This window comes from Streptomyces sp. NPDC039424 (assembly GCF_055639495.1).
The window spans coordinates 512,542-626,371 of the sequence record NZ_JBVKAI010000004.1 but is presented as its reverse complement, the minus strand read 5'-3'; the positions used below and the strand labels follow the sequence as shown (position 1 = coordinate 626,371).

99 protein-coding genes, 2 tRNA genes and 1 pseudogene (2 of these 102 running past the window's edge) are annotated in these 113,830 nt (G+C 72.0%); 45 read left to right on the top strand and 57 right to left on the bottom strand.

The annotated features are described in order from the left end of the window. From ACZ7L0_RS14075 to ACZ7L0_RS14035, 9 genes are all read left to right on the top strand, one after another. Positions 1-123 carry the 3' end of a TetR/AcrR family transcriptional regulator gene (locus ACZ7L0_RS14075; protein ID WP_471242703.1) on the top strand. It extends 615 nt beyond the left edge of the window, so the window shows 123 of its 738 coding nt (coding positions 616-738); its start codon lies beyond the left edge, outside the window; its stop codon occupies positions 121-123. A 233-nt stretch (positions 124-356) separates the two neighbouring features. Further along, positions 357-878, top strand: coding sequence for a hypothetical protein (locus ACZ7L0_RS14070; RefSeq protein WP_471242702.1), 522 nt, complete (start codon positions 357-359; stop codon positions 876-878). A gap of 109 nt (positions 879-987) precedes the next feature. Beyond that, positions 988-1,608: a class F sortase gene (locus ACZ7L0_RS14065; RefSeq protein WP_471242701.1), complete on the top strand. Its 621-nt coding sequence runs from the start codon at positions 988-990 to the stop codon at positions 1,606-1,608. A 105-nt stretch (positions 1,609-1,713) separates the two neighbouring features. Next, entirely contained in the window at positions 1,714-2,931 is a 1,218-nt protein-coding gene (locus tag ACZ7L0_RS14060; protein ID WP_471242700.1) for an NAD(P)/FAD-dependent oxidoreductase, read from the top strand. Continuing rightward, the gene (gene nirB, locus ACZ7L0_RS14055) at positions 2,931-5,531 is read left to right on the top strand and encodes a nitrite reductase large subunit NirB (protein WP_471242699.1); all 2,601 of its coding nucleotides are present in this window, start codon (positions 2,931-2,933) and stop codon (positions 5,529-5,531) included. The genes ACZ7L0_RS14060 and nirB overlap by 1 nt, the downstream gene beginning before the upstream one ends. Then, positions 5,528-5,878, top strand: coding sequence for a nitrite reductase small subunit NirD (gene nirD, locus ACZ7L0_RS14050; protein WP_471242698.1), 351 nt, complete (start codon positions 5,528-5,530; stop codon positions 5,876-5,878). Before nirB ends, nirD begins: the two co-directional genes overlap by 4 nt. A gap of 46 nt (positions 5,879-5,924) precedes the next feature. Then, the gene (locus ACZ7L0_RS14045) at positions 5,925-6,509 is read left to right on the top strand and encodes a TetR/AcrR family transcriptional regulator (RefSeq protein WP_471242697.1); all 585 of its coding nucleotides are present in this window, start codon (positions 5,925-5,927) and stop codon (positions 6,507-6,509) included. 110 nt (positions 6,510-6,619) lie between these two features. Beyond that, entirely contained in the window at positions 6,620-7,387 is a 768-nt protein-coding gene (locus ACZ7L0_RS14040; RefSeq protein WP_471242696.1) for an SDR family NAD(P)-dependent oxidoreductase, read from the top strand. A 211-nt stretch (positions 7,388-7,598) separates the two neighbouring features. Then, positions 7,599-7,832: a hypothetical protein gene (locus ACZ7L0_RS14035; RefSeq protein ID WP_471242695.1), complete on the top strand. Its 234-nt coding sequence runs from the start codon at positions 7,599-7,601 to the stop codon at positions 7,830-7,832. Positions 7,833-7,848: 16 nt separating this feature from the next. On the opposite strand, the gene ACZ7L0_RS14030 is transcribed toward ACZ7L0_RS14035, so the two are convergent. From ACZ7L0_RS14030 to ACZ7L0_RS14020, 3 genes are all read right to left on the bottom strand, one after another. Further along, entirely contained in the window at positions 7,849-8,775 is a 927-nt protein-coding gene (locus ACZ7L0_RS14030; protein WP_471242694.1) for an oxidoreductase, read from the bottom strand. Between the two features lie 204 nt (positions 8,776-8,979). Further along, positions 8,980-11,700: a pyruvate, phosphate dikinase gene (ppdK, locus tag ACZ7L0_RS14025; RefSeq protein ID WP_471242693.1), complete on the bottom strand. Its 2,721-nt coding sequence runs from the start codon at positions 11,698-11,700 to the stop codon at positions 8,980-8,982. Between the two features lie 407 nt (positions 11,701-12,107). Further along, positions 12,108-13,310: an ROK family protein gene (locus ACZ7L0_RS14020; protein WP_471242692.1), complete on the bottom strand. Its 1,203-nt coding sequence runs from the start codon at positions 13,308-13,310 to the stop codon at positions 12,108-12,110. A gap of 121 nt (positions 13,311-13,431) precedes the next feature. On the opposite strand from ACZ7L0_RS14020, the gene ACZ7L0_RS14015 reads away from it, so the two are divergent. The 3 genes from ACZ7L0_RS14015 to ACZ7L0_RS14005 all read left to right on the top strand — a co-directional run bounded on the left by ACZ7L0_RS14015 (position 13,432) and on the right by ACZ7L0_RS14005 (position 19,561). Then, positions 13,432-14,904, top strand: a complete 1,473-nt coding sequence (locus ACZ7L0_RS14015; protein ID WP_471242691.1) for an MGH1-like glycoside hydrolase domain-containing protein — start codon at positions 13,432-13,434, stop codon at positions 14,902-14,904. Continuing rightward, positions 14,901-16,838 (top strand): amylo-alpha-1,6-glucosidase, encoded by a 1,938-nt coding sequence (locus ACZ7L0_RS14010; RefSeq protein WP_471242690.1) that lies wholly within the window; start codon positions 14,901-14,903, stop codon positions 16,836-16,838. Before ACZ7L0_RS14015 ends, ACZ7L0_RS14010 begins: the two co-directional genes overlap by 4 nt. Positions 16,839-17,209: 371 nt before the next feature. Then, a complete protein-coding gene (locus ACZ7L0_RS14005) occupies positions 17,210-19,561 on the top strand; it encodes an alkaline phosphatase family protein (RefSeq protein WP_471242754.1) in 2,352 nt (783 codons plus the stop codon). On the opposite strand, the gene dusB is transcribed toward ACZ7L0_RS14005, so the two are convergent. Next, positions 19,562-20,704, bottom strand: coding sequence for a tRNA dihydrouridine synthase DusB (gene dusB, locus ACZ7L0_RS14000; RefSeq protein ID WP_471242689.1), 1,143 nt, complete (start codon positions 20,702-20,704; stop codon positions 19,562-19,564). Positions 20,705-20,786: 82 nt separating this feature from the next. On the opposite strand from dusB, the gene ACZ7L0_RS13995 reads away from it, so the two are divergent. After that, entirely contained in the window at positions 20,787-22,232 is a 1,446-nt protein-coding gene (locus tag ACZ7L0_RS13995; protein WP_471242688.1) for an MFS transporter, read from the top strand. Here ACZ7L0_RS13995 and ACZ7L0_RS13990 read toward each other — a convergent pair. Continuing rightward, positions 22,181-23,110 carry a helix-turn-helix transcriptional regulator gene (locus ACZ7L0_RS13990; RefSeq protein WP_471242687.1) on the bottom strand — a complete coding sequence of 310 codons (930 nt, stop codon included), beginning with the start codon at positions 23,108-23,110 and terminating at the stop codon, positions 22,181-22,183. The genes ACZ7L0_RS13995 and ACZ7L0_RS13990 overlap by 52 nt on opposite strands. A gap of 101 nt (positions 23,111-23,211) precedes the next feature. Here ACZ7L0_RS13990 and ACZ7L0_RS13985 point away from each other — a divergent pair, with 101 nt between their 5' ends. The 3 genes from ACZ7L0_RS13985 (at position 23,212) to ACZ7L0_RS13975 (ending at position 26,154) form a co-directional block, all read left to right on the top strand. Beyond that, positions 23,212-24,639: an MFS transporter gene (locus ACZ7L0_RS13985; protein WP_471242686.1), complete on the top strand. Its 1,428-nt coding sequence runs from the start codon at positions 23,212-23,214 to the stop codon at positions 24,637-24,639. 77 nt (positions 24,640-24,716) lie between these two features. Then, positions 24,717-24,926 carry a hypothetical protein gene (locus ACZ7L0_RS13980; RefSeq protein ID WP_471242685.1) on the top strand — a complete coding sequence of 70 codons (210 nt, stop codon included), beginning with the start codon at positions 24,717-24,719 and terminating at the stop codon, positions 24,924-24,926. A gap of 82 nt (positions 24,927-25,008) precedes the next feature. Continuing rightward, positions 25,009-26,154, top strand: coding sequence for a serine hydrolase domain-containing protein (locus tag ACZ7L0_RS13975; RefSeq protein WP_471242684.1), 1,146 nt, complete (start codon positions 25,009-25,011; stop codon positions 26,152-26,154). Between the two features lie 119 nt (positions 26,155-26,273). Here the strand turns inward: ACZ7L0_RS13975 and ACZ7L0_RS13970 are convergent, their stop codons facing one another. Continuing rightward, positions 26,274-27,656, bottom strand: coding sequence for a glycine--tRNA ligase (locus ACZ7L0_RS13970; RefSeq protein WP_471242683.1), 1,383 nt, complete (start codon positions 27,654-27,656; stop codon positions 26,274-26,276). A gap of 161 nt (positions 27,657-27,817) precedes the next feature. Here ACZ7L0_RS13970 and ACZ7L0_RS13965 point away from each other — a divergent pair, with 161 nt between their 5' ends. From ACZ7L0_RS13965 to ACZ7L0_RS13950, 4 genes are all read left to right on the top strand, one after another. Further along, a complete protein-coding gene (locus ACZ7L0_RS13965) occupies positions 27,818-28,774 on the top strand; it encodes a metal ABC transporter substrate-binding protein (RefSeq protein WP_471242682.1) in 957 nt (318 codons plus the stop codon). Between the two features lie 32 nt (positions 28,775-28,806). Then, a complete protein-coding gene (locus tag ACZ7L0_RS13960; RefSeq protein ID WP_471242681.1) occupies positions 28,807-29,574 on the top strand; it encodes a metal ABC transporter ATP-binding protein in 768 nt (255 codons plus the stop codon). Then, a complete protein-coding gene (locus tag ACZ7L0_RS13955; RefSeq protein ID WP_471242680.1) occupies positions 29,574-30,476 on the top strand; it encodes a metal ABC transporter permease in 903 nt (300 codons plus the stop codon). The genes ACZ7L0_RS13960 and ACZ7L0_RS13955 overlap by 1 nt, the downstream gene beginning before the upstream one ends. Before the next feature lie 80 nt (positions 30,477-30,556). Then, positions 30,557-30,979, top strand: a complete 423-nt coding sequence (locus ACZ7L0_RS13950) for a Fur family transcriptional regulator (protein ID WP_471242679.1) — start codon at positions 30,557-30,559, stop codon at positions 30,977-30,979. A 3-nt stretch (positions 30,980-30,982) separates the two neighbouring features. On the opposite strand, the gene ACZ7L0_RS13945 is transcribed toward ACZ7L0_RS13950, so the two are convergent. From ACZ7L0_RS13945 to ACZ7L0_RS13935, 3 genes are read right to left on the bottom strand one after another with little or no spacing between them, the layout of a single operon-like run. Next, the gene (locus ACZ7L0_RS13945) at positions 30,983-31,834 is read right to left on the bottom strand and encodes an isoprenyl transferase (protein WP_471242678.1); all 852 of its coding nucleotides are present in this window, start codon (positions 31,832-31,834) and stop codon (positions 30,983-30,985) included. 53 nt (positions 31,835-31,887) lie between these two features. Further along, on the bottom strand, positions 31,888-32,634 hold the full coding sequence (recO, locus tag ACZ7L0_RS13940; protein WP_471242677.1) for a DNA repair protein RecO: 747 nt from the start codon (positions 32,632-32,634) through the stop codon (positions 31,888-31,890). Between the two features lie 35 nt (positions 32,635-32,669). Beyond that, positions 32,670-33,446, bottom strand: a complete 777-nt coding sequence (locus ACZ7L0_RS13935) for an AraC family transcriptional regulator (protein ID WP_471242676.1) — start codon at positions 33,444-33,446, stop codon at positions 32,670-32,672. A gap of 55 nt (positions 33,447-33,501) precedes the next feature. On the opposite strand from ACZ7L0_RS13935, the gene ACZ7L0_RS13930 reads away from it, so the two are divergent. The 8 genes from ACZ7L0_RS13930 (at position 33,502) to ACZ7L0_RS13895 (ending at position 42,342) form a co-directional block, all read left to right on the top strand. Then, complete coding sequence (locus ACZ7L0_RS13930; RefSeq protein WP_471242675.1) at positions 33,502-34,077, top strand: class I SAM-dependent methyltransferase; 576 nt, start codon at positions 33,502-33,504, stop codon at positions 34,075-34,077. Positions 34,078-34,159: 82 nt separating this feature from the next. Then, positions 34,160-34,708 (top strand): SigE family RNA polymerase sigma factor, encoded by a 549-nt coding sequence (locus tag ACZ7L0_RS13925; protein WP_471242674.1) that lies wholly within the window; start codon positions 34,160-34,162, stop codon positions 34,706-34,708. After that, a complete protein-coding gene (locus tag ACZ7L0_RS13920; protein ID WP_471242673.1) occupies positions 34,705-35,634 on the top strand; it encodes a hypothetical protein in 930 nt (309 codons plus the stop codon). The genes ACZ7L0_RS13925 and ACZ7L0_RS13920 overlap by 4 nt, the downstream gene beginning before the upstream one ends. 188 nt (positions 35,635-35,822) lie before the next feature. Further along, complete coding sequence (locus ACZ7L0_RS13915; RefSeq protein ID WP_471242672.1) at positions 35,823-37,448, top strand: ABC transporter substrate-binding protein; 1,626 nt, start codon at positions 35,823-35,825, stop codon at positions 37,446-37,448. 4 nt (positions 37,449-37,452) lie between these two features. Continuing rightward, a complete protein-coding gene (locus ACZ7L0_RS13910; protein WP_471242671.1) occupies positions 37,453-38,412 on the top strand; it encodes an ABC transporter permease in 960 nt (319 codons plus the stop codon). Further along, positions 38,412-40,394 (top strand): dipeptide/oligopeptide/nickel ABC transporter permease/ATP-binding protein, encoded by a 1,983-nt coding sequence (locus tag ACZ7L0_RS13905; protein ID WP_471242670.1) that lies wholly within the window; start codon positions 38,412-38,414, stop codon positions 40,392-40,394. Before ACZ7L0_RS13910 ends, ACZ7L0_RS13905 begins: the two co-directional genes overlap by 1 nt. Next, the gene (locus ACZ7L0_RS13900; RefSeq protein WP_471242669.1) at positions 40,391-41,407 is read left to right on the top strand and encodes an oligopeptide/dipeptide ABC transporter ATP-binding protein; all 1,017 of its coding nucleotides are present in this window, start codon (positions 40,391-40,393) and stop codon (positions 41,405-41,407) included. The genes ACZ7L0_RS13905 and ACZ7L0_RS13900 overlap by 4 nt, the downstream gene beginning before the upstream one ends. Further along, positions 41,407-42,342 carry a dihydrodipicolinate synthase family protein gene (locus ACZ7L0_RS13895; protein WP_471242668.1) on the top strand — a complete coding sequence of 312 codons (936 nt, stop codon included), beginning with the start codon at positions 41,407-41,409 and terminating at the stop codon, positions 42,340-42,342. The genes ACZ7L0_RS13900 and ACZ7L0_RS13895 overlap by 1 nt, the downstream gene beginning before the upstream one ends. On the opposite strand, the gene ACZ7L0_RS13890 is transcribed toward ACZ7L0_RS13895, so the two are convergent. From ACZ7L0_RS13890 to leuA, 3 genes are all read right to left on the bottom strand, one after another. Further along, the gene (locus ACZ7L0_RS13890; RefSeq protein ID WP_471242667.1) at positions 42,339-43,511 is read right to left on the bottom strand and encodes a sialidase family protein; all 1,173 of its coding nucleotides are present in this window, start codon (positions 43,509-43,511) and stop codon (positions 42,339-42,341) included. The genes ACZ7L0_RS13895 and ACZ7L0_RS13890 overlap by 4 nt on opposite strands. A 46-nt stretch (positions 43,512-43,557) precedes the next feature. Beyond that, positions 43,558-44,253, bottom strand: coding sequence for a TerB family tellurite resistance protein (locus ACZ7L0_RS13885; protein WP_471242666.1), 696 nt, complete (start codon positions 44,251-44,253; stop codon positions 43,558-43,560). 185 nt (positions 44,254-44,438) lie between these two features. After that, positions 44,439-46,160, bottom strand: a complete 1,722-nt coding sequence (gene leuA / locus ACZ7L0_RS13880) for a 2-isopropylmalate synthase (RefSeq protein ID WP_471242665.1) — start codon at positions 46,158-46,160, stop codon at positions 44,439-44,441. A gap of 334 nt (positions 46,161-46,494) precedes the next feature. Between leuA and ACZ7L0_RS13875 the strand changes: the two genes are divergently transcribed. The 4 genes from ACZ7L0_RS13875 to ACZ7L0_RS13860 all read left to right on the top strand — a co-directional run bounded on the left by ACZ7L0_RS13875 (position 46,495) and on the right by ACZ7L0_RS13860 (position 50,537). Beyond that, positions 46,495-47,565 (top strand): M4 family metallopeptidase, encoded by a 1,071-nt coding sequence (locus ACZ7L0_RS13875; protein ID WP_471242664.1) that lies wholly within the window; start codon positions 46,495-46,497, stop codon positions 47,563-47,565. A gap of 65 nt (positions 47,566-47,630) precedes the next feature. After that, the gene (locus ACZ7L0_RS13870; protein WP_471242663.1) at positions 47,631-47,897 is read left to right on the top strand and encodes a protealysin inhibitor emfourin; all 267 of its coding nucleotides are present in this window, start codon (positions 47,631-47,633) and stop codon (positions 47,895-47,897) included. Between the two features lie 46 nt (positions 47,898-47,943). Then, entirely contained in the window at positions 47,944-49,278 is a 1,335-nt protein-coding gene (locus tag ACZ7L0_RS13865; protein WP_471242662.1) for a GH1 family beta-glucosidase, read from the top strand. Further along, on the top strand, positions 49,275-50,537 hold the full coding sequence (locus tag ACZ7L0_RS13860) for an MFS transporter (RefSeq protein WP_471242661.1): 1,263 nt from the start codon (positions 49,275-49,277) through the stop codon (positions 50,535-50,537). Before ACZ7L0_RS13865 ends, ACZ7L0_RS13860 begins: the two co-directional genes overlap by 4 nt. 598 nt (positions 50,538-51,135) lie before the next feature. Here the strand turns inward: ACZ7L0_RS13860 and era are convergent. Continuing rightward, positions 51,136-52,089, bottom strand: a complete 954-nt coding sequence (era, locus tag ACZ7L0_RS13855) for a GTPase Era (RefSeq protein WP_471242660.1) — start codon at positions 52,087-52,089, stop codon at positions 51,136-51,138. Between the two features lie 186 nt (positions 52,090-52,275). Here era and ACZ7L0_RS13850 point away from each other — a divergent pair, with 186 nt between their 5' ends. Continuing rightward, positions 52,276-53,583 carry an ammonium transporter gene (locus ACZ7L0_RS13850; RefSeq protein ID WP_471242659.1) on the top strand — a complete coding sequence of 436 codons (1,308 nt, stop codon included), beginning with the start codon at positions 52,276-52,278 and terminating at the stop codon, positions 53,581-53,583. Beyond that, on the top strand, positions 53,580-53,918 hold the full coding sequence (locus ACZ7L0_RS13845) for a P-II family nitrogen regulator (protein ID WP_471242658.1): 339 nt from the start codon (positions 53,580-53,582) through the stop codon (positions 53,916-53,918). The genes ACZ7L0_RS13850 and ACZ7L0_RS13845 overlap by 4 nt, the downstream gene beginning before the upstream one ends. A gap of 36 nt (positions 53,919-53,954) precedes the next feature. On the opposite strand, the gene ACZ7L0_RS13840 is transcribed toward ACZ7L0_RS13845, so the two are convergent. The 10 genes from ACZ7L0_RS13840 to ACZ7L0_RS13795 all read right to left on the bottom strand — a co-directional run bounded on the left by ACZ7L0_RS13840 (position 53,955) and on the right by ACZ7L0_RS13795 (position 63,623). Then, positions 53,955-54,980 carry a DUF916 domain-containing protein gene (locus ACZ7L0_RS13840; protein WP_471242657.1) on the bottom strand — a complete coding sequence of 342 codons (1,026 nt, stop codon included), beginning with the start codon at positions 54,978-54,980 and terminating at the stop codon, positions 53,955-53,957. 98 nt (positions 54,981-55,078) lie between these two features. Beyond that, positions 55,079-56,407, bottom strand: coding sequence for a beta-xylosidase (locus ACZ7L0_RS13835; RefSeq protein ID WP_471242656.1), 1,329 nt, complete (start codon positions 56,405-56,407; stop codon positions 55,079-55,081). 145 nt (positions 56,408-56,552) lie between these two features. Then, complete coding sequence (locus tag ACZ7L0_RS13830) at positions 56,553-57,029, bottom strand: hypothetical protein (RefSeq protein WP_471242655.1); 477 nt, start codon at positions 57,027-57,029, stop codon at positions 56,553-56,555. 206 nt (positions 57,030-57,235) lie between these two features. Beyond that, positions 57,236-57,589 carry a cytidine deaminase gene (locus tag ACZ7L0_RS13825; RefSeq protein ID WP_471242654.1) on the bottom strand — a complete coding sequence of 118 codons (354 nt, stop codon included), beginning with the start codon at positions 57,587-57,589 and terminating at the stop codon, positions 57,236-57,238. A gap of 37 nt (positions 57,590-57,626) precedes the next feature. Continuing rightward, the gene (locus ACZ7L0_RS13820) at positions 57,627-57,986 is read right to left on the bottom strand and encodes an MmcQ/YjbR family DNA-binding protein (RefSeq protein ID WP_471242653.1); all 360 of its coding nucleotides are present in this window, start codon (positions 57,984-57,986) and stop codon (positions 57,627-57,629) included. Next, a complete protein-coding gene (locus tag ACZ7L0_RS13815) occupies positions 57,983-59,293 on the bottom strand; it encodes a hemolysin family protein (protein WP_471242652.1) in 1,311 nt (436 codons plus the stop codon). Before ACZ7L0_RS13815 ends, ACZ7L0_RS13820 begins: the two co-directional genes overlap by 4 nt. A gap of 9 nt (positions 59,294-59,302) precedes the next feature. Next, entirely contained in the window at positions 59,303-59,800 is a 498-nt protein-coding gene (ybeY, locus tag ACZ7L0_RS13810) for an rRNA maturation RNase YbeY (RefSeq protein ID WP_471242651.1), read from the bottom strand. Between the two features lie 12 nt (positions 59,801-59,812). Next, positions 59,813-60,892, bottom strand: a complete 1,080-nt coding sequence (locus ACZ7L0_RS13805; RefSeq protein WP_471242650.1) for a PhoH family protein — start codon at positions 60,890-60,892, stop codon at positions 59,813-59,815. A gap of 162 nt (positions 60,893-61,054) precedes the next feature. Then, positions 61,055-62,197: a carbohydrate kinase family protein gene (locus ACZ7L0_RS13800; RefSeq protein WP_471242649.1), complete on the bottom strand. Its 1,143-nt coding sequence runs from the start codon at positions 62,195-62,197 to the stop codon at positions 61,055-61,057. 127 nt (positions 62,198-62,324) lie between these two features. Further along, entirely contained in the window at positions 62,325-63,623 is a 1,299-nt protein-coding gene (locus ACZ7L0_RS13795) for a glucarate dehydratase family protein (protein ID WP_471242648.1), read from the bottom strand. A gap of 285 nt (positions 63,624-63,908) precedes the next feature. Between ACZ7L0_RS13795 and ACZ7L0_RS13790 the strand changes: the two genes are divergently transcribed. Then, entirely contained in the window at positions 63,909-65,153 is a 1,245-nt protein-coding gene (locus ACZ7L0_RS13790) for an MFS transporter (RefSeq protein ID WP_471242647.1), read from the top strand. Here the strand turns inward: ACZ7L0_RS13790 and ACZ7L0_RS13785 are convergent. The 5 genes from ACZ7L0_RS13785 to ACZ7L0_RS13765 are packed head-to-tail and all read right to left on the bottom strand — an operon-like array spanning position 65,105 to position 71,303. Next, positions 65,105-66,109 (bottom strand): adenosine deaminase, encoded by a 1,005-nt coding sequence (locus ACZ7L0_RS13785; protein WP_471242646.1) that lies wholly within the window; start codon positions 66,107-66,109, stop codon positions 65,105-65,107. The genes ACZ7L0_RS13790 and ACZ7L0_RS13785 overlap by 49 nt on opposite strands. A 20-nt stretch (positions 66,110-66,129) precedes the next feature. Next, positions 66,130-67,035, bottom strand: coding sequence for a ribonuclease Z (locus tag ACZ7L0_RS13780; RefSeq protein WP_471242645.1), 906 nt, complete (start codon positions 67,033-67,035; stop codon positions 66,130-66,132). 6 nt (positions 67,036-67,041) lie between these two features. Beyond that, on the bottom strand, positions 67,042-67,410 hold the full coding sequence (locus ACZ7L0_RS13775; protein ID WP_471242644.1) for a histidine triad nucleotide-binding protein: 369 nt from the start codon (positions 67,408-67,410) through the stop codon (positions 67,042-67,044). Between the two features lie 55 nt (positions 67,411-67,465). Continuing rightward, complete coding sequence (locus ACZ7L0_RS13770) at positions 67,466-70,687, bottom strand: S41 family peptidase (protein ID WP_471242643.1); 3,222 nt, start codon at positions 70,685-70,687, stop codon at positions 67,466-67,468. A 46-nt stretch (positions 70,688-70,733) separates the two neighbouring features. Next, positions 70,734-71,303: a hypothetical protein gene (locus ACZ7L0_RS13765; protein ID WP_471242642.1), complete on the bottom strand. Its 570-nt coding sequence runs from the start codon at positions 71,301-71,303 to the stop codon at positions 70,734-70,736. A gap of 119 nt (positions 71,304-71,422) precedes the next feature. Here ACZ7L0_RS13765 and ACZ7L0_RS13760 point away from each other — a divergent pair, with 119 nt between their 5' ends. Continuing rightward, entirely contained in the window at positions 71,423-71,818 is a 396-nt protein-coding gene (locus tag ACZ7L0_RS13760; RefSeq protein ID WP_471242641.1) for a hypothetical protein, read from the top strand. Here ACZ7L0_RS13760 and ACZ7L0_RS13755 read toward each other — a convergent pair. The 5 genes from ACZ7L0_RS13755 to hrcA all read right to left on the bottom strand — a co-directional run bounded on the left by ACZ7L0_RS13755 (position 71,760) and on the right by hrcA (position 76,386). Then, the gene (locus ACZ7L0_RS13755; protein ID WP_471242640.1) at positions 71,760-72,152 is read right to left on the bottom strand and encodes a VOC family protein; all 393 of its coding nucleotides are present in this window, start codon (positions 72,150-72,152) and stop codon (positions 71,760-71,762) included. The two genes, ACZ7L0_RS13760 and ACZ7L0_RS13755, sit on opposite strands and share 59 nt — an antisense overlap. Before the next feature lie 29 nt (positions 72,153-72,181). After that, a complete protein-coding gene (locus ACZ7L0_RS13750) occupies positions 72,182-72,934 on the bottom strand; it encodes a 16S rRNA (uracil(1498)-N(3))-methyltransferase (protein WP_471242639.1) in 753 nt (250 codons plus the stop codon). Beyond that, a complete protein-coding gene (locus ACZ7L0_RS13745) occupies positions 72,931-74,007 on the bottom strand; it encodes a nitronate monooxygenase (protein ID WP_471242638.1) in 1,077 nt (358 codons plus the stop codon). The genes ACZ7L0_RS13750 and ACZ7L0_RS13745 overlap by 4 nt, the downstream gene beginning before the upstream one ends. A 225-nt stretch (positions 74,008-74,232) precedes the next feature. Further along, positions 74,233-75,369, bottom strand: a complete 1,137-nt coding sequence (dnaJ, locus tag ACZ7L0_RS13740) for a molecular chaperone DnaJ (protein ID WP_471242637.1) — start codon at positions 75,367-75,369, stop codon at positions 74,233-74,235. Further along, positions 75,370-76,386 carry a heat-inducible transcriptional repressor HrcA gene (gene hrcA, locus ACZ7L0_RS13735; protein ID WP_471242636.1) on the bottom strand — a complete coding sequence of 339 codons (1,017 nt, stop codon included), beginning with the start codon at positions 76,384-76,386 and terminating at the stop codon, positions 75,370-75,372. Positions 76,387-76,550: 164 nt separating this feature from the next. Here hrcA and ACZ7L0_RS13730 point away from each other — a divergent pair, with 164 nt between their 5' ends. Together ACZ7L0_RS13730 and ACZ7L0_RS13725 are read left to right on the top strand one after the other, a co-directional pair. Continuing rightward, entirely contained in the window at positions 76,551-77,273 is a 723-nt protein-coding gene (locus tag ACZ7L0_RS13730; RefSeq protein ID WP_471242635.1) for an MBL fold metallo-hydrolase, read from the top strand. A gap of 34 nt (positions 77,274-77,307) precedes the next feature. Continuing rightward, the gene (locus ACZ7L0_RS13725; RefSeq protein ID WP_471242634.1) at positions 77,308-78,117 is read left to right on the top strand and encodes a DUF3097 domain-containing protein; all 810 of its coding nucleotides are present in this window, start codon (positions 77,308-77,310) and stop codon (positions 78,115-78,117) included. A gap of 9 nt (positions 78,118-78,126) precedes the next feature. Here ACZ7L0_RS13725 and hemW read toward each other — a convergent pair whose 3' ends face one another. Then, positions 78,127-79,359 (bottom strand): radical SAM family heme chaperone HemW, encoded by a 1,233-nt coding sequence (gene hemW / locus ACZ7L0_RS13720; protein ID WP_471242633.1) that lies wholly within the window; start codon positions 79,357-79,359, stop codon positions 78,127-78,129. A 35-nt stretch (positions 79,360-79,394) separates the two neighbouring features. Beyond that, positions 79,395-81,281 (bottom strand): SpoIIE family protein phosphatase, encoded by a 1,887-nt coding sequence (locus ACZ7L0_RS13715; protein WP_471242632.1) that lies wholly within the window; start codon positions 81,279-81,281, stop codon positions 79,395-79,397. 113 nt (positions 81,282-81,394) lie between these two features. Between ACZ7L0_RS13715 and ACZ7L0_RS13710 the strand changes: the two genes are divergently transcribed. Next, positions 81,395-85,504: a HAMP domain-containing protein gene (locus tag ACZ7L0_RS13710; protein WP_471242631.1), complete on the top strand. Its 4,110-nt coding sequence runs from the start codon at positions 81,395-81,397 to the stop codon at positions 85,502-85,504. Further along, the gene (locus ACZ7L0_RS13705) at positions 85,501-86,082 is read left to right on the top strand and encodes a response regulator (RefSeq protein ID WP_471242630.1); all 582 of its coding nucleotides are present in this window, start codon (positions 85,501-85,503) and stop codon (positions 86,080-86,082) included. Before ACZ7L0_RS13710 ends, ACZ7L0_RS13705 begins: the two co-directional genes overlap by 4 nt. Before the next feature lie 54 nt (positions 86,083-86,136). Here ACZ7L0_RS13705 and ACZ7L0_RS13700 read toward each other — a convergent pair whose 3' ends face one another. Both ACZ7L0_RS13700 and lepA read right to left on the bottom strand, forming a co-directional pair. Beyond that, entirely contained in the window at positions 86,137-88,011 is a 1,875-nt protein-coding gene (locus tag ACZ7L0_RS13700) for an AMP-dependent synthetase/ligase (protein WP_471242629.1), read from the bottom strand. Between the two features lie 262 nt (positions 88,012-88,273). Next, positions 88,274-90,142 (bottom strand): translation elongation factor 4, encoded by a 1,869-nt coding sequence (lepA, locus tag ACZ7L0_RS13695; protein WP_471242628.1) that lies wholly within the window; start codon positions 90,140-90,142, stop codon positions 88,274-88,276. 220 nt (positions 90,143-90,362) lie between these two features. Between lepA and rpsT the strand changes: the two genes are divergently transcribed. Further along, entirely contained in the window at positions 90,363-90,629 is a 267-nt protein-coding gene (gene rpsT / locus ACZ7L0_RS13690; protein WP_196462792.1) for a 30S ribosomal protein S20, read from the top strand. Positions 90,630-90,833: 204 nt separating this feature from the next. On the opposite strand, the gene holA is transcribed toward rpsT, so the two are convergent. From holA to leuS, 8 genes and pseudogenes are all read right to left on the bottom strand, one after another. Then, positions 90,834-91,823: a DNA polymerase III subunit delta gene (gene holA, locus ACZ7L0_RS13685; protein WP_471242627.1), complete on the bottom strand. Its 990-nt coding sequence runs from the start codon at positions 91,821-91,823 to the stop codon at positions 90,834-90,836. A 56-nt stretch (positions 91,824-91,879) separates the two neighbouring features. Continuing rightward, positions 91,880-92,125, bottom strand: coding sequence for a hypothetical protein (locus ACZ7L0_RS13680; protein ID WP_471242626.1), 246 nt, complete (start codon positions 92,123-92,125; stop codon positions 91,880-91,882). A 4-nt stretch (positions 92,126-92,129) separates the two neighbouring features. Then, the gene (locus ACZ7L0_RS13675) at positions 92,130-92,930 is read right to left on the bottom strand and encodes an arylamine N-acetyltransferase family protein (protein ID WP_471242625.1); all 801 of its coding nucleotides are present in this window, start codon (positions 92,928-92,930) and stop codon (positions 92,130-92,132) included. A gap of 4 nt (positions 92,931-92,934) precedes the next feature. Beyond that, positions 92,935-95,491: pseudogene (locus tag ACZ7L0_RS13670) on the bottom strand (ComEC/Rec2 family competence protein). Positions 95,492-95,643: 152 nt separating this feature from the next. Then, complete coding sequence (locus ACZ7L0_RS13665) at positions 95,644-96,726, bottom strand: ComEA family DNA-binding protein (protein WP_471242624.1); 1,083 nt, start codon at positions 96,724-96,726, stop codon at positions 95,644-95,646. Between the two features lie 116 nt (positions 96,727-96,842). Further along, positions 96,843-97,688, bottom strand: coding sequence for a DegV family protein (locus tag ACZ7L0_RS13660; protein WP_471242623.1), 846 nt, complete (start codon positions 97,686-97,688; stop codon positions 96,843-96,845). Positions 97,689-97,760: 72 nt separating this feature from the next. Continuing rightward, complete coding sequence (locus ACZ7L0_RS13655; protein ID WP_471242622.1) at positions 97,761-98,492, bottom strand: hypothetical protein; 732 nt, start codon at positions 98,490-98,492, stop codon at positions 97,761-97,763. Positions 98,493-98,632: 140 nt separating this feature from the next. Continuing rightward, positions 98,633-101,512: a leucine--tRNA ligase gene (gene leuS, locus ACZ7L0_RS13650; protein ID WP_471242621.1), complete on the bottom strand. Its 2,880-nt coding sequence runs from the start codon at positions 101,510-101,512 to the stop codon at positions 98,633-98,635. A gap of 408 nt (positions 101,513-101,920) precedes the next feature. Between leuS and ACZ7L0_RS13645 the strand changes: the two genes are divergently transcribed. Both ACZ7L0_RS13645 and ACZ7L0_RS13640 read left to right on the top strand, forming a co-directional pair. Further along, entirely contained in the window at positions 101,921-103,222 is a 1,302-nt protein-coding gene (locus tag ACZ7L0_RS13645) for a cytochrome b/b6 domain-containing protein (RefSeq protein WP_471242620.1), read from the top strand. Then, entirely contained in the window at positions 103,219-104,829 is a 1,611-nt protein-coding gene (locus tag ACZ7L0_RS13640) for an NADH-ubiquinone oxidoreductase-F iron-sulfur binding region domain-containing protein (protein ID WP_471242619.1), read from the top strand. The genes ACZ7L0_RS13645 and ACZ7L0_RS13640 overlap by 4 nt, the downstream gene beginning before the upstream one ends. A 134-nt stretch (positions 104,830-104,963) precedes the next feature. Here the strand turns inward: ACZ7L0_RS13640 and ACZ7L0_RS13635 are convergent. Beyond that, positions 104,964-105,036: transfer RNA gene (locus ACZ7L0_RS13635), tRNA-Ala, on the bottom strand. Positions 105,037-105,149: 113 nt separating this feature from the next. Here ACZ7L0_RS13635 and ACZ7L0_RS13630 point away from each other — a divergent pair. Beyond that, complete coding sequence (locus tag ACZ7L0_RS13630; protein WP_471242618.1) at positions 105,150-106,340, top strand: glycosyltransferase 87 family protein; 1,191 nt, start codon at positions 105,150-105,152, stop codon at positions 106,338-106,340. Here ACZ7L0_RS13630 and ACZ7L0_RS13625 read toward each other — a convergent pair. From ACZ7L0_RS13625 to ACZ7L0_RS13585, 9 genes are all read right to left on the bottom strand, one after another. Then, complete coding sequence (locus ACZ7L0_RS13625; RefSeq protein WP_471242617.1) at positions 106,330-106,563, bottom strand: hypothetical protein; 234 nt, start codon at positions 106,561-106,563, stop codon at positions 106,330-106,332. The genes ACZ7L0_RS13630 and ACZ7L0_RS13625 overlap by 11 nt on opposite strands. A gap of 3 nt (positions 106,564-106,566) precedes the next feature. After that, the gene (locus tag ACZ7L0_RS13620) at positions 106,567-106,740 is read right to left on the bottom strand and encodes a hypothetical protein (RefSeq protein WP_471242616.1); all 174 of its coding nucleotides are present in this window, start codon (positions 106,738-106,740) and stop codon (positions 106,567-106,569) included. 313 nt (positions 106,741-107,053) lie between these two features. After that, positions 107,054-107,126 (bottom strand) — tRNA-Ala (locus tag ACZ7L0_RS13615). A 97-nt stretch (positions 107,127-107,223) separates the two neighbouring features. After that, positions 107,224-107,892 (bottom strand): histidine phosphatase family protein, encoded by a 669-nt coding sequence (locus ACZ7L0_RS13610; RefSeq protein ID WP_471242615.1) that lies wholly within the window; start codon positions 107,890-107,892, stop codon positions 107,224-107,226. After that, positions 107,889-108,335 carry a ribosome silencing factor gene (gene rsfS, locus ACZ7L0_RS13605; RefSeq protein WP_471242614.1) on the bottom strand — a complete coding sequence of 149 codons (447 nt, stop codon included), beginning with the start codon at positions 108,333-108,335 and terminating at the stop codon, positions 107,889-107,891. The genes ACZ7L0_RS13610 and rsfS overlap by 4 nt, the downstream gene beginning before the upstream one ends. A gap of 100 nt (positions 108,336-108,435) precedes the next feature. Next, positions 108,436-110,139 (bottom strand): LytR C-terminal domain-containing protein, encoded by a 1,704-nt coding sequence (locus ACZ7L0_RS13600; RefSeq protein ID WP_471242613.1) that lies wholly within the window; start codon positions 110,137-110,139, stop codon positions 108,436-108,438. A gap of 16 nt (positions 110,140-110,155) precedes the next feature. Beyond that, the gene (gene nadD, locus ACZ7L0_RS13595; protein ID WP_471242612.1) at positions 110,156-110,842 is read right to left on the bottom strand and encodes a nicotinate-nucleotide adenylyltransferase; all 687 of its coding nucleotides are present in this window, start codon (positions 110,840-110,842) and stop codon (positions 110,156-110,158) included. A 46-nt stretch (positions 110,843-110,888) separates the two neighbouring features. Then, a complete protein-coding gene (locus ACZ7L0_RS13590; RefSeq protein ID WP_471242611.1) occupies positions 110,889-111,053 on the bottom strand; it encodes a hypothetical protein in 165 nt (54 codons plus the stop codon). 110 nt (positions 111,054-111,163) lie between these two features. After that, entirely contained in the window at positions 111,164-111,325 is a 162-nt protein-coding gene (locus tag ACZ7L0_RS13585) for a hypothetical protein (RefSeq protein ID WP_471242610.1), read from the bottom strand. A gap of 102 nt (positions 111,326-111,427) precedes the next feature. Between ACZ7L0_RS13585 and ACZ7L0_RS13580 the strand changes: the two genes are divergently transcribed. Continuing rightward, a complete protein-coding gene (locus ACZ7L0_RS13580; protein ID WP_471242609.1) occupies positions 111,428-112,537 on the top strand; it encodes a M48 family metallopeptidase in 1,110 nt (369 codons plus the stop codon). A 4-nt stretch (positions 112,538-112,541) separates the two neighbouring features. Here ACZ7L0_RS13580 and ACZ7L0_RS13575 read toward each other — a convergent pair whose 3' ends face one another. Both ACZ7L0_RS13575 and ACZ7L0_RS13570 read right to left on the bottom strand, forming a co-directional pair. Then, on the bottom strand, positions 112,542-113,612 hold the full coding sequence (locus tag ACZ7L0_RS13575) for an SCO2583 family membrane protein (protein WP_471242608.1): 1,071 nt from the start codon (positions 113,610-113,612) through the stop codon (positions 112,542-112,544). An 89-nt stretch (positions 113,613-113,701) separates the two neighbouring features. After that, positions 113,702-113,830: the final stretch of an SCO2584 family spore wall biosynthesis protein gene (locus ACZ7L0_RS13570; protein WP_471242607.1), read on the bottom strand. The gene runs 453 nt beyond the window's last position; only the last 129 of its 582 coding nucleotides appear in the window; its start codon lies off the right edge, out of view — the gene reads right to left on this strand; it ends in the stop codon at positions 113,702-113,704.

The window sequence follows — 113,830 nt, the reverse complement described above, 5'->3', positions numbered from 1 at the left end:
CTCACCGACGCCTATGGCGAGGCCGCCGCCGCGGCCGAGGACCCCGCCGGGACCCGCGACGCCAAGTTCGCCTACGGCCTGGACGTCGTCCTGGACGGACTGGCGCTGCGACTGCCGCGGTAGGGCCGACGGGCCTCAGCGGGCTTCACCCGAGCCACCCGGCCGTTCGGGTGCTCTTCACCGGGACCCCTCGCGCGCCCATGACCTGCCGGAACACCCCCCGGGTGAGCCGGGCGGGGGCCGCGGGAGACACCCGTTCATCCCATCCCTGACGCAACGTCAGCAAGCGCGCGCGGTCAGGTGCCACTTACCTCGGAAGAGCACGTGAAGGCATCGCACGAGCTCGAGGGAGCACCATGCGCCGCACCGCCCGTCTGCTGACCGGTACCGCGCTCGCCGTCGCCACCGCCGGTCCGGCCGCCGCGCCCGCGTACGCGGTGAACGGCAGCGGCCTGGACGTGTACCCGTCCAGCGTGGCCCCCGGCGCCACCGTCTCGGTGAACACGGCGGCGTGCGGGGGCCGGGGCACGGCGGCCGGTGACGCCTCGGCGGTGGGCGCCGGCACCTTCACGCTGGCGCCCAGTACGCACGAGGGCGAGGCCATCGGGCAGTTCCGAGTGCCGCCGAGCGCGCAGCCGGGGACGTACGAGATCGTCGCGGACTGCGCCGAGGGCGGCAAGCGGGTGACGGGCGACCTGGTGGTGACGCTGGACCTGGCGCGCGACCAGGTGCAGCCGCGAGGAAGCGTGAAGACGGGGGTCGGCGGCGCACTCGGCCCCGACCCCGTGCACACCGCGGCGGGCGTGGCGGCTCTGGCCGTCGCCGCCGCGGGCGGTACCTGGCTCCTGCATCGCCGGGCGAGAGGCGACGGGATCTGACGGACACCCTCCGCTGTCCGTCCGCCGGTACCGCAACCCCGCCCCCTCCGGGTCCGACGCCCCTCGCGGCCCGGAGGGGAACGGGGTCCAGCTCCGGGAAGGGATTCGCATGCGCAGGATCGGGGACACCGCCATAGCCGCGGTCACCGTGGTCGCCCTGGGCTCCGGGGTGTGGCTGCTGGGGAGCGGCTCCGGGACGCACGCCCCGCCCCAGCCGTCCGCCGCCGAGGGCCGCCCGGAGCCGGGCGAGGAGCGGCTCGCCTCCCCCGCCCTGCCGCCCTCGCCGCCCACCCGCATCCGCATCCCCGCGATCCGCGTGAACGCCCCGCTGATGGGCCTGGGCCTGACGAGCTCGGGCAGCCTGGACGTCCCGCCCGCCGGCAACCGGAACCTCGCCGGCTGGTACGAGGCCGGCACCACCCCCGGCGAGCGGGGCACCGCGATCGTCGCCGGCCACGTCGACAACACCGAGGGCCCCGCCGTCTTCTACGACCTCGGCGCCCTCAGGCGCGGCGCCGCCATCGAGGTGGACCGGCAGGACGGCGGCGTGGCCGTGTTCACCGTGGACGCGGTGGAGGTGTACTCGGCGCGGAACTTCCCCGACGACAAGGTGTACGGCGCGGCGAAGCGCCCCGAGCTCCGGGTGATCACCTGCGGCGGGGGCTACTCGAAGACCACCGGGTACCAGGGGAACGTGGTCGTCTTCGCGCATCTGACGGGGAGCCGCTGACGGCGTCGCCCTCACACCTGCCCCCCACCCCCGCTGAGGGCAGCGTTCCTCGCGGGAAACAGATGCGATGCGGACGGGTAACGTCGGGCCCGCACGCTCAAGGACATGACCTCGAATACGCGTGTGGTGGTGATCGGCGCCGGCCTCGCGGGCGTGCGGCTCGCCCGGCGGCTCGGTGAGCTCGGTACGCCCGCGCTGGTCGTCGGCGAGGAGGAGCACCGCCCGTACAACCGGGTGCTGCTCGCCGAGGTGCTGGCCGGCCGTTACGCCCCGGAGGTGATCGCGCTCCCGGCACCCGAGGGGATCGTGCGCACCCGGGTCACCGGCATCGACCGGGCGGAACGGCGGCTGCGCTGCGCGGACGGCTCGGTGATCGCATACGACACGCTGGTCCTGGCCACCGGCTCCAACCCCGTACTCCCGCCGCTGCGCGGCCTGTTCACCGCCGACCACGAACTGCCCGAGGGCGTCCACGCGTTCCGCACCATGGACGACTGCCTGGGTCTCGCCAAGGCGGTCCGGCCGGGCGTGCGGGCGGTCGTCATCGGCGGCGGGCTGCTCGGGGTGTCCGCCGCCCGGGCGCTCGCGATGCGCGGCGCACAGGTCGTCCTCGCCCAGCAGTCCGAGCGGCTGATGGAGCGCCAGCTCGACCCGAGCGCCTCCAAGCTCGTCCGGCGCCATCTGAAGGACCTCGGTGTCGAGGTGCACACCGAGTGCCGGGTGCGGGACGTGCGCTCGGTCGGCGGCGCGGTCCGTTCGGTGGAGATGGCCGACGGCTACGCCCTCGACGCCGACCTCGTGGTCCTGGCCTGCGGGGTGCATCCGCGCACCGGTCTCGCCCAGGACGCGGGACTGGCCGTCCACAAGGGCGTCATCGTCGACGACGAACTGCGCACCTCCGACCCGCACATCCACGCCATCGGCGACTGCGCCCAGCACGCCGGCACGGTGTACGGCCTGGCCACCCCGGCCCTCGAACAGGCCGAGGCGCTCGCCGAACTGCTCGCCGGGCGCCCGGGCGCCCGCTACACCGGCACCCGCTCCCTGACCCGGCTCACCCTGACCGGGCAGGACTCCCCCTTCGACCTCGCCGCGTTCGGGGAGACCGAGCCGCGCCCCGGCGACGACGTCGTGCAGCTCGCCGACGCCACCCGCGGCACCTACCGCAAGGTCGTCGTCCGCGACGACCGCCTGGTCGGCGGGGTCCTCGTCGGCGAACTCGGCACCGTCGGCGCGCTGGCACGCGCCTGGGAGGGAGCAGAGCCGCTCCCCACGGACGGCGGCCCCCTGCTCCACCTGCTCACCAACGATGGAGGCTCCTGATGTCCACCGGCACCCCCACTATCGTGCTCGTCGGCCATGGCATGGTCGGCCAGCGCTTCCTCGAAGCGCTCGCCGAGCGCGGCCTGACCGCCACGCACCGCGTGGTCGTGCTGTGCGAGGAGCCACGTCCGGCGTACGACCGCGTGCAGCTCACCTCGTACTTCTCGGGGAAGACGCCCGAGGAACTCTCCATGACCGACATGGAGTTCATCAAGGACCACGGCATCGAGCTGTACGTGGGCGACCCGGCTCAGGCGATCGACCGGGAGACGAAGAAGGTCACGGCCAGGTCCGGCCAGGTCTTCGAGTACGACACCCTCGTCCTCGCCACCGGCTCGTACCCCTTCGTACCGCCGGTCCCGAACAAGGACGCCGAGGGCTGTTTCGTCTACCGCACGATCGAGGACCTCCTCGCGATCGAGGAGTACGCGAAGACGAGGGCGACGACCGGCGCGGTGGTCGGCGGCGGTCTGCTGGGCCTCGAGGCCGCGGGCGCGCTGAAGGGCCTCGGACTCACCAGCCACATCGTGGAGTTCGCGCCCCGTCTGATGCCGGTGCAGGTCGACGAGGGCGGTGGCGCCGCGCTGCTGCGCACCATCGAGGACATGGGCCTGACCGTGCACACCGGTGTGGGCACGCAGGAGATCGTCGTCGGCGAGGACGGCGCGGTCACCGGCATGAAGCTGTCCGACGGCTCCGAACTCGCCACCGACCTGGTGGTGTTCTCCGCCGGTGTCCGCCCCCGCGACCAGCTGGCCCGTGACTGCGGGCTGACGGTCGGCGAGCGCGGCGGCATCACGGTCGACGAGCAGTGCCGCACGGTCGCCGACCCGCACGTGTTCGCGATCGGCGAGTGCGCGCTGGCGGCGGACGGGCGGGTGTACGGCCTGGTCGCCCCCGGGTACGAGCAGGCCGCGACGGCCGCGGCGACCATCGCCGCGGACGAGGCCTCCTTCACCGGCGCCGACCTCTCCACCAAGCTGAAGCTCCTCGGCGTGGACGTGGCCTCCTTCGGTGACGCGCACGGCACCACCGAGGACTGCCTGGACGTCGTCTACTCCGACTCCCGCGCGGGCCTGTACAAGAAGCTGGTCATCGGCCGCGACGGCACGCTGCTCGGCGGTGTCCTGGTCGGCGACGCGGACGCGTACGGCACCCTGCGCGCCCTGACCGGCTCCATCCCGCCGGTCGCGCCGGAGTCGCTCGTGCTGCCCGCCGGCGCCGGGGAGTCCGTCCAGCTCGGCCCGTCCGCGCTGCCGGACGAGGCGATCATCTGCTCCTGCCACAACGTCAGCAAGGGCACGATCCGGGGCGCGGTCACCGAGCACCAGTGCACCACCGTGCCCGAGGTGAAGAAGTGCACCAAGGCCGGTACCGGCTGCGGCTCCTGCGTCAAGGTGCTGGGCCAGCTGGTCACCGCCGAGCTGGAGGCGAGCGGCGTCGAGGTCGACAAGGGCCTGTGCGGCTGCTTCGGGCAGACCCGTGAGGAGCTGTACGAGATCGTCCTCGCCCTGCGCGTCACCTCGTACCAGGAGCTGCTGGACCGGTACGGCCGCGACGGCGCCCGGGGCGGCGACGGCTGCGAGGTGTGCAAGCCGGCGGTGGCGTCGATCATCGCCTCCCTCGCCCCGACGATCGGCGCGAGCGGCTACGTCCTGGACGGTGAGCAGGCGGCCTTGCAGGACAGCAACGACCACTTCCTCGCCAACCTGCAGAAGAACGGCTCGTACTCGGTCGTGCCGCGCATCCCCGGCGGCGAGATCGCCCCGGAGAAGCTGATCGTGATCGGTGAGATCGCCCGCGACTTCGGCCTCTACACGAAGATCACCGGCGGCCAGCGGATCGACATGTTCGGCGCCCGCGTCGAACAGCTCCCGCTGATCTGGGCCCGGCTGGTGGACGCGGGCTTCGAGTCCGGGCACGCCTACGGCAAGTCGCTGCGCACGGTGAAGTCCTGCGTGGGCCAGACCTGGTGCCGCTACGGCGTCCAGGACTCCGTCCGGATGGCGATCGACCTGGAGCTGCGCTACCGGGGGCTGCGCTCCCCGCACAAGCTCAAGTCCGCCGTCTCCGGATGCGCCCGCGAGTGCGCGGAGGCCCAGTCGAAGGACTTCGGCGTGATCGCCACCTCCAACGGCTGGAACCTGTACGTCGGCGGCAACGGCGGCGCGACCCCGCGCCACGCCGATCTGCTCGCGCAGGACCTGAGCGACGCCGAACTGATCCGCCTGATCGACCGGTTCCTGATGTTCTACATCCGCACCGCCGACCGTCTGGAGCGCACCTCCACCTGGCTGGAGCGGATCCCGGGCGGCCTGGACCACGTACGGGACGTGGTGGTGGACGACTCGCTCGGCATCTGCGAGGAGCTGGAGGCGCTGATGGCGGCGCACGTCGGCAACTACCGCGACGAGTGGGCCGAGACCATCAACGACCCCGAGAAGCTGGCCCGGTTCGTGTCCTTCGTCAACGCGCCGGACACCCCCGACCCGGTCGTCGGCTTCGTCCCCGAGCGCGACCAGATGAAGCCCGACCTGCCGCTGCTGTCCATCGGCATGCGCCCCACCGCCGACGTTCTGGAAGGAAGCGCCCAGCGATGACCCTGGCACCCGAGACCACCGACCTGAAGGTCCAGCTCCTGCTGGAGGGAGACTGGTTCACGGTCTGCGACCTCAGCTCACTGACCCCGGGCCGCGGTGTGGCCGCGCTGCTGCCGGACGGCCGCCAGGTCGCCCTGTTCCGCGACCGGAACGGCAGCCTGTACGGCATCGACAACCGCGATCCGTTCGTCGGCGCGGCGGTCCTCTCCCGCGGCCTGACCGGCACCCACCAGGGCCGCCCGTTCGTCGCCTCGCCGCTGCTGAAGCAGCGGTTCGACCTGGAGAGCGGGGTGTGTCTGGACGACGAGTCGGTGCGGATCGCTGCCTACGAGGTGCGGGCTTCGTAGCAGCCGTTCTTGACTGATCGTTTCAGAAAAGTCTAGGCTGCGCCACGTGGCCAGGACCAAGGAGTTCGACCCCGAAGCCGCGCTGCAGTCAGCCCTGGAGCTGTTCTGGCAGCGCGGCTACGAGGCTACGTCGATGTCCGATCTGGTGGAGCACCTCGGCATCGGCCGGGCCAGCGTCTACGCGACCTTCGGCAGCAAGCACGAGCTGTATCTGAAGGCGCTGGACCGCTACCAGCGGCAGCGGCTCCCGGAGCTGCTGCGCGAGCTGTCCCAGCCGGGGCCCGTACTGCCCGCCGTCCGCGCGGTCGTCCACCGCGTCGCGGCCGAGGCGGGCGCCGAGGAACTGCGCCGGTGCGGCTGCTTCGTCACCAACACGGCCGCCGAGCTCACCCCGCGGGACCCCGCCGTCACGCGGCTGGTCGAGCACAACTGGGACCACATGGAGACCGTGCTGCACTCGGCACTGGTCCGCGCCCAGGCCCAGGGCGAGCTGCCCGCGGGCCGCGATCCGCTCGCCCTGTCCCGCATGCTGCTGGTGCTGATGCAGGGGCTGCGGGTCGTCGGCAAGGCCTCCGCGGACCCGGCCCGCGTCCGGGACGCGGCGGAGCAGGCCCTGGCACTGCTCGACTGAGACGCCCCTCCGGTGAGGGGCGTTTTCTTCTCACCTCATACTGAACCGATCAGTCAAAAAAGACCGTGCAAACAGTCCGTCAGGGCAGCAGGTCAAGAAAAGGGGAGATCATGACCGCCACCCGATTCACCGGCAGGACCGCCCTCGTCACCGGCGCCGGCTCCGGCATCGGCCGTGCCGTCGCCCTCGCGTTCGCCGCCGAGGGAGCGCGGGTCGTCGTGGCCGGACGGCGGCGCGAGCCGCTCGACGAGACCGTCCGGCTGATCGAGGACCGCGGCGGCAAGGCGCTCGCCGTGACCGCCGACGTCTCCCGCGCCGAGGACGCCGAGGCACTGGTCCGGGCGGCCGTGGACCACTTCGGCTCGCTCGACGTCGCCGTCAACAACGCGGGCGTCTTCCGGGGCGGGCAGCCCCTGGCCGACCTCCCCGAGGCCGACTGGCGGGCGCAGTTGGACATCAACGTCACCGGCGTGTTCCTGGCCCTCCGGGCCGAGATCCGCCGGATGCGGACCCAGCCGACCGGCGGCGCGATCGTCAACGTCTCCTCCACCTTCGGGCTGCACACGAGCCCCGCCGGAGCCGCCGCCTACTCCGCCACCAAGGCCGCCGTGACCGCGCTCAGCCGCGCCGCCGCCCGGGACCACATCCGGGACGGCGTCCGCATCAACGTGGTCAGCCCCGGCGCCACCGCCACGCCCATGTCGCTGCGCCCCGGCGAGAGTGAGGCGGAGCGGACCGAGCGCGCGAAGGCCATGCTCCCGCTCGGCCGGATCTCCGCCACCGAGGAGGTGGCCGCCGCCGTCCAGTACCTGGCCTCCGACGACGCGGCCTCCACCGTCGGCACCGACCTGGTGGTGGACGGCGGCGGCTCCCTGTAGGCCGTGCGACCCGGAGGTTTTGGGGCGGGTCAGGTCATCGGCCGACTGGCATGATGGCGCCCATGACCGCACTCCGAAAGGCCGATGCCGCGTAACCGGCCCGGCGCCCTGCGCGCCGCCCGACCGCTCCCCCGGCCCCCGTGTCCTGGGCGAGCCGCGTCCCGTACCCGTCCCCGGCCTGTCCGCCCGCACCAGCCTGGCGATCCACCTGGTGGAGCGTCTGCCGGGCTGCGCCTTCGACGACGTACGGCACGCCCGTGACGTCCTGGCGGCGGTCCTGCCGCGTCTGCCTCCCCGCGCACGGGCCGAACTGTGGCGCGAGGTGCGGTCGCTGGACCGCCGCTACCTCCGCCATACCCTGCCCGACCCGCTCGCCGGGCGCGGCCGGGCGGACCCGGTCCCGTGGTGGCACCGGCGGCTCGCGGACGGCACGCAGGGGTGGTGAGCCGGAGCCCCGGCGCTCACGCCTTCAGCGCGTCGTACGACACCCCCGTCAGCCGCTCGGAGTCCTCCCAGAGCCGCTCCCCCATCGCGTCGTTGAGCGTCCAGGGCGCCCGCCAGGACGGCGCCGGGGCGCCCCGCCACATCGCGAAGGACGGGCCGAAGAACGCGTCGGAGCGTACGCCGGGGGCGGTCGCCGCGTACAGGAGGGGCAGGGCGCCCGTCTCGGCGGACTGGGCGATGACGCGGTTGCCGAGCTCCACGAGCCGTTCGGCCGTCCGGCGCCCCTCGGCCCGGACGCCGGCGGTCTGGAGGTTGGTGGCCGCGTAACCGGGGTGGGCCGCGGTCGCGACGACATCCGCCCCGGTGGCCGCCAGCCGGCGCGTCAGCTCGTGCGTGAAGAGCAGGTTGGCGGTCTTGGAACGGGCGTAGGAGATCCAACGGCGGTAGCGGCGTTCACCGCGCAGGTCGGCGGGGTCGATGTTGGCCAGCGTGTGCACCATGCTGGACACGGTCACGATCCGGGCGCCGGGTGTGGCGAGCAGCGCGGGCAGCAGCAGCCCGGTGAGGGCGAAGTGGCCCAGGTGGTTGACGCCGAACTGGGTCTCGAAACCGTCGGCCGTGGTCCCGTACGGGAGCGCCATCACCCCGGCGTTGTTGACGAGCAGGTCGATCCGGTCGTACCGCAGCCCGCCCGCGAACTCCCGCACGGACGCCAGATCCCCGAGGTCCAGCCGCGCGAACTCCGCCTTGCCCTCCGGCACTTCGGCGACTAGCCGGTCCGCGGCCGCACTCCCCCGCGCCTCGCTCCGGCACGCCAGCACCACCCGGGCCCCCTTGCGTGCCAGCTCCCGCGCGGTGACGTACCCGAGCCCGCTGTTGGCACCGGTGACGACGGCGACGCGGCCGGTCTGGTCGGGGATGTCAGTAGCGTTCCAGCCGGACATGGCCGGGCTCCCTCCGCATCGAGCACTCCTGCCCCAAGCCTAGGCGGCTCACCGGAGCGCTCGCCGGAGGTTCGCCCCGGCGCGGGACACGCCGGAGGGGCGGCACCCCCGCACAAGGGTGCCGCCCCTCCTCTCTGGTGCGCCGGAGCCGCCGCCGATCGGTGAGGGTCGGGTGACAGACGACGGCTCCGGGGCCTCAAGCGGTCAGCGGTGGTCGCTGCCCGCCGACTGGGTGGCCGCGCGGCCGGCCTCGAGGCGGGCGACCGGGATGCGGAACGGGGAGCAGGAGACGTAGTCGAGTCCGGCCTCGTGGAAGAAGTGGACCGACTCCGGGTCGCCGCCGTGCTCACCGCAGACGCCGAGCTTGAGGTCGGGGCGGGTCTCGCGGCCCGCCTTGGCCGCCGCCTTCACCAGGGAGCCGACGCCGTCCTTGTCGATCGTCTCGAAGGGGCTGACGCCGAAGATGCCCTTCTCCAGGTAGGCCGTGAAGAAGGAGGCCTCCACGTCGTCCCGGCTGAAGCCCCACACCGTCTGGGTGAGGTCGTTGGTGCCGAAGGAGAAGAACTCCGCCGCCTCCGCGATCTGACCGGCGGTCAGCGCGGCGCGCGGCAGCTCGATCATCGTGCCGATGGCCAGCTTCAGGCGGACGCCCGTGGCGGCCTCGACCTCGGCGACGACCTGGTCGGCCTCGTCGCGGACGATCTCCAGCTCCTGGACGGTGCCGACGAGCGGGATCATGATCTCGGCGCGCGGGTCGCCCTTGGCGTTCTTGCGCTCGGCCGCGGCCTCGGCGATGGCCCGGACCTGCATGGTGAACAGACCCGGGATGACCAGGCCGAGGCGTACGCCTCGAAGGCCGAGCATCGGGTTCTGCTCGTGCAGGCGGTGCACCGCCTGGAGCAGGCGCAGCTCGTTCTCGTGCGGCTCCTGACGGGACTCCGCCAGCGCCACGCGCACCGACAGCTCGGTGATGTCGGGCAGGAACTCGTGCAGCGGCGGGTCGAGGAGGCGGATGGTGACCGGCAGGCCGTCCATCGCCTCGAAGAGCTCCACGAAGTCCTTCTTCTGGAGCGGGAGGAGCTGCTTGAGGGACTCCTCGCGCTCGGTCTCCGTGTCGGCGAGGATCAGGCGCTCGACCAGCTCGCGGCGGTCGCCGAGGAACATGTGCTCCGTGCGGCACAGGCCGATGCCCTGGGCGCCGAAGCGACGGGCGCGCAGCGCGTCTTCCGCGTTGTCCGCGTTGGCGCGCACGCGCAGGCGGCGCTTGCGGTCGGCGAACGCCATGATCCGGTGCACGGCCTCGACCAGTTCGTCGGCGTCGTCGGCACCGGCGTGCATCCGGCCCTCGAAGTACTCCACGACCGGGGAGGGGACCACCGGGACCTCGCCCAGGTACACCTTGCCCGAGGAACCGTCGATGGAGATGACGTCGCCCTCCTCGACGACGTGCCCGCCCGGGACCGTCATCCGGCGCCGCTTGGTGTCGACCTCCAGCTCCTCGGCGCCGCAGACACAGGTCTTGCCCATGCCGCGCGCGACGACGGCCGCGTGGGAGGTCTTGCCGCCGCGGGAGGTGAGGATGCCCTCGGCCGCGATCATGCCGTCCAGGTCGTCGGGGTTGGTCTCCCGGCGGACCAGGATGACCTTCTCGCCGGAGCGGGACCACTTGACGGCGGTGTAGGAGTCGAAGACCGCCTTGCCGACCGCCGCGCCCGGCGAGGCCGCGATGCCCCGGCCGACCTGCTCGGTCTTGGCGTGCTCGTCGAAGCGGGGGAACATCAGCTGGGCGAGCTGGGCGCCGTTGACGCGCTGGAGCGCCTCGGTCTCGTCGATCAGGCCCTGGTCCACGAGCTGGGTGGCGATGCGGAAGGCGGCACCGGCGGTGCGCTTGCCGACGCGGGTCTGGAGCATCCACAGCTGGCCGCGCTCGATGGTGAACTCGATGTCGCAGAGATCCTTGTAGTGGTTCTCCAGGGTCTCCATGATCTGCATGAGCTGGTCGTACGACTTCTTGTCGATGTTCTCCAGCTCGGCGAGGGGGACGGTGTTGCGGATGCCCGCGACGACGTCCTCGCCCTGCGCGTTCTGGAGGTAGTCGCCGTAGACGCCCTGGTGGCCGGAGGCGGGGTCGCGGGTGAAGGCGACACCGGTGCCGGAGTCGGGGCCGAGGTTGCCGAAGACCATGGAGCAGACGTTGACGGCCGTGCCCAGGTCGTGCGGGATGCGCTCCTGGCGGCGGTAGAGCTTGGCGCGGTCGCCGTTCCAGGAGTCGAAGACCGCCTTGATGGCGAGGTCCATCTGCTCGCGCGGGTCCTGCGGGAAGTCCCGGCCGGCCTCGGTCTTGACGATCTTCTTGAACTTGGTGACCAGCTTCTTCAGGTCGGCCGCTTCGAGGTCCGTGTCGACGGTGACCTTCTTGGCCGCCTTGGCCGCCTCCAGGGCCTCCTCGAAGAGCTCGCCGTCGACGCCGAGGACGGTCTTGCCGAACATCTGGATGAGGCGGCGGTAGGAGTCCCAGGCGAAGCGCTCGTCGCCGGCCTGCTTGGCCAGGCCCTGCACCGACTTGTCGGAGAGGCCGATGTTGAGGACGGTGTCCATCATGCCGGGCATGGAGAACTTGGCGCCGGAGCGGACGGAGACGAGGAGGGGGTTGTCGGCCTGGCCGAGCTTCTTGCCCATCTTCTGCTCGAGGGCCTCGAGGTGCGCACTCACCTCGTCACGCAGTGCCGCCGGCTCCTCGCCGCTGTCGAGGTAGACCTTGCAGGCCTCGGTGGTGATCGTGAATCCCGGAGGGACGGGAAGGCCCAGGTTGGTCATCTCGGCGAGGTTGGCGCCCTTGCCGCCGAGAAGGTCCTTGAGCTCCTTGTTGCCCTCGGTGAAGTCGTAAACAAACTTCGCTACGTGGGGTGCTTTGTTTTCCGACACGGGTCTCGACTCCTTGAGGCCGCGGTGGCTGCCCTGACGGCGAGGAACATACCCAGATCGAAGGTGCCTGGGTACGTCCACTTGCGCGTCATGCGCCTGTAACCACTCGTCCGCCAGCGGATCGAAAGTCAAAGCTTGGCAAGCGGGGACAGGCTTATGTTTTCACTTCTTGAACGCACAAGCCTCCCTGGAGGGGGTTTTCCGCTCAGATGAGCGGCTACTCTGCACGTCTGATTTCGATCGATGAACGATCAAGGGGTGGCACCGAGTGCCACCCCTTGGAGAAGTGCAGTCGCCCAAGATCCGCTCATCTGAGCGCAACCCTTATCAAGGGTGGCGAGAATCACGCTGCCACAGAGCCGCCGGTTTCACCATGCGGACCCCCGCTCAGGACGGAAACACGCTCGTCATACGCCCAGCGCCGCGAGCCGCTCCTCCACCCGTTCCGGCGCGTAGAGGTACTCCACGACCAGCGCCCCGGCCCCCACCAGCCCGGCCCGCTCCCCCAGCCGCGAGGTCACCACGTCCAGATGAGCGGTGGAGCGCGGCAGCGCCCGCTGGTACAGCAGCTCCCGCACTCCGGTGAGGAAGGGTGTTCCGGCCAGATCTCCGGCGATCATCAGCACGCCGGGGTTGAGCAGCGTCACGACGGTCGCCAGCACGTCCCCGACCCGGCGCCCGGCCTCGCGGGCGAGCGCCGCCGCCTCCGGATGCCCGGCCGCCAGCAGGTCCCGTACGTCCGAGCCGCTGGCCGCCGGCACGCCCGCCGCGGCGAGCCGCCGGGCCACGGCACCGCCGCTGGCGAGGGCGGCCAGACAGCCGTACGAGCCGCACCGGCACAGCGCCTCGGCGCCCTCCGGCACCCGGATGTGCCCGATGTCCCCGGCGCCGCCGTCGATGCCCCGGTAGATCGAGCCGTCGACCACGACGCCGGCGCCGATCCCCGTGGAGACCTTGACCAGCACGAACGCCGAGCAGTCCGGATGTCCGGTGCGCTGTTCGCCGTACGCCATGAGGTTGGCGTCGTTGTCGACGAGCACGGGGACGGAGGGGGCGCCGGTGTGCTCGGTGAGGGCGCGGGCCAGGCGGCCCCGTATGTCGTAGCCGTCCCAGCCGGGCATGATCGGCGGCTGGACGACCCGGCCGGTCTCCCTGTCCACCGGGCCGGGCACGGCGAGGCCGATGCCGCAGACCTCGTGCGCCCGGTGCCCCGCCTTCTCCAGCAGCTCGCCGAACCACCGGCCGAGCTCGCCGAGGACGGCGTCCGGGCCGTCCTCGATGGCGAGACCGCCGGAGTGCTCGGCGAGCATCTCGCCGGTCAGCGTGAGGACGGCCGCGCGGGCGTGTCTCGTGTCGAGGTCGGCGGCGAGGACGACTGCGTGGGCGTCGTCGAACTCCAGCGTGATGGAGGGGCGCCCGCCCAGCGGGGAGTCGACCGGGCCGCCGGCGCCCTCGCGCAGCCAGCCGGCGCGGAAGAGGCGGTCGAGCCGCTGGCCGACGGTGGCCCGGGACAGGCCGGTGGCCTGCTGGAGGGCACCACGCGTGGTGGCCCGCCCGCTGCGCACCAGTTCGAGCAGATCGCCGGCGCTCGCCTGACTCCGACCGCTCATGCACACCCCCTTGTGTTTCTCAAGTTTGCATTACATATTGAGTTTTGCGTGTTAAATAGACGTAACCCTACGGTAGCCATGGTCGAACCCATTGGCCGAACGTCTTTCGGGGAGCCCCGAAGTGGATCGCCTTGCCCAGCTCACCACCCGCCGCACCGAGCGTGCGATCGCATACGATCCGCCGCCGACGGCCGCGGCGGCCGAATCGCCGCACCTCAGCGCGGCCAGCGTGCTGGACCGCAACTGGACGGGCACCTCGACGGTGCCCTCGCGCAGCCTGTATCCGCACCAGTGGTCCTGGGACTCCGCGTTCATCGCCATCGGCCTGAGGCACATCTCGCCGTTACGGGCCCAGACGGAGCTGGAGACGCTGCTGGCCGCCCAGTGGGGCGACGGGCGCGTCCCGCACATCGTCTTCAACCCCTCCGTCCCCCTCGACGCATACTTCCCGAGCCCCGACTTCTGGCGCTCCTCGACCGCGGGGCGCGCTGCGGGCGCCCCGCGCACCGTACAGACCTCCGGCATCGTGCAGCCACCGGTGCACGCGCTGGCCGCCTGGCTGGTGCACCGCGCCGACCCGGGGCTGTCGCGGGCACGCGGCTTCCTGGAGCGGGTGTACACCCGGCTGGCCGCCTGGCACCGGTATCTGCTGCACCGGCGCGACCTGGGCGGGGGCGGCCTGGTGTCCGTCGTCCACCCCTGGGAGCAGGGCATGGACAACAGCCCCTGCTGGGACGCCCCGCTCTCCCGCGTCACGCCCGCCCCGGCCCGCTCCTTCCGCCGCGCCGACCTCGACCACGGCGCCCCCGAGGACCGGCCGACGGACCTGGACTACGGGCGGTACGTGCGGCTGGCCACGGACTACCGGGACCGCGAGTACAGGGACGGGCCGGGTGGGGACGGCGGGGACGGCGGGGCCGGCGGTGGGGAGTTCGCCGTCGAGGACCCCGCCTTCAACGCCCTGCTCGTCGCCTCCGAGCACGCCCTCGCCCGGATCGCGGAGGAACTGGGCGCCACCGGCACGGCCCGCCGCGCACGCGCGGAACGCCTCACGGCGGCGCTGGTGGAGCGGCTGTGGGACCCGGCGCGGGGGATGTTCTTCTGCCGGGACCTGCGAGGCGGGGGCCTGATCCCCGAGCGCAGCGTCTCCGGCCTGGTCCCGCTCCTGCTCCCCGGCCTGCCCCGGGAGATCGCCACCGCGCTGGTCGGCACGCTCACCGGCCCGCACTTCGGCCTGGGCGGCGCCACCCGCCTGGTGCCCAGCTACGACCTGCTCGGCGAGGCCTTCGACCCGCACCGCTACTGGCGCGGCCCGGCCTGGTTCAACACCGGCTGGCTGGTGGAGCGGGGCCTGCGCGCACACGGCGAGCGGGGACGGGCCGACGCGCTGCGGGAGGCGATCCTGCACACCGCCGAGGCCACCGGTTTCGCCGAGTACGTGGACCCGTACACCGGCGAGGCCTGCGGCGCGGTCGGCTTCAGCTGGACCGCCGCGCTCACGCTCGACCTGCTCCACGAACCCACCGGGCACGGTGTGTCCCCGGCGGGCTTCGGCACGTTCGACAGGGGTGACCAGGGAGGGGACCGGGGATGACCGATCGGCATCATCTGCTCGTGCACGGCGCGACCTTCGCCGCCGTGGGGGACCGGGGCGACATCAGCGGCGTACGGGGCGGCGGCTCCCCGGACGGGCTGTTCGTCCGCGACGCCCGGCACCTCAGCCGCTGGCAGCTCACCGTCGACGGGGCGGTGCCCGAGGTGCTCACGCCGGTCGCGGACGGGGACGGCGCGCGCTGCGTGCTGGTCCCGCGCGGTGGCCGGCAGGAGCCGCCCGCGCACACGCTGTTCCGCGAACAGGCCGTCGGTGACAGCTCGTTCGTGGAGTCCCTCAGAGTGACCAGCAACCGTCCGGTGCCCACCACGGTCCGCCTGGCGATCACCGCCGACGCCGACTTCACCGACCAGTTCGAGCTGCGCTCCGACCACCGTACGTACGCCAAGACCGGCGCCGTACGCTCCCGCCACATCCTCGACGACGGCCTGGAGTTCACCTACCGGCGCGGAGAATGGCGCTCCTGTACGACCATCACGGCCGACCCCGCGCCCGACGGCGTCGAGGAGACCGGCACCGGGGCGCGCCGGCTGGTGTGGACCCTGGATCTCGAACCGCACGGCACGGCGGAGCTGGTGCTGCGGGTCATCGCCCGGCCGCACGGTGAGAAGCGGGCCCTCAGGGTGCCCCGCTCCCCGGCCGCGGTGAACGAGCGACTCCTCGCGCTGGAGGGCGAGTTCGTGGAGGGCGTGGCCTTCCCGACCGGCTGGCCGGAGCTGGCGGCGGCCTGCGCCCGGGGGCTGGCCGACCTCGCCTCGCTGCAGGTGCCGGCAACCGGGCCGGACGGTGAGGAACTGCGCGTCCCTGCGGCGGGCGCGCCGTGGTTTCTGACCCTGCTCGGCCGGGACGCCCTGCTCACCTCGCTCTTCGCCCTCCCCTACCGCCCCCGGCTGGCCGCCGCCACGCTTCCCGCGCTCGCCGCCACACAGGCCCGGGCGACCGGTGCGGCCTCGGTCGCCCAGCCCGGCAAGATCGTGCACGAGGTGCGGCACGGCGAACTGGCGCACTTCGGCCAGGTGCCGTACGGGCGGTACTACGGCTCGGTCGACGCCACCCCGCTGTTCCTCGTCCTGCTCGGGGCGTACGTCGAGCAGACCGGGGACGCCGCCCTCGCCCGCCGCCTGGAGCCCCACGCCCGCGCGGCGATCGGCTGGATGCTCGACCACGGCGGGCTGACCTCGCGCGGCTACCTGGTCTACCGCGCCGACCAGGGCGGCCTCGCCAACCAGAACTGGAAGGACTCCCCCGGCGCCATCTGCTCGGCCGACGGCACCCGCCCGAGCGGGCCGGTGACGGCGGCGGGGGCCCAGGGCTACGCCTACGACGCGCTGCGCCGCACGGCGTGGCTGGCGCGCACGGTGTGGGACGACGGGACCTACGGGGCCCTGCTGGAACAGGCCGCCGCCGATCTGCGCGACCGCTTCCAGCGGGACTTCTGGATGCGGGAGCACTCCTTCCCGGCGCTCGCGCTGGACGGGGAGGGCCGCCAGGTCGACGCGCTGGCCTCGGACGCGGGGCATCTGCTGTGGTCGGGGCTGCTGGACAAGGAGTACGGGGAGGTGGTCGGCCGGCGCCTGCTGGAACCGGACTTCTTCTCCGGCTGGGGCGTCCGGACGCTGGCGGCGGGGCAACCGGCGTACCACCCGCTGTCGTACCACCGCGGCTCCGTCTGGCCGCACGACAACGCGCTCCTCACCCTGGGCCTGTCCCGCTACGGCCTGCACGACGAGGCCCGCACGGTCGCCCACGCCCTGGTCGACGCGGCGACGGCCACCGGCCACCGGCTGCCCGAGGTCCTCGCGGGGTACGGCCGCGACACCCACGCCGAGCCGGTGCCCTACCCGCACGCGTGCGTACGGGAGTCCCGCTCGGCGGCGGCTCCGTTGGCCCTGCTCACGGCGGTCGGGGGCGCCTAGGGAGTGTTGACGAGCCGTTTGCCGGGTGTTTGCCGTGGGCCCTGAACAGGCCCAGGAGGCGAGCCGTACGGGATGACGGCGGGCCCCTGCCTCCCCGCGTGGCCCGCCGCCGCCGTTCCACGGGCCCGTACGGAAGGACCTCCGGGTTGCCTCAGCACACGAGCATTCGCCAGTCCCCGGCCACCGAAGTCGAGCACCCCGTGGCCGAGACCGAGGCCGACGGCTCCGCCGAAGGGCCCGCAGCGGAGAGGGACGCCGGCGCTGAGCCCATCGCCGAGGCAGACACGGTGGCCCCCTATGCCGAGAGCGGCTCCGCCGAAGGGGCCGCAGCGGAGAGGGACGCCGGCGCTGAGCCCGCCGCCGAGGCGGACATGTTGGACCCCCAGGCCGCGAGCGGCACCGCCGAGCCCGCCGCAGCCGAGATACCCGACGGCCCCGCCGAAGCGGCCGCGGTGGAGACCGGCGCCGACGCCAAGGCCGCCACGGACAGCGGGAACCCCGCCGAGGCGGACACGTTGGACCCCCAGGCCGCGAGCGGCACCGCCGAGCCCACCCCAGCCGAGATACCCGCCGACGGCCCCGCCGAAGGGGTCGCGGTGGAGACCGGCGCCGTCGACGCCGAGGCCGCCGCCGAGGCGGACACGGTCTCCTCCCAGACCGCGAGCGGCACCGCCGAACCCACCGCAGCCGAGAAACCTGACGGCCCCGCCGAAGCGGCCGGTGCGGAGACCGAGGCCGAGGCCACCGCCGAGGCGGACACGTTGGCCCCCCAAGACGAGAGCGGCACCGCCGAGCCCACCCCAGCCGAGACACCCGACGGCCCCGCCGAGGAGGCATCCGGGGTGGGAATCGCGGAGGACGTGCCCGGTCCGGGAGCCGATGTTCGGTCCACGGCCGAGGCCACCGCCGCGGAGGCTTCACTTGGGACCGGCCCTGACGCCGCCGATGAGGCCCCCGCCCCGGAAGCCGCCGGGCGGGCCCCCGGCCGGGAAAGTGCCCCCGCGCCGACCCCCCGCCCCACCCGCCGCACCTGGCCAGGGTGGAGTGCGCGGGCGCGGGTTCGGCGGTGGCGGGTGGGGCATCCCAGGGCGGCCGGTGTGCTGTCGGTGGGGGTCACCGTGCTGGCCGCCGCGCTGGTGGTGGCCGCGCTGTTGCTGCCGAACAACGTGGTCGGGCTGCGGCCGATGAAGTTCGCGCGGATACCGGCGGAGGCGATCATCGGGGCCGCGGTGATGCTGGCGCTGCCGCGTCGGCCCCGGATCGCGCTGGCGGCCGTGTCCGGGGTCGCGCTCGGGGCGATGACCGTGCTGAACCTGCTCGACATGGGCTTCAAGCAGTACCTCGGCCGGAGCTTCAACCCCATCCTCGACTGGAGCCTGCTCAGCGACGCGCGGTCGTACCTGAACGACTCCCTCGGCAAGACGGTCACGCTGGCCGCCACCATCGGCGTCGTCGTCCTGGTGCTGCTGCTGTTCGCCCTGCTGGCCCTGTCCATGGTCCGGCTGAGCAACCTGCTCGCCCGCAACACCGGCGCGGCCACCCGGGGCACACTGATCGCCGGCGTCGTCTGGATCACCTGCTCCTCCCTCGGCATCCAGGTCGCCGGCGTGCCGATCGCCTCCGACCGGACCGCCGTCGCGCTGAAGATCCAGGCGCACCGGGTGGCGGACACCCTGCGCGACGAGGCGGAGTTCGGGAAGGTGGCCAAGGTCGACGCCTTCGGCGACACGCCGGGCAGCGAGCTGGTGCCCGACCTGCGCGGCAAGGACATGATCTTCACCTTCATCGAGAGCTACGGCCGCAGTGCCATCGAGGACCCGATCATGGCCCCCGGCGTCGACCAGACCCTGGACGCCCGCACCAAGGCACTGGCCAAGGCGGGCTTCCACGCCAAGAGCGGCTGGCTGACCTCGGCGACGTACGGCGGCAGCAGCTGGCTCGGTCACTCGACGACCATGTCTGGCCTGTGGGTCAGCAACCAGCAGCGCTACCGCACCGTCATGGCCAGCGACCACCTCAGCCTCACCAAGGCCTTCCAGAAGACCGGCGCCTGGGACACGGTCGGTGTCATGCCGGGCGTGCAGAAGGGCTGGCCGGAGCAGAAGTTCTACGGTCTCGACACGGTCTACAACGCCTTCGAACTGGGCTACGAGGGACCGAAGTTCAGCTGGTCGACGATGCCCGACCAGTACGCGCTGGAGCAGTTCCAGCAGCGGGTGCACAGCAAGAAGCGCGCCGACGGCAAGCAGCTGATGTCCGAGATCATCCTGACCTCCAGCCACCAGCCCTGGGCGCCCATCCCGAAGATGGTCGGCTGGGACGAGCTGGGTGACGGCTCGGTCTTCGACTCGATCCAGAAGGCGGGCAACAAGCCGGGTGACGTCATCGCCGACACCACCAAGTCCCGGCAGGAGTACGGCAAGTCGATCCAGTACTCGGTGACCGCCCTCACCCAGTGGCTGGAGCGCTACGGCAGCGACGACACCGTCCTGGTCTTCCTCGGCGACCACCAGCCCATCGCCCGGGTCAGCGGCAACCACGCCAGCCGTGACGTGCCGATCTCCATCGTCGCCAAGGACCCGAAGGTGCTGGACAAGATCGCCGACTGGAACTGGACGGACGGCCTGCGCCCCGCCCACGACGCCCCGGTGTGGAAGATGAGCTCCTTCCGCGACCGCTTCCTGACGGCCTACGGTTCCACCCCGCACCCGAAGAAGGGCTGATCAGCCGCCCGAGGTGTCCAGCTCGGCGTCCTCGCCGACGCCCGCGCAGTCGTAGGGGTCCTTCAGCCAGCCGTCCGGCAGCACCACCCGGTTGTTGCCGGACGTACGGCCGCGCGGCCCGTCGGCGCCGGTGGGCCACGGCTGGTCGAGGTCCAGTTCGTCGAGGCCGGCCCGCAGCTCCTCCAGCGAGGAGGTGATGGCGAGGCGCTTGCGCATCTCGGAGCCGACCGCGAAGCCCTTCAGATACCAGGCGACGTGCTTGCGGAAGTCGATGACGCCCCGCGACTCGTCGCCGATCCACTCGCCGAGGAGGGTGGCGTGACGGACCATGACGTCGGCGACCTCGCGGAGCGAAGGCCGAGCGATGGCCTCCGTACGCCCCTCGAAAGCCGCCACCAGGTCCGCGAACAGCCACGGCCGGCCCAGGCAGCCGCGCCCCACGACCACCCCGTCACAGCCGGTCTCCCGCACCATCCGCAGCGCGTCCTCGGCGGACCAGATGTCGCCGTTGCCGAGCACCGGGATCTCCGGGACGTGCTCCTTCAGGCGGGCGATGGCGTCCCAGTCGGCGGTGCCGCCGTAGTGCTGGGCGGCCGTGCGGCCGTGCAGCGCGATGGCCGTGACGCCCTCCTCGACGGCGATCCGCCCGGCGTCGAGGTAGGTGATGTGGTCGTCGTCGATGCCCTTGCGCATCTTCATGGTCACCGGCAGGTCCCCGGCTCCGGACACCGCCTCGCGCAGGATCGCCCGCAGCAGGTTCCGCTTGTACGGAAGGGCCGATCCGCCGCCCTTGCGCGTCACCTTCGGCACCGGGCAGCCGAAGTTCAGGTCGATGTGGTCGGCGAGGTCCTCCTCCGCGATCATGCGGACGGCCTTGCCGACGGTGGCCGGGTCCACGCCGTACAGCTGGATCGAGCGCGGCTTCTCGGTCGCGTCGAAGTGGACCAGCTGCATGGTCTTCTCGTTGCGCTCGACCAGGGCCCGCGTAGTGATCATCTCGCTCACGAACAGACCCTTGCCGCCGCTGAACTCCCTGCACAGGGTGCGGAAGGGCGCGTTGGTGATCCCCGCCATGGGTGCGAGGACGACGGGGGGCTGGACGGTGTGCGGACCGATCGGCAGGGGCGGCGTGGGCGTGGACATTCCCCCATTGTCACGCACGCGCGGGCGGATCCGTACAGTCATTAGTTAGACGCACTATTGAAATCGGCGTACGATGAAACGCATGCCCGAGCTCAGCCCTCGCCGACGTCTCCTGGTGCTCGCGATCTGCTGCATGAGCCTGCTCATCGTGAGCCTCGATGTCACCGCCCTGAACGTCGCCCTGCCGTCCATGCAGCGCGACCTGCACGCCACCACCTCAGGCCTGCAGTGGACGATCGACGCCTACACCCTCGTCCTGGCCTCGCTGCTGATGCTCGCCGGCTCCACGGCCGACCGGGTCGGCCGCAAGAAGGTCTTCATGGTGGGCCTGATCGTGTTCACGGCCGGCTCGCTGCTGTGCTCCCTCGCGCCCAGCCTGGAGGCGCTGGTCGCCTTCCGCATGATCCAGGCGGTCGGCGGCTCCATGCTCAACCCGGTCGCCATGTCGATCATCACCAACACCTTCACCGCCCCGCGCGAGCGCGCCCGCGCGATCGGCGTGTGGGGCGCGGTCGTCGGGATATCCATGGCCGCCGGCCCGCTGGTCGGCGGCCTGCTGGTGGAGTCGGTCGGCTGGCGCTCGATCTTCTGGGTCAACCTGCCGGTAGGCCTTGCCGCGCTCCTGCTCACCCTGCGCTTCGTCCCCGAGTCCCGCGCCCCGAAGGCCCGCCGCCCCGACCCCGTCGGCCAGCTGCTGGTGATCGCCCTGTTCGGCTCCCTGACCTACGCGATCATCGAGGCGCCGGACTCGGGCACGGCCACGGTGCTGCCGTTCGCGCTGGTCGCCATCGCCGCCCTGCTCGCCCTGCTCCGGTACGAGCCCCGGCGCGCCGAACCCCTCATCGACCTGCGCTTCTTCCGGTCCGCGCCGTTCAGCGGGGCCACGGTGATCGCCATCAGCGCGTTCGCGGCGCTGGGCGGCTTCCTGTTCCTGTCGACGCTGTACCTGCAGAACGTGCGCGGCCTCGACGCGCTGCACGCCGCACTGTGGATGCTGCCGATGGCCGTGCCCACGTTCCTGTGCGCACCGCTGTCCGGACGGCTGGTCGGCAGCCGGGGCCCGCGGCTGCCGCTGCTCGTAGCGGGGCTCGCCATGACCGTGAGCGGGGTGCTGTTCGCCGCGTTCGAGGCGGAGACGTCCGATGTCACGCTGGTCCTCGGGTACGTGCTGTTCGGCATCGGCTTCGGGTTCGTCAACGCGCCGATCACCAACACGGCGGTGTCCGGCATGCCGCGGGCCCAGGCGGGCGTGGCGGCGGCCGTCGCCTCGACGAGCCGGCAGCTGGGCCAGACACTGGGGGTCGCCGTGGTCGGGGCGGTGCTGGCGTCCGGGGTCGGCTCGTCCTCGTACCGGCAGACGTTCGTGTCGGCGGCCCGGCCCGGCTGGTGGATCCTCGCGGCCTGCGGGCTCGCGGTCCTCGTCCTGGGCGCCCTCACCAGCGGGCGCTGGGCCCGCCGCACGGCCGAACGCACCGCTCAGCGGCTGGAGTCCGCCGAGGTCAGGGAAGCGGCGGGCGTCTCCGCCTGAGCCCGCTGTTCGAGGACGAGCGCGTACAGCTTCTCCAGGCGCTCCCTGCTCTCCTCGTTCGTCGGCACATAGGTGACCATCCGCGCCCCGACCTCCGGGTTCAGCCACAGGTCGGTGTGGTCCAGGGTGAGCAGCCCGACGTGCTTGTTGAGGAACTGCTTGGTCTTGGTGCGCGTGCCGACCACCTCGTAGCGCTCCCAGTTCTCGCGGAACTCCGGGGACGCCGCCTCCAGTCGCTTGAGGAGCATCTTCCAGGCGGGCTCGCCGAGGTGGCCGGCCATCGAGGCGCGCAGGCGGGCGGCCATCAGGCGCATCGTCTCCTGGAGGTGGACGATCGACGCCTGCCAGTCCGCGTTGGTGTAGACGAGGAGCATGCAGTTGCGGTCCTCGGGCGGGATGGCGTCGAGGTCGCTCAGCAGGCGGGCGTAGGTGCGGTTGTAGGCGAGGATGTCGTACCGGCTGTTCTGGATGCAGGCCGGGACGGGTTCGAGGCGGCGCAGCATCTCGCGCAGGGCCGGGGTGACGCTCGGGCAGACCGCGGCGGGCGTGGGGTCGGCGGAGCCGGCCAGCTGGAAGAGGTGGGCGCGTTCGCTGCCGTCGAGCATGAGGGTGCGGGCGAGCGCGTCGAGGACCTGCACGGAGACCTGGATGTCCCTGGCCTGTTCGAGCCAGGTGTACCAAGTGACGCCGACCGCGGCGAGCTGGGCGACCTCCTCGCGGCGCAGGCCGGGCGTGCGGCGGCGGGCTCCGCGCGGCAGGCCCACCTGCTCCGGGGCGATGCGCTCGCGGCGGCTGCGCAGAAAGCCCGCCAGTTCGTGCCGCCGGATCTCGGAGCCGCCCGTCTGCCGGGCGGTCACGTCCTGGGCCATGATGGTCATGCCTCCAGCCTGCCGCCTCGCGCATCCTGTTGCCAGGTACTACTTGTACCAGGATAAGGACACTCTGGTACCAGTCTCGGCGCAGGCGGAGGCTCGGTCCCATGACCGAGACCGTCACCACACCCACCGTCCGCTCCCCGGCGGCCCCACCCGCGCTCGGCACGCTCGGGCTGTTCACCGTCCTGCTGGCCGCCTCCCTCCCCCTCGTCGACTTCTTCATCGTCAACGTCGCCCTGCCCAGCATCGCCACCGACCTGCACGCGGGCGAGGCCGTCCTCGAACTGGTGGTCGCCGGGTACGGCGTGGCGTACGCCGTGCTGCTCGTGCTCGGCGGCCGGCTCGGTGACCTCTTCGGCCGCCGCCGGCTCTTTCTGGGCGGCATGGCCGCCTTCGGTCTGACCTCGCTGGCCTGCGGGCTCGCGCCGGATGCCTGGAGCCTGGTCGCGGCGCGGGTCGCGCAGGGCGCGGCGGCGGCGGCGATGCTGCCGCAGGTGCTCGCCACCATCCAGGCGGCCATCTCGGGCCCCCGCCGGGCCCGCGCGATGAGCCTGTACGGGGCCACCGCCGGTCTGTCCATGGTGGCCGGGCAGATCCTGGGCGGAGTCCTGGTCGCCGCGGACATCGCGGGCACCGGCTGGCGCTCGGCGTTCCTGGTGAACGTGCCCGTGGTGCTCGTCGGCCTGGTGCTGGCCGCCCGCGCCGTCCCGGAGACCCGCTCACAGCGGCCCGAACCGGTCGACGGACCCGGCACGGTCCTGCTCGCGGTGTCGCTGCTGACACTGCTCGCCCCGCTCACCGAGGGCCGGTCGGCGGGCTGGCCGCTGTGGACGTGGCTGTCGCTGGCCGCGTTCCCCTTCGCGGCCGCGGGGTTCTACGCGGTGGAGCGCCGGGCCGACCGGCAGGGCCGTACACCGCTGGTGCCGCCGAGCCTGTTCGCGCTCGCGTCGCTGCGCCGGGGGCTGGTGCTGATACTGCCGTTCTCCATCGGCTTCAGCGGGTTCATGTTCGTGATCGCGGTGGCCCTGCAGCGCGGCGCGGGCCTCGGCCCGGTCCCGGCGGGCCTGGCGCTCGCGCCGATGGCGGTGACGTTCCTGGTCGTCTCGCTCGCCGGACCGCGCCTGGTGGCCCGGTACGGCACCCGTGTCGTCACCGTCGGAGCCCTGGTCCAGGGGATCGGCGTGGCGCTGATCGTGCTGGCCGCCTGGCGGGACTGGCCGCACCTGGGCTTCGTCGAACTGCTCCCCGGAGCGGCGGTCGCCGGCGCGGGACAGGCCCTCCAACTCCCCGTCGTCATGCGGATCGTGCTGTCCGAGGTGCCGGCCGCCCGGGCCGGTGTCGGCAGCGGGGTGATGGTCACCACCCAGCAGTCGGCCCTCGCCCTCGGCGTGGCCACCCTGGGCACCCTCTTCCTCTCCCTGCTGCCGGCCCACGGCATGCGGGACGCCCTGGTGACGACGCTTCTGGTGCAGCTGGCCGGGGTGGTCCTGACCGGGCTGCTCAGCCTGCGGCTGCCGCGCACGGTGGGGTGAGACGGGCCACAGCTCGGCCAAGGCCCTGCCCCGGGCACGTTGTTGGCGTACAACGAACGTGAACGCGGGGAGGGCACATGCTGCGGGGCACCACGAGCGAAGTCAGCCGCTGGGACGGGCACGGCCGGCAGCACATCGTCAGAGTGCGGCGCACGGGCGTGCAGCGCACGATGAGCTGTGGCACCTGCGGCTGGCGGAAGGGCGCGCCGTTCCTGCCCTGGCAGAAGGCGGCGGAGCACCTCGCCGAGGTGCACCAGGCGACGGTGGACCCGACCGCGGCGGCCTGAGGAGCCCGGCGGTCCGATGACTTTCCGCCGCGCGAGGAGTCGTACGTGCGACCGCGACCGCGAGGACGGAAGGCCGATGACCATGAGCGCACTGCACCAGTTGCTGCGACGGTACGTGGACGACGGGGCCGTGCCCGGAGCGGTGGGACTGCTCGCCCGGGGCGACGACGTCGAGGCGGTGGCCGTCGGCTCCATGGACGCCGGCGGCTCCGCCCCGATGGCCCGGGACTCGGTCTTCCGGATCGCCTCGATCACCAAGCCGATCACCGCGGCGGCGGTGCTGATGCTGGTGGAGGAGGGCCGGATCGCGCTGGACGACCCGATCGACACCTGGCTGCCGGAGCTGGCGAAGCCGGTGGTGGTGCGGACGCCGTCGAGTCCCGTCGACGACGTGGTCCCGGCGGCCCGGCCCGTCACCGTCGAGGACCTGCTCGACTCCCGGGCGGGCTGGGGCTTCCCGTCCGACTTCTCCCTGCCCGCGGTGCAGGCGCTGTTCGGGGTGCAGAAGGACGGCCGCGCCCTGCGGGAGTGGCCCGACCCCGACACCTGGGTGGCCTCGCTCGCCGCGGTGCCGATGCTCTACCAGCCGGGTGAGGCGTGGCTGTACGGCACCTGCTCGGACCTTCAGGGCGTGCTGGTCGCCCGGGTCTCCGGCAGCGGCCTGCCGGAGTTCATGGCCGAGCGGATCTTCGAACCGCTGGCCATGGCGGACACGGCGTTCGAGGTCCCGGCGTCGAAACGCGGGCGCTTCACCACCTCCTACCGGCCCGGCCCGGACGGCACCCTGGAGCTGTCCGACACCCCGGACGGCGACTGGAGCAGCGTCCCGGCGTTCCCCTCGGGCGGCGGCGGACTGGTGTCCACGGCCGACGACTGGCTGGCCTTCGCCCGGATGCTGCTGAACGACGGCGAGTGGCGGGGCCGCCCCCTGCTCACCCCCACCTCGGTCAGCCGTATGACCACCAACCACCTCTCGGCGGCCCAGCGCGAGATCGCCACCCGCTTCCTGGAGGGCCAGGGCTGGGGCTACGGCGCCCAGGTCGACGTCACCCCGGCCGATCCCTGGAACGTCCCCGGCCGCTACGGCTGGGTCGGCGGCACCGGCACCACGGCCCACCTGGTCCCCACCACCGGCACGGTCGCGATCCTGCTGACCCAGGTGGCCATGACCGACCCGACGCCGACGCCGCTGATGCGGGACTTCTGGCGCTGCGCGGCGGCCGGTTAGGCCGCGCACCCACAGATCGAGGGCCGTGGCCCGGGCCGGAATGCCGGTCCGATCGGCCGCGGACACGACGGTGCCGGGCCCCCGGAGGGACCCGGCACCGGTCAGGCGTGGGTACGGACTCAGCTGCCGATCAGGCGGCTCGCGAGGTAGCCCTCGATCTGGTCCAGCGACACGCGCTCCTGCTTCATCGAGTCACGCTCGCGCACCGTCACGGCGTTGTCGTCCAGCGTGTCGAAGTCGACCGTGACGCAGAACGGCGTGCCGATCTCGTCCTGACGGCGGTAGCGGCGGCCGATGGCGCCGGCGTCGTCGAACTCGATGTTCCAGTTCTGGCGCAGGGCCTGGGCGAGCCCCTTGGCCTTCGGGGACAGCTCCGGGTTCCGGGACAGCGGGAGCACCGCGACCTTCACCGGGGCCAGGCGGTGGTCCAGGCGCAGCACCGTGCGCTTCTCCATCTTGCCCTTGGCGTTGGGCGCCTCGTCCTCGACGTAGGCGTCGAGCAGGAAGGCGAGCATCGCGCGGCCGACACCGGCGGCCGGCTCGATGACGTACGGCGTCCAGCGCTCCTGGGCCTCCTGGTCGTAGTAGGAGAGGTCCTGGCCGGAGGCCTTGGAGTGGGCGCCGAGGTCGTAGTCGGTGCGGTTGGCGACACCCTCGAGCTCGCCCCACTCGCTGCCGCCGAACTGGAAGCGGTACTCGATGTCGGCGGTGCGCTTGGAGTAGTGGGAGAGCTTCTCCTTCGGGTGCTCGTACCAGCGCATGTTCTCCTCACGCAGGCCGAGGCCGGTGTACCAGTTCCAGCGCTGCTCCATCCAGTACTCCTGCCACGTCTCGTCCTCGCCCGGCTTGACGAAGAACTCCATCTCCATCTGCTCGAACTCGCGAGTGCGGAAGATGAAGTTGCCGGGCGTGATCTCGTTGCGGAAGGACTTGCCCATCTGGGCGATGCCGAACGGCGGCTTGCGGCGCGAGGTGGTCTGCACCTGGGCGAAGTTGGTGAAGATGCCCTGGGCGGTCTCGGGGCGCAGGTACGCGACGGAACCGGAGTCCTGGGTCGGGCCGAGGTGCGTGGACAGCAGGCCCGAGAACTGCTTGGGCTCGGTGAACTGGCCCTTGGTGCCGCAGTGCGTGCAGTTGATGTCGGCCAGGCCGTTCGCCGGCGGGCGGCCGTGCTTGGCCTCGTAGGCCTCCTCCAGGTGGTCCGCGCGGAACCGCTTGTGGCAGGAGGTGCACTCGGTCAACGGGTCCGTGAAGGTGGCGACGTGACCGGAGGCGACCCAGACCTCGGGGGCCAGGATGACGGACGAGTCGATACCGACCACGTCCTCGCGCGACGTCACCATGTAGCGCCACCACTGGCGCTTGAGGTTCTCCTTGAGCTCGACACCCAGCGGCCCGTAGTCCCAGGCGGCGCGCTGTCCGCCGTAGATCTCACTGCAGGGGAATACGAAGCCACGGCGCTTGCTCAGGCTGACGATGGTGTCGATCTTGTCGGCGGCCACGGTGCTCTCTTCATTACGACGACGGGCGACGAAGCGAGACGCTTCAGAGCGAATGCTTCAGGGTACCGGCGGGGGCTCCCCCTCAACCAAATCGGTCCCCGTCCACGCCCCTTCAAGGGCTTTGTTGACAACGGTTTCCATATTAGTTGAAAATGAGTGTCATGAACGTTCGACGGCACCTCATACCCGCGGTGGCGACGACCGCGGTCACCGCCCTCGGTCTCGCCACCCTCTCGGCCTGCTCCGGCGCGAGCGCCGCGGGCAACACGGACAAGTTCGACGTCGTCGCGTCGTTCTACCCGATGGCCTTCCTCGCCGAGCAGATCGGCGGGAGCCACGTGCACGTCACCACTCTCACCCGGCCCGGCCAGGAACCGCACGACCTGGAGATCAGCGCCCTGCAGACCGCGGGGCTCCAGGAGTCCGACGCGGTGCTCTACCTCAAGAACCTCCAGCCCTCCGTCGACGACGCGGTGGCCCAGTCCGAGATCAGGACGAAGATCGACGCGGCCTCCCTCACCACACTGGAGAAGCACGGCAACGAGGTCGGCGGCCACGCGGCCGAGCACGACGACTCCGAGAACGGGGAACTGTCCGGTCTCGACCCCCACATCTGGCTCGACCCGGTGCGCTACACCCAGGTCGCCGAAGGTGTCGGCAAGGCCTTCGCGAAGGCCGACCCGGGCCACGCGGCCGACTACAAGAAGAACACCGCGGCCCTGGTCAAGAGACTCGACGCGCTCGACACCGAGTTCAAGGACGGGCTCGCCGGCACCAGGACCAAGGTCTTCATCACCACCCACGCCGCCTTCGGCTACCTCGCCGAGCGCTACGGCCTCACCGAGGAGGCCATCAACGGCCTGGACCCCGAGTCCGAGCCCAGCGCCGCCCACGTCAGGAACCTGGAGCGGATGGCGAAGGCCGACGGCGTGACGACCGTGTTCTACGAGACGCTCGTCAGCGACAAGACCGCGAAGACCATCGCCGCCGACGCCGGACTGAGGACGGACGTCCTCGACCCGATCGAGGGCATCACCTCCAAGTCCCGCGGCAAGGACTACTTCTCGGTCCAGGAGGCCAACCTCAAGGCCCTGCGGACGGCCCTGGGGACCAAGTGAAAGCCCGAGTGACACCCACGGAGGACGACGTCATGGGCGAGCCCGTCATCACGCTGCGCGGCGTACGCGCCGAGCTGGGCTCGCGCCCCGTCCTGCGCGGCATCGACCTCACCGTGCGCCGCGGTGAGGTCGTCGCGCTGCTCGGCGCGAACGGCTCCGGCAAGTCGACGGCGATCCGCACGATCATCGGCCAGGTGCCGGTCGGCGCGGGCGAGATCGAGCTGTTCGGCACCCCGCGCCGCGGCTTCCGGGACTGGGCGCGCGTGGGCTACGTACCGCAGCGCACCACGGCCGCGGGCGGCGTCCCGGCGACCGTGACCGAGATCGTCTCCTCGGGCCGCCTGTCCCGCACCCGCTTCGGCCTCTTCCGCAAGACCGACCACGAGGCCGTACGACGGGCCCTGGAGCTGGTCGGCCTGGCGGACCGGGCCAAGGACTGCGTCACCGCCCTCTCCGGCGGCCAGCACCAGCGGGTGCTGATCGCCCGCGCCCTGGTCGCCGAGCCCGAACTGCTGATCATGGACGAGCCGATGGCGGGCGTCGACCTGGCCAGCCAGGAGGTGCTCGCCGAGACCCTCCGCGAGCAGGTCGCGGCCGGTACGACGGTCCTCCTCGTGCTGCACGAACTGGGCCCCCTGGAGCCCCTGATCGACCGGGCGGTCGTCCTGCGCGACGGCTGCGTCACCCACGACGGCCCGCCCCCGCGCGCCGTCGGCCAGCACGCCCTGCCCGGCCACGACCACGTCCACCCGCACGCGCCGGCGGGCACCGAACCGATCCGCACGGGACTGCTGAGCTGATGGAACTCCTCGACTACGCCTTCATGCAGCGGGCGCTCCTCGCCGCCGTCCTCGTCGGCGTCACCGCCCCCGCGATCGGCATCTACCTCGTCCAGCGCCGCCAGCCCCTGATGGGCGACGGCATCGGGCACGTCGCCATGACCGGCGTCGGCCTCGGCTTCCTGCTGGGCACCTCGCCGGTGTGGATGGCGACCGCCGTCTCCGCGCTCGGCTCGGTGCTGATGGAGCTGATCCGCTGGTACGGCAAGACGCGCGGCGACATCGCCCTCGCCATGCTCTTCTACGGCGGCATGGCCGGCGGCGTGATGTTCGTCAACCTCGCGCCGGGCGGCTCCAACGCCAACCTGAACTCGTATCTGTTCGGCTCGCTGTCGACGGTCTCCCCCTCCGACGTGACCGCCATCTCCGTGCTGGCCGCGTTCGTGATCGTGGTGACCCTGGGGCTGCGGCGCCAGCTGTTCGCGGTCAGCCAGGACGAGGAGTTCGCGCGGGTCACCGGCCTCCCGGTCCGCGCCCTGAACCTGCTCACGGCGGTCACCGCCGCCGTCACGGTCACCGTGGCCATGCGGGTGGTCGGCCTGATCCTGGTCTCCGCGCTGATGGTGGTGCCGGTCGCCGCCGCGCAGCAGCTCACCCGGAGCTTCGCGGCGACCTTCGTCATCGCCGTCGCGATCGGCGTGACCGTGGCCATCAGCGGCACGGTCACCTCGTACTACCAGGACGTACCGCCCGGCGCGACGATCGTCCTGCTGACCATCGCGGCCTTCATCGCCATGACCGTGCTCGCCGCTCCGCTGGCCCGGCGCCGCGCCCGGGCCGCCGCCGCCGCGCACCCCGGCGCAGACCCGGCGGAGTGCTCGATTCCGGCCACCCGGGGGACCACCGACGAGGTCGGCGTCTGACCGCGCACAGGCCGGGCTGGCACAATGGCCCGGGTCAGCGTGAGACGTGAGGCGTGGATGAGCCGACGAAGGAGGAACCGGTGACGACCGCTGGACCGCCCGTGAAGGGCCGCGCCACCCGGCAGCGTGCCGCCGTGGCGGCAGCCCTCGACGAGGTCGACGAGTTCCGCAGCGCTCAGGACCTCCACGACATGCTCAAGCACAAGGGCGACTCGGTCGGTCTGACCACGGTCTACCGCACCCTCCAGTCCCTCGCCGACGCCGGCGAGGTGGACGTCCTGCGCACCTCCGACGGCGAGTCCGTCTACCGCCGCTGCTCCTCCGGCGAACACCACCACCACCTCGTCTGCCGCACCTGCGGCAAGGCGGTCGAGGTCGAGGGCCCCGCGGTCGAGAAGTGGGCGGAGGCCATCGCGGCGGAGCACGGCTACGTCAACGTGGCCCACACGGTGGAGATCTTCGGCACCTGCGCGGAGTGCGCGACGACGCAGCGGCAGGCCTGAGCCCTAGGAAGTCTCCGGGCGGCCCCGCATGTCCCGTTCCATGGCGAGCAGTTGCTCGTTGGGCACGGCGCCGCCGAACCGGCGGTCGCGGGAGGCGAACTCGACGCAGGCGCGCCAGAGGTCCCGGCGGTCGAAGTCCGGCCACAGCACGTCCTGGAAGACCATCTCGGCGTACGCGCTCTGCCAGAGAAGGTAGTTGGAGGTGCGCTGCTCGCCGCTCGGCCGCAGGAAGAGGTCCACGTCCGGCATGTCCGGGTAGTACAGGTACCTCTGGATGGTCTTCTCGGTCACCTTGGAGGGGTCGAGACGACCCGCCCGCACATCCTCCGCCAGCGCCTTCGCGGCGTCCGCGAGCTCGGCCCGGCCGCCGTAGTTCATGCAGAAGTACAGCGTGAGCCGGTCGTTGTCCTTGGTCTGCTCCTGGGCGATCTGCAGCTCCTTGGCGACCGACTTCCACAGCTTGGGCATCCGGCCCACCCAGCGCACCCGGATGCCCAGTGCGTCGAGCTGGTCGCGGGTCTTGCGGATGAAGTCGCGGTTGAAGTTCATCAGGAAGCGCACCTCGTCGGGCGAGCGCTTCCAGTTCTCGGTGGAGAAGGCGTACAGCGAGATGGATCCGACGCCGACCTCGATCGCGCCCTGCAGCACGTCCAGCACGCGCTCGGCCCCGACCTTGTGCCCCTCCGTCCTCGGCAGCCCGCGCTCCTTCGCCCAGCGCCCGTTCCCGTCCATGACGATCGCCACATGGGTGGGGACGAGCTCACCCGGGAGCTTCGGCGCACGGGCGCCGGACGGGTGCGGCTCGGGCGCCCTGTACTCGCGGCGCTGGCGTCCCAGGATCCCGCGTACGACCATGTGCTTCTCGTCTCCCTCGGTGGTGCGGTACCGCTTGCGGTTCTGCTTGCGTGCTACTTCTCTACGTACCTGAGCGAGCGCAGCCCGCGCTCCAGGTGCCAGTGCAGGTAGGCGGACACCAGCCCGCTCCCCTCCCGGACGTGCCGCGGCTCGCACGCGTCCGCGGTCTCCCAGTCTCCCGTAAGCAGCGCACCGAGCAGTTCCAGGGTCGCCGGCGACGGTACGACGCTTCCGGGCACCCGGCAGTCCACGCACAGCGAACCGCCCGACGCCACCGAGAAGAACCGGTTCGGTCCGGGCATCCCGCACTTCGCGCAGTCGCCGAAGCTCGGGGCGTAGCCGTTGACGGCGAGGGAGCGCAGGAGGAAGGCGTCGAGGACGAGATGGGGTGCGTGCTCGCCGCGGGCGAGGGTCCGCAGCGCCCCGACCAGCAGGAGGTACTGCTGCACCGCGGGCTCGCCCTCGTGGTCGGTGAACCGCTCGGCGGTCTCCAGCATGACGGTCCCCGCGGTGTAGCGGGCGTAGTCGCTGACGATCCCGCCCCCGTACGGAGCGATGGTCTCGCTCTGCGTGCACAGCGGCAGCCCGCGCCCGATCAGCTCGCTCCCCCGCGCGAAGAACTGCACGTCCACATGGGAGAAGGGCTCCAGCCGCGCCCCGAACTTCGACTTCGTCCGCCGCACCCCCCGGGCCACCGCCCGCACCCGCCCGTGCCCCCGGGTGAGCAGGGTGATGATCCGGTCCGCCTCACCCAGCTTCTGGGTGCGCAGCACGATGCCGTCGTCGCGGAACAGACTCATGGGGTCCATTCTCACCCACGCGGGCGGTGCCCTTCTCACTCACGCCCGGGGAAATAGCCCCGCGGCGTGACCCCCACGACCCTCCGGAACGCCGCCGCGAAGGAGCTGGCGGAGGAGTAGCCCACCCTTCGGGCGACCGCTTCCAGGGGCAGGCCCTCGGCAAGGTGGGGCATCGCGGACTGCATGCGCAGCCGTTCGCGCCACTGGCCGAAGGGGAGGCCCGTCTCGGTGAGGAAGAGCCGGGCCAGGGTCCGGGCGGAGGCACCGGCTTTGGTGCCCCAGGCGGCGAGTGGGCGTCCGTCGGCGGGGTCGCGGGTGAGGGCCCGGGCCACCGCGCGGGCGCGGGGGTCGCGGGGCTCGGGGACGGTGACGCCGGCCACCGGCAGGGGGTGCAGTTCGTCGAGGAGTACCGCCTCGGCGCGGGAGCGGGCGTCCGGCGCCAGGTCCGGGCGGGCGAGGTGGTCGACCAGGGCGCGCAGAAGCGGGGTGACGGTGACCACGGTCGGCTCCCGCCAGGCGATCCCCGGGCAGCCGGCCGGGTCGACGTAGGCGCTGCTCATGACGGCGTCCCCCGCCGACTCCGTGGTGTGGGGGACCTGCGCGGGGATCCACAGGGCCCGCGACGGCGGCAGCAGCCACACGCCCCGCTCGGTCCGCACCCGCAGCAGTCCGCGGGTGGAGCAGGCCAGTTGGTGGACGGGGTGCCGGTGATCGCGGAAGGAGGTGCCCCGGGGCATCACGAAGTGACCGACCAGGATGGCCGTGCCGTGCGCTGCCGTGTCGTACGGGCGGAGCTGTCCGTCTGGCGACATGGGACGGCAGCCTAGCCCGTGGCCGACAGCAGGCGGGCGCGCCTAGCGTCGGGGCATGCCGATGAACCGAGCACACCGCAGGATCTGCAGTTCCGAGTCGTGGGCACGGAAGACCGAGGAGCGCATCCTGCCCTGGGCGCTGAAGGACGTGGACCTCGGCGACGACGTCCTGGAGATCGGGCCGGGCTACGGCGCCAACCTCCGCGTCCTCGTGGAGAGGGTGCCGCGGCTCACCGCCGTGGAGATCGACGCCGACACGGTGCGGCTGCTGGAGCGCGCGTGGGGTGACAGGGTCCGCGTCCTGCACGGGGACGGCGGTGATCTGCGAGCCCTGTCCGACTCCTCCTACGACTCCGTGGTCTGCTTCACGATGCTCCACCACGTGCCCACCGCCGAGCACCAGGACCGCATCTTCGCCGAGGCCTTCCGGGTGCTGCGCCCCGGCGGCACCTTCGCAGGCAGCGACAGCCGGCCCGGGCTGCGCTTCCGGGTGCTGCACATCGGGGACACCATGAACACCCTGGACCCGGCCGGACTCCCGGCCCGGCTGGAGCGGGCCGGTTTCACGGACGTGGCGGTCGACGTCCACCGGGACGGCGGCGTCGTACGCTTCCGCGGTCGCCGCCCCTGACAGCCGCTCCCGGCGCCCCCGGGGGAGCCCCCGGGCAACCGATTCCGCCGAACCGGTGGTCTGGAGGGCGAGGGGGTGACTGATGCAGGCCGAACAAGAGGCCCAGTTCCAGGAGTTCGTCAGGGCCAGGTGGTCCCATCTGGTGCGGACCGCCTATCTGCTGACGGGCGACGCGCATCACGCCGAGGACCTGACGCAGACCGCGCTGGCGAAGGCGTACCGGTCGTGGCGGCGCGTCGCGCGCAGTGACCGTCCGGAGGCGTATGTGCGGCGGATCCTGGTCAGCTGCAACAGCGACCGGTTCCGCAAGCGGCGCGTCCCGGAGGCGCTGACCGCCGCGCCGCCCGACGTGGCGGGCCACGACGACGGTGTGGCCCGGGCCGACGAGCGCGGGACGCTGCTGGCGGCGCTCGCCGGACTGCCGCCCAGGCAGCGGGCGGTGATCGTGCTCCGGTACTGGGAGGACCTGTCCGAGGGAGAGGTCGCCGAGACGCTCGGCTGCTCCCCCGGCACGGTCAAGAGCCAGGCGTCCAAGGGCCTGGCGAAGTTGCGTACGTTTCCGGGGCTCGCCCGGGTGATGGACGAACCCGGCCGCGACCGTGCGGTGTCCGGGCAGGGAGGCAGCAGGTGAGCGGGGAGAAGCAGGGTACGGGGAGCGAGTCGGACTTCGAGGCGCGCGTTCGGGGCTTGCTGACCGAGGACGCCGGTCTGATCCGGCCCTCGCCGGTGCCGTACCCCTCGATCCGGCGGCGGGGCGTGATGGAGCGGCGGCGGCGGGCGGCGGTGGCCGGGGCCGCGCTGATGACGCTGGCGGCGGTGCCGGTGGGGGCGTACGCGCTGGGCGGGAAGGGGACCTCCGCGAGCCCCGCCGCCTCGTCCGGCCCGTCCGTACGCGCCACGCAGAGCCCGAAGCCGACGCCGACCGGGCCCGCGCGTCCCGCGACGGCGGGGCAGCTGCTGGACGGGATCACCTTCGAGCAGGCCGCGGACGGGCTGGCGAAGTGCGTCGCCTTCGACCGGGACCGCCCACGGGGAGGCACGTCCCGGCCGGGCGCGCCCGACCTGGGCACGGCGGACGACTACCGCGTCATCCTGGCCATGCGCAGCACCGGTGACTCCAACGCGCCCGGCGACGGCATGTACGTCGTCGCGGTCAAGGAGCGGCCGAAGCAGACCCGGCTGATCTGCACCGTCAAGGACGGGGAGGCCCAGGGCCTGAACACCAGCGTGGGCGGCACCGCCGGCGACGCCGACCACCCGGTGTACGCCGACATCAACAGCGGCAAGCTCTACCAGCAGTCGTTCCTCGACAAGGGCAACTGGAAGATTCCGTTCCGGTGGGGGCTCATCGGCACGGTACGGCCGTCGGTGGCCAAGGTGACGGTCTCCTACGGCGACGGCGACAGCGAGGCCGTCGTGGACCACGGCTGGTTCGTCGCCACCGGCGAACTGCACCGGCAGGTCACCCTGGCCCCGCGCGTCAAGGGGTACGACACCGGCGGCAAGCTGGTCTACGACTCCGACGACGACACGTCGTACCAGCGGACACTGCCCTAGAAACCTCCCCGGCCTCCAGCGGCCGACCTGCGTCAACTCCCCGGTCTCGGCGTGCCATTGGTGCGACCTCTGGCGGCTACGCCATTCGTGTGGGGTCCCTTGACCGCCCCCACGGACCCCCCTATGGTCACGCTGACCGACCGGACGTAGGACGTCGTATCTCCCCCGCTGGAGGACCCTTGCGCGACGTGACCCGCGACGTGACCCCCGACGTGCCGGCGCCGCGCCGCCGGTCGTTCCTGAAGTACACCGGCGCGCTGGGCGCCGCCGCCCTCTCCTTGTCGCCGGCGGCCTGTTCGTCCGGCCCGGAGTCGACGAACGACACCGGCGGGGGCGGCGGGGACCGCACGCTGACCGCGGTGATCGGCTACGGCAACGACGGCAGCTGGGATCCGACGCAGACGGCGTCCGCGTTCGCCATGGCCGCCAACAACCACATCTACGAGGGGCTGCTCGACACCGACCCGATCTCCCGCGAGCCGTACGCGGCGCTGGCGACCGAGGTGCCGAAGGATCCCGGCGCCACGTCGTGGCGGTTCACGCTGCGGGCGGGGGCGAGGTTCCACGACGGGAAGCCGGTCACCGCCGACGACGTGGTCTTCGTCTTCGACCGGATCCTCGATCCCGGCACCCAGACCCTGGCAAAGGGGTTCTTCGCGAGCTGGCTGAAGGAGGTGCGGAAGGTCGACGCGCGGACCGTGGAACTGGTGCTCAGGTTCCCGTTCCCCGACGGGATCTCCCGGCTCACCCTGGCCAAGATCATGCCCGAGCACGTGTTCTCCCGGCCGGGCGCCTGGGACGACGCGATCAAGGGGCTGGCGGTGGGCTCGGGACCGTACCGGCAGACCGCGCACCACCCGAAGTCCAACACCACCTTCGAGGCGTTCGACGGCTACAACGGGCCGCGCGGGGCCGCCTTCAGGAAGATGAACTGGCTGACGATCGTGGACGCGGCACCCCGCGTGGCGCGGATCTCCGGGGCGAGCGCGGGCGCGCAGATCGCCGACAACATCCCGTACGCCAACATCGCGCGGCTCAAAGAGGGCGGGCTGACGGTCGCGGGCGGGGCCGGGATGAACAACCTGTTCCTGATGTTCAACACCCGGCACCGGCCCTTCGACGACGTACGGGTGCGGCAGGCGCTGCACTACGCCATCGACACCGGCAAGATGGTGGAGGTCGCGCTGAAGGGGCACGGGAGGCCGTCGTCGTCCTTCCTGAACGAGGGCAACCCCGGCTACCGGCGGGCGAAGACCGTCTACGACTACGACCCGGACAAGGCGAAGGCGCTGCTGAAGGCCGCCGGGGTCACCCGTCTGAAGGTCGACATCCTGGCGGTGAACGTCAGCTGGATCGTCGACTGCCTGCCGACCATCAAGTCCTCCTGGGACGCGATCGGCGTCGAGACGACCCTCTCCCCGCAGGAGACCACGGCCGTCTTCACCAAGCTGGACCAGAAGCGGGACTACCAGGTGGTCGCCGCCGCCTCGAACCCGAACCAGTTCGGCCTCGACGCGGACCTGATCATGCATTACAACTACGGGCCCGAGAACCTGTGGATGCGGTACACCCGGTGGGCCGACCACCCCGTCGCCGAACGGCTCTTCAAGGACATGGACCGGGCGACCCGGGAACCGGACCCGGACCGGAAGAAGGCGATGATCCAGGACTACGTCGACGTCGTCGCCGAGCAGGCCGTGCTCTACCCGGTCGTGCACAACGAGCTGATGACCGCCTGGGACCCGAGGAAGCTCACCGGGATAAGGGCGCAGCCCTACCCCGGTGTCAACCTCCTCCAGGCCAAGTGGGTCTAGCGGCATGACCGCGGTCGTCCGGATCCTGCTCCGCCGTGTCGCCCTGCTGGTGCCGCTGATGCTCGGGATCGTGCTGTTCGTGTTCCTGGTGATGCGGTTCTCGGACGTCGACCCGGCGTCCGCGTTCTTCCAGGGCGCCAACCCGACACCCCGGCAGCTGCACGACTTCCGGGAGCGCAACGGCCTCCTCGACCCGCTCCCCCTCCGCTATGTCCACTTCGTCGGCGACCTGCTCCACGGCGACCTGGGCACCAGCGCCCTGACCCGGGCGCCGGTGGTCGACCAGGTCACCACCGCGCTGCCGCTCACCCTGCAGCTGACCTTCCTCGGGCTCGGCATCGCGGTGGTGCTGTCGCTGGCCGGCGGGGTGACGGCGGCGATCTACCGGGACCGGCTGCCCGACCAGGCCATCCGGGTGGTGTCCCTGACCGGGGTCGCCGCGCCCGGCTTCTGGCTGGCGCTGCTGATGATCCAGTACCTGGCGGTGGACAAGGGCTGGTTCCCGGCCGGCGGTTACGTCAATCCGGCCGACTCCCTCACCGGGTGGCTGAGGACCATGGCGCTCCCGGCGTTCGCCCTGTCTCTGCCGGTGGCCGCGCAGCTGACCAGGATCGTACGGACGGCCGTGGTGGAGGAGCTGGACAAGGACTACGTACGGACCGCGATCGGCAGCGGACTGCCGCCGAGGGTGGTGGTCGGGCGGAACGTGCTCAGGAACGCCCTGATCAACCCGCTCACCGTGCTCGGACTGCGGGTCGGCTATCTGCTGGGCGGCGCGGTGGTCATCGAGACGATCTTCTCACTGCCCGGGATGGGCAAGCTGATGATCGACGCGGTGCAGAACGGCGACCCGGCGGTCGTCCAGGGGGTCGTACTGACCACGGCGACCGGGTTCGTCGTGGTCAACCTGGTGATCGACCTGCTGTATCTGCTGGTCAACCCACGCCTGAGGGACGCGACGTGATGCCCGCCCGCAAGGGTCTGACCGATGCCCTCTCCCGGCCCGCAGTCCGGCTGCGCGGCCGGCGGCGGCTGTCCCCGCTGTCGAAGGCCGCCGTCTGCTTCCTGGCCGTCGTCGTGCTGACGGCGCTGCTCGCCCCCGTCCTCGCCCCGGACGACCCGCTCGACCAGCAGCCGCCCGCCGACGGCACCGGGCACCCGTCCGCCGCGCACTGGATGGGCCAGGACAGCCTCGGCCGGGACATCCTCAGCAGGCTGATGTACGGGGCCCGCTGGTCGCTGGCGATCGGGCTGGGCGCGACCGTGCTGGCCCTGGTGGCGGGGGCGCTGGTCGGGGCGGTGGCGGCGACCTCCCGCAAGGGGGTCGACGAGACGCTGATGCGCTGCCTGGACGTGGTGATGGCGTTCCCCGGCATCGCGCTGGCCGCGGTGCTGGTGGCCGTGTTCGGCGGCGGGATCACCGTGCTGATCTGCGCGATCGCCTTTCTGTTCACCCCGCCGGTGGCCCGGGTGGTCCGGGCGAACGTCCTCGACCAGTACGGCGAGGACTACGTCACTGCGGAACGCGTGATCGGCGCCCGTACGCCCCACATCGTGCTGCGGCACGTGGCCGTCAACTGTGCCGCGCCCGTGCTGGTGTTCTGCACCGTCCAGGTCGCCGAGGCCATCGTCTTCGAGGCGTCGCTGTCCTTCATCGGCGCGGGGGTGCGGCCCCCGGATCCGTCGTGGGGCAGCGTGATCGCGGACGGCAAGAACATGGTGCTGACCGGCGGCTGGTGGGCGACCGTGTTCCCCGGGCTGCTGATGCTGGTCACCGTGCTGTCGCTGAACGTCCTGTCCGAGGGCGTCTCGGACGCCTGGGCGGCACCGGCGGCCCGGGACCTGGACGTACGGGAGGACCGTCCGCGGGCGGCGGAGCCCGGCAGCGGGGAGGTGGTGCGGCTGTCCGGGCTGGCGGAGGCGGCCGGGCGGCTGCGGGCCCGGGCCCGGCCCCTGCCCGACCCCGGGGCGCCGCCGGTGCTGGCGGTGGAGAACCTCGCCATCGGGTTCGAGGGCCGCCACCGGGGCGTGGACATCGTGGACGGGATCAGCTTCGAGGTGCGGCCCGGCGAGGTCCTGGGGCTGGTGGGCGAGTCGGGGTGCGGGAAGTCGCTGACGGCGCTCACCGTCATGGGCCTCCAGCCGAGGACCGCCCGGGTCAGGGGCCGGGTCCGCTTCGGTGGGCGGGACCTGCTCGCCGAGCCGGTACGGGTACGGCGCCGGCTCCTCGGCCATGAGATGGCGATGGTCTACCAGGACGCGCTGTCCTCCCTGAACCCGGCGATGACCATCCGCGCCCAGCTCGGGCAGCTCGTCCGGCGCGGCGGCCGGCGCGGGCCCGCCGAGCTGCTGACCATGGTCGGCCTCGACCCCGAGCGCACCCTGCGCAGCTACCCCCACGAACTCTCCGGCGGCCAGCGCCAGCGGGTCCTGATCGCCATGGCGCTGTCGCGGGAACCCCGGCTGATCGTCGCCGACGAACCGACGACCGCGCTGGACGTGACCGTGCAGGCGCAGGTCATCGAGCTGCTGCTGCGGCTGCGGGCGGAGCTGGGCTTCGCGCTGGTCCTGGTCTCGCACGACCTGGCGCTGGTCGCGGACGTCACCGACCGGGTGGCGGTGATGTACGGCGGCCAGATCGTGGAGACGGGCGTGACCGCCGACCTGGTGGCGGCCCCGGCCCACCACTACACACGCGGCCTGCTCGGCAGTGTGCTGTCCCTGGAGTCGGCGGCCGACCGGCTGACCCAGATCGAGGGCGTCGTCCCCTCCCCCGCCGACTTCCCGGCAGGCTGCCGCTTCGCCGACCGCTGCCCGCTGTCGAGCGAGGTGTGCCGTACGACGGCCCCGGACCTGGTGGGCACACCCGCGCACACGACGGCCTGCCACCACCCGGTGGCCGACCCGGCGGCGACGGAGAGCCCGGAGAGCGGGGCGGTGAAGTGAGCGCGGTCGTCGAGCTGTCGGGGGTCCATGTGGTGCATCGGGCCCGTAGCGGCGGTCTGTTCCGCCGGGACCGGGTGTACGCCCTGACCGGTGCCGACCTGGCCGTGGGGGTCGGCGAGACGGTCGGGGTGGTGGGCGAGTCGGGCTGCGGGAAGTCGACGCTGGCGAAGGTGCTGGTGGGAATTCAGCGGCCGACCTCCGGAACGGTGTCCCTGCACGGCCGGGATCTGTGGTCCATGCCCCCCGCCGAGCGCCGGCCCGCCGTCGGGGCCGGTACCGGCATGGTCTTCCAGGACCCGTCGACGGCCCTCAACCGCCGCCTGCCGGTCAGCCGGATCCTGCGCGACCCGCTGGACGTCCACAACCGGGGGACGAAGGCCCAGCGGACGGAGCGGGTACGGGAGTTGATGTCCCTGGTGGGGCTCCCCCGGGCCCTCGCCGACGCGCTGCCGGGACAGCTCTCCGGCGGTCAGCGGCAGCGCGTGGCCATCGCGCGGGCGCTGGCGCTGGACCCCGGCCTGGTGGTGGCGGACGAGCCGACCAGCGCGCTGGACGTGTCGGTGCGCGCCCAGATCCTCAACCTGCTCCTCGATCTGAGGGAACGGCTGGGCCTGGCGCTGGTCTTCGTCTCGCACGACATCCAGACGGTACGGCGGATGAGCGACCGCGTGATCACCATGTACCTGGGCCGGATCGTCGAGGAGACCCCGGCCGGCCGGGTCACCGACCGCTCCCGGCACCCGTACACCCGTGCCCTGTTCTCCGCCACCCCCGGCCTGCTGGACCCGATCGACCCGATCCCGCTCACCGGCCCGGTGCCGTCGGCGACCCGGCCGCCGAGCGGCTGCCCGTTCCGCACCCGCTGCTGGCGCGCCGACGAGCTGTGCGCGGCACGGATGCCGGGGTTCTCGGCCGCGTCGGACCCCGGCCACCGCTACCGCTGCCACCATCCTGTGGAGGAGGACCGGTCCACTCGCGACCTCGTACGCCAGAAGAATCCCAGGGAGCCTTGATGAACCTTCCCGCCCCGCTGTCCGGTGTCGTACCGCCCGTCTGCACGCCCCTGACACCGGACCGCGAGGTGGACGTCCCCTCGCTGCTCAGGCTGGTCGACCATCTGGTGGCGGCCGGGGTGCACGGGCTGTTCCTGCTGGGCTCGACCTCCGAGGCCGCGTACCTGACCGACCTGCAGCGCAGGCTGGTGGTGGAAGCGGTGGTGGGCCATGTCGGCGGCCGGCTCCCGGTGCTCGCCGGGGCGATCGACATGACCACGTCCCGGGTGCTGGACCACGTGCGCGAGGTCACCGCGGCGGGCGCGCGGGGGGTCGTCGTCACCGCCCCCTTCTACACCCGCACCCACCCGGCGGAGATCGCCCGCCACTACCGCCGGGTCGCCGCCGTGAGCCCGGTCCCGGTCCTCGCGTACGACATCCCGGTCGCCGTGCACAGCAAGCTCCCCGCCGGCCTGGTGCTGGAGCTGGCCGCCGAGGGGGTGCTGGCCGGGCTGAAGGACTCCAGCGGTGACCTGGGCGGCTTCCGGGAGGTCGTGACCGCCGCCCGGAACCGTCCGGACATCAGCGGCTTCAGCGTGCTCACCGGCTCCGAACTCGTCGTCGACGCGGCCCTCGCCCTGGGCGCCGACGGCGCCGTGCCCGGCCTCGCCAACGTCGACCCGCACGGTTACGTCCGCCTCGACCGCCTGTTCCGGGCGGGCGACCTGGACGGCGCCCGGGCCGAACAGGAGCGGCTGTGCGCCCTGTTCGGCTTGGTGGGCGTCGGGGATCCGGCCCGGATGGGCGGCAGCTCCTCGGCCATCGGGGCGTTCAAGGCGGCGCTGCACCTGCGGGGCGTGATCGACTGCCCGGTGACCGCCGAGCCGCAGATCCCGCTGTCGGCGGAGGAGGTCGAGCGGGTGGGGAAGTTCCTGGCGGCGGCGGGCCTGCTCTAGGAGAGCCCCAGCCTGCGGAACTCGATGGTGTCGTACGTCCCCGTGCTGCCCGTCTCGTACAGGATCCCGACCGTGGCTTTGTCGATCCGTACGAGGTCGGAGTAGGCGGCCCGCCGTTCGGACAGCGTCAGGGCCTTGGTGAAGGTCCGTCCGCCGTCCGTGCTGCGCCAGATCGCCATCGCCCGGCGGGCGGTGGGCAGGGACGGGCCGGAGAACAGCAGTGGCCCTCGGGGCAGTTGGAGGACGCTGCCCTGGACCACCGGCACGTCGTCCAGCGTCGGCTGCACGGCGTAGGGCCGTTCGAGGGTCTGCCCGCCGTCGCCGGAGTAGGTGTCGAGGCGGTTGCCGGGGCTGGTGCCGTTCTGGTCCCGTGAGCTGAAGTACAGCCTGCCGTCGGGGAGCTGGGCGGCCGTGCTCTCGTTGGCGTTGTCCACCCCGTCGTAGGTGTCGTCGACGAACCCCACTTTCCAGGTGTGCCCGCCGTCGTCGCTGAGGATCGCGTGGGCGCCGTAGTACCTGGCCTCCTGGCCGGTGTCGGGGGAACCGGCGGGCGGGGCCGCCGAGTGGTTGGCGGGGACCACCAGGCGGCCCCGGTGCGGGCCTCGGGTGAGCGCGACGGCGTGCCCGGGGCCGGTGGCGTACCAGCGCCAGCCGTTCGGCTTGACCGCGGCCGTGATGTCCCGCGGACGGGTGAAGTGCCGCCCGTCGTCCAGGCTGCGCTGCACGAACACCCGGCGGCTCTGCTCGGGGGTGACCTCGCCGCGCATGATCTGCGCCTCCGTCACGGCACCGCTGTTGTAGGAGGTCAGCAGCACGACCGTGCCGGTGCGCGGGTCGATCACCGGCGCCGGGTTGCCCCGGGTGTCCCCGTGCCCGGCGGCGACCACCCGCGGCGGGCCCCAGGTGCAGCCGCCGTCGGTGGAGCGGCGCAGTACGACATCGATGTCACCGGTGTCGCCCGCGCCGGTGTGTCTTCCCTCGGCGAAGGCGAGGACGGTGCCCCGGCCGGTGGTGACGGCGGCGGGGATGCGGTAGGTGTCGTAGCCGCCCTCGCCGGAGACGTACGGCACGGAGGACGTGCAGCCGGGGGTGGCGTGGGCGGTCCGGGTGGCGGCGAGCGGGACGAGGAGCACGGTGGCGGCGAGGAGGACGCGGCTCAGGGGGGTCACGGTCTCATGCTGCCCGGAGTCACCGGCCCCGACTCGTACGCGGGGGCTACGACGGTGTGCGGGCCGCTACCAGGAGCCGGTCCACGTCGTCCGCGTGGATGGTGAGGGCGGCGCCGACGGTGGCGAGGGCGTCCCGTTCGGCCGGGGTGTAGGGGCCGTCGGCGAGGGCGATGCGGGCGGCCTGGAGGAGGATCGACTCGCGGCCGGCGGGGGCGAGGTGCGGGGCGAGGGGGTCGAGGGCCTCGTGCAGCTCTATGGCCAGGCTCCCGCCGCACGGCTGTCCGAGGACCCGGCCGGTGTCCGCCGCGAGGGCCTCCACCAGCGCGGCGAGCTGCTCCTCGGTGCAGTCCTGGAAGCCGGCGGCGCGCACCGCGCTCACGGCCGTCTCCAGTGACGTACGGGCGCAGGTGCCGCCGGCGGCCAGCACGGCGAGGGCGACCGTGTGCACGGCATCGCGGAGCATCGCGGAGAAGCGGGTGGTGGTGGGGTGGTCGAGGACGTCGGTGCCGAAGTGGCGGCGGCAGGACGCGCACTCCACGACCGGCCCGGTCGTCCCGCGCGGCAGGACGGGCACGCCGAGGAGGATGAAGCGTCGGCGGCCGGTGAGGCGCTCGTAGTTGCGGTCGCCTCCGCAGCCCGGACAGAAGAACTCGCCGTCCCCGACGGGCGTCCACGCGATGCGGGTGCCCAGGAGGCGCACAAGCCTGGTGGCACGGCCGTCTCGACCCCGTACTGGCAGCACGTCGCACCTCCGTAACGACGCGGCAACATCGCCGCGCTGGCGTGATGTTAGCCACATTGTCGAGGTGGAGTCAGTACCCCGTACGAGACCTTTCCGTGACCTGCACGAACATATGGCCGGTATACGACGGTGCCCTGACCGCCGTGGCAAGCGGTCAGGGCATCGAAAGAGCCGGTCGGAGGGGGTCAGCGGGTCGCGCGGTTCACCGCGGACACCACCGCCTTGAGCGACGCACGCGTCGTGTTCGCGTCGATGCCGATTCCCCACAGAACCTTGCCGTCGATCGCGCATTCGATGTAGGAGGCGGCCTGCGCGGAGGCGCCCTCGCTCATCGTGTGCTCCTGGTAGTCCAGCAGGCGTACGTCGACGCCGATGGACTGCAGGGCGTCGAAGAAGGCCGAGATCGGACCGTTGCCGGTGCCGGTCAGGACGGTGTCCTCGCCGTCGACAGTGGCCTCGACGGTGAGGGTGTCCACGCCGTCGGTGTCGGTGGTCGACTGGCCCGTGCGGACCTGGATGCGGCCCCAGGGGTTGTCCGGGTTCGGCAGGTACTCGTCCTGGAAGACCGCCCAGATGTCGCCGCCCGTGACCTCGCCGCCCTCGGCGTCCGTCTTGGCCTGGATCAGCTTCGAGAACTCGATCTGCATCCGGCGCGGCAGGTCCAGCTTGTGGTCGTTCTTCAGGACGTAGGCGATACCGCCCTTGCCGGACTGCGAGTTGACCCGGATGACGGCCTCGTAGGAGCGGCCGACATCCTTGGGGTCGATCGGCAGGTACGGCACGGCCCACTCGATGTCGTCGACCGTGACGCCCCTGGCGGCCGCGTCGGCCTCCATGGCGTCGAAGCCCTTCTTGATGGCGTCCTGGTGGGAGCCGGAGAAGGACGTGTAGACCAGGTCGCCCACGTACGGGTGGCGCGGGTGGACCTCCATCTGGTTGCAGTACTCCCACGTACGACGGATCTCGTCGATGTCGGAGAAGTCGATCTGCGGGTCGACGCCCTGGGAGAAGAGGTTCATGCCCAGGGTGACCAGGTCGACGTTGCCGGTGCGCTCGCCCTGGCCGAACAGGCAGCCCTCGACGCGGTCGGCGCCGGCCATCAGGGCCAGCTCGGCGGCGGCGACGGCGGTGCCGCGGTCGTTGTGCGGGTGGATCGACAGGCAGACGTGCTCGCGGCGGGAGAGGTTGCGGCCCATCCACTCGAAGCGGTCGGCGTGCGTCGAGGGGGTCGAACGCTCCACGGTGGCGGGCAGGTTGAGGATGATCTCGCGGCCCGGGCCGGGCTGCCAGACGTCCATGACCGCCTCGCAGACCTCCAGGGCGAAGTCCAGCTCGGTGTCGGTGAAGATCTCCGGGCTGTACTGGTAGCCGAACTCGGTCTCGGGGCCCAGCAGCTTCTCCGCGTACTCCATCACCAGGCGGGTGCCGTCGACGGCGATCTGCTTGATGTCGTCCTTGGAGCCGCGGAAGACGACCCGGCGGAAGACCGGGGCGGTGGCGTTGTACAGGTGCACGGTGGCGCGGCGGGCGCCCTTGAGGGACTCCACGGTCCGCTCGATCAGGTCCTCGCGGGCCTGGGTCAGGACGGAGATCGTCACGTCCTCGGGGATCGCGCCCTCTTCCTCGATGATCGAGCGTACGAAGTCGAAGTCGGTCTGCCCGGAGGCGGGGAAGCCGACCTCGATCTCCTTGTAGCCCATCTTGACCAGCTGGTCGAACATCCGGCGCTTGCGCTCGGGCGACATGGGGTCGATCAGGGCCTGGTTGCCGTCGCGCAGGTCGGTGGAGAGCCAGCGGGGGGCGGTGGTGATGCGCTTCTCGGGCCAGGTGCGGTCCGGGATGTCGACCTGGTCGTACCGGCCGTACTTGTGGATCGGCATGGAGGTGGGCTGCTGGCGGTTCGCCATGATCGCGTGGGCTCCTCGAGAAGTCCGGTTGTGTCCGGTGTCCGGAAGGACGGCCGACGACGCAACGCCAAGCTCCGCGGGGAGGGAGTCGGCCTCTACAGGCCCTCGCCGCGGCAGCTAAGGAGAAGCAGCCCGAAACGCATGATGCTCCGCAGCCTAGCCGAGCCCCGCCGGACGCGCGGGCCTGTTCCAGTATGCGGGACCGTGGGGACGAAGGGGACAAAAAGTGCGCCATACCACTCCGTGACGCTGCGCGACGCCGAATGTCCGTGTATTTCACCAATCATGGTTGCGAGTAGTGACAGTACCGTGACTCAGTGCAAGGGTGCCGGGCATGACGACCAACGGGGGCTTCCAGCCCGTCTTCTGCACCATCGTGCCGCCGCACGTCCTCGACCAGCTCGCCCGGCACGAGGACCCCGCGCTCTCCGGACCCGCCCGCCAGTCCCTGGAGCACGACGCCTACCAGCGCACCCACCGCCGCCTCACCACGGTCCTCGGCGCACCCGCCGTCGCCCCGCCCGCCGAGGCGGCCACCGGCAAGCCCCACCGCACCGTCTACGACGCCCGGCACACACAGGACCTGCCCGGCCGGAAGGTCCGCAAGGAGGGCTCCGAGCCCGGCAAGGACGCCACCGTCAACCGCGCCTACGCGGGCCTCGGCGCCACCTTCGAGCTGTACCTGAAGGCCTACGGCCGCCACTCCATCGACGACGACGGACTGCCGCTGGACGCCACCGTGCACTTCGGCGAGGGCTACGACAACGCCTTCTGGAACGGCGAGCAGATGGTGTTCGGCGACGGGGACAACGAGATCTTCCTCGACTTCACCATCCCGGTCGACGTGATCGGCCACGAGCTGACCCACGGCGTCACCCAGCACACCGCCAACCTCACCTACTTCGGCCAGCCCGGCGCCCTCAACGAGTCGCTCTCCGATGTCTTCGGCTCGCTGATCAAGCAGTACACCCTCGGCCAGACCGCCGCCGAGGCCGACTGGCTGATCGGCGCCGGGCTGCTCGCCCCGCGCGTCACCGGCAAGGCGCTGCGCTCGATGAAGGCCCCCGGCACGGCGTACGACGACGACGTCCTCGGCAAGGACCCGCAGCCCGCGACCATGGACGACTACGTCCGCACCGGCCGCGACAACGGCGGCGTCCACATCAACTCCGGCATCCCCAACCACGCCTTCTACCTGGCCGCCACGGCCCTCGGCGGCCACTCCTGGGAGAAGGCCGGACAGATCTGGTACGACGTGCTGACCGGCGGCGACCTGAAGCAGGACGCCCTGTTCGCGGACTTCGCCACCCTCACCGTGAAGGCCGCCCGCGAGCGGTACGGCGCCGGGGACGAGCTGCAGGCCGTGCAGAAGGCGTGGGAGCAGGTCGGGGTGCGGACGCTGTAGGTGCCGGACGCCGTGGTTTCCGGACGCTGTGGTTTCCGGCGGCTTTCCGTACTAGACACGGACCCATGAGGATTCGAGTGAGGCGCACGGGCGGGTTCGCCGGCATCGAGCGGCGGGCAGAGGTGGACACCTCGGGGCGCACCGACGCCCATGAGTGGCAGACCCTGGCCGAGCGGGCACTGGCCGCCGGCCGGGGCAGTCCGCCGCTCGGGGTGCCGGACGGCTTCCGGTACGAGATCACGGTGGACGGGAAGACCGTGCACGCGGCCGACCCCCACCTCACGGACGAGCAGCGCACGCTGGTCTCGCGGGTGCTGAAGGAGGGTGCGTAACTCGCGGTTCACGCCTGGGCGTTGACTTCCGTTACCGGCGGTAAGGATGATCCCGCCCATGGCGACTGATGCAGGCAACCCGATACCCCGGTTCCCGGCCGGCTTCCTCTGGGGCGTGTCGACCTCCGCCCACCAGATCGAGGGGGCGGCGGACGAGCGCGAGCCCTCCGTGTGGGACGCGTTCACGGCCGAGCCGGGGCGGGTGAAGGACGGCTCGACGGCGGCGGTGGCCTGCGACCACTACCACCGCCACACCGAGGACGTGGCGCTCCTGGCCGGGCTGGGCGTGGACGCGTACCGCTTCTCCATCTCCTGGCCGAGGGTCAACTCCCCCGGCGGCCTGGACTTCTACGACCGTCTGGTGGACGAGCTGTGCGCGGCGGGCGTACGGCCCGTGCCGACCCTCTTCCACTGGGACCTGCCGGCCGCGCTGGACTGGCTGGAGCGGGACACGGCGTCCCGGTTCGCCGAGTACGTGTCGGTGGTCGCCGGGCGGCTCGGCGACCGCGTCGGCAAGTGGATCACCCTCAACGAACCCGCCGAGCACACCCTGCTGGGCCACGCCCTCGGCGTCCACGCGCCCGGCAGGCAGCTGCAGTTCGACGCGCTGCCGGTGGCCCACCACCAGTTGCTGGCCCACGGCCTGGCGGTACGGGCGCTGCGCGCGGCCGGGGCGACGGACATCGGGATCGCCAACTCGCACGGGCCGACCTGGCCGGCGTCCCAGGAGAGCGCCGACACGGAGGCCGCCGACTTCTACGACGTACTGCTGAACCGGCTGTTCGCGGAGCCGCTGATCCTGGGTGAATACCCGGCCGGGCTGGGCGAGTTGATGCCGGGGGACGTCGAGTCGGACCTGAAGGTCATCGCCGAGCCGATCGACTGGTACGGGATCAACTACTACGCCCCGAGCAGGGTGGGCGCCCCGCAGGGCACCGAGATCGAGTTCGGCGGCATCACCATGCCCGCCGAACTCCCCTTCTCGGTACGGGACATCGAGGGCCGCCCGGTCACCGACTTCGGCTGGCCGGTCGTCCCGGAGGGCCTGACGGAACTGCTCACCACCTTCCGCGACCGCTACGGCGACCGGCTCCCGCCCGTCGTCATCACCGAGAACGGCTGCTCGTACGAGGGCATCGACGACCAGGACCGGATCGCCTACCTGGACGCCCATGTACGGGCGCTGCACCGGGCGGTGGAGGCCGGGGTGGACGTGCGCGGCTACTTCGTCTGGTCGCTGCTGGACAACTTCGAGTGGGCGGAGGGCTACGCGCGCCGCTTCGGCCTGGTCCACGTGGACTTCGACGATCCCGCGACACTGGAGCGGACCCCGAAGGCCTCGTACGGCTGGTTCCGGGACATGCTGCGGACGCAGAGATGACGACCGCCCGTTCGGCCCGGCCCGCTGACGCCCTCGCCGAACCCGTCGCGCGGGTCGGCCGGGGCTGGACGGCGGCGCTCTCCCTCGCCAACGGGGCGATCTGGGTGGGCTGGTACGGCCCCCTGCAGATCCTGCTCGCCTCCCAGGCGAAGGACTTCGCGCCCGGCTCCGGCATGTCGAAGGAGACCATGCTGGCCTGGGTGACAGGCGCCGGCGCGGTGGTGTCGCTGGTGGCGAACCCGCTCTTCGGCGCGCTGTCCGACCGCACCGCGTCCCGCTGGGGCCGCCGCACGCCGTGGATCGTGGCCGGGGCGGCGGGCGGGGCGCTGTCGCTGCTGGTGCTCGCGGGCGCGGGCGGGATGGTCACGATGACGCTGGGCTGGTGCCTGGTCCAGCTGACGCTGAACGCGGCCTTCGCGGCCGTGACGGCGGCGGTCCCCGACCGGGTGCCCCGGCTGCAACGGGGGTCGGTGGGCGGCTGGCTCGGGGCGGCGCAGATCCTCGGCGTGGTCGGCGGGACCGGGCTGGCGACGGCGGCGGGCGGGACCGGGGCGGGCTATGCGGCCTGCGCGGTGTTCACGGTGGTGGGCGTGCTGCCGTACGTCTGGCGCTACGAGGACCTGCGGCTGCCGGCCGAGGAGCGCCCGCCCTGGTCCTGGCGCGGCTTCCTCGCGGGCTTCTGGCTGAGCCCGCGCCGCCACCCCGACCTGGGCTGGGCCTGGCTGACCCGCTTCCTGATCAACCTCAGCAATGCCCTGGTACTGCTGTACCTCCTCTACTACCTGCGGGACCGCCTCCACCACCCCGACCCCGAAGAGGGCGTTCTGATCCTGACGGCCGTCAACGGGCTGACGCTGCTCGCCACGGTCGTCGTCGGCGGCATCTGGTCCGACCGCGTGGGACGGCGCAAGCCGTTCGTCCTCTGGTCCGGGGTGCTGATGGCCCTCGCGACGGCCCTGCTGTCCGGCTGGCAGACCTGGCCCGGCGCGATCGTCGCCGCAGCGGTGCTCGGCATCGGCTTCGGCGTGTTCACCTCAGTGGACTTCGCCCTGATGACCGACGTCCTCCCCACAGCCCTGAACCGCGGCAAGGACCTGGGCGTCATCAACATAGCCAACGCCCTCCCCCAGGTAACCGCCCCCGCCCTGGCCGCCCCCATAGTCACCCACCTCGGCGGCTACCGGGCCCTCTACCTGACGGCAGCGGTGATCGGCCTGATAGGAGCGGCCTTGGTCGAACGAATCCGCGGGGTGAGGTGACTTCAGAGGCCTCCGGGATCCGCAGAGCACCCCGAACGAGGCACGAGGGCAAAGCCCGTGGAGCCACAGAGGCAGAGCCCCGCTGGGGGCCAGAGGCCGCGCAACCCCTGACGGGGCGCAGGGGCGCAGCCCCGCGAGGGCGCAGGGACGCAGCCCCGCCGAGGTGCAGGGACGCAGCCCCGCGAGGGCGCAGGGACGCAGCCCCGCGAGGGCGCAGGGACGCAGCCCCGCGAGGGCGCAGGGACGCAGCCCCGCGAGGGCGCAGGGACGCAGCCCCGCCGAGGTGCAGGGACGCAGCCCCACGGGGGCGAAGGGGCACAGCCCCGCCGAGGTGCAGGGACGCAGCCCCACGGGGGCGAAGGGGCACAGCCCCGCCGGCGTGCAGGGACGCAGGGGCACAGCCCCGCAGGGGGCCAGAGACCGCGCAGCCCCACGGGGGTGCAGGGGCACAGCCCCGCAGGGATGCAGGGGCACAGCCCCGCAGGTGCGCAGGGGCACAGCCCCGCCGGGGTGCAGGGGCGGAGCCCCTGGCGGGGGTGAAGGGGCGGAGCCCCTGGGGATGGGATGGGTAGGGGCGGCGGGGGCGAGGAAAGAGGGGTCAGAAGCCCAGGCGGCGTAGCTGCTTGGGGTCGCGTTGCCAGTCCTTGGCCACCTTTACGTGCAGGTCGAGGAAGACCGGTGTGCCCAGTAGCGCCTCGATCTGCTTGCGGGACTTGATGCCGACCTCCTTGAGGCGCTTGCCCTTGGGGCCGATGATGATGCCCTTCTGGCTGGGGCGTTCGATGTAGAGGTTGGCGTGGATGTCCAGCAGGGGACGGTCCTCGGGGCGGTCCTCTCGCGGGAGCATCTCCTCGACGACCACGGCGATGGAGTGCGGCAGCTCGTCGCGGACGCCCTCCAGGGCCGCCTCGCGGATGAGTTCCGCGATCATGACCTGCTCGGGCTCGTCCGTCAGGTCGCCCTCGGGGTAGAGCGCCGGGCCCTCGGGGAGGAGCGGGATCAGGAGGTCCGCCAGAAGGCCCACCTGCTTGTCGCCGACCGCCGACACGGGGACGATCTCCGCCCACTCGAAGCCCAGCTCCTTGCCCAGCTGGTCGATGGCGATCAGCTGCTCGGCGAGGGTCTTGGAGTCGACCAGGTCGGTCTTGGTGACGATGGCGATCTTGGGGGTCTTCCGGATCCCGGCCAGCTCCTTGGCGATGAAGCGATCACCGGGGCCGATCTTCTCGTTGGCCGGAAGGCAGAAGCCGATCACGTCGACCTCCGCCCAGGTCGTGCGGACGACGTCGTTGAGGCGCTCACCCAGCAGCGTGCGCGGCTTGTGCAGCCCGGGGGTGTCCACCAGGATCAGCTGGGCGTCCGGACGGTGCACGATGCCCCGTACCGTGTGCCGCGTGGTCTGCGGCTGGTTCGCGGTGATCGCGACCTTCTGCCCGACCAGAGCGTTCGTGAGGGTGGACTTGCCCGCGTTGGGGCGACCGACGAAACAGGCGAAGCCGGCGCGGTGGACGGTCTCGCCCGACTCTTCGGATGACTGGGTACGAACGCTCATGCCGCCCATTCTCCCTGATCCACGAACCCCCGCCGTACCACCGCCGCCACGACGGGCGGCCACCGTCCCGCCCCGTGAGCTCCCCGAAACCCGCACGCAACGAAACGTCACGGAAACACACCCGTACGCAACCGGAAACGCGCGCCGGTGACCCTCTGACGAGCCCCCACACCGTTGGAGACTCCCGTGACCCTGGCCGCCGCACACGCGAACACCGGCGACACCGCCTGGCTGCTCACCGCCACCGCCCTCGTCCTGCTGATGACCCCGGGCCTGGCCCTCTTCTACGGCGGCATGGTCCGCACGAAGAGCGTCCTCAACATGCTGATGATGAGCTTCGTGTCGATCGCCCTCGTGACGGTGGTCTGGCTGGCGGCCGGGTACTCCCTCGCGTTCGGCGACGACATCGGCGGCGGGCTGATCGGCGGGCTGGAGCACGCCGGGATGGCCGGTCTCGGCCCGGACAGCGTCCAGGGAACCGTCCCCACCCTCCTCTTCGCCACCTTCCAGCTCACCTTCGCGATCATCACGGCCGCCCTGATCAGCGGCGCGATCGCGGACCGGGCGAAGTTCTCCGCATGGCTGGTCTTCGTCCCCGTCTGGGCGTTGCTCGTATACGTTCCCGTCACCCACTGGGTGTGGGGGCCGGGTGGCTGGATCATGAGCAGGCTCGGCGCCCTCGACTTCGCGGGCGGCCTGCCCGTCGAGATCACCTCCGGCGCCTCGGGACTGGCGTTGTGCCTGGTCCTCGGCCCGAGGCTCGGGTTCAAGAAGGACGCCATGCGCCCGCACAACCTGCCCATGGTGGTGCTCGGCGCCGGCCTGCTCTGGTTCGGCTGGTTCGGCTTCAACGCGGGCTCCGCCCTCGGCGCCAACGGCCTGGCCGCCGCCGCGTTCCTCAACACCCTCGCCGCCGGCTGCACCGGCCTGCTCGGCTGGCTCTTCGTCGAGCAGAAGCGCGACGGCCACCCCACCACCCTGGGCGCGGCCTCCGGCGCGGTCGCCGGTCTGGTCGCGATCACGCCCTCCTGCGGCTCGGTCTCCCTGCTCGGCGCCCTGGTGGTCGGCCTCGCCGCCGGCGTCCTGTGCAGCTACGCGGTGGGCTGGAAGTTCAAGCTGAACTACGACGACTCGCTCGACGTCGTCGGCGTCCACCTGGTCGGCGGAGTCGTCGGCACCCTCCTCATCGGCGTCTTCGCGGTCGGCACCATGACCGGCGGCACGGAGGGGCTCCTGTACGGCGGCGGCATCGCCCAGCTCGGCAAGCAGTTCCTCGCCGTCGTGGTCGTCGCCGCGTACGCCTTCGGTGTGACGTACGGCATCGGCAAGCTGCTCGACAAGGTGATGGGCTTCCGGGCGAGCGAGGACGAGGAGTACACCGGCCTGGACCTTACGGTGCACGCCGAGACGGCTTACGATCACGGGGTCCTGGGCCACGGCGCCCCGGTCGCCCACTCCGTCCCCACCGCCCAGAAGGTCAAGAGCCAGGCATGAAGCTCATCACCGCGATCGTCAAGCCGTACCGCCTCGACGAGGTCAAGACCGCTCTCCAGGAGCTCGGCGTGCACGGTCTGACCGTGACCGAGGCCAGCGGGTACGGCCGGCAGCGCGGCCACACCGAGGTGTACCGGGGTGCCGAGTACCGGGTCGACCTGGTGCCCAAGGTCCGTATCGAGGTCGTCGTGGAGGACGCCGACGCGGACCCCGTGATCGACGCGATCGTCAGGGCCGCGCAGACGGGGAAGATCGGCGACGGCAAGGTGTGGGCCCTGCCGGTGGAGACGGTCGTACGGGTACGGACGGGCGAGCGCGGTCCGGACGCCCTCTGAGCGGAGCTCGTGAGCCAGGGGGCCAACCGGCGGACCTCACCGTCTCGGCAGGAAACGGCTCAGCCGAACCCGGCCCTCCGGACCCGAGGGGCGGACCGCGCCGCGCGCCGGGCGGCCAGGCCCGGTCCCCGTCCGCGCTCGTCGGGCCCTGGCCAGCAGTGCCCCCGCCGCCACTCCGGCGGTGAACACCAGCGCGACCAGCAGCCAGGGCAGGGCGAAGAAGGAGGCGCTCGCCGACTCGCGGGTGCCCGTGGCGCTGGCCGTCAGGGTCACGTCGCCCCAGTCGAACTGGGGTGCGCCCCGCCAGGTCTCGGTGAGCCGGACCCGCTCCCCCGGCAGCAGTTCGGAGGGAATTTTCGTCAGGTCGCGCGCCAGCAGCGTCCGGCCGAACAGGCCCCGGGCCTTGAGCTCCACCTTCGGGTCGAGGGTGACGTTGCCGGTGTTGTGCAGCGTGTAGGAGACGGTCGCCACGCTGTCGCCGAGGCCGGGGACGAGCGGCTGGTGGTGGGTGAGGCTGACGTGTTCGACGGCGATGGCCGGAAGTGTCGGTCCGCCCACCCGCAGGTAGACACGGGCGCCGACGGCCCGCCGCACCCCGAGTGCGAGGGAGCCGCCGCCCTTCGCGACGCGCTCGTCCAGCGCCACGATCGCGCCCGGGTGGTCTCCCGGTTCGGCGCCCTGCGGCACGCGGAGGGTGAAGGGGACGGTGACCTTCTTGTGCGCGGGGACGGTGACCTGGGACTTCGCGGGTTTCGCCCAGGCGCCGACGCCCCACATCCGCTCCTTGAGGGTGCGTACGGCGAAGCCGCCGTCGCGGGCGGTGTTGTAGGCGTCGGCCGCGTAGAGGCGGAGGGTCAGGGGCTTGCCGGTCTTGTTGGCGACGACCACCTTGTCGGTGATCGTCCGGCCGGGGTCGGCGGAGAGGTAGAAGTACGGCCGGGCGGCGATCCGGGAGGAGACGGGGTAGACGGACCAGCTGCCGTTGTCGGCGGCGTGCGCGGGGGCCGTCCCGGTGGCCAGGAACAGGCCGAGGAGCAGGAGGAGGGCGTACGGCTTGCGCATGGGTGCGGACCCCCACGGGCGTGAGTCGGGACGGTGGTCGGGCGGGTGCGGCCCCGGTGCGGTGGGGCGCCCGGCCACCGGCGAGGTGACACGTACGCTCAGGTGAGCGTGAGGGTCAGGACGCCGGAGTACGACCCCGGAGGCGTGAACGCCGGTACGTCCAGGGACAGTCCGGCATCGACGGTGAACTCACCGCCGGTGAGCGTGCCGTCGGGGGTCGACGCCAGGGTCGCTCCCGAGGTGCCCACCGTGCCCGCCGAACCGGCCTTGCAGGTGCTGGGGCTGCCCGCCTTGGTCGCGCAGGCGGGGGTCCAGCTCAGCTTCCCGGCGTCGATCTTGGCGCCGGGACCGGTGAAGTCGGTGACCTTGCCGGTCAGGGACCAGCCCGCGGGCCCGCCGCGGAAGTCCTTGACGGTCACCGTGTTGAGGGAGCCGGTCGAGGCCCCGCCCTTGCCGAAGTCGACCGCCGACAGTGAGACGGCGTCCCCGGCCTGGGACATGGACAGCGTCCCCGCCTTCACGGTCGTCGTCAGCTTCTGGCTGCCGGCGGGGACGGGCGTGGTGTCGTTCACGACGTAGGCCGCGGGTCCGGCGCCCTTCTCCGCGTTCCAGGAGCTGCCCTCGTACGCCACGATGCCGGTCGTCGTCTTGTCGTTGACGGGCAGTGAGCCGCTGAAGGAGCCCTGGGCGTTCGCGGTCACGGTCGCGGTGTCCGCGGTCTGCGCGCCCCCGGAGCGTCCGGCGAGTGTCACGCTCGCGCCGGCCGTGAAGCCGGTGCCGTTGACGGTGACGCTGTCACCGGGGTTCCCGGAGGCCGAACCCAGGCTGATGGCACGGTTGTTGACCGGGGTCGAGTCCGTCGCGGTGACGGTCTGGGAGACCGGCGCGGGCGGGTTGGTCACCGTGCACGGGGTGTCCAGCTCCAGGATGTAGCTGGTGTGGATGTTGTAGTCGCCGGGCGAGAGCGTGATCGCGCCGGGCGAGGTGACCTTGAACGTGCCGGTCATGGAGAACGACGGGAAGGCGCCCTTCCCCGGCACCGGGTCGTTCTTCTTCGGCCCCGCCACCGTCACGTCCCCGGTCTGCGCGCCGCCGAGGGTGACCTTGCCGGTCGGGGTCATGATGTCGGCCGGCAGGGCCAGGTCGGTGGGGTTGCTGGCGGCCGGGGTGACCACCGTGTACGTCACGGTGACCGTGTCGCCGACCTTGGGGGTGGTGTCGTCCACCGAGATGTTCCCGGTGGTGGTGCCGTCGATCGGCGGGATGCCCGCGATGGCGGGCGGGATGCAGTGCGTGGGGAAGTCCACGTTCGTGCCCGCCGCACCGGCCGGGCAGGCGAGCGCCCCGCCCGCGGTGACCGCGACCGCGGTCACCCCGAGCAGCGACGCCCAGCGGCGCCGGCGCGGTCTTCGGAGTGTCGGACCCATGCTTGCCCCCTCCTGAGGGATGCGGGCGCAGCGGCTCGTCTGCGCCGACAGGGGGCCATTGATGTGGAGCCCGCGTGAGAAGTCAATGCAGATGCCGCAGAAACCTGACGGATCCTCAGTTTCTGCGGCATCCGGAACAGATCACTCAGTCGAACACGAACGGACCGGGCGACTGCTTGGCGGTCGCCGTACAGGTGACGTTGATCCCGAAGATGGTCATCACCAGCGAGCCGCCGTAGAACTCCAGACTGTCGCCGGAGGCCACGGTGCCGCTGAGCGGGCCGACGGTGACGGGGCTCCCGGCGGTCATGGCCGGGTTCTTCGTCCCGCTGAAGACGACGGTGCCGCCGCCCGCCTTCACCATGGTGAGCTTGGACGTGATCGAGTCCTTCGCCAGTGCGAGCGGTGTCGTGATGGCGGTGGACGTGAGGGTGATGGTGGCCGAGGTGCCGCTCTGCGTGGCGGTGAGCGTGGCCGCCCCGCCGCCGAACAACCCGCAACTCGCGTTGATCGTCGCCGTCGTCGGGGTGACGGCCGCCGCCGTGGGCGCGAAGGCGAGCCCGGTGACCGCGAGGGCCCCGACCATCACTGCCGCACCCGTACCTATGCGCTTGCCTCTCATGAGGCTCCCTTCCCTTACGGGGAATGCCATGTGACGACCGTCGGCCCGGCAGTGGGTGCGGACAGCTGCGCGGCTCGTTTCTGACGGTCCGTCGGGAGTTGACGATTTCATTGACGCGCCGGGAGCAAGCGCTTGCAAGGTTGAATTCCGGCCTATTCAGTTTTCAACACAGAGGGCTGATGGGCGGCGGAGGCCGCCCTCGGGCCTCAGTCGGTGGGGATGGTCTGGCGGATGTTGCCGTCGGGGGTGGCCAGTAGTACCGGGGTGGCCGGGCCGCCGAGGTCGCGTACTGCTGCTAGGTCTTCCGGGGAGGGGGCTTCGGACTCGGTGACCACTGCTGCGGCCTCCAGTGACTTCGCTCCGGATGCCACCGCCATGGCGACGGCGGTGCGCAGGGCGCTCAGCTGGAGGGAGTCGAGGGCCACGGTGCCGGCGACATAGGTGCGGCCCGTCTCGTCCCGTACGGCCGCGCCCTCCGGTACGCCGTTGCGGGCCCGGGCGGAACGGGCCAGGGTGACGATCTTGCGGTCCTCGGGGTCGAGCGCGTTGCTGTCGGTCATGCCCCGAGCATACGAAGAGCGCCTGCGCGCGGGGGCCTCAGGGGCGGTCGAGGCGGAGGCGGTCGGCGCGCGGCAGTCCGGCGACGACCAGGTCGTACGAGTCCTCGATGAGCTCCCGGACCAGGCGGTCCGGGAGTTCGCCGTCGGCCGTGACGGTGTTCCAGTGGCGCTTGTTCATGTGGTAGCCGGGGTTGATCAGGCCCTCGTGCTCGGTGCGCAGCCGGATCGCGTCCTCCGGGTCGCACTTGAGGTTGACGGTCAGGGGCCGCGCGTCCAGGTGCGTCAGGGCGAACATCTTGCCCTGGACCTTGAAGACCGAGATCTCCGGGTTGAACGGGAAGTCCTCCACGGCCGCGTTGAAGGACAGGCAGAAGGCGCGCAGCTCCTTGGGGGTCACTCGGCTCCCGCCTCCCCGTCGTCCGCCGGGCCCTGCGGGGCCACCGGCTCCACCAGCACCGTCACGATCTTGTTCCGGCGGCCGGCCGCCGCCTCCGCCGTCAGCCGCAGCTTGCGCCCGTCCGGCAGCTCCACCTCGGCCGAGGCCCCGGCGATGGGGACCCGGCCCAGCGCCTTGGCCAGCAGGCCGCCGACGGTCTCCACGTCCTCGTCGTCGTACTCCTCCAGGCCGTACAGCTCGCCGAGGTCGGTGATGTCGAGGCGGGCGGTGACCCGGTGGCGGCCCTCGCCGAGGTCCTCCACGGGCGGGAGTTCCCGGTCGTACTCGTCGGTGATCTCGCCGACGATCTCCTCGAGGATGTCCTCGATGGTGACGATGCCGGCGGTGCCGCCGTACTCGTCGATGGCGACGGCGACGTGGTTGCGCTGCTTCTGCATGTCGCGCAGCAGGTCGCCGGCGTTCTTGGTGTCGGGCACGAAGAACGCGGGCCGCATCGCGGTGGACACCAGGTCGCTCTCGGCGTCCCGGCTGATGTGCGTCTTGCGGACCAGGTCCTTCAGATACACGATCCCGACGATGTCGTCCTCGCTCTCGCCGGTGACGGGGATGCGTGAGAAGCCGGACCTGAGGGCGAGGGTGAGGGCCTGCCGGATGGTCTTGTAGCGCTCGATGACGACCAGGTCGGTGCGGGGCACCATGACCTCCCGTACGAGCGTGTCACCCAGCTCGAAGACGGAGTGCACCATACGGCGCTCGTCGTCCTCGATCAGTGACTCCTGCTCGGCGAGGTCGACCAGCGCCCGCAGCTCCGCCTCGGAGGCGAAGGGGCCGTGGCGGAAGCCCTTGCCGGGGGTGAGGGCGTTGCCGATGAGGATCAGCAGGGACGGGACCGGGCCCATGACCCGCGCCAGCGGCAGCAGCACGTACGCCGCCGCCGTCGCCGTGTGCAGCGGGTGCTGGCGGCCGATGGTGCGCGGGGAGACGCCGACGGCGACGTACGACACCAGGACCATGACGCCGATCGCGGCGAGCAGGGCCTGGGCGGTGCCGTCGATCTCTCGCAGGCAGGCGTAGGTGACCAGGGCCGCCGCAGCCATCTCGCAGGCGACGCGGACCAGCAGGGCCACATTGAGGTAGCGGGTGGGGTCGGCGGCGATCTGGGCGAGCTTGGCGCTGCCGCGCCGCCCGGACTTGACGGCTTCCTCGGCGCGGAAGCTGGAGATCCGCGCCAGGCCCGCCTCCGCGCAGGCGGCGAGCCAGGCGACGACGACCAGGGCGACGGCGCCGAGGACGATCTGAGGACTCATGGGCCGCGCTTACGAGACCGTGGGCGCCGGGGACGGCCCGGTCAGCCCGTGCTCGCCACGCCAGCCGTCCACGATGGCGGCCTGCAGCCCGAACATCTCGGCCTTCTCGTCGGGCTCCTCGTGGTCGTACCCGAGCAGGTGCAGCACGCCGTGGACGGTGAGCAGCTGGAGCTCCTCGTCCATGGAGTGCTGCGTGGGCGCCTCCGTCCCCTGCTTGGCGGCGACCTCCGGGCAGAGCACGATGTCGCCGAGGAGCCCCTGCGGGGGCTCCTCGTCGTCCTTGCTGGGCGGCCGGAGCTCGTCCATCGGGAAGGACATGACATCGGTCGGCCCGGGCAGGTCCATCCACTGGATGTGCAGCTGCTCCATGGCGTCGGCGTCCACGACGATCACCGAGAGCTCGGAGAGCGGGTGGATGCGCATCCGCGCGAGCGCGTAGCGGGCGATGTCGAGGATCGCCTGCTCGTCGACCTCGGTTCCGGACTCGTTGTTGACGTCGATCGACATGGTCGTGCTGGTCTACTTCCCCTTGGTGCCCGTGGCGCCGGTCCTGCTCCGGCCGCCCTTGTGGGTGCCGTTCTCGGTGCCGTGGTCGCTGTCGTACTTCTCGTACGCGTCGACGATACGGCCCACCAGCTTGTGCCGTACGACATCGTGGGACGACAGCCGGGAGAAGTGGACGTCGTCGACGCCCTCCAGGATGTCCTGGACCTGACGCAGACCGGACTTGGTGCCGTTGGGCAGGTCGACCTGGGTCACGTCACCCGTGATCACGATCTTCGAGTCGAAGCCGAGGCGGGTGAGGAACATCTTCATCTGCTCGGGGCTCGTGTTCTGGGCCTCGTCCAGGATGATGAAGGCGTCGTTGAGGGTACGGCCACGCATGTAGGCGAGCGGCGCCACCTCGATCGTGCCCGCGGCCATCAGCCTCGGGATCGAGTCCGGGTCGAGCATGTCGTGCAGCGCGTCGTACAGCGGGCGCAGGTAGGGGTCGATCTTCTCGTAGAGCGTGCCGGGCAGGAAGCCGAGGCGCTCGCCGGCCTCGACCGCCGGGCGGGTCAGGATGATGCGGTTGACCTGCTTGGACTGCAGGGCCTGCACCGCCTTGGCCATGGCCAGGTAGGTCTTGCCGGTACCGGCGGGGCCGATGCCGAAGACGATGGTGTGGTGGTCGATGGCGTCGACGTACCGCTTCTGGTTGAGGGTCTTGGGGCGGATCGTCCGGCCGCGCGAGGACAGGATGTTCTGCGTCAGTACCTGGGCCGGGGTCTCCTGCCCGTCGCTCGTCCCGTTCTCGCTCGCCTTCAGCATGGCGATCGAGCGTTCCACTGCGTCCTCCGTCATCGGCTGCCCGGTGCGGAGCACCAGCATCATCTCGTCGAACACGCGCTGGATGAGGGCGACTTCCGCCGGGTCGCCGACCGCGCTGATCTCATTGCCCCGGACGTGGATGTCGGCCGCCGGGAAGGCCTTCTCGATCACGCGCAGAAGGGAGTCGCCGGACCCCAGGACGGTGACCATGGGGTGCTGGGCGGGGACGGTGAACTGTGCTCTCGCCTGCTCCTGCGCGGAGGTGTGAGCTGTGGGTGTCTGAGTCATGGGCCGGCGCTTAAGGCCTGCGGTTCCTCCTCGTCACGGCCGCGTAGCTGAGGGCGGCCTCGCGCTATCAAGAGTACGACGGGGGGCTGACAACGCCGTAGGGCTTTTCGTACGAGCGGGTGTCCGGGGAGCGAAGCCCCTGGCCGTCACGCCGCCCCGCCGTCACGCCGACCGTCCGAACCCGATCGTCGGTACCGCCCTGCGCCGGGGCCACGCGGTGACCGGTTCCGCCGGGACCAGGCCGGCCAGGAACGCGTAGCGCCGCAGGGCCGCCGGGTCCTGGCCGTCGACCGACTGGACCTGGCGCCACCACGCCCCGATCTCCGCCCAGCCGGGCGCGGACAGGGAGCCGCCGAACTCCTGGACGGAGAGCGCGGCCGTCAGGCCCGCGAAGGCCAGCCGGTCCGCCAGCGGCCACCCGGCCAGCGAGCCGGTGACGAAACCGGCGACGAAGACGTCCCCGGCGCCGGTGGGGTCGAGAGCCTCGACGGCGATCGCGGGGACCTCGGCGCTCTCGCCGGTGCGCCGGTCCACCGCGTAGGCGCCGTCCGCGCCGAGGGTCACCACCGCCAGCGGTACGTGCTCGGTGAGGGCGTGGGCCGCCGTGCGCGGGCAGTCGGCGCCGGTGTAGCGCATGGCCTCGTCGGCGTTCGGCAGGAACGCCTCGCAGTGCTCCAGGTCGGTCAGGCCCGCGAGGTCCCAGGCGCCCGTGTCGTCCCAGCCGACGTCGGCGAAGATCCGGGTGCCCTTGCGGGCCGCCTCCGCGATCCAGGGCGCCCGCTTGCCGGGCGTCAGCGAGGCGACGGCCGCACGCGCGCGGGGCGGGCAGTCGGGGGCGGGCTCCTCGGGGGGCGGTTCGTGGCCGTGGGAGACCATCGTGCGCTCGCCCTCGTAGGCCATGGAGACGGTGACCGGGGAGTGCCAGCCGGGTACGGAGCGGGACGGGGAGAGGTCGATGCCCTCCCCCTGTTCCAGGGCGTCCCAGCAGTACTCGCCGTAGTGGTCGTCGCCGAAGGCCGCGGCGAGGGACGTCCTGAGGCCCAGACGGGCCAGCGCCGTGGCCATGTTGGCGACGCCGCCGGGGCTGGAACCCATTCCGCGCGCCCAGGACTCGGTCCCGCGCACCGGGGCGGAGTCGAGGCCGGTGAAGATGATGTCCAGGAAGACGGTGCCGGTGAGGTAGACGTCCCAGGGCGGGTCGGCCGGCGTGCGCACGGCGGCGAGCGGGTCGACGTGGGCGTGGGCGTGCGGGGCCTCTCCGAGGGTCTCCCGTTCCTCTCCGGCAAACGCGTTGGACGCGGTCACGGTGCGCTCCCTGACATGGTGCGGATCTGGCCAGTGTGCACCACCACACGCACCGGGCGGCGGCTCTCCCGCCACAGCCGCCCGCTCGAGCCCCGCCCCTAGGTTGCGGACACGGCCTGGGCGCCGGTCACCAGCGGGGCACGGCCGGTGTCACCCACCCCGGCTCGGCCACCCGCATGGCCGCCGCGTCGTCCCGTTCCCGGAGTGTGCCGTCGTCCTCGGTCCAGCGGCGGTGCAGGCGGGCGAGCTCGTCGCGGTCGAGCTCGACGCCGAGGCCGGGTGCGTCGCAGACGGTGACCCGGCCGTCGGTGAAGGTGAGGCGCTCGGTGAGGACGTCCTCCGACTGCCAGGGGTAGTGGGAGTCGCAGGCGTGGTGGAGGCCCGGCACGGTGGACGCCACATGGGTCATCGCGGCGAGGCTGATCCCGAGGTGGGTATTGGAGTGCATGGACACCCCGACGCCGAAGGCGGCGCAGATCGCCGCGAGGTGCTGGGTGTTGCGCAGGCCGCCCCAGTAGTGGTGGTCGGAGAGCACCACCTGCACGGCGTCCCGCGCGAACGCCTCCTTGATCTCGCCGAAGGTCGTCACGCACATGTTGGTGGCCAGTGGCACGTCGGTGCCCGCCGACACCTCGGCCATGGCGGGGGTGCCGAGCGCCGGGTCCTCCAGGTACTCCAGGACGTCCGCCAGTTCCTTCGCCACCTTCAGCGAGGTCTCCACCGACCAGGCGCCGTTGGGGTCGAGCCGCAGGGGGTGCCCGGGGAACGCCTCCGCGAGGGCCCGTACGGCCGCGATCTCCTCGTCGGGCGGGAAGACGCCGCCCTTGAGCTTGAAGGAGGTGAAGCCGTAGCGCTCCTTGAACTTGCGCGCCTGGTCCACGATCCCGGCCGGGTCGAGGGCGGCGCCCCAGTCGTCGCTCTCGGGGGGCAGGGCGGCGCCGCGCTCCGGGTGGCCGGCCCACTTGTAGAACAGGTAGGCGCTGTACTCGACGGTGTCCCGCACCTTGCCGCCGAGCAGTGCGTGCACGGGCAGCCCGAGAGCCCTGCCCTGGGCGTCCAGGCAGGCGACCTCGAAGGCGGAGAGGACGGACAGGCGCAGTTTGTCGGCGGTCTGGACACCGCGCAGTCCGCCGACGTCCACGGCGTCCTCGACCCGGGAGTCGTCCACGGTGATGTCGAGGGCGAAGAAGGCGTTCACGTCCGTGACCTGACGGCCCACCAGGCGGTCGGCGAGCGGGCGGGCCAGTTCCAGGTACTTGGTGTCGCCGTAGGTCTCGCCCAGCCCGGTGACGCCGTCGGCCGTCACCACCTCCACGATCAGGCGAGGGGTGTACGGCTGGTGGATGCCCTGTGTGTTCAGCAGCGGCGGGTCGGCGACCAGGATCGGCGTCAGCCGCACCTCGGTGATGGTCAGGTCGCGGGTCACAGGGCGGCTCCTCCGGGGTGGGTCACGGACGTCATCCACAAGCGGTCCACATATGGGAACCGAGACTAGATAGACGAACATCGACCGTCAACGGCACCGCCCGGCCGGGCGCGCGCTACTACCCACCCCCTCCCCCCGCAAACGGAATATGGCCCGGATCACACACCCCGAGCTTCTTCCCGAACCGCCTGCTTGATACAACTTGCTCGCGCGTTCCTGTCCGTCGACGGTCGGCGCCCAACCCCCCTTCTTGAGCCGCTCCTTTCGCATGCCCTGGGAACGCCCGTGTCCTCCCCCCGCACCACGCCCTGGCCCCTCGTCGCCCTTTTCACGGCCGGGTACCTCGCCCCGTACCTCCTGCCCACCACCGTCGGCAGACTCGACGCGGGGCTCCCCCTCTCCGCCACCCAGGCCGGTGCCATCGGCAGCGCGCTGCTGCTGAGTTCGGCGACGGCGGGGTTCCTGCTGGCGTCCCGGGTGGACCGGGTCGGAGCACGCACGCTCGCCCGCGCCGGGCTCGTGCTGGCCGTCCTCGGCTACGGCGGGGCCGCGCTCGCCGGTGCCGTACCGGCCGTCGTCGCGGGCGCGGTGCTCGGCGGGTTCGGCTCCGGTACGGTCACCGCCGTCGCCGCCACCGGCATCGCCGCCCAGCGCGACCCGCACCGGACCACCACCCTCGGCCTGCTCGGCGTCTCCGCCCTCGCGGGCGCCGTCTATCTGACGGTCCCGCACCTCGGCCCGGGCCACGGACAGCCACTGGCCGCCATCGCGCTCACCGCGCTCGCGGTCTGGCCGCTCACCGGCCGCCTCTCCACCCCTGCCGCCACCGCCCGCGACCGCGTCGAGCGAGGCCCGCTCCCCCACCCGCGCTCCGGCCTGGTCCTCGCCGCCGCGATGCCCTGCTGGTCCCTCGCCCAGAACGCCCTGTGGGGCGTCAGCGGCCGGATCGGCCTGTCCCAGGCGCATCTGACCGAGGTGACCGTCGGCGCGGTGTTCGCGATCGCGCTCGGCGCCGGACTGCTGGGCGTCGTCGGGGCGGGCGCGCTCGGACCGCGCCTCGGCCGGGCGCTGCCGATCGGAGCGGGTACGGCGCTCATCGCGGCCTGCATCGCGCTCAGCGCCTCGGCGAGGGACCTGCCGACCTTCGCGGCGGGCGAGATCGCCTGGAACCTGCTCTACCCGATCGTGCTGTCGTACCTCATCGGCCTCGCCGCCTCCCTCGACCCGCGTGGCCGCTGGGCGGTCCTGGTCGGTTCCGCCGGCTCCCTGGGCACGGCCGCGGGCCCCCTGGCCGGCAGCCTGCTCTCCGCCCACGCCGGATTCCCGGCCATGGGCACAGTGCTCGCCACCGGCCTCCTGCTGATCGCGCTGCCCCTGACGGCCGTCGCCCTGCGCCCGGCCGGGCGCCCACTGCCGGTCCCCGAGACCGTGGCGGTCGTGGAGATTCCGGTGGACGCCCCGGCCGTCCCCACCCGGCAGGACTACGACACCGCGTCCCCGAACTCGTACGCCTCCACCTCGGCGAGGTAACGCGCCCGCCGCTCCTCGTCGTCCTCCAGGAAGGAGGCGAGGAAGGAGTTGCGGGCCAGCTCGCGCAGGCGGTCGTCGGTCAGGCCCAGCGTCTCCTGGACGGCACGGAAGTTGTCGCCGGCGTAGCCGCCGAAGTAGGCCGGGTCGTCGGAGTTGACCGTGCACAGCAGGCCCGCGTCGAGCATGGCGGGCAGCGGGTGGTCGGCGAGGGCGTCGACGGCGCGGAGGCGGACGTTGGAGAGGGGGCACAGGGTGAGCGGGATCCGGTCGCGGACCAGGCGCTCCACCAGCGCCGGGTCCTCCACGCAGCGCAGACCGTGGTCGACGCGTTCGACGCCGAGCACGTCCAGGGCCTCGGTGATGTACTCCGGCGGCCCCTCCTCACCGGCGTGCGCCACCCGGCGCAGCCCGAGCGCGGCGGCGGCCTCGTACACCTCGCGGAACTTCACCGGCGGGTGGCCGACCTCGGCCGAGTCGAGGCCGACGCCGGTGATCCGGTCGAGGTACGGCTCGGCGGCCCGAAGCGTCTCCATGGCCGACTCGGCGGACTCGTCGCGCAGGAAGCACATGATCAGGCGGGTGGAGACGCCGTGCGCCGACTCGCTCTTGCCCAGCGCCCGCCACAGCCCTTCCACGACCGTCCCCATGCCGACGCCCCGGGAGAGGTGCGCCTGCGGGTCGAAGAAGATCTCCGCGTGCCGCACGCCCTGCGCGGCGGCGCGGGCGAGGTAGGCGTCGGCCAGGTCGGCGAAGTCCTGCTCGGTGCGCAGGACGGCCATCAGCTCGTAGTACAGGTTCAGGAAGGACTGCAGGTCCTCGAACCGGTACGCCTCGCGCAGTTCGTCGGTGTTCGCGTACGAAAGCGTCACACCATTGCGCTCGGCGAGCCGGAACGCCAGCTCGGGTTCGAGGGTGCCTTCGATGTGGAGGTGCAGTTCTGCTTTGGGGAGGGACATCAAAGCATCGTACGGTCCCTTTAGCGCCGTTTCGGAACCGGCACTCGCTGCAGGTCGTGCGCCACGGTCAGCTCCCCCTCGAACCCGGCCGCCCGCGCCTGCCGCTCGAACTCCTCCGGCTCGGAGTAGCGCTGGCTGAAGTGGGTGAGGACCAGGTGCCGTACACCGCCGTCCCGCGCTACCCGCGCCGCCTGACCGGCCGTCAGATGTCCGTGCTCGACGGCGAGGTCCTCGTCCTCGTCGAGGAAGGTGGACTCGATGACCAGCATGTCGCACCCCTCGGCGAGCGCGTGCACCCCCTCGCACAGCCGGGTGTCCATGACGAAGGCGAACCGCTGCCCGGGCCGCACCTCGCTGACCTGGTCGAGGCTCACGTCACCGAGGGCGCCCTCGCGCTGGATCCGCCCGACGTCCGGCCCCTTGATGCCGTGCGCGGCGAGCCGCTCGGGCAGCATGCGGCGCCCGTCGGGCTCGACCAGCCGGTAGCCGTAGGACTCGACGGGGTGGGAGAGCCTGCGGGCCTGGAGGGTGTAGGACGCGGTCACCGCGAGGTCGCCGTCGGTGGCGACCGGCGCCTCGGTGAGCTCCACCGTCTCCCGGTAGGCGGTCGCGTACCGCAGCCGGTCGAAGAAGCGCTGCCCGGAGCGCGGGTAGTGGGCGGTGACGGGGTGCGGGACCTTGTCCAGGTTGATGCGCTGGATGACCCCGGCGAGGCCCAGCGAGTGGTCGCCGTGGAAGTGCGTGACGCAGATCCGGTCCAGGTCGTGCGCGGCGACCCCGGCGCGCAGCATCTGGCGCTGCGTGCCCTCGCCGGGGTCGAAGAGGATGCCCTCGCCGTCCCAGCGCAGCAGATAGCCGTTGTGGTTGCGGTGCCGGGTCGGGACCTGGCTGGCGGTACCGAGGACGACCAACTCGCGTACGGACACGACTGCCTATCCGGGGGGCCACTGCAGGCCGCGGCCACCGAGGACGTGGGCGTGCGCGTGCCAGACGGTCTGTCCGGCGCCGCTGCCGGTGTTGAAGACGATGCGGTAGCTCTCCAGCTTCTCGTCCTCGGCGACGGCCTGGGTCTCGGCCAGGACGTCCGCCGCGAGCTGCGGTGCGGCGGCGGCGAGCGCGGCGGCGTCCCGGTAGTGCGCCTTGGGGATCACCAGGACGTGGGTGGGCGCCTGGGGGTTTATGTCGCGGAAGGCGACGGTCGTCTCCGTCTCACGGATGATGGTCGCCGGGATCTGGCCCGCGACGATCTTGCAGAACAGGCAGTCGTCCTGCGGTGCGCCGCTTTCTTGCTCCCCTGCCATGCGGGTGCCTCCTCACGCCGGTGATCAGTACGGGGGCATCGTAGCGAGCCGGGCGTCAGTCCAGGGCCGGCAAGGACGGCGGAGTCTTCGCCGGGTGCTCCTCCAGCGCGGCCAGCGCCATCCGCACCGCCTCGTCCAGTTGCGGGTCCCGTCCGGCGGCCCAGTCCTGCGGGCTCTGGACCACCTCCACGTCGGGGTCCACGCCGTAGTTCTCCACGCCCCACCCATAACCCTCCAGCCAGGTCGCGTACTTGGGCTGGGTGATCAGCGTGCCGTCGACCAGGTGGTAGCGGCTGTCGATGCCGATGACTCCGCCCCAGGTGCGGGTGCCGACCACGGGGCCGATGCCGAGCGCCTTGATGGCCGCGTTGACGATGTCGCCGTCGGAGCCGGAGAACTCGTTGGCGACCACGACGACCGGGCCCCGGGGCGCGTCCTGGGGGTAGCTGTAGGGGCGGAGGCCGCGGGGCAGGTTCCAGCCGACGATCCGCCGGGCCAGTTTCTCCACGACCAGTTGGGAAGTGTGGCCGCCGCGGTTCTCCCGGACGTCGACGACCAGCCCCTCGCGGGCCACCTCGACCCGCAGGTCGCGGTGGATCTGGGCCCAGCCGGGGGCCTGCATGTCGGGCACGTGGAGATAGCCGAGCCGGCCGCCGGAGAGCTCGTGGACGTGGGCGCGCCGGTCGGCGACCCAGGCGTGGTAGCGCAGCGGCTCCTCGTCGGCGACCGGGACCACGACCGCGTGCCGCGGCTCGCCGCCGCCGGCCGGCGAGATGGTCAGCTCGGTCGCCTTGCCCGCCGTACCGACGAGCAGCGGGCCGGGTCCGGTCACCGGGTCGACGGGGTGCCCGCCGACGGCGACGATCGCGTCCCCGGCGCGCACCGCGACGCCGGGCGCGGCGAGCGGGGCCCGGGCTTTCGGGTCGGAGGTCTCCGCGGGCAGGATGCGGTCGATGCGCCAGCTGCCGTCCTCGTGGCGGGAGATGTCGGCGCCGAGCAGGCCCTGGCGGGGTCCGCCGCCGTGTGCGCCGTACGGCGTGACGTACGCGTGGGAGGTACCGAGTTCGCCGTGCACCTCCCACAGCAGGTCGACGAGGTCGTCGTGGGTGGCGACGCGGGCCAGGACCGGGCGGTAGCGGTCGAGGACGCCGTCCCAGTCGATCCCGCCGAGGTCGGGCCGCCAGAAGTGGTCGCGCATGATCCGGCCGGTCTCGTCGTACATCTGCCGCCACTCGGCGGCCGGGTCGACGGTCTGCCGGATCCGGGTGAGGTCGACGGTGACGGCGGTGTCGCCGTCGTCGTCGGCGGAGGCGCGCCGGTCGCTGGGGACGACCCGGAGCCGGCCGTCGGTCCACAGCAGGACGCGTTTGCCGTCGCCGCTGACCTCGAAGTGGTCGGCGTCGGCGGCGAGGTGCTCGATGCGCTGCTGGGCGAGGTCGTAGCGCTCCAGCTCGGTCTTGGGGTCGGGGTCGTCGGGGGTGGCCCGGGAGGCGCCGAGGACGCCGGTGACCGGGTGGCGCAGCCACAGGACGCCGTCCTTGGCGGCCCGCAGGTTGGAGTAGCGGGCGGCCTCGACCGGGAAGGGCACGATCCGGTCGGCGAGCCCCTCCAGGTCGATCCGGGTGGTCGGGGTGCCCTCGCTGTCGGGGGTCTCGTCCTTGTCCGGCGCCTCGAAGGGCCGGCCGTGCCGCTGCGGACCGAAGGGCGAGGGGGTGGTGGCGGCGAGGGTGATCAGGTGGGGGCGGGAGCCGACGACGAAGGCCAGGTCGAAGACGTGCTCGTCGTAGACCGGGTCGAAGGAGCGGGTGGAGAGGAAGGCGAGGTGCTTGCCGTCGAGGGTGAAGGCGGGCGCGTAGTCCTGGAAGCGCAGCGGGGTCGCCTCGGTGACCGACAGGTCGGTGGTGTGGGCGATCCGCAGCTGGCACAGCGGGCGCGGGCCGGGGTGGGACCAGGCGAGCCAGGCCGAGTCGGGTGAGAAGGTCAGCCCGGACGCCTCGCCGTCCTCGCTGCGGTCGACCTCGCGGACCTCGCCGGTCTCCCGTTCGACGAGCAGCAGCCGTCCGTCGTGCGCGGCGACGGCGGCCCGGCTGCCGTCGGGGGCCATGGCCAGTTCCAGGACCCGGCCGAGCTGTCCGGCGGCGAGCCGCCTGGGGGTGGCGCCGGGCGCGAGTCCGGTCGCGGGGGCGAACTCCAGGGCGTCGTCGCCCTCGGCGTCGGTCACCCACACCACCCATTCCTCGCCCTCCGCGCGGAAGGAGCGCGGCAGCCGGGCCCGGACGCCGGGTCGCGCGGCGAGCGCGCGGGCGGGGCCGGAGCGGTGGGTGACCCAGTGGACGGCGCCGCGCACCTCGACGGCGCTGCCGCGGGCGGTGTGGTCGGGGGCGGCGGAGTCGAACCAGCGGCCGGCGTTCACCGGGTGGGGCTGGAGGTCCACGCGCGGGCCGCCCAGCGGTATGTCGAGCCGCCGCGGCTCGGCGCCGTCCAGGTCGTCCAGCAGCCACAGTTCACCGGCGGCGGTGTAGACGACGCGGGTGCCGTCGGTGGCGGCGTGCCGGGCGTAGAAGCCGTCGAGGGGGGTGTGCCGGCGCAGGTCGGAGCCGTCGGCGAGGGAGGAGTACAGCGCGCCCGTGCCCTCGTGGTCGGAAAGGAAGGCAATCCGCTCTCCCACCCAGCCCGGGTACTCGATGTTCCCGTTCAGCTCCTGGTGCAGCCGTACGAACTCGCCGTCGCCCTCGCGGTCGATCCACAGCTTGCCCGCCGTACCGCCCCGGTAGCGCTTCCACCAGGCGGCCTCGCGTCCCATCGGCGCGGACAGCAGCACCGTCGCCGGGCCGTACGCCACGTCCCCGACGGGCCCGTACGGCAGGGTGGTGGCCGGTCCGCCGTCGAGCGGGACCGCGCGGGCCCAGCTGCGGCGCAGGCTGGCCTGGCCCTGGGTGGTGACCGCCAGCACCTGTCCGCCGGGGGTCCAGCCGCGCACCTGTGTGCGCCAACTGCCCCAGTACGTCAGGCGTTTCGCCGGGCCGCCGGTGACGGGGGCGACGTGTACCTCGGGGGCGCCGTCACGGGTGGAGGTCCAGGCGACGGTCGTGCCGTCGGGTGAGATGCGCGGCTGGGTCACCGGCACGTTGTCGGCGCTGACCCGCCAGGCCCGCCCGCCGTCGAGCGGGGCGAGCCACACGTCGTCCTCGGCGGTGAAGGCGACCAAGTCGCCGTGCAGGTGCGGGAAACGGAGATAGGACGGGGTTGCCGGTGTGGTGGATGCGCCCTGGGTCACCCGATCACCCTACGCAGCGGACGGCGTCCGCGGACGCGGTTTGCGATCACTTGCCCTCGACGGGCCGGCAGGTGGGATCGCTCTGGCACCAGATGGTCCTGGTGACCGTGACGGTGGCGGTGGGCCCGGGCCGCTGGCCGCCCGAGGGCCGGTAGGTGACGGGCGGGGCGTACGTCGGTCCGGTCGTCGCGTCGCAGTCGCCCAGGCCGCTGACGTGGAAGACCTGTTTGTCCGCCACCTTGGCGGTGAGGTCGCCGCGCACGCACGCGCCCTGGACGGCCTTGGTGACCTTGCCGGTGACCGTGATCTTCCGGCCGTCGTCGGTCTGTCCCTGGCAGTCGACGTTGACGACGGTGGTCTCACGGGGCGACGCCGTCTTCCCCGGTGTGTAGGCCTTGTCGCCGTAGTTGCCCGTGCACGTGAGCCAGCGCACGTTCACATGCTGTCGTTCCAGCTTCGCCGTCGCGGTCGTGTCGGTCGTGTACGCGACCGTCGCGGAGCTCAGATCACCCGGCTCGCACGCCACGACGCCGCCCACGGCCACCACCGCGAGCCCCGCCACGGCCGCCGCCCGCGTGCGGCGGGGCCGGTGCCGAATATGCCTCAATGCCCCCATGCACGGCAGCGTGCCACCGGCGCGGACGGGACGGTAGAGCGCATATGGCCACTCAAGTGTTCGGGCCGGTCACCATATAGTGGCGCTCAAGCGTGGCGGCGGGTGCCTAGGGTGGCCGGATGCGCAGTGAACGCAGGGTCAGGCGGCTCGTCGACGCGGAGGGGACGGTCCACCGGTGGTCCGTGCGGCACCGGCACCGGGACGGCACGGACTGCCGGGAGGTGCTGGCGCTGTCCCGGGGCGGGGTCCACATCCGGATCGTCTTCCGGGCGGGTGCGGGCCGGTTCGTGCCCGACGGGTGGCTGCACTCGGGGTGCGTGGGCGACGACAGCGGTGAGTCGCTCAACCTGCACCGGCCCGGTGTGGTCCGCGCGTTCGTCGACGAGGCCCGGGAGCGTGGACTGCTCGCGGCCTCCGGGGAACTGGACGGCTGGGAGCTGTTCCCGGCGGTCGTCCTCAGGTGCGCAGCAGCAGCCACTCCTGCAGTTCCACCAGATTGCCCTCCGGGTCCTTGAGGTGGGCGACGCGCATGCGCTCGGTCATGGGGGCCGGGCCGTGCAGGAGGGTGGCGCCGCGGGCGGTGATCTCCGCGCAGTAGGCGTCGAGGTCGTCGACGCGCAGGACCAACAGGGAGCGGTGGCCGGTCGCGGTGTCGCCCAGTTCGTCCAGGACCTGGGCCATCATCGAGCGGTCCTGCAGTGCGATCCCGGCGGAGCCGATGGCCGGGCTGAACTTCTCGTACGGTCCCTCGGTCGCGCCGGACTGCGGCTTCAGGCCGAGCACGTCGGCGTAGAACCGGTAGCAGGCGGCGAAGTCGCCTACGAGCAGCCGTACCTGGGCGAGTTCCATGGTCTTCCCCCCTCAGCCGGGGCCGGCGGTCAGGCCCAGCGACCGGTGCGGCCCAGCAGGAGGGCCACGGCCGCGGTCCCGGCGGTCGATGTACGCAGTACGGTACGCCCGAGCCGGTACGCCTTCGCGCCCGCCTCCTCGAACTGCGCCAACTCCTCGGGTGAGACGCCGCCTTCGGGGCCGACGACCAGCACGATCTCGCCCTGGGCGGGGAGTTGTGCGGTGGCCAGCGGCTCGCTGGGGTACTCCCGGTCCTCGTGCAGGACGGCGGCGAAGTCGGCTTTGGCGAGAAGTGCGGCAACCTGTCTGGTGCCGGCCGCGTCCGCGACCTCCGGGAAGCGCAGTCGGCGGGACTGCTTGCCGGCCTCGCGTGCGGTGGCGCGCCACTTGCCGAGCGCCTTCAGGCCGCGCTCGCCCTTCCACTGGGTGATGCAGCGGGCGGCGGCCCAGGGCACGATCGCGTCGACACCGGTCTCGGTCATCGTCTCCACGGCGAGCTCGCCGCGGTCGCCCTTGGGGAGGGCCTGGACGACGGTGATACGGGGGCTGGGCTCGGGTTCCACCGGAAACTCGAACGGCTCGACGATCAGATGGTCCTTCCCGACCGTCCGGAGGACCACTCCGGCGGCGCCCCGGCCCTGCCCGTCCGTGAGCACCACGTGCTCGCCCTGCTGCACCCGGCGTACGGAGACCGCGTGCCGCCCCTCGGGTCCCGCCACGTCGACGACCGAGCCGGGGCCCACGCCCTCCAGGGAGTCGACCACGAACACCGGCGCCGTCATCGGGCCGCACCGCCCTGGGACAGGGCCGCCGTCGCCGCCTCGGCCTCGGCGGCCAGCGTCTCCACCAGCTGCCCGGCGGGCAGGTCCCGCGCCATCCGGTGGCCCTGTCCCGCCCACAGCGCCATGCCCTGCGGGTCACCGGCCTTGGCGGCGGCCTTGCGCAGCGGCGAGGTCAGGTGGTGGACCTCCGGGTAGGCGGCCGGGGCGTACCGGCCGTGCTCGCGCATGAAGCGGTTGACCAGGCCGCGGGCCGGGCGGCCGGAGAACGCGCGGGTCAGCTCGGTGCGGGCGAACAGCGGGTTGGTCAGCGCCTGCTTGTGCAGGGCGTTCGCGCCGGACTCGGGGGTGGCGAGGAAGGCGGTGCCGAGCTGGGCCGCGCTCGCGCCCGCCGCCCTGGCCGCGGCGATCTGGCTGCCGCGCATGATGCCGCCGGCGGCGACGATCGGGATGCCGACGGTCTCGCGGACCTGGGCGACCAGAGAGAGGAGGCCGATGCCGGTGCCGTCCGCCTCCGGGATGTCCCGGTGGGTGCCCTGGTGGCCGCCGGCCTCCACGCCCTGCACGATGACCGCGTCTGCACCGGCCCGCTCCACCGCGAGGGCCTCCTCCGCGGTGGTCGCGGTGACCAGGGTGAGGGTTCCGGCACGGCGCAGGGAGTCCAGTACGTCCCGGCTCGGCACGCCGAAGTGGAAGGAGACCACCGCCACCGGGTTGTCGAGCAGCACGGCGAGCTTGGCGTCGTAGCCGTCGTCCCGGCCGCTGTCCGGGTCCCCGAGCTCCGTCTCGTACCAGGCGGCCTCGCCGGCCAGCTGGTGGGCGTAGACCTCGACCGCGCCGGACTCGGCGTACTCCGGCTGCGGCATGAAGAGGTTCACGCCGAAGGGGCGGCCGGTCAGGCTCCGCAGCTGCTTGATCTCCTGGTACATGCCGTCGGCGGTCTTGTACCCGGCGGCGAGGAACCCGAGTCCGCCGGCCTCGGAGACGGCGGCGGCGAGCTGCGGTACGGAGACACCGCCCGCCATGGGGGCCTGCACGATCGGATGTGGGAAGAGATCGGTCAGTGCGGAGGACATGACGGCATGTTGTCACGTCCTCCGAACAAGTCCGAATCCGGCCGTCCTCTGGCATATCCCAGCGGCATCGTCAGCGGTCAGACCCCCTACGGAGGGGCGTCAGCGCCCGTTGAAGGCGTCCTTCAACCGCGAGAAAAGCCCCTGCTGCCCAGGCTGACTGTGCCTGCCCGGGGGCAACCCCCGGACCCCCGGCCAGGTCGCTCGGCAGCCGCATCCCAGCTCGCGTCAGCGCCCGTTGAAGGCGTCCTTCAACCGCGAGAAAAGCCCCTGCTGCCCAGGCTGGAACTGACCCTGCGGGCGTTCCTCTCCGCGCAGTTGGGCCAGTTCGCGCAGGAGGCGTTCCTGTTCGGGGTCGAGCTTGGTCGGGGTGGTGACCTCGACGTGGACGATGAGGTCGCCCCGGCCGCCGCCGCGCAGGTGGGTGACGCCCCGGCCGTGCAGCGGGATCGACTGGCCGGACTGGGTGCCTGGCCGGATGTCGACCTCCTCCATGCCGTCCAGCGTCTCCAGCGGCACCTTGGTGCCGAGGGCCGCCGCCGTCATCGGGATGGTGACCGTGCAGTGCAGGTCGTCGCCGCGCCGCTGGAAGGTGGAGTGGGGCAGCTCGTGGATCTCGACGTACAGGTCACCGGCCGGACCGCCGCCCGGGCCGACCTCGCCCTCGCCGGCGAGCTGGATGCGGGTGCCGTTGTCGACACCGGCCGGGATCTTCACGGTCAGGGTCCGCCGGGAGCGGACGCGGCCGTCGCCGGCGCACTCCGGGCACGGCGTCGGCACCACGGTGCCGAAGCCCTGGCACTGCGGGCACGGGCGCGAGGTCATGACCTGGCCCAGGAAGGACCGGGTGACCTGCGACACCTCACCGCGGCCACGGCACATGTCACACGTCTGGGCCGAGGTGCCCGGCGCCGCGCCCTCGCCGCTGCAGGTGTTGCAGACGACCGCCGTGTCGACCTGGATGTCCTTGGTCGTGCCGAAGGCCGCCTCGTCCAGCTCGACGTCGATGCGGATCATCGCGTCCTGGCCGCGCCGGGTGCGCGAGCGCGGGCCGCGCTGGGACGCCGTACCGAAGAAGGCGTCCATGATGTCGGAGAAGTTGCCGAAGCCACCGGCCCCGAAGCCGCCCGCACCGGCGCCGCCGGACTGCGAGAGCGGGTCGCCGCCGAGGTCGTAGACCTGCTTCTTCTGCGGGTCCGACAACACCTCGTAAGCGGCGTTGATCTCCTTGAACCGCTCCTGGGTCTTCGGATCCGGGTTGACGTCCGGGTGCAGCTCGCGCGCGAGCCGCCGGAAGGCCTTCTTGATCTCTTCCTGCGACGCGTCGCGGCGCACGCCGAGAACGGCGTAGTAGTCCGTGGCCACTTACGACTCCGCCAGGATCTGTCCGACGTACCGTGCCACCGCTCGTACCGCTCCCATCGTTCCCGGGTAATCCATGCGGGTCGGTCCGACCACGCCGAGCTTGGCGACTGCCTCGCCGCCCGAACCGTAACCGACCGACACCACGGACGTGGAGTTGAGTCCCTCATGGGCGTTCTCGTGCCCGATGCGCACCATCACGCCCGAATCCTTCGCCTCGCCCAGCAACTTGAGGAGCACGACCTGCTCCTCCAGCGCTTCGAGCACCGGCCGGATAGTGAGGGGAAAGTCATGTCCGAAGCGGGTGAGATTGGCGGTGCCGCCGATCATCAACCGCTCCTCGTTCTCCTCGACCAGTGTCTCCAGCAGGGTGGAGAGCACCGTCGAGACCGTACCGCGATCCTCCAGGTCGAAGCCCTCGGGGAGGTCCTCGACCAGCCGCGGCACATCCGCGAACCGGCGACCCGCGACCCGGCTGTTGAGCCGTGCGCGCAGGTCCGCCAAAGACGCCTCGCCGAACGGCGCCGGACAGTCGACCATCCGCTGCTCGACCCGGCCGGTGTCCGTGATCAGCACGAGCATCACGCGCGCGGGGGCGAGTGAGAGCAGCTCCACGTGCCGCACGGTCGAGCGGGTCAGCGAGGGGTACTGCACGACGGCGACCTGCCGGGTCAGCTGCGCGAGCAGCCGCACCGTACGGGCCACGACGTCGTCGAGGTCGACGGCGCCCTCGAGGAAGTTCTGGATCGCCCGCCGCTCGGGGGCGGTCATCGGCTTGACGCCCGCGAGCTTGTCGACGAAGAGCCGGTAGCCCTTGTCGGTGGGGATGCGCCCCGCGCTGGTGTGCGGCTGCGCGATGAACCCCTCGTCCTCCAGGGCCGCCATGTCGTTGCGGACGGTGGCCGGGGAGACGCCGAGGTTGTGCCGCTCGGTGAGCGCCTTGGAGCCGACCGGCTCCTCGGTGCCGACATAGTCCTGGACGATGGCGCGCAACACCTGAAGCCTGCGTTCACTCAGCATTCCGCGCACACCTCCAGATGTCGTCCCCGCGGCCCTGGTCCTGGCACTCTGAACGTCCGAGTGCCAGCATTCCCCGGCCCAGTGTACGGCCGTGGGGTACACCCCGGGCAAGGCCGGTCCGGTGCCGCCGTGCCCGGGACCAGTGTCCTCGCTAGCGTCGCGGTATGACGGTGACTTGGGAAGAGCTGGGATGGGAGCGGGTGGCCGCCGGGATCGGGCGGTGCCGGCTGCCGGGCTGGGACTGCACGGCGGGGCTGGTCCTCGGGGAGGGCACGGCACTGGTGGTGGACGCCGGGTCGAGCCTCGCCGAAGGCGCCCGGTTGCGTGCGCAGGCGCAGGAGCTGGCCGGCCGCCGTGTGACCCATCTCGCGCTCACCCACCCCCACTTCGACCACGTGTTCGGGGCGGCGGCCTTCGCGGGCGCGGAGCTGTTCGCCGCGGTGGGCATGGACACGGTGCTCGGGTACGAGCGCGAGGAGCTGCGCCTGGACGCCGTCCGCAACGGCCTGCCCGTGGCGGAGGCGGACGAGGCGGTGGACTCGCTGCCCGCACCCCGCCACCTGGTCTCCGGCGAGTGGACGCTGGACCTCGGCGGCGGCCGGCAGGCGCTGCTGGCCAACGTGGGCCCCGGGCACACGGGCCACGACCTCGCGATCCTGATCCCCGGCGACCCCGAGGTGGTCTTCTGCGGCGACCTGGTCGAGGAATCCGGCGAGCCCCAGGCCGGCCCCGACGCCGTACCGTCCCACTGGCCCGCCGCCCTCGACCGGCTCCTCGACCTCGGCGGCGAGGACGCGCTGTATGTGCCCGGTCACGGAGCGGTGGTCGGCGCGGCCTTCGTCCGGGCGCAACGCGACGCCCTGGCAGCCCGGTTCGGCGTGTCGTGAGCCCTCGGCGAGCGCTTCTCCTATCGTCGTCCGAATGCGCCAGTACTCCGCCGACCTGACCCCTCCGTGGAAGAAGCCCCAGCCCGTGCCGGAGGTCCCGGCGGAGCCCGGCCTGGTGGTCGAGGAGCCGGGCACCGGCTTCTGCGGCGCGGTGATCCGCTGCGAGGCGGGCACGGTGACCCTGGAGGACCGCTTCGGCAAGCACCGGGTCTTCCCGCTGGAGCCGCGCGGGTTCCTGCTGGAGGGCCGCGTCGTGACGCTCGTGAAGCCCTCTTCCGGTCCGGTGCGTCCCACCCGTACCGCCTCCGGTTCGGTCGCCGTACCCGGCGCACGCGCCCGCGTGGCCCGCGCCGGGCGCATCTACGTCGAGGGGCGGCACGACGCGGAACTGGTCGAGCGGGTCTGGGGCGACGACCTGCGCGTCGAGGGCGTGGTCGTGGAGTACCTGGAGGGCGTGGACGACCTGCCGGCCGTCGTGGCCGAGTTCGCGCCGGGGCCGGACGCCCGTCTGGGGGTGCTCGTGGACCACCTGGTGCCGGGCACGAAGGAGTGGCGCATCGCGGAGTCGGTGACCAGCGAGCACGCCCTGGTCGTCGGTCACCCGTACATCGACATCTGGGAGGCGGTGAAGCCGTCGTCCCTCGGGATCGAGGCCTGGCCCAGGATCCCGCGCGGCCAGGACTGGAAGACGGGGGTGTGCCGGGCGCTGGGGTGGCCGGAGAACACGGGGGCCGCCTGGCAGGGGATTCTGTCGCGGGTGCGGTCCTACAAGGACCTGGAGCCGGAGTTGCTGGGGCGGGTGGAGGAGCTGATCGACTTCGTCACGGCCGGCGGTGCGGCCTGACGTCCCTGATCAGTCCACCAGGTCCCGGACCACGGCATCCGCCAGCAGCCGCCCCCGCAGGGTGAGCACCGCCCGCCCCTCCTCGTACGGCCCCGGCTCCAGCAGCCCGTCCGACAGGGCCCGCCGGGACGCGGCCAGCCCCTCCTCCTTCAGCAGGGAAAGCGGCACGCCCTCCAGAAGCCGCAGCTCCAGCAGGATCCGCTCCACCCGCCGGTCCTCGTCCGAGAGCAGCTCCCGCCCGGCCCCCGGTGAGCGGCCGGAGGCGAGGGCCGCCGCGTACGCCCCCGGATGCTTCACGTTCCACCAGCGGACGCCCCCCACGTGGGAGTGCGCCCCCGGCCCCGCGCCCCACCAGTCGGCGCCCCGCCAGTACAGCTCGTTGTGCAGGCAGCGGCCGGATTCCGAGGTGGCCCAGTTGGAGACCTCGTACCAGTCGAAACCGGCCGCCGACAGCTTCTCCTCCGCGATCAGATAGCGGTCCGCGTGCACGTCGTCGTCGGTCATCGGGACCTCGCCCCGGCGGATGCGGCGCGCGAGCTGGGTGCCCTCCTCCACGATCAGGGCGTACGCCGAGACGTGGTCCGGCCCGGCGCCGAGGGCCGCGTCGAGCGAGGCCCGCCAGTCGTCGTCCGACTCGCCGGGGGTGCCGTAGATCAGGTCGAGGTTGACGTGCTCGAAGCCCGCCGCACGGGCCTCCGCCACGCAGGCCTCGGGGCGGCCGGGGGTGTGGGTGCGGTCCAGGACCTTCAGCACGTGCTGCCGCGCGCTCTGCATGCCGAAGGAGATCCGGTTGAAGCCGCCCTCCCGCAGCCGCGCGAGGTACGCCGGGTCCACCGACTCCGGGTTCGCCTCCGTGGTGATCTCCGCGTCCGCCGCCAGGCCGAACTCGTCACGGATCGCGGCCAGCATCCGTACGAGGTCCTCGGCGGCCAGCAGCGTCGGAGTGCCGCCCCCGACGAACACGGTGCGGACCTCGCGCGGGTCGTCGCCGAGCACCTTGCGGGCCAGGCGGATCTCGTCGGTCAGGGTGTCCGCGTAGTTCTCGCGGGAGGCGAGCACGCCGCCGGTGCCGCGCAGCTCGGTGGCGGTGTAGGTGTTGAAGTCGCAGTAGCCGCAGCGGGTCGCGCAGTACGGAACGTGCAGATAGAACCCGAGGGGTCGGTCGGCGGCCCCGGCGAGCGCGGACGCGGGCAGCGCGCCGTCGGCGGGGACGGGCTCGCCGTCGGGGAGTGCGGAAGGCATGTCCTCCATTGTCCAGCACCGGCAGGGTTGCTCCGCTACTCCGCCTGTAGCACCAGCAACGCCAGGTCGTCCTCCGGCAGCCCGCCGCCGAACTCGTGCACCAGCCGCCGGATCCGCTCCGCGATCAGCTCGGCGCTCAGCCCCACGCACCCGGAGAGGGCCCGCGCCAGCCCGTCGCCGTCGTCGAACTGGCGGGAGCCGGAGCGCCGCTCGGTCACTCCGTCGGTGACGCACAGCAGGGTGTCGCCGGGGCGCAGCTCGAAGGTCTCGCTGGTGTACGTCTCGTCCTCGATGACCCCGAGGAGTGTTTGCGGCTTCGCGACCGTACGGACCTCGCCGCCGGGCCCGAGGAGCAGCGGCAGGGGGTGTCCGGCGGAGGCGAGGGTGCAGCGGATGCCTCCCTCGAAGGGGGCCAGCTCGCCGTACAGCAGGGAGAGGAAGCGGGTCTGCGGGCCGTCGCCGGGGGCGACCGGGCGGCCTCCGGCGACCAGGGCGCGGGCGGCGGCGTCGGCGGCCTCGGTGGCGTCGTCGAGGAGGAGCTGGTTGAGGCGGTCCAGGACGTCGGCGACCCGGTAGCCCTCGCGGGCGAGGAGGCGCAGCCAGGGGCGGGCGAGGCCGATCACCACGGCGGCCTCGGGGCCCTTGCCCTGGACGTCGCCGACGGCGAAGCACCAGCGGCCGTCGCCGGCCGGGAAGAGGTCGTAGAAGTCGCCGCTGGGTCCGCCCTTGTCGCAGGGCTCGTAGACGAGCGCGCTGCTCACGCCGGGGATCTCGGCGACCGCGCCGGGCAGCAGCCCGCGCTGCAGGACGGCGCTGATGGTGGCCTGGCGGGCGTACTGGCGGGCGGCGCCGATGGCCAGCGCCACCCGGCGGCCGAGGTCCTCCACCAGGCCGGTGATCTCGTCGGGGAAGGGCAGCGGTCCGCACCGTCCGATGACCAGCGTGCCCAGCGGACGGCCGCCCGCGATCAGCCGGTACGCCAGCGCCGAGCCGTCCGTGCCGTGCGGGCCGAGCGCCTCCCCCGGCCAGGGGTAGGGCTCGGGACCCGACCGTAAGCCGTCCCGAGGGCGCGGCGGGTCCTTCTCCAGGGCCCGGCGCAGTTCCTCGATGCGGTTCTCGCTGGCGTGCCAGACCCGGGCCAGCCGGGGTCCGGACGCTCCGGTCCCGTCGGTCCAGCCCCCGCGGACGGTCGACTCGTCCTCCAGCCACACCGCGCACCAGTCGGCGAGCCGGGGCACGATCAGCTGCCCGGCGAGCGCGGCGACCAGGTTCTCGTCGAGCTGTCCGGCGAGCAGGTCGGAGGCCTCGGCGAGGAAGGAGAGCGCGCCGCGGCCGAGCCATTCCCGGTCGCGTTCGGCCCGGCGTGGCTCGGGGGCGAGCATTTCGGCGACCCGCAGTCCGCGTTCCTCGGCGTACGACTCGGGCTCCTCGGCGGCCGTACTGCCCTCGGCGGGCAGGCGGGCCCACACCGTCTTGGCGCCGGTGCGGTAGGTGACGCCCCAGGCCTCGGCGAGCGTGGCGACCAGGCGCAGGCCGCGGCCGTACTCCGGGGTCTCGTACGGCGTCTCGGCGCCGTCCTGGCGCAGGGCGCGGGAGGGGTGGTGGTCGCAGGCCTCGATGACGAGCGCGCCGGTGTCCTCCAGGCGGCAGGTGAGTTCGACGTCGGTGCCCGCGTGGACGACGGCGTTGGTGACGAGTTCGCTGGCGACCACCAAGGCGTCGTCGGCGAGCCGGTCGCAGGGCGCGAGGCCCAGGTCGGTCCACTCGGTGAGCGCTGCACGTATGAGTGCGCGGGCCGCTCCCGGCGCGAGGGGGCTTCCGGGAAGGGTCGCGTGCACCTCCATGCGCTCCTCGGCACCTCGATGCGCGGGCACGGCACAGGCACGGGAGACGGTCTCCCGTTGCGTCGGTATGGCGCCCATGGTCGGCTCCCCGAGCGGTGCGGACAGATTTCAGACGAATGCGTCCCGGTCGATGCGGACAGAGTGACAGACTGGCTGCGCCCATAAGCGCCGAGTTACCGAAGTGGGCCGCCATGAGTGAGAACAGTGCCACGCGTGTGCTCGAAGACGGACAGAAAACGGAACAAGTCCGTGCATCCGACCTGCGCCCGCTGCTCGCCGCGATGACCGCGGCCCGGGACGGAGACTTCACGAAGCTGCCGGAGACGGGGCACGGTGTCGCCGCCGAACTCACCGCGGTCTTCAACCAGATCATGGACCGGAGCGTGCACTTCAACTCGGAGATGCAGCGGGTGAAGCGGGAGCTGGTGCGGCACGGCCGGCTCGACGAGCGGGTCTCGGCGAGCCCGGGGCCGGGCGCCTGGGCGTCCCGGGTCAACGACGTGAACCAGGTCCTGGACGCCCTGGTGGCCCCGGCGGCCAACGCCACCCGCGTGCTGGACGCGGTGGCGGGCGGCGACCTGACCCAGCGGGTCGACCTGCACGACGGCAGCCGCCAGTTGCGCGGCGATCTGCGGCGGCTCGGCCGCGCGGTGAACACGATGGTCGATCAGCTGTCCCTGTTCACCGGCGAGGTGACCCGGGTGGCGCGCGAGGTCGGCACCGAGGGGCGGCTCGGCGGGCGGGCCAAGGTGCGCGGTCTTTCGGGCAGTTGGCGGGACGTGACCGAGGCGGTCAACACGATGGCGGCCCGGCTGACCGCGCAGGTCCGGGACATCGCCCTGGTGACCACGGCGGTGGCGCGCGGCGACCTGACCCGTACGGTGACGGTGGAGGCGACCGGCGAGCTGCTGGAGCTGAAGCTCACCGTGAACACGATGGTGGACCAGCTCTCCGCCTTCGCCGACGAGGTCACGAGGGTGGCCCGCGAGGTCGGCACCGAGGGTCGGCTGGGCGGGCGGGCGCAGGTGCGGGGCGTCTCCGGGGTCTGGAAGGACCTCACCGACAACGTCAACTTCATGGCCTCGAACCTGACCTCGCAGGTCCGCAACATCGCCCAGGTGACCACGGCCGTGGCCAACGGCGACCTGAGTCAGAAGATCACGGTCGACGCGCAGGGCGAGATCCTGGAGCTGAAGTCGACCATCAACACGATGGTGGACCAGCTCTCCGCCTTCGCCGACGAGGTCACCCGGGTCGCCCGCGAGGTCGGCACCGAGGGCAACCTCGGCGGACGGGCGCAGGTGCGGGGCGTCTCGGGCGTCTGGAAGGACCTGACGGAGAACGTCAACTTCATGGCGGACAACCTGACCTCGCAGGTCCGCAACATCGCACTGGTCTCGACCGCCGTCGCGCAGGGCGACCTCGGCAAGAAGATCACGGTGGAGGCGAAGGGCGAGATCCTGGAGCTGAAGTCCACGATCAACACGATGGTGGACCAGCTCTCCGCCTTCGCCGACGAGGTCACCCGGGTCGCCCGCGAGGTCGGCACCGAGGGCAACCTCGGCGGTCAGGCCCAGGTGCGGGGCGTCTCGGGCGTCTGGAAGGACCTCACCGACAACGTCAACTTCATGGCGCTGAACCTGACCTCGCAGGTCCGCAACATCGCCCAGGTGACCACGGCCGTGGCCAACGGCGACCTCTCCAAGAAGATCACCGTCGACGCGCGCGGCGAGATCCTGGAGCTGAAGGACACCGTCAACACGATGGTGGAGCAGTTGCGCGCCTTCGCCGACGAGGTGACCCGGGTGGCCCGCGAGGTCGGCACCGACGGCCGGCTGGGCGGCCGGGCCCAGGTGCTGGGCGTCCTGGGGGTCTGGCGGGACCTGACGGACAACGTCAACTACATGGCGGACAACCTCACTTCGCAGGTCCGCAACATCGCCCAGGTCACCACCGCCGTCGCCAACGGCGACCTCTCCAAGAAGATCGACGTGGACGCGCGCGGCGAGATCCTGGAGCTGAAGACCGCCATCAACACGATGGTCGACACGCTGTCCTCCTTCTCCTCCGAGGTCACGCGCGTGGCCCGCGAGGTGGGCAGCGAGGGCCAGCTCGGCGGCCAGGCGAGGGTCGAAGGCGTGTACGGCACCTGGAAGCGCCTGACGACGAACGTGAACGAGCTCGCCTCCAACCTGACCACCCAGGTGCGCGCCATCGCCGAGGTCGCCTCCGCGGTGGCCCAGGGCGACATGTCCCGCTCGATCACGGTGGAGACGCGGGGCGAGGTGGCGGAGCTGAAGGACAACATCAACCTGATGGTGGCCAACCTGCGCGAGACCACCCGGGCCAAGGACTGGCTGGAGTCCAACCTGGCCCGGCTGGCCGCGCTGATGCAGGGCCACCGGGACCTGATGGAGGTCGCCGACCTGATCCTGCGGGAGCTGACGCCGCTGGTGAACGCCCAGTACGGCGCGTTCTACCTGGCCGACCCGGACGAGGACGACACGTCCCTGCGTACGACCGTGCCCGCGAAGGGGCTGGCCTTCATCGCCGGTTACGGCGCGGCCCAGGGCGCCACCGTCGAGACCGGCGGCCTCCCGGTGCACGGGCTGGTCCGCCAGGCCGCCCGCGAGAAGAAGCGGATCCTGGTGGAGGAGGCCCCGCCGGACTACATCAAGATCAACAGCGGGCTGGGGGAAGCCGCCCCCACCACCATCGTCATCATCCCGATCCTCTTCGAGGACAAGCTGCTCGGCGTCATCGAACTGGCCTCCTTCTCCCGCTTCTCCGATGTGCACCTGGCGTTCTTCGACCAGTTCGTGAACACCATCGGCGTGGCCATCAACACGATCATCGCCAACTCCCGTACGGAGTCCCTGCTGGGCCAGTCCCAGCGCCTGGCCATGCAGCTCCAGGAGCGCTCGGACGAACTGCAGAAGCAGCAGGCGGAGTTGCAGCGCTCCAACGCGGAGCTGGAGGAGAAGGCCGCCCTGCTGGCCACGTCGTCGCAGTACAAGTCGGAGTTCCTTGCGAACATGTCGCACGAGCTGCGCACACCGCTGAACTCCCTGCTGATCCTGGCGCGCCTGCTGTCCGACAACCCGGACGGCCATCTCTCTGACCAGGAGGTGCAGTTCGCGACGACGATCCACCGCTCCGGCTCCGACCTGCTGCAACTGATCAACGACATCCTGGACCTGTCGAAGATCGAGGCGGGCCGCATGGACGTCCGTCCGAAGCGGCTGCCGCTGATCAAGCTGCTGGACTACGTCCACGCCACCTTCCGCCCGCTCACCCTGGACCGGGGGCTCGCGTTCGAGGTGGCGGTGGGCGAGGACGTACCGCGCGAGATGTACTCGGACGAGCAGCGTCTGCAGCAGATCCTGCGCAACCTGCTCTCCAACGCGATCAAGTTCACCGCGTCGGGCCGGGTCGAGCTGCGGGTGACCCGGGTGAAGGATCCCGAGCACCGCTATGTCCACGACAGCGACGAGGTGATCGCCTTCGCGGTCTCCGACACCGGTATCGGCATCGCCGCCGAGAAACTCCCGGTGATCTTCGAGGCGTTCCAGCAGGCCGACGGCACGACGAACCGCAAGTACGGCGGTACGGGCCTCGGCCTGTCCATCAGCCGGGAGATCGCGGGCCTGCTCGGCGGCCGGATCGTCGCGGAGAGCGAACCCGGCCAGGGCTCCACCTTCACGCTGTACGTACCCGTCGTCAGCCCCGGCCACATGGTGACCGGCCCGGCGGCGGACAGCCGGCTTCCGCAGCAGCCCTCGTCCGAGTCCTTCCCGCCCGCCCACGACACCGACGACTCCTGGCCGGTGCCCACCAAACTGGAGGCCTGGCAGACGGGCCGGGCGGGTCAGGTGCTGCCCGGCCGCCGGGTGCTGATCGTCGACGACGACATCCGCAACGTCTTCGCCCTCACCCATGTCCTGGGCCGGGTCGGCATGCCGGTGCTGTACGCGGAGAACGGCCGGGAGGGCATCGAGACACTGGAGCGCCACCCGGACGTCGAGCTGGTCCTGATGGACATCATGATGCCGGAGATGGACGGCTACGAGACGATCTCCGCCATCCGCCGCTCCCCGCGCTGGGCCGGGCTGCCCATCGTCGCCCTGACCGCCAAGGCCATGCCGGGCGACCGGGAGAAGTCCATCGCGCGCGGCGCCAACGACTACGTACCCAAGCCGGTGGACGTCGACCGGCTGCTCACGGTCGTCTGCGCCCTCCTGGACCCGGACGGCGCGGCACCGGCCGAGGAGCGGGGACGGGGTGAGGCGCCGTCACCATGAGTTCCGGGCCCCTCTCCGACACCGGCGCCGGCATCCTCCTGGTCGATGACATGGAGGACAACCTGACCGCGCTGGAGGCCGTACTGGCCTCCCTCAACGAGCCCATGGTGCGGGCGCGTTCGGGTGAGGAGGCGATGAAGGCACTGCTGCGCCGGCGCTTCGCCGTCGTCCTCCTCGACATCCGCATGCCCGGCATGGACGGTTTCGAGACCGCCGCCAACATCAAACGCCTCGACCAGACCAAGGACGTCCCGATCATCTTCCTGACCGGCGCCGACGAGGACTCGGGATACGCCTTCCGCGGCTATGCGACGGGCGCGGCGGACTATCTGACCAAGCCGTTCGATCCATGGGTGCTGCGGGCGAAGGTCAGTGTCTTCCTGGATCTGGACCGAAAGAACCGGCAGCTGCAGCGGCTGCTGGACCGCGAGCGGGAGCAGTTCGACGAACTGGCCTGCCATCTGGCGGCGATGGACGACCTCGTCAAGGAAGACGGGCCGGCGGACACCGACGCCCTGCGCCGTCGAATACGGCTGGTGGACGAGTTGCTGAGGGAGATGCGCCGGGGCTGGCGGTGAGACGGGCCGACGGGCGGGGCGGAACCCCTGAGGGCTCCGCCCGCGCCGACGGGTTCACGCCTCGCGCGTCCCCGCGTACATCTCGTCGATCAGGTGCTTGTACTCCCGCTCGACCACGGGCCGCTTCAGCTTCAGGCTGGGCGTGATCTCCCCGTGCTCGACGTCGAGGTCGCGCGGCAGGAGGCGGAACTTCTTGATGGTCTGCCAGCGCTGGAGGCCGGCGTTGAGTTCGGTGACGTACCCCTCGACCATCGCGACCGTCGCCGGGGCGGCGACCACCTCCGCGTACGGCTTGCCGCCCAGCCCGTTGTCCTTGGCCCACTCGAGGATCGACGGCTCGTCGAGGGCGATGAGGGCGGTGCAGAAGTTCCGGTCGGCGCCGTGCACGAGGATGTTGGACACGTACGGGCACACCGCCTTGAACTGGCCCTCGACCTCGGCGGGCGCGATGTACTTGCCGCCGGACGTTTTGATCAGGTCCTTCTTGCGGTCGGTGATGCGCAGATAGCCGTCGGGCGACAGCTCGCCGATGTCACCGGTGTGGAACCAGCCGTCGCTCTCCAGCACCTCGGCGGTCTTCTCGGGCAGCCCGTGGTAGCCCTCCATGATGCCCGGGCCGCGCAGCAGGATCTCCCCGTCGTCCGCGATGCGCACCTCCGTGCCGGGCAGCGGCTTGCCGACCGTGCCGGTGCGGTAGGCCTCGCCGGGGTTGACGAAGGAGGCGGCCGAGGACTCCGTGAGGCCGTAGCCCTCCAGGATGTGGATGCCGGCGCCGGCGAAGAAGTAGCCGATCTCGGGCGAGAGCGCGGCCGAGCCCGAGACGCACGCCCGCAGGTTGCCGCCGAACGCCTCGCGGATCTTGGCGAAGACGAGCGCGTCGGCCACCTTGTACTTGGCGCCGAGGCCGAAGGGCACGGAGTGGGTGCCGGTGCGGCGGAAGTTGTCCTGGGAGACCTTGGCGTACTCGCGGGCGACCTCGGCGGCCCACTGGAAGATCTTGTACTTGGCCGGACCGCCCGCGCGGGCCTTGGCGGCGACGCCGTTGTACACCTTCTCGAAGATGCGCGGGACGGCCGCCATGTACGTCGGCTGCACCACCGGCAGATTCTCGATGATCTTGTCGACCCGGCCGTCGACGGCGGTGACGTGCCCCACCTCGATCTGCCCGGAGGTGAGCACCTTGCCGAAGACGTGCGCGAGCGGCAGCCACAGGTACTGCACGTCATCCGCGCTGATCAGCCCGGTCGCGGCGGTCGCCTTCGCCATGTACGCCCAGTTGTCGTGCGGCAGCCGCACGCCCTTGGGGCGGCCGGTGGTGCCTGAGGTGTAGATCAGCGTCGCGAGCTGTTCCCTGGTGATCGCACCGACCCGCTCCTTGATCAGCTCGGGGTGCTTCTCCAGGTACGCGGCACCGCGCTGCTCCAGCTCGGCGAGGGTGAGCACCCATTCGCCGGTCTCGACGCCCGCCGGGTCGATGACGACCACGTGGTGCAGCTCGGGCAGCTCGGCGCGCTTCTCGACCGCCTTGGCCAGCTGGTCGGCGTTCTCCGCGATGAGCACCCGGCTGTCGGAGTCGGAGAGGATGAACGCCGACTCCTCGGCGTTGGTCTGCGGATAGACGGTGGTCGTGGCCGCACCGGCGCACAGGATGCCGAGGTCGGCGAGGATCCACTCGACCCGGGTCGAGGAGGCCAGGGCCACCCGGTCCTCGGACCGCACGCCCAGTTCGATGAGGCCGGCCGCGATCGCGTAGACCCGCTCGGCGGCCTGCGCCCAGCTCAGCGACTTCCATTCGTCGGGGCCCTGGCCGGAGGCCGGCGGTACGGGATAGCGGTATGCCTCGGCGTCCGGTGTGGCGTCCACGCGCTCCAGGAAGAGGGCCGCGACGGACGGCGGACGGTTCTCGATCAGGGTATGTGTGTCGCTCACGACATCCTCCGGGGCCCGCGACAGCGCGGCTGGCTCAGTGTGGCGGGGTGTGACTCACGGGCGGTGGTTCGGGCTGTTGTTTAACTCGCGAGTAACCATCGAGCAGGGACAGAGTAAAGGGCGACCGGCCGGTGCGTAAGGGGCGGCGGCCTGTCACTTTCCACAGAGAGCGACGCTACGCACGCGTAGGGGCCCGCCGCACTTTCGTACGCCGAGCCCCTGTTCTGCCCTTTTTACGGACGCCACCCTTCGTTACCGGTGGTTACTTCTTGCCCTTGGCCGACCCCGCGCTGTCATCGCTGGAGAGGACCGCGATGAACGCCTCCTGCGGAACCTCCACGGAACCCACCATCTTCATCCGCTTCTTGCCTTCCTTCTGCTTCTCCAGCAGCTTCCGCTTACGGGAGATGTCACCGCCGTAGCACTTGGCGAGGACGTCCTTGCGGATGGCGCGGATGGTCTCGCGGGCGATGACCCGGGACCCGATGGCCGCCTGCACCGGCACCTCGAAGGCCTGCCGCGGGATCAACTCCTTGAGCTTGGCCACGAGCCGCACACCATAGGCGTACGCCTGGTCGCGGTGGGTGATCGCGGAGAAGGCGTCCACCTTGTCGCCGTGCAGCAGGATGTCGACCTTGACGAGCTGGGAGGTCTGCTCACCGGTGGGCTCGTAGTCGAGCGAGGCGTAGCCGCGCGTCTTGGACTTCAGCTGGTCGAAGAAGTCGAAGACGATCTCGGCGAGCGGGAGCGTGTACCGGATCTCGACCCGGTCCTCGGACAGGTAGTCCATGCCGAGGAGGGTGCCGCGCCGGGTCTGGCACAGCTCCATGATCGACCCGATGAACTCGCTCGGCGCCAGGATGGTGGCCCGCACGACCGGCTCGTACACCTCGCTGATCTTCCCCTCGGGGAACTCGCTCGGGTTGGTGACGGTGTGCTCGCTGCCGTCCTCCATGACCACGCGGTAGACCACGTTCGGCGCGGTGGCGATGAGGTCGAGCCCGAACTCACGCTCCAGCCGCTCGCGGATCACGTCGAGGTGCAGCAGGCCCAGGAAGCCGACGCGGAAGCCGAAACCGAGGGCGGCGGAGGTCTCCGGCTCGTACACCAGCGCGGCGTCGTTGAGCTGGAGCTTGTCGAGGGCCTCGCGCAGCTCGGGGTAGTCGGAGCCGTCCAGCGGATACAGACCGGAGAAGACCATCGGCTTGGGGTCCTTGTAGCCGCCGAGCGCCTCCGTGGCGCCCTTGGCCTGGCTGGTGACGGTGTCACCGACCTTGGACTGGCGGACGTCCTTCACACCGGTGATCAGATAGCCCACCTCGCCGACGCCGAGGCCGTCCGCCGGGAGCATCTCGGGCGAGTTGGTCCCGATCTCCAGCAGCTCGTGCGTGGCACCGGTGGACATCATCCGGATGCGCTCGCGCTTGTTGAGCTGTCCGTCGATGACACGGACGTACGTCACGACACCCCGGTAGGAGTCGTAGACCGAGTCGAAGATCATGGCGCGCGCGGGGGCGTCCTTGACGCCGACCGGGGCGGGGAAGTCGGCGACGACCTTGTCGAGCAGCGCCTCCACGCCGAGGCCGGTCTTGGCGGAGACCTTCAGCACGTCGTCGGGGTCGCACCCGACGAGGTTGGCGAGCTCCTCGGCGAACTTCTCGGGCTGGGCGGCCGGCAGGTCGATCTTGTTGAGCACCGGGATGATGGTGAGGTCGTTCTCCATCGCCAGGTAGAGGTTGGCGAGGGTCTGCGCCTCGATGCCCTGGGCGGCGTCCACGAGGAGGACGGTCCCCTCGCAGGCGGCGAGCGACCGCGAGACCTCGTACGTGAAGTCGACGTGCCCCGGGGTGTCGATCATGTTGAGGATGTGCGTGTTGCCCGGATCGTGGGTGGGCGCCCAGGGCAGCCGCACGGCCTGGGACTTGATCGTGATACCGCGCTCGCGCTCGATGTCCATCCGGTCGAGGTACTGAGCACGCATCTGCCGCTGCTCGACCACACCGGTCAGCTGGAGCATCCGGTCGGCGAGCGTGGACTTGCCGTGGTCGATGTGCGCGATGATGCAGAAGTTGCGGATCAGAGCCGGGTCGGTACGGCTCGGCTCGGGCACATGGTTAGGGGTCGCGGGCACGCAGGGTCCTGTCTCTTGAGGCGCCTTATGCCTCGGGTCGGATCTATACGTAGCCTCCATGGTCCCACGGGTGGGGACCGGAGACCGGTTTGGGCCACTCGAAGGGCCACTGGTAGGCTGGGTGGCTGTGTCTCATGCCCTCTCTGCACGAGGCACGACCCAAGAAATCACCGGCACGGGACCCTCGCGGCCCCGTGCCAGAACCTGAAAAGGCTCATTCGTGGCGAACATCAAGTCCCAGATCAAGCGGATCAAGACCAACGAGAAGGCTCGGCTGCGCAACAAGGCCGTCAAGTCCTCCCTGAAGACCGCGATCCGCAAGGCCCGCGAGGCCGCTGCCGCGGGTGACGTCGAGAAGGCCACCGAGTACCAGCGCGCTGCCGCGCGTCAGCTCGACAAGGCCGTCTCGAAGGGCGTCATCCACAAGAACCAGGCCGCCAACAAGAAGTCGGCGCTGGCCGCCAAGGTCACGTCCCTCAAGGGCTGAACACCTTTCTGATCTGACCGCCGGAAGGACCCAGAGCGGGCCCTCTCTCATCCGCTCCCGACCGGCACCCCAGGATCCACGCGCGGCCTGCGTTCGCCACGCGGGCGTGGATCCGACAGCTTGAGCCGAAGGCCCCGGCCTCCGCCCTCCCCAGGGCGGGTGCCGGGGCCTTCGGCGCAACCGCCCCTTGTCACGGGGCCTGTCTCACGCCCGTCCCCGGGACCGCGCCGCCCGCGCGACCGTCACGACCGCCTTCTCCAGGGCGTATCCGGGATCGTCGCCGCCGCCCTTCACCCCCGCGTCCGCCTCGGCCACCGCCCGCAGGGCGACCGCCACCCCGTCCGGCGTCCATCCCCGCATCTGCTGCCGCACCCGGTCGATCTTCCAGGGCGGCATCCCCAGCTCCCGCGCGAGATCGGCGGGCCGGCCGCCCCGCGCCGACGACAGCTTGCCGATCGCCCGCACGCCCTGCGCCAGCGCGCTCGTGATCAGCACCGGCGCCACCCCGGTCGCCAGCGACCACCTGAGCGCCTCCAGGGCCTCCGCCGTCCGCCCCTCGACCGCCCGGTCCGCGACCGTGAAGCTGGAGGCCTCGGCCCGCCCGGTGTAGTACCGCCCGACGACGGCCTCGTCGATCGTCCCCTCCACGTCGGCGGCCAACTGTGCCACCGCCGACGCAAGCTCCCGCAGATCACTGCCGATCGCGTCCACCAGCGCCTGGCACGCCTCGGGGGTGGCCGAGCGCCCCAGCCCCCGGAACTCCCCTCGCACGAACGCCAGCCGGTCCGCCGGCTTGGTCATCTTCGGGCACGCCACCTCCCGCGCCCCCGCCTTGCGCGCGGCGTCGAGCAGCCCCTTGCCCTTCGCGCCGCCCGCGTGCAGCAGCACGAGGGTGATCTCCTCCGCGGGCGACCCGAGATAGGCCTTCACGTCCTTGACCGTGTCGGCCGACAGGTCCTGCGCATTGCGTACGACCACGACCTTGCGCTCCGCGAAGAGCGACGGGCTGGTCAGCTCGGCGAGCGTCCCGGGCTGCAACTGGTCCGGCGTGAGATCCCGCACGTCCGTGTCGGCGTCCGCCGCCCGGGCGGCGGCCACCACCTCCCGCACGGCGCGGTCGAGCAGGAGATCCTCCTGCCCCACGGCAAGCGTCAGCGGGGCAAGCGGCTCGTCATTCGCAGTCTTCCTGGCCATCGCGACAAGCATCCCACGCGCCACCGACAACGCACCGCGCCCAGGCCCGGCACCTGCTACGGCTCCTCCCGCCAGCCGTCCCACTCCCGTGCCAGCGCGTCCAGCTCCTGCGGGTCCAGTCGCTCCGTCTCGTCCCGCAGGACGACGAGCCACTGCGCGTCCTCGGCGTCGTCCTCACCGGCCAGCGCGTCCCGCACCAGCTGCGGCTCCTCCTGGATCCCGAACCGCTCCCCGAGCACCTCCGCCACCTCTTCGGCGGCATCGCGGTCGGGCAGCACCAGCACATGTCTCACATCGCTCACGGAGTCATTCTCCCGACCGCACGAGCGGCCCCGCGACGGTGGGTACGAAGGCCTGCTCGATCCCGAACCGCTCCCGGTACACCGCGAGAACCTCCTCGTCCGACTCCAGTTCCCGCACCTCCCGCGTCCCGTCGGCGGCCGTCACCGTCCACACGCGGCCGCTCAGGGTGATCCTGCCTCCGTCCTCCGTGACCCGCGAGCAGACCAGCGACCGCGTGAAGTGCGACTGGGGCGAGGTGCTGTGCCACCAGGCCCCGGCGGCGAAGTCGCCGAGCGCCCGGGGCCGTGTCTCCAGGCGGTACTGGGGCGTGCCGTCCCGGAACACGTCCAGGTCCACGCCCGCCTCCGCGATCCGGAACGTCCCGCCGGGGTCCGGCTGCTCGCCCCGCTCCCGCAGCGCCAGCGGATGGTGGCTGTGCGCCCCGAACCCGACGTCGGCGAGCCACTCACCGCCGTCCACCGTCCGCACCCGCAGCGCGAGATGGTCGTAGGGGATCCCCAGCCGCCCCTCGTCCCCGTACACCCGCCCGGCGAGCAGGGCCACATCGAAACCCAGCGCGCCGAGCAACGCCCCGAAGACGCCGTTCAGTTCGTAGCAGAACCCGCCCCTTCCCGCGCCCACCACCTTGTCCACGAGCCGTTTCTCCTCCAGCACGATCTCCTCTCCGAGGTGCACCGACAGATTCTCGAAGGGCACGGTCCGCAGATGGCTGAGATGCAGTACGCGCAATGCTTCGGCGGTGGGCCGCGCCGGGTGCGGGACCCCCAGGCGGCGGAGATAGGCGTCGACCTGTGCGGAGTTCATGCCCTTAGTCTCCCGCCACCCGCACCTCCCCGTCCGCCCCGCCCCTCCCCGCGACCGCGAGCGCCCCGTCCCGGTCCGTGCGCAGCACCACCGCCCCTTCGTCCCGCAGCGCCCGTACGGTGCCGGGCGCCGGATGGCCGTACGGGTTGCCGGCACCGCAGCTGATGAGCGCGACCCGGGGGGCGGCCAGGCGTATCAGGTCCGGGTCCTGGTAGGCCGAGCCGTGATGGGCGACCTTGAGCACGTCGACGCCGCCCAGACCGGCCGCCGCCGGGGTTCTCAACAGGGCCTGCTGCGCCGGGGGTTCGAGGTCGCCGAGCAGCAGCAACCGCAGCCCGGCCGAGCGGACGAGCAGCGCCACGCTGGCGTCGTTGGGTCCCTCCGGCTCCGCCGCCGGGTGCGGCGGGGGCCACAGCACCTGCCAGGACAGGGGTCCGGTCCGCCGCCGCTCCCCGGCGACCGCGTGTGTGAGGGGGATGTTCCGTCCGGCCGCCTCCTTTTGTACGAGCTCGGCCTGGTCGGCGGGCTCTTCGAAGCCCGTCGTCTCGATCTCGCCCACCGACCGCCCGCGCAGCACGCCGGGCAGTCCCGCGACATGGTCGGCGTGGAAGTGGGTCAGCACGACCAGCGGGATCCGGGTGATGCCGAGTTCCCGCAGGCAGTGGTCGACCAGCGCCGGATCGGGTCCGGCGTCCACCACCACCGCGGTGCCGTCGCCCGCCGCGAGCACCGTCGCGTCGCCCTGCCCCACGTCGCACATCGCCAGCCGCCAACCGGGCGGCGGCCAGCCGGTGATCACCCGGGTCAGCGGTGCCGGCCGCACCACGGCGAGCAGGAGCAGCATCCCGCAGACCCCGCACCACCACGGGTGCCGCAGCAGCCGCCGCCCGAGGAGGACGCCGGCCACCGTCACGGCGGCGAGCAGCAGCGCCCCGGTCCAGCTGCCCGGCCAGTCCACTCCCCCACCGGGCAGCGCGGCCCCGCCCCGGGCCACGCCCGCGATCCATTCGGCCGGCCGGCCCGCGAGCCAGGCCAGGGCCTTCGCCACGGGCATCGCCACCGGCGCGCTCGCCAGCGCCGCGAAGCCCAGGACCGTGGCCGGGGCGACCGCGGCCTCGGCGAGCAGATTGCACGGCACCGCAACCAGGCTCACCCGCGCCGACAGCACGGCGACGACCGGCGCGCACACCGCCTGCGCGGCCCCGGCGGCGGCCAGCGCCTCGGCGAGCCGCGCGGGAACCCGGCGCCGCCGCAGCGCCGCGCACCATCGGGGCGCGAGCGTGAGCAGGGCGCCGGTGGCCAGCACGGAGAGCAGGAAGCCGTAACTGCGGGCGAGCCACGGGTCGTACAGGACCAGCAGCAGGACGGCCGTCGCCAGCGCGGGAATCAGCGATCTGCGGCGTCCCGTCGCCAGGGCGAGCAGGGCGACGGCCCCGCAGGCCGCGGCCCGCAGCACGCTCGGGTCCGGTCGGCACACGACGACGAAGCCGAGCGTGAGCGCCGCCGCGAGCAGCGCGGTCGCCCGCAGGGAGAGGCCCAGGCGCGGCGCGAGCCCCCGGCGCTCGGCCCGCTGGGCCAGCCCGGGCGGCCCGATGAGCAGGGCGAGCAGGACGGTGAGGTTGCTGCCGGAGACGGCGAGCGTGTGCGCCAGGTCCGTCGCCTTGAAGGCCTCGTCCAGCTCGGGCGTGATCCGCGAGGTGTCCCCGACCACCAGCCCGGGCAGCAGCGCCCGCGCGTCCGCCGACAGCCCGTCGGTCGCCTCGCGCAACCCCGCCCGCAGCCGCCCCGCCAGCCGCTGCGGCCCGCTCGGCCTCCCCACGACCTCCGGCGCCCGCCGGTCCCGCCCCCGCAGCACGGCCGCGATCCGGTCATCGCCCGCCGCCCCGGGCGCCAGCCGCCCGCTCACCCTGAGCCGTGTCGAGGGCAGCAGACCGAGCCAGGCCGCCCGCGCGCCCCTCGCACTCTCCTCGGCGACGCCGCGCGGTCCCGGGGAGCCCGCGTCGACGATCACCAGCACCGGTGTCCGGGTCGCCACGACCGTCCCGTCGGCCACCTCGACGCGCCGCGCCTCCGCCCGGACCAGCACGGCGACCGGGGCCGCGTGATCGCCGGTGACCCGGGGTCTGCTCAGCCGGGGATCGGAACTGACCTCGACCTCGGCGGTCACGGTGGCGAACTCCCGGGCCAGCGCCGGCACCGGCCCGCGGCGCAGGTCCGCTCCGTGCAGCCCGGCGGAGGCGGCGGCAGCGGCGACGCAGAGGAGCACGGCGGCGACCGTGACGCGGGACCAGCCGATCGACGGGGGCGGGGGCTTTCGTCCACCTGGGCAGCGGCCGTGCCCGGGACGGCGACGGCCGCCCGGAGCGCTTCCGCCTGTACATCAAGAGCACCGCCGCGATCAGGCAGCCGGCCGCCGTGCAGAGGGTCCAGCCCAGCGGGGTGTCCAGCGTGAGCGCCGCCGTCGCCCAGGCGGCGAGCGCGGGCGGCACCAGGCGCAGGTCCGCCGGTCCCTCCTGCCGAGGGTGCGCGGCGCCCAGCCGGTTCCCGGAGGCGGCGTGCACCGCCCGGCGGGGGGACGGGCGGCCGGGTCGGCCGTCGCGGGACAGCGGATCCCCGGACGGGGGGCCGTCGGACAGGGGGGCACCGGACGGGGGGCCGTCGGACAGGGGGGCGCCGGAAAGGAAGTCGCCGCGCGGTCGGCCAGGTGCCCGCCTCATGGCCGTACCAGGTTCCGCAGGTCGGCGAAACGGCGGTCGCCGATGCCGTTGACCTGGCGCAGTTCGTCGACCGAGCGGAAGCCGCCGTGCCGGGTGCGGTAGTCGATGATGTGCTGGGCCAGCACGGGGCCGACTCCGGGCAGGGTGTCGAACTGGTCCGCGGTGGCCGTGTTGAGGGAGACCGGTGCCGAGGGCCCCGGTCCCGGGGCTGGCAGCGGCCCGGGCGCCGGCGCGGGACCGCCCACGACGACCTGCTCGCCGTCCACCAGGAAGCGGGCCCGGTTGAGGCCCTCGGTGCTGGTGCCCGGACGCACCCCGCCGGCGGCGCGCAGCGCGTCGGCGACCCGTGAACCGGCCGGCAGGCGATGGATCCCGGGATCGCGGACCTTGCCGCTGACGTCCACCACGATCTCGGTCCCGGTACCGGACGCAGCCCCGGCAAAACCCCCGGGAGCATCCCGCCCGCCCCGCCCCGGCCCGCCGCTCTTCCCCGGTTCCCCCTCCTTCTCGTACGGCGTCTCGGCCCGCACCACCTGCGGCGCGCTCACCGACTGCGTGCGGCCCGCCCAGAAGTGCTGCACGGCGAACACCGCGGCGACGGCCAGCAGCACGGCGAGCGCGACCACGCCCCGCCGCTCCAGACCGCACCGCACCTGCAGCCACACCGGCATCCGCTCCCGCAACGCGAGTGCGGCCCGCTCCCGCCAGTCGGGCATGGCCGGTGCGTCGTCGGCACCGGCCTCCGCGTCGGCCGTGGGTGCGGCACCCTGCGCCGCGCTCATCGCGGGCGCCGTCCCCGTCCCGCTCGCCGTGCCCGCGCGCGGCTCTTTCGGTGGGGGCCCGTGCCCGGACTCCCGTCGCCGTACGGCGGCTTCGGCAGGTCCGGCAGGTCCGGCAGGTCCGGCAGGTCCGGCGAAGAGCAGTTCCGCGCGGCGGCGGAGTTCTTCCGCCGGTGCGGGGCGGTGCCGGGTGAGGCGTCGGGTGGGTGGACGGCGGTGCCGGGTGCGGCCGTCGGAGGCGGGGGTGCGGCCGGGGCCGCTGGTCGCGGTGGCCGTGCGTGAACGTGATCGAAGTGCCATGCGACGAGGATCGGACATCTCGTCACTTCGCGATGATCTTGCTCAATTCCCGTGGACGAGCGGCAGGTTGTGGAAAACTCCGCCACCCGCACGGGTGATGTGCGGCTGACCCGGCGTCACCTCGGCGAGATCACGGCCCCCAGCAGCCCGGGCCCCGTGTGCGCCCCGATCACCGCGCCGACCTCGCTCACATGCAGGTCGGCCAGGCCGGGCACCCGGGCGCGCAGCCGGTCCGCGAGGGCCGAGGCGCGGTCGGAGGCGGCGAGGTGGTGGACGGCGATGTCGACCTCGGCGCTGCCCGCCCGCTCGGCGGCGATCTCCTCCAGCCGGGCGATGGCCTTGGACGCCGTCCGCACCTTCTCCAGCAGTTCGATCCGGCCGCCGTCCAGCTGGAGCAGGGGCTTGACGGCCAGCGCGGAGCCCAACAGGGCCTGGGCGGCGCCGATACGGCCGCCACGGCGCAGATAGTCGAGCGTGTCGACGTAGAAGTAGGCGGAGGTGCCCGCGGCCCGCTTCTCCGCCGCGGTGACGGCCTCGTCCACCGTGCCGCCCGCCTCCGCGGCCTCCGCCGCGGTGAGGGCGCAGAAGCCGAGGGCCATCGCGACCATGCCGGTGTCCACCACCCGCACCGGCACCGGTGCCTCGCGCGCCGCGACGACGGCGGCGTCGTACGTGCCCGACAGTTCGGCGGAGAGGTGGAGGGAGACGATGCCGGCCACGCCGGACTCGGCGACCTTGCGATAGGTCTCGGCGAACACCTGCGGGCTGGGGCGCGAGGTGGTGACGGCGCGCCGCTTCTGCAGGGCCTGGGCCAGGGAGCGGGTGGAGATGTCGGTGCCCTCTTCGAGCGCCTGGTCGCCGAGGACCACGGTCAGCGGCACCGCGGTGATGCCGTGGCGCTCCATCGTCCGTGGCGGCAGGTAGGCCGTTGAATCGGTGACGATAGCGACATGGCGGGACATGACCTGGAGGTTACCTGGCGTAGCGCCCGTGCGGCAGACCGGCCCCGGTGACCTGGGCCGGTACCGGCCGGATCAAGTGGTGGTCTCGGGGCGGGCCTTCTTCTGCCAGGGGTATGTCTGGCGTCGGCCGGGCGGGTTGAGGGACGCGCGGGCCGGTTGTTCGGCGGTGTCGGGCCGCGGGGGCTCCGGCCAGGTCTGCTGTGCGGCGCGGCTGTCGTCGGCCGGGGTTTCGGGCCACGGCGGCGGGGCCGAGGGCTCCGTGCGCGTCCAGTGCCGCAGTGCGCCGGCCTCGACGTCGATCTGGGCGCTCAGGGTGTCCAGGTCGTCCTCGGCGAAGCGGCGGGCCCGGTCGCGGGCGGCCCAGCGCAGCGAGTCCGCGGACTCGGTGATGCGCTCGGTGCGGCGGCGCAGCTCGGGCACGCGCGCGGCGAGTGTCGCGCGGTCGGGCTCCGTTTCCAGGCGCCTGAGCTCGTCGTCCAGTTCGTGCCCGTGCGCGCTGAGCCGCTGGAAGAGGGCGAGGGACTCCCGGAGTGACTCGTCCTCGGCGACGCCCGCCTGCAACGCGTCCTGGGTGGCGCGCATCGAGGTGCGCAGGGTGAGCCGGAGCTGCGCCACCTCGCCGGCGGGTCCGGGACGGCCGAAGGACTTGGCGCGCAGCGTGTGGTCCTCCACCGTGCGGCGGGCCTGGTCGATCGTGCGGTCGACACCGCGCTTGGCGGCACCGATCACCCTGACGGTGGCGTAGGCGCCGAGAACGACGAACAGCAGGAAGAGCACGGCGAACACTGCGATCACTGCTTCCACGGCGCTCCTCCTCGGCTTCGGGCGGTGCGGGCCGCTCCGCTCTCAACGGTAAACGCTACGGGCAGGTTCACGGTTCCAGAAGAACCCCGAACCTGCCCGTAGGGGACTACCCCGAGCCCGGACGCAGCGCTCGCCGAGCGTTACGCGGGAACGATGTTCACCAGCTTGGGCGCCCGCACGATCACCTTGCGGATCCCGGCACCGCCCAGCGCGGCGACGACCTTCTCGTCGGCCAGCGCCACCTTCTCCAGTTCCTCGTCGGAGATGGACGGCGGCACCTCCAGGCGCGCCTTGACCTTGCCCTTGACCTGCACGACGCAGGTCACGGTCTCGTCGACGACGTACCGCGGGTCGGCGACCGGGAAGTCCTGGTGGACGACCGAGTCGGTGTGGCCCAGCCGGCGCCACAGCTCCTCGGCGATGTGCGGGGCCAGCGGCGCGATCATCAGCACCAGCGGCTCGGCGACGGAGCGCGGTACCGCCGCGCCCGTCTTGGTCAGGTGGTTGTTCAGCTCCGTGAGCTTGGCGATGGCGGTGTTGAAGCGCAGGCCCTCCAGGTCCTGGCGCACACCGTCGATCGCCTTGTGCAGGGCGCGCAGGGTGTCCTCGTCGGGCTCCGCGTCCACCACCGTCAGCGCACCGGTGGCCTCGTCGACGATGTTGCGCCACAGCCGCTGCAGCAGCCGGAACTGGCCCACCACCGCGCGCGTGTCCCACGGCCGGGACACGTCCAGCGGGCCCATCGCCATCTCGTACAGGCGCAGCGTGTCGGCGCCGTACTCGGCGGCGATCTCGTCCGGAGTGACGGCGTTCTTCAGGGACTTGCCCATCTTGCCCAGCAGCCGGGAGACCTTCTCGCCGCGGTAGTAGTACGCGTCGTCGCGCTCCTCCACCTCGGCGGCCGGGACGGCGATGCCGCGGCTGTCGCGGTAGACGTAGGCCTGGATCATGCCCTGGTTGAACAGCTTGTGGAACGGCTCGGCGGAGGAGACGTGCCCCAGGTCGTACAGGACCTTGGACCAGAAGCGGGCGTACAGCAGGTGCAGCACCGCGTGCTCGGCGCCGCCGACGTACAGGTCGACGCCGCCGTGCGGCTGGCCCTCGCGCGGGCCCATCCAGTACCGCTCGATCTCCGGGTCGACCAGCTTCTGGTCGTTGTGCGGGTCCAGGTAGCGCAGTTCGTACCAGCAGGAGCCGGCCCAGTTGGGCATGGTGTTGGTCTCGCGGCGGTACTTCTTCGGCCCGTCGCCCAGGTCCAGGGTGACGTTGACCCAGTCCTCGTTGCGGGACAGCGGCGTCTCGGGCTGGGTGTTGGCGTCGTCCGGGTCGAAGGTGCGCGGCGAGTAGTCCTCGACCTCCGGCAGCTCCAGGGGCAGCATCGACTCGGGCAGGGCGTGGGCGATGCCGTCCTCGTCGTAGACGATCGGGAAGGGCTCGCCCCAGTAGCGCTGGCGGCTGAACAGCCAGTCGCGCAGGCGGAAGTTGACGGTGCCCTCGCCGATGCCCTTGCTCTCCAGCCACTCGGTGATGCGCGCCTTGGCCTCGGCGACGCCCAGGCCGTCCAGCGAGATCTCGTCGTTGGAGGAGTTGATGATCTTCGCGTCGTACGACGCGAAGGCGTTCTCCCACGTCGTGGTGTCGGTACCGCGGCCGTCGGTCGGCTCGACGATGCAGTGGATCGGCAGCTCGAAGGCGCGCGCGAACTCGAAGTCGCGCTGGTCGCCCGCCGGGACGGCCATGATCGCGCCGGTGCCGTAGCCCATCAGGACGTAGTCGGCGATGAAGACCGGGACCTGCTCGCCGTTGACCGGGTTGGTCGCGTACGCGCCGATGAAGACGCCGGTCTTGTCCTTGGCCTCGGCCTGCCGCTCGACGTCGGACTTCGAGGCGGCCTGCGCGCGGTAGGCGGCGACGGCCTCGGCCGGGCTCGCGTGGCCGCCGGTCCACACGTCGTGGGTGCCCTCGGGCCAGGCGGCCGGGGTGAACTTCTCGACCAGCGGGTGCTCGGGCGCCAGGACCATGTAGGTGGCGCCGAACAGGGTGTCCGGGCGCGTGGTGAAGACCGTGATGCGCTCGCCGTCGATCGGGAAGTCGACGCGGGCGCCCTCGGAGCGGCCGATCCAGTTGCGCTGCTGCAGCTTGATGGCCTCGGGCCAGTCCAGCGCGTCCAGGTCGTCCAGCAGCCGGTCGGCGTAGGCGGTGATGCGCATGTTCCACTGGCGCAGCTTGGCCTTGAAGACGGGGAAGTTTCCGCGCTCGGAGCGGCCGTCGGAGGTGACCTCCTCGTTGGCCAGCACGGTGCCCAGGCCGGGGCACCAGTTGACGGGCGCGTCGGAGGCGTAGGCCAGGCGGTATCCGCCCAGGACGTCGGCGCGCTCCGCGGCGGTCAGCGCGCTCCAGGAACGCCCGCCGGGCACCGCACGCTCACCGGACTCGAACCGGGCGATCAGCTCGGAGATCGGGCGGGCCGTTCCGGCCTCGTCGTCGTACCAGGAGTTGAAGATCTGCAGGAAGATCCACTGGGTCCACTTGTAGTAGTCCGGGTCGATCGTGGCGAACGACCGGCGCTTGTCGTGGCCCAGGCCCAGCCGGCGCAGCTGGGACTTCATGTTGTTCATGGCGGCCTCGGTGGTGACCCGAGGGTGCTCGCCCGTCTGCACGGCGTGCTGCTCGGCGGGCAGGCCGAAGGCGTCGAAGCCCAGGGTGTGCAGGACGTTGTGGCCGGTCATCCGCTGGAACCGGGCGTATACGTCGGTGGCGATGTAGCCCAGGGGGTGGCCGACGTGCAGGCCCGCACCGGAGGGGTACGGGAACATGTCCATGATGAACTTCTTGGGCCGGGCGACCAGCTCGGGGTCGCCGGCCAGGTCACCCTTCGGGTTCGGCGCCGCGTAGGTGCCCTCGGCGTCCCAGAAGTCCTGCCAGCGTGCCTCGATCTCGGCGGCCGTCGCGGCCGTGTAGCGGTGCGGCGCGGCCTCCGCCGAGACGGCAGCGGCGGCAGCGGGGTTCGTCTCGCTCATGATCCTCAAAGCTCCATCGGTCGTCTCTGCCTGCGGCTGTGACATTCAAAGAAACGAAAAATCCCCTCACACAGGAGGGGACGCCGCGCCGATGCCGACCACTCGGCTCCTCACCGACGGTCGGGACTGATCAGCGCGGCCCGCTAAGCAGAAGGCGTACGGCACGCATGGCGTTAGGGTACCGCAGGCCTTGAGCAAGCCGCGACGCGCTTCCGTATGCCTTGTTGACAACGTCAGCCACGGGACCAAGGTCAACCGTTACTTCGCGTAACACCCTCTAAGGGACATCACAGCAGGTGGATTGTCCTTTGATAACAACGCAATAACTCAAACCTCGTACTGATCGGTATGGCGCCATTTAAAGTTCGGCAGCGGGACCGCTTTCCCGAACCGCTCGGAGTTGCCCCCATGAACCCTCGTCGTAGTAACACCTCGCTCCCCAAGCCCGGCCGGTCGGCCTATGGGGTGGCGACGGCTGTCGTCCTGCTGCTCATACCCGTGGTGGTGCTGAACGGAGGCGTCTGGCTCCAGGACTTCCTGAACTTCGGTGCGGGCGTGCTGTCGCTCGTCAGCCTCACCAGCTCGGTGATCTGGGGCCTGGTGACCCAGGACCGGATCTTCCTGAACACCCGCCAGCGGATCATCGCCCAGGGCATCCACCGGGTGCTCGCCGTCGGCTCGATCGCGTTCCTCCTGGTGCACATCACCATCAAGCTGGCCCTGGAACACACCGTCCTGATCGCCGCGCTGATCCCCTTCAGCCTCGGCGTCACGGGCACGGGGGGACTCATCGGTCTCGGCTCCCTGGCCGGCCTGCTCATGATCTTCGTGGGTGTCACCGGCGCGCTGCGCAACCAGTTCGCGACCCCGGCACCGGTCGCGGCGCGCTGGCGCGCCATGCACATGCTGGCCTACCCGGCCCTGTGCGCGGCACTGATCCACGGCCTGTTCGCGGGCCGCGCGGCGAAGCCGTTCTTCATGGTGTCGTACGAGCTGTGCCTGCTCGGCATCATGGCCGCCCTCGCCCTGCGCGCCGCCCCCCGCCCGGTCAAGCGCAAGGTCGCCGACCGTCTCGTCGGGCTCCTCGGCACCGAGGAGCGGCGGGACCTCGACGACCTGGACGCCAGCCGGGCCAGGATGACGGAAACCACCTCCGGCATGTCCTCGCTGCCCGGCTACGAAAGGCAGGCGGCGTTCGCCGACACCGGCTCCTCCCCGCGCGCGAAGGCGGCGTACGACACTCCGGCCCGCCCCATGACACCGGAGCCCGTGTCCGGATTCGCGGCCGCCTACCGTGCCACCTCGACGCCCGGACAGTCCCAGCAGCCCTTCGCGGCCGGCCAGACCGCGCGCATGAACGTGCCCATGGACATGCAGCCCACGGAGGCGATGCCGCGCGTCGACGGCCCCTCCAGCACCTCGGGCAGCTGGCCGATCCCGTCCCCGCCGCCGGTCGGCGAGGCGCCCCCGTCGGCGTACGACCCCCTGGCCGACACCGGATACACCACCCCGGTCTACGGCAATCCGGGCACCGCCGGGTACGGCGGACGTGATGTGTACGACACCGGTGAGACGAACGCCCGCTACGGCACGTACAACTCGAACGACACGTACAACAGCGGTCCCGCCAATGAACCATCACCCGGTGCGTCCTACGACTCACCGGGTTCGGGCGAACCTTGGAACACGCCTTCCGGAGGCTATAGGTGAACGAGGCCCTGCCCGACGTCCCGGAAGTCCGCGTGGTCGGTCTTCCCCAGCTCACGTCGGGCTTCGACCTTGTCGAAAGACTCGATTTGCCCATGCACCTCAAGGTGCACGGGCCGCTCGAACCGTTGGGCGGCGAGCAGCTCGCGCAGCTCGCCGAAGCCATCAACCTCAAGGGCCGCGGCGGCGCGGGCTTCCCCTTCCACAAGAAACTGCGCTCGGTCGCCGACTCGGCGATCAAGCGCGGCGTCAGGCCGGTCGTGGTCGTCAACGGCAGCGAGGACGAACCGGCCTGCCGCAAGGACACGGTCCTCATCAACCGTGCCCCGCACCTGATCCTGGACGGCGCGCTGCTGGTCGCGGAGGCGCTGGGTGCCCGCACGCTCGTGGTGGGGGTCACCCGTGAGTCCACCCAGCGCTCCATGGAGGCCGCGCTCGCCGAACGCGGCCTGAGCAACGGGCGCCGGTCGGCGCTGAAGGCGTTCGTCCAGCGCAACCCCATCCGCATGGTCACCGGCGCCGCCGCGTCGCTGATCCGCTCCATCGACGGCGGCCCGGCGGTCCCGCCCGGCCGCAAGGTCAGCGCCTCGCAGAACGGCGTCGGCGGCGCGCCCACGCTGCTGTCGAACGCCGAGACCTTCGCCCAGCTGGCGATCGCCGCCCGCATCGGCCCGGAGCGGTACGGCAACACCGGCCTGTACGACGAGCCGGGCACCGTCATGCTCACGGTCTCCGGAGCGGTCGCCCGCCCCATGGTGATCGAGGTCCCCACGGGCGTGCCGCTGCGCTACGTACTGCAGCTGGCCGGTGCCCCGCCGGTCCCGCAGGGCGTGCTGACCGGCGGCTACCACGGCAAGTGGATCGACGCGGCGACGGTCAACGAGGCGATCATCTCCCGCAACTCCCTCGACGCCGTGGGCGGTGCGCTCGGCGCCGGCGCGATCCTGCCGATCAGTCAGGAGACCTGCCCGCTGGGCGAGTCGCTGCGGGTGGCCCAGTGGCTGGCCGAGGAGAGCGCGGGGCAGTGCGGACCCTGCTACCTCGGTCTGCCGGCCGCCGCGCGCGGCATGGAGGACATCCTCAACGGTGGCGGCCCGGCCGCCCTGGAGGCCCTCAAGCAGGTCGCCAAGAACGTCAAGCGGCGCGGCGCGTGCTCGCACCCGGACGGCTCCGCGATGTTCCTGGAGTCGACGATCAAGGCGTTCACCGACGACCTCGCCGCACACGTCCTCGGAAACGGCTGCGGACGGCCCGTGGAGGGCGTTCTGCCGCTCTTCGAGGACGGCAAGATGCCGACGGGCATCCCGGGTGGCGGAGAGCCCGAGGAGACCGGCGACAGCCGTCAGAAGATCTACGTCGACTGGACGCTGTGCCGAGGCCACGGGCTGTGCGCCGACATCCTCCCGGAGGTCTTCGAGCTCGGGGCGGACGGCTTCCCGACGGTGGCTCAGGCGAAGGTGCCGCGCTACGCCGAGGCCAAAGCTCTACGCGCGGTGCGCCGCTGCCCGGCGCTCGCCCTGCGCATCGAGGAGGACACCCGCTCCCAGGCCCCGGCCCGCAACCTGCCGGTCCTCTCCCAGGGCCGCGGCCGCCGCGCTCTGGGCCGCTGAGCACACGTACGGCGGGTCGCCCGGTCACGGGTGGCCCGCCGCTTTCACGTCTCTTTCGCGCTCTTACCGACTGCCCTGGAACAGGGAACGCCGAAGGCGGATCACTCGATCGAGTGATCCGCCTTCGACTTCTGTGGAGCTAAGGAGAATTGAACTCCTGACCTCCTGCATGCCATGCAGGCGCTCTACCAACTGAGCTATAGCCCCTTGCTTTGTTCCGCCCGGCTTCCCCGGCGGCGACGCCAACATTACACGGTCGACGGGGTGCAGTACCAAATCGTTTCCGTTCTGGGCCGGTACGGAGGCTAATGTCGCCGTTCGTGACCGTGATCGCGCTCTCCGGAGCCCACCGTCGTACGTCGGCCGCCCTGGGGGCGTGCCTGCTCTCCTTCACGGCGTTCTGGATGGCGCAGCGGGCCGCGCACGTGTCGATGATCGACCTGATGGTGTACCGGGCCGAAGGAGCCACCGTCCGCGCGGGCGGCGACCTGTACGCGCTGCGCACGACCGCCGCGCATCTGCCCACCACCTACCCGCCGTTCGCGGCCCTGCTGTTCACGCCTCTGACGCTCGTGGACCCTGCGGTACTGCGCCCGCTGGCCACGGCCGGGAACCTCGCGCTCCTGGTGGTGTTCGCGCGGCTGTCGCTGCGACTCGTGGGGCACGCGCGCGTGGAGGCCGCCTGGTGGGTCGCGGCGGGCGCCGTGTGGTGCGAGCCGGTGTGGACGACCCTGCGCTACGGGCAGGTCAACCTGCTGCTCGCCGTCCTGGTGCTGTGGGACCTGTCACGCCGCCCCGGGGGCCGCCTGGCGGGAGCCGGGGTGGGGCTGGCCGCCGCGGTCAAGCTGACGCCCGCTCTGTTCGCGGTGTTCCTGCTGGCCGCCGGTGCCGTGGCCCGCCTCCGGGGCGGCGGCGGGGGGCCGTTGCTGCGGCACGCGCGCGGGGCGGCCGGCGCGTTCGCCGGGGCGACGCTGCTGGCGGCGGCCGTCCTGCCGTACGACTCGTGGCGGTTCTGGACCCGCATGGTGTTCCGTACGAGCCGGGTGGGGAACGCCGAGGAGACCGCCAACCAGGCCCTGCGCGGCGTACTGGCGCGGCTTCTGCACACCGGGGACCCGGGAGCGCTCTGGGCCGTCGCGGCGGCCCTGGTGACCCTGCTGGGGGTGGCCGTGGCGGTCGCGGCGGAGCTGCGCGGCCGTCGGGCCTGGGCGGTGACCGCCTGCGCGGTGACCGCGCTGCTGGTCAGCCCCGTGTCCTGGTCGCACCACTGGGTGTGGTGTGTGCCACTCGGGCTGCTGCTGTGGACGCGCGGACAGCGGGCGGGCGCCCTGGGCACGGCGCTGGTCTTCTGCTCGTACGCACTGTGGTGGGTGCCACACGGGCCCGAGCGGCCCGAACTGCACCAAGGATGCGCCGAATCGGCCCTCTCGGCCCTCTACGCGGGAGCCGGTCTGCTCTTCCTGGCGCTCGCCGGACATCGTTGCCGAGGTCCGGCGGACATCAGACCGTGACGAACGAGTAGAACCGCTTGAGCGTGCAGTGCTCCTCGAGGAGCCGGCCGTAGATCGGCTCGCCCTCCAGCTCACGGTACGTCTCGATCGGGTCCCCTTTTATGATCAGCGCCCGCGCGCACTCCTCGCACCAGTACTGGTAGTCGGGGTTGATCGGCTCCATGTCACGGACGATGGGAGTACCGCTCCCACACCAGTCGCACTTCCGCCTGTGTGCACCCATCGATCAGCTCCAGCTGTGGCCGCAGGCCGTGCACACGTAGGAGATCCCGCCGTTGTCGCCGAGGACTTGGGCCACATGGCCGGAACCGCAGGAAGGGCAGCTGAGCCGGATGGCCGTGTCCCGTATCAACGCCGCATCGAGGAGGTGGCCGACCTCCTCGAGGATGCTCGCAGGCATCGCTACTCCCTCCCGTCGGGCCGCGCTCCCTTCCGGCCGTTTGATTCTGCCACGGCCGGACCAATACGGTCAGCGACGCCTCAGTACCAGTCCGGACACAGCGCCCACCGCCGCCGGTCCGGCGGGCGCCCCGAGCACACACTGAAAGCGCCTTTCACAGAGGTATACGCCTGCGGGGCCCCAAGTGACTCAAGCCCGTTCGGGGACGTTGCGTCGCAGGATGCCGAGTGCCCGGAGAACAGAAAATCCCGCCCCCCTGCGGGGACGGGATCCTCATCACCGATCTTTGGCGACTCGACCGAGTGCCGATCCGTGGAGCTAAGGAGAATTGAACTCCTGACCTCCTGCATGCCATGCAGGCGCTCTACCAACTGAGCTATAGCCCCTTGTCCACGCGGTCGAGCCGCATGGTGTTTCGCCCCGCTCGGCGGGGCGAACAAGAAGAACTTTAGCCTGCGACCAGCCGGAAAGTGAAATCCGCGCTCAGTCGTCGTCGCCGAGGACGGGCTCCGGCAGAGTGCCCGCGTTGTGCTCCAGCAGCCGCCAGCCGCGCACCCCCTCGCCGAGGACGGACCAGCAGCAGTTGGAGAGGCCGCCCAGGCCCTCCCAGTGGTGGGGCTCCAGGCCGAGGAGGCGGCCGATGGTGGTGCGGATGGTGCCGCCGTGGCTGACCACCACGAGGGTGCCGTCCTCGGGCAGCTTGTCGGCGTGCCGCAGCACGACGGGGGCGGCCCGGTCGGCGACCTCGGTCTCCAGTTCACCGCCGCCCCGGCGGACCGGCTCGCCGCGCTTCCACGCCGCGTACTCCTCGCCGTGCCGGGCGATGATCTCGTCGTGCGTCAGTCCCTGCCAGACGCCCGCGTAGGTCTCGCGCAGGGCCTCGTCGCGGGTGATCTCCAGGCCGGTGAGGGCAGCGAGCTCGGCGGCGGTGAGCGCGGCCCGCCGCAGGTCCGAGGAGACGATCGCGTCGGGCCCCAGGGAGGCGAGCAGCCGGGCGGCGCGCCGGGCCTGGCCGACGCCGGTCTCGGTCAGCTCGACGTCCGTGGAGCCCTGGAAGCGGCGCTCCACGTTCCACGCGGTCTGGCCGTGCCGCCACAGGATGATGCGGCGGCCCCGGCCCTTCCTGTCGGTCACCTCACCGGTGGCGCTCATCGCCACGCTCCGCCCGGCTCGTCGGTGTCCTCGGCGGCCTGCAGCTTGGCGTGCTCCTCGGCCTTGCCGCGGGTGGCCTTGGCGTCGGCGGGCAGCTCGATCTCGGGGCAGTCCTTCCACAGCCGCTCCAGCGCGTAGAAGACGCGCTCCTCGCTGTGCTGGACGTGGACGACGATGTCGACGTAGTCGAGCAGGATCCAGCGGGCCTCGCGGTCGCCCTCACGGCGCACCGGCTTGGCGCCGAGTTCCTTCTGCAGCCGCTCCTCGATCTCGTCGACGATCGACTTGACCTGGCGGTCGTTGGGCGCGGACGCCAGCAGGAAGGCATCCGTGATCGACAGCACATCGCTGACGTCATAGGCGATGACGTCGTGGGCGAGCTTGTCGGCGGCCGCCTGGGCCGCGGTGTTGATGAGTTCGAGAGATCGGTCTGTGGCGGTCACTACTTGGCTTTCCGTCGGCGGTCACTGGACATCAAGGGTCTCATGAGCCGCCCGGGGCACCCCACGTGATGAGCGGGTCACGTGGGGTGCCGCCACCGGTCTAGGAGGACGACGGCTTGTAGTCCTGGCCGAGGATCACCGAGACGTCGGCGTTGGAGCTGACCGTGCCCTTGGTCACGGAGCCGGTGGGCAGGCCCAGCGTCTTGGCGACCTCGGTCGCGTTCTCCTTGTCGGCGGCGTCGGCGTAGATCACCTTGGACGTCGCCCGGGCGGAGGGTGGCGTGCCGGCCTCCAGGAAGGTGAAGCCGCCGTTGAGGAGCACCACGCGGGCCTTCTCGGTGTCGTCCTTGACGCCGGTGGCGTTCTGGACGGAGACCCGGACGGCGGAGCCCGCGTCGGGGCTCTTGGCGGTGCCGCCGAGGATGTCCTTGACCACGCTGTCGCTGGTCTGGGCGCTCAGCGTGCCGTCGGTCTGCACCGGCAGCAGCGCGGACTTGTAGTCGCCGCCCTTGGCGAGGTCGGCGAGCTTGGCGAGGAAGGCACCCAGGTCCTTGTCGGTCAGCGACGGGTCGAGGATCTGCGCCAGCGTCTGCACGGTGACGGTGGCGGCCGACGAGTCGGAGGACATCTTGCGCAGGACGCCCTGCATGACCTGGCCGAACCGTTGGAGCTGGGCGTTCTGGGCCTCTCCGGGGGCGCGGTAGGTGGCGTAGGCGACGGCCATCTTGCCGCTGAGGGTCTGGTCCTTGCCCTTGTGGACGAGGAGCGAGCCGCCCTTCTTCTTCGCGTCCGGGTCGGGCACGTCGGCGTCGGTGTCGATGTCGATGTTGCCGACCAGCTCGACGAGGTTCTGCAGATAGGGGGTGTCGAGGCGCCAGGTGCCCTCGATGTTCGTGCCCAGGACGGTGTCGAGCTGGTCGCGGGTGCCGGAGGAGCCGTCCTCGTCGACCGACTTGGCGAGGGTCGTGGTGGTGCCGTCGTCGCCGGTCAGGGCGAGGGAGTTGGGCAGCAGGACGGTGGTGCCCTGCTTGGTGGTGGTGTTGTCGACGAGCAGGGCCGTGGAGGTGCCGCCCTTGCCGGTGTTGTGCAGGTGGACGACGATCACGTCGCGCTTCTGGGCGCCCGCGGCCGTCGTGGTGCCCGACTTCGTGCCGGAGGAGGACAGGCCGGGCAGTTTTCCGGCGAACCAGAGGTAGCCGACACCGCCGACCGCGACCAGCGCGAGGACGACGACGAGGGCGATGACCCGGCTGCGGGCGCGGCGGCGGGCCTCCTCGCGGCGCTCGGTCCGGTTCTCGGTGAACTTCAGCCAGTCGATGACGTCCTCGGAGTCGCCGTCCGGCTCCTCGACGAAGGCGAACTGCTCGGTGCGGTAGTCCTCTTCGGGTGCGGCCGGGGCGTCCGCCGCCGCGGCCTCGGCCTCGGCCGGTCCGGCCTGCTGCGGGATGTAGGCGGTCTGCTCGGCGACCCGGGGCTGCCGGCCGCCGGCCGCCGTCTGCCCGTAGGGGTCGTACGCCGGGGCGGATCCGGTGGCGCCGGATGTGCCGGTGCCGTAGGGGTCGTAGGAGTCGTAGGCGGGGGCCGGCGGCTGCGAGCCGGTGGCGTACGGGTCGTACGACGGTGCGGGCTGCTGCTGCCCGGTGGCGTACGGGTCGTAGCCGTATCCCTGCTGGGCGTACGGGTCGTAGCCCTGCTGCGGAGCCTGCTGCGCCGGGATCCGGCGGTACACGGGCTGCCCGTACTCGTCGTAGCCGACGAGCTCGTACTGGTCTTCCCCGTACCCCGGGTCGTATCGGTCGTTCACCGGTGCCCCTCTCGGCTCACTCGCCGCGGTACAGCTCGCGCTTGTCGATGTAGCGCACGACTCCGTCCGGCACCATGTACCAGATGGGGTCGCCCTTGGCGACTCTCGCGCGGCAGTCTGTGGAGGAGATGGCGAGCGCGGGCACCTCGACGAGCGAGACCCCGCCCTCCGGGAGCCCGCGGTCGGTCAGCTGGTGGCCGGGGCGGGTGACGCCGATGAAGTGCGCGAGGGAGAACAGCTCCTCGCTGTCGCGCCAGGTCAGCAGCTGGGCGAGGGCGTCGGCGCCGGTGATGAAGAACAGGTCGGTGTCGGGGTTGAGCGCGCGCAGGTCACGCAGGGTGTCGACGGTGTACGTGGGACCGCCGCGGTCGATGTCGATGCGGCTCACCGAGAACTGGGGGTTCTCGGCGGTCGCGATGACCGTCATCAGATAGCGGTCCTCGGCCGGGGAGACCTTGCGGTGGGTCTTCTGCCACGGCTGGCCGGTGGGCACGAACACCACCTCGTCGAGGTGGAACTGCGCGGCGACCTCGCTGGCCGCCACGAGGTGCCCGTGGTGGATCGGGTCGAACGTTCCGCCCATCACTCCCAGGCGGCGCTTGCCCGTGTGCGCGGGGCCGTTGCCCGGCCGGTACTCGGGGGCCTTCACCGCGTCGTCGGCCGTCTCGTCCGCCGGACCGGTAGGCATGTCCTGCTCTCCCATGCGTGCAGACCCTACCGGCCCGGCCTGAGAGGCCCGGTCGCCCGGTTCAGCGGTCGCGGTTGAAACGGGTGGTGATCCACAGCAGGAGCAGCAGGATGACGAACGCGCTGCCACCGGTGACGTAGGGGCTCAGGCTGTTGTGGTTTCCGCCGTGCTCCTCGCCCTCGGCGGCGAGGGTGACCAACTGGGCAGCGGTGCTGTGGAAGCTCATCTTCGGCAGGACCTATCCGGTGTGGGCGGGATAAAGACGTCGGCTCATCGTAAGCGGGCGGCCGGAGGCCGATCACGCCGACTCCGCCGTCGGGGAACCTCGCGGGCGGCTCAGTCGTCCTTCCGTTTGTACCCGCGCAGCAGGAACCAGGCGGTCAGCACGCAGCCCAGGACCATCACGATCAGTACGATCCGGAGCAGATTCCCCGCCCCGTGCTGCGGGGCGGCACTCGCGGCCTCGGTCAGCCAGGCGGCTGCGGAGATGTGCTCCATGACGGACTCCTTCGGCTGTACTGCCCGTCCACGGTATCTCCGCCTAGGCTGGGCCCTGCCTCGGGGGCAGACGGGGCACTTCAGACGCACATGGGGGAAGACATGTCCGACGACGGCCAGGCACTCGGCGGGGACGGGAACGGGAACGGGAGCGTGCCGAGCAGGCGGCGCAGGCGGTTCCCTGGCATCTCCTCCCGTGCGTACGAGCATCCGGCCGACCGCTCGGCCCTGGTGGCACTGCGGAAGCTGAGCGGCTTCGACACGGTGTTCAAGGCGCTCAGCGGGCTGCTCCCGGAGCGCAGCCTGAGGCTGCTGTTCCTGTCCGACTCGGTGCGCGTCTCGGACCAGCAGTTCGCGCACCTGAACGACATGCTGCGGGACGCCTGCTACATCCTGGACCTGGAGAAGGTCCCGGCGATGTACGTCACACAGGACCCGCAGCCGAACGCGATGTGCATCGGCCTGGACGAGCCGATCATCGTGGTCACCACGGGACTCGTCGAGCTGCTCGACGAGGAGGAGATGCGGGCGGTCGTGGGCCACGAGGTGGGGCACGCGCTGTCCGGCCACTCGGTGTACCGCACGATCCTGCTGTTCCTGACCAGCCTCGCCCTGAAGGTCGCCTGGATACCGCTGGGCAACCTGGCGATCCTGGCCATCGTGACGGCGCTGCGGGAGTGGTTCCGCAAGTCGGAACTCTCGGCCGACCGGGCCGGCCTCCTCGTCGGGCAGGATCTGCGGGCCTCGATGCGCGGCCTGATGAAGATCGCGGGCGGCAACCATCTGCACGAGATGAACGTGGACGCGTTCCTCAAGCAGGCCGAGGAGTACGAGGCCGGGGGCGACCTGCGCGACTCGGTGCTGAAGATCCTCAATGTGCTGCCCCGCTCCCACCCCTTCACCACGGTCCGGGCGGCCGAGCTGAAGAAGTGGGCCGAGTCCCGGGACTACCAGCGGCTGCTGGACGGGCACTACCCGCGGCGCAGCGAGGACAAGGACACCTCGGTCAGCGACTCGTTCCGCGAGTCGGCGGCGAGCTACGCGAGCGACGTCAAGAGCTCCAAGGACCCGCTGATGAAGCTGGTCACCGACCTCGCCGGCGGGGCGGGGGATCTGGGTGGCCGGGTGCGGCGCGGGTTCAACGGCTTCACGAGCACGCCGCCGTCGAAGGACCAGCCACCGGCGGACACCCCGCCGCAGGACGAGGACTGAAACCTCACACCTTCGGCTCCGCCCCGGTGGCCAGCGTCCCGCACAGGGCGGTCGCGCTGCCCGTGGCGTAGGGGTCCGTGCCCGCCGGGCCGCCCGCCTTGGCGGTCTGGCCGGCCAGGAGGGGGTGCAGGTGGTTCGTGGCGTCCTCGGCGCAGGAGAGGGGGCCGGCCTGGACGTAGGAGACGACCAGCTGGACCTGGTGCGTGCGCAGGTCGTCGCGGTCGAAGCGGAAGGTCAGCTCGCGGCGGACGGTGAACAGGGACACGGGGGCCTTGGCGCCGGCGCCGGTCGGCCGGAGCGCGTAGACGAAGGTGTGGTCCGCGGTCACCTCCAGCGTGGAGGAGTCGGTCTCGGCGGCCTGCAGGCTGCCCTGCACGCGGATCTTCCGGTCGGCCAGCTCGGCGCGGGCGGGGTCGAGGCGGACCAGCCAGCCGGTCGGGGCGTGGCGGCCGTCCGCGGCCGGCTGCTCGAAGCTCTCGTCGAACTGATCGAGCTGGTCGGGGTCGACGAGGGCGCGGGCGGGCTGGACCTGGCTGCTGTCGAGCACCTCGGGGTAGAGCGAGGAGCGGACGATGTAGTCCTTGGCGGCGGTGAGCGCGCCCACCACCTGGCTGTCGGAGAAGTGCGCGGTGCTCCGGGAGGCGGGCAGCGGTATGCCCTCGGCGCCGATGGCGAACTGCGCGGCGGGGCTGTGCGCGTACAGGTACTCGGCGTCGGACGCCCCGGGCACCTTGCCCTGGGGGACGAGCGGGATGACGGTCATCCGCAGGGGGTCGACGGCCCGCCGGGCCGGGGTGGAACCGTAGGGGTGGCGTACGCCCATGTAGATCGCGGTGCCGAAGGCCACGGCGATCAGCAGGACGAGGATCAGCGCCTGCCGGGACAGCCCGCGGTGCAGGGAGGGGCGGCGGCGGACCGCGGGCGCGTGGTCGGCCATGCGCTCCCGCGCGGAGTACTCCTGGAGGCGGGCAGCACGGACGAACGACTCGTCGAACACGACGGATCGGTACTCGTCCTCTCCACCACCGGGGCCGCCCTCGGGTGTCCCCTCAGGTGGTTCTCCAGGCCCGCCCATACTTTCAGAGTAGGTCTCGCGCGCCTCAGGTAAACGCCCTGCCGCACGACAAGTTCTGACAGGTTCTCACCAAGGGCGGCCCCCGCTGCTCAGGGCGAGCGCGGGATCGCCGAGACCGCCGGCTGGGAGGAGTCGGCCGAGGCGGTGGGAGCCGCCGCGGTGCCCTGTTCGAGGCCGGTCGAGGCGGGTGGCGGCACCTGGTCCCGGCTGTCCGAGGA

Excerpts from the sequence above, each read along its gene's own strand:
- ACZ7L0_RS14070 (WP_471242702.1), top strand. The coding sequence starts at position 357 with ATGCGCCGCACCGCCCGTCTGCTGACCGGTACCGCGCTCGCCGTCGCC.
- ACZ7L0_RS14065 (WP_471242701.1), top strand. The coding sequence starts at position 988 with ATGCGCAGGATCGGGGACACCGCCATAGCCGCGGTCACCGTGGTCGCC.
- ACZ7L0_RS14060 (WP_471242700.1), top strand. The coding sequence starts at position 1,714 with ATGACCTCGAATACGCGTGTGGTGGTGATCGGCGCCGGCCTCGCGGGC.
- nirB (WP_471242699.1), top strand. The coding sequence starts at position 2,931 with ATGTCCACCGGCACCCCCACTATCGTGCTCGTCGGCCATGGCATGGTC.
- nirD (WP_471242698.1), top strand. The coding sequence starts at position 5,528 with ATGACCCTGGCACCCGAGACCACCGACCTGAAGGTCCAGCTCCTGCTG.
- ACZ7L0_RS14040 (WP_471242696.1), top strand. The coding sequence starts at position 6,620 with ATGACCGCCACCCGATTCACCGGCAGGACCGCCCTCGTCACCGGCGCC.
- ACZ7L0_RS14030 (WP_471242694.1), bottom strand. The coding sequence starts at position 8,775 with ATGTCCGGCTGGAACGCTACTGACATCCCCGACCAGACCGGCCGCGTC.
- ACZ7L0_RS14020 (WP_471242692.1), bottom strand. The coding sequence starts at position 13,310 with ATGAGCGGTCGGAGTCAGGCGAGCGCCGGCGATCTGCTCGAACTGGTG.
- ACZ7L0_RS14010 (WP_471242690.1), top strand. The coding sequence starts at position 14,901 with ATGACCGATCGGCATCATCTGCTCGTGCACGGCGCGACCTTCGCCGCC.
- ACZ7L0_RS14005 (WP_471242754.1), top strand. The coding sequence starts at position 17,210 with ATGTTGGACCCCCAGGCCGCGAGCGGCACCGCCGAGCCCGCCGCAGCC.
- dusB (WP_471242689.1), bottom strand. The coding sequence starts at position 20,704 with ATGTCCACGCCCACGCCGCCCCTGCCGATCGGTCCGCACACCGTCCAG.
- ACZ7L0_RS13995 (WP_471242688.1), top strand. The coding sequence starts at position 20,787 with ATGCCCGAGCTCAGCCCTCGCCGACGTCTCCTGGTGCTCGCGATCTGC.
- ACZ7L0_RS13990 (WP_471242687.1), bottom strand. The coding sequence starts at position 23,110 with ATGACCATCATGGCCCAGGACGTGACCGCCCGGCAGACGGGCGGCTCC.
- ACZ7L0_RS13985 (WP_471242686.1), top strand. The coding sequence starts at position 23,212 with ATGACCGAGACCGTCACCACACCCACCGTCCGCTCCCCGGCGGCCCCA.
- ACZ7L0_RS13980 (WP_471242685.1), top strand. The coding sequence starts at position 24,717 with ATGCTGCGGGGCACCACGAGCGAAGTCAGCCGCTGGGACGGGCACGGC.
- ACZ7L0_RS13975 (WP_471242684.1), top strand. The coding sequence starts at position 25,009 with ATGAGCGCACTGCACCAGTTGCTGCGACGGTACGTGGACGACGGGGCC.
- ACZ7L0_RS13965 (WP_471242682.1), top strand. The coding sequence starts at position 27,818 with ATGAACGTTCGACGGCACCTCATACCCGCGGTGGCGACGACCGCGGTC.
- ACZ7L0_RS13960 (WP_471242681.1), top strand. The coding sequence starts at position 28,807 with ATGGGCGAGCCCGTCATCACGCTGCGCGGCGTACGCGCCGAGCTGGGC.
- ACZ7L0_RS13955 (WP_471242680.1), top strand. The coding sequence starts at position 29,574 with ATGGAACTCCTCGACTACGCCTTCATGCAGCGGGCGCTCCTCGCCGCC.
- ACZ7L0_RS13945 (WP_471242678.1), bottom strand. The coding sequence starts at position 31,834 with ATGGTCGTACGCGGGATCCTGGGACGCCAGCGCCGCGAGTACAGGGCG.
- recO (WP_471242677.1), bottom strand. The coding sequence starts at position 32,634 with ATGAGTCTGTTCCGCGACGACGGCATCGTGCTGCGCACCCAGAAGCTG.
- ACZ7L0_RS13935 (WP_471242676.1), bottom strand. The coding sequence starts at position 33,446 with ATGTCGCCAGACGGACAGCTCCGCCCGTACGACACGGCAGCGCACGGC.
- ACZ7L0_RS13930 (WP_471242675.1), top strand. The coding sequence starts at position 33,502 with ATGCCGATGAACCGAGCACACCGCAGGATCTGCAGTTCCGAGTCGTGG.
- ACZ7L0_RS13925 (WP_471242674.1), top strand. The coding sequence starts at position 34,160 with ATGCAGGCCGAACAAGAGGCCCAGTTCCAGGAGTTCGTCAGGGCCAGG.
- ACZ7L0_RS13910 (WP_471242671.1), top strand. The coding sequence starts at position 37,453 with ATGACCGCGGTCGTCCGGATCCTGCTCCGCCGTGTCGCCCTGCTGGTG.
- ACZ7L0_RS13905 (WP_471242670.1), top strand. The coding sequence starts at position 38,412 with ATGCCCGCCCGCAAGGGTCTGACCGATGCCCTCTCCCGGCCCGCAGTC.
- ACZ7L0_RS13895 (WP_471242668.1), top strand. The coding sequence starts at position 41,407 with ATGAACCTTCCCGCCCCGCTGTCCGGTGTCGTACCGCCCGTCTGCACG.
- leuA (WP_471242665.1), bottom strand. The coding sequence starts at position 46,160 with ATGGCGAACCGCCAGCAGCCCACCTCCATGCCGATCCACAAGTACGGC.
- ACZ7L0_RS13875 (WP_471242664.1), top strand. The coding sequence starts at position 46,495 with ATGACGACCAACGGGGGCTTCCAGCCCGTCTTCTGCACCATCGTGCCG.
- ACZ7L0_RS13870 (WP_471242663.1), top strand. The coding sequence starts at position 47,631 with ATGAGGATTCGAGTGAGGCGCACGGGCGGGTTCGCCGGCATCGAGCGG.
- ACZ7L0_RS13865 (WP_471242662.1), top strand. The coding sequence starts at position 47,944 with ATGATCCCGCCCATGGCGACTGATGCAGGCAACCCGATACCCCGGTTC.
- ACZ7L0_RS13860 (WP_471242661.1), top strand. The coding sequence starts at position 49,275 with ATGACGACCGCCCGTTCGGCCCGGCCCGCTGACGCCCTCGCCGAACCC.
- era (WP_471242660.1), bottom strand. The coding sequence starts at position 52,089 with ATGAGCGTTCGTACCCAGTCATCCGAAGAGTCGGGCGAGACCGTCCAC.
- ACZ7L0_RS13845 (WP_471242658.1), top strand. The coding sequence starts at position 53,580 with ATGAAGCTCATCACCGCGATCGTCAAGCCGTACCGCCTCGACGAGGTC.
- ACZ7L0_RS13840 (WP_471242657.1), bottom strand. The coding sequence starts at position 54,980 with ATGCGCAAGCCGTACGCCCTCCTCCTGCTCCTCGGCCTGTTCCTGGCC.
- ACZ7L0_RS13835 (WP_471242656.1), bottom strand. The coding sequence starts at position 56,407 with ATGGGTCCGACACTCCGAAGACCGCGCCGGCGCCGCTGGGCGTCGCTG.
- ACZ7L0_RS13830 (WP_471242655.1), bottom strand. The coding sequence starts at position 57,029 with ATGAGAGGCAAGCGCATAGGTACGGGTGCGGCAGTGATGGTCGGGGCC.
- ACZ7L0_RS13825 (WP_471242654.1), bottom strand. The coding sequence starts at position 57,589 with ATGACCGACAGCAACGCGCTCGACCCCGAGGACCGCAAGATCGTCACC.
- ACZ7L0_RS13815 (WP_471242652.1), bottom strand. The coding sequence starts at position 59,293 with ATGAGTCCTCAGATCGTCCTCGGCGCCGTCGCCCTGGTCGTCGTCGCC.
- ybeY (WP_471242651.1), bottom strand. The coding sequence starts at position 59,800 with ATGTCGATCGACGTCAACAACGAGTCCGGAACCGAGGTCGACGAGCAG.
- ACZ7L0_RS13805 (WP_471242650.1), bottom strand. The coding sequence starts at position 60,892 with ATGACTCAGACACCCACAGCTCACACCTCCGCGCAGGAGCAGGCGAGA.
- ACZ7L0_RS13785 (WP_471242646.1), bottom strand. The coding sequence starts at position 66,109 with ATGTCCCTCCCCAAAGCAGAACTGCACCTCCACATCGAAGGCACCCTC.
- ACZ7L0_RS13775 (WP_471242644.1), bottom strand. The coding sequence starts at position 67,410 with ATGGCAGGGGAGCAAGAAAGCGGCGCACCGCAGGACGACTGCCTGTTC.
- ACZ7L0_RS13765 (WP_471242642.1), bottom strand. The coding sequence starts at position 71,303 with ATGGGGGCATTGAGGCATATTCGGCACCGGCCCCGCCGCACGCGGGCG.
- ACZ7L0_RS13760 (WP_471242641.1), top strand. The coding sequence starts at position 71,423 with ATGCGCAGTGAACGCAGGGTCAGGCGGCTCGTCGACGCGGAGGGGACG.
- ACZ7L0_RS13755 (WP_471242640.1), bottom strand. The coding sequence starts at position 72,152 with ATGGAACTCGCCCAGGTACGGCTGCTCGTAGGCGACTTCGCCGCCTGC.
- ACZ7L0_RS13750 (WP_471242639.1), bottom strand. The coding sequence starts at position 72,934 with ATGACGGCGCCGGTGTTCGTGGTCGACTCCCTGGAGGGCGTGGGCCCC.
- ACZ7L0_RS13745 (WP_471242638.1), bottom strand. The coding sequence starts at position 74,007 with ATGTCCTCCGCACTGACCGATCTCTTCCCACATCCGATCGTGCAGGCC.
- hrcA (WP_471242636.1), bottom strand. The coding sequence starts at position 76,386 with ATGCTGAGTGAACGCAGGCTTCAGGTGTTGCGCGCCATCGTCCAGGAC.
- ACZ7L0_RS13730 (WP_471242635.1), top strand. The coding sequence starts at position 76,551 with ATGACGGTGACTTGGGAAGAGCTGGGATGGGAGCGGGTGGCCGCCGGG.
- ACZ7L0_RS13725 (WP_471242634.1), top strand. The coding sequence starts at position 77,308 with ATGCGCCAGTACTCCGCCGACCTGACCCCTCCGTGGAAGAAGCCCCAG.
- hemW (WP_471242633.1), bottom strand. The coding sequence starts at position 79,359 with ATGCCTTCCGCACTCCCCGACGGCGAGCCCGTCCCCGCCGACGGCGCG.
- ACZ7L0_RS13715 (WP_471242632.1), bottom strand. The coding sequence starts at position 81,281 with ATGGGCGCCATACCGACGCAACGGGAGACCGTCTCCCGTGCCTGTGCC.
- ACZ7L0_RS13710 (WP_471242631.1), top strand. The coding sequence starts at position 81,395 with ATGAGTGAGAACAGTGCCACGCGTGTGCTCGAAGACGGACAGAAAACG.
- ACZ7L0_RS13705 (WP_471242630.1), top strand. The coding sequence starts at position 85,501 with ATGAGTTCCGGGCCCCTCTCCGACACCGGCGCCGGCATCCTCCTGGTC.
- holA (WP_471242627.1), bottom strand. The coding sequence starts at position 91,823 with ATGGCCAGGAAGACTGCGAATGACGAGCCGCTTGCCCCGCTGACGCTT.
- ACZ7L0_RS13675 (WP_471242625.1), bottom strand. The coding sequence starts at position 92,930 with ATGAACTCCGCACAGGTCGACGCCTATCTCCGCCGCCTGGGGGTCCCG.
- ACZ7L0_RS13665 (WP_471242624.1), bottom strand. The coding sequence starts at position 96,726 with ATGGCACTTCGATCACGTTCACGCACGGCCACCGCGACCAGCGGCCCC.
- ACZ7L0_RS13660 (WP_471242623.1), bottom strand. The coding sequence starts at position 97,688 with ATGTCCCGCCATGTCGCTATCGTCACCGATTCAACGGCCTACCTGCCG.
- leuS (WP_471242621.1), bottom strand. The coding sequence starts at position 101,512 with ATGAGCGAGACGAACCCCGCTGCCGCCGCTGCCGTCTCGGCGGAGGCC.
- ACZ7L0_RS13645 (WP_471242620.1), top strand. The coding sequence starts at position 101,921 with ATGAACCCTCGTCGTAGTAACACCTCGCTCCCCAAGCCCGGCCGGTCG.
- ACZ7L0_RS13625 (WP_471242617.1), bottom strand. The coding sequence starts at position 106,563 with ATGGGTGCACACAGGCGGAAGTGCGACTGGTGTGGGAGCGGTACTCCC.
- ACZ7L0_RS13620 (WP_471242616.1), bottom strand. The coding sequence starts at position 106,740 with ATGCCTGCGAGCATCCTCGAGGAGGTCGGCCACCTCCTCGATGCGGCG.
- ACZ7L0_RS13610 (WP_471242615.1), bottom strand. The coding sequence starts at position 107,892 with ATGAGCGCCACCGGTGAGGTGACCGACAGGAAGGGCCGGGGCCGCCGC.
- nadD (WP_471242612.1), bottom strand. The coding sequence starts at position 110,842 with ATGGGAGAGCAGGACATGCCTACCGGTCCGGCGGACGAGACGGCCGAC.
- ACZ7L0_RS13590 (WP_471242611.1), bottom strand. The coding sequence starts at position 111,053 with ATGAGCTTCCACAGCACCGCTGCCCAGTTGGTCACCCTCGCCGCCGAG.
- ACZ7L0_RS13585 (WP_471242610.1), bottom strand. The coding sequence starts at position 111,325 with ATGGAGCACATCTCCGCAGCCGCCTGGCTGACCGAGGCCGCGAGTGCC.
- ACZ7L0_RS13580 (WP_471242609.1), top strand. The coding sequence starts at position 111,428 with ATGTCCGACGACGGCCAGGCACTCGGCGGGGACGGGAACGGGAACGGG.
- ACZ7L0_RS13575 (WP_471242608.1), bottom strand. The coding sequence starts at position 113,612 with ATGGGCGGGCCTGGAGAACCACCTGAGGGGACACCCGAGGGCGGCCCC.